Raw genomic sequence first — 103,324 nt, forward strand, 5'->3', positions numbered from 1 at the left:
TGGGAGACCCCGTCTCCCAATCCGCAACAGCTAAGTAGCTAACTCGGTGAGGATTACTCCTCTTCCGCAGCTGCTTCCTCGGCCTCAGCTTCGCCTTCAGCGGCTTCGCCCTCTTCGTCCTCGGCAACCTCCGGCTCTGGAACTTCCTCAGCAGCAACGATCGAAACCAGAACCTCTTCCGGATCCATCTCGTGCGTTACGCCCTCAGGCATTTCTAGCGCAGCAACCGTAAGGGTGTCGCCCTCGGTCATGCCCTCAATGGAAAGCTCGAAGCTCTGCGGAATGGCGATAACCGGAGCCTTGACCAGGATCTCGAAGTGCTCCTGGTTAGCGACCATGTTGTCCTTGACCTCACCGTGGACGATCAGCGGGACAGTAACCTCAACCGTCTCATCGCGGCGAACCGCAAACATGTCGACGTGCAGGATGTCACGACGAACCGGGTGACGCTGAATATCCTTAACGAGAGCAAGCTGCTCATTGCCGTCGAACACGAGGTTAACAAGAGCGTTCGCGCTGTCCTTAACTACAAGGAACGTCTCGTGGCCAGGCAGATCGAGGTGAATCGGATCAACAAAATCAGAGTAAACAACGGCCGGAACTAGGCCCTCGCGGCGTGCGCGACGAGAAGCGCCCTTACCGAACTCGGTGCGAACCTTCGCTTCCATACGCGTAATATCAGCAGGCATTTATCCTCCTAGGATCTCTCAAAATGAACGTGACCCCGGATGGTGGTGCGAAACAACGCGTTTCGAACGCCCTGTCGATAACGGCCAGCAACGCCAGCCCTCGCCGAGGCAACTTCAATAGTGTAGCGAAATTATGCGACCCCGTCGAATAGCGACGTCACCGAACCATCGTCAAATACCTCACGAATTGCGCGCGCAAGAAGCGGAGCGATGGAGAGGATGGTTAGTTTATCGAACCGCTTAGACGGGACAATCGGAAGAGTGTTGGTCACAACCACTTCCCTAGCGCCGCATTCGGAAAGACGCTGGGTTGCCGGATCAGAGAGAACGCCGTGCGTTGCCACTACGATCACGTCCTTGGCACCCGATGCAAGCAGAACCTTCACCGCCTCCGCAATCGTGCCACCCGTGTCAATAAGGTCATCCACCAAAACGCACTCGCGGCCCACCACGTCACCAACAACCCGGTTTGCAACTGCAACGTTTGGACGCGTGGTGTCGCGGGTCTTATGGATGAAAGCAAGGGGAGCTCCACCCAGCTTCTGCGACCATTTCTCCGCAACCCGAATACGGCCAGCATCAGGAGATACCACCGCAACGTTAGACAGATCCACGCGGGTACGAACATAGTCAACGAGGACTGGCATGGCCCACAGGTGATCGACCGGACCGTCAAAGAAACCTTGTGCCTGGGCCGCGTGCAAATCTACCGACATGAGGCGGTCAGCACCGGCGGCCTTGAAAAGATCAGACATGAGGCGGGCCGAAATGGGCTCGCGACCAAGGTGCTTCTTGTCTTGACGTCCATACGGGTAGAACGGCGCCACAACGGTGATGCGCTTCGCGCTTGCACGCTTGAGCGCGTCAATCATGATCAGCTGTTCCATAACCCACTTGTTGATGGGCTCGGTATGCGACTGGATAACAAACGCGTCACAGCCACGAACAGACTCGTTGAAGCGCACGTAAATCTCACCATTCGCAAAATCGTATGCCGTGGTGGGCAGAACACCCGTTTGAAGCTCCTCGCCAACAGCCGCCGCAAGCTCAGGGTAGGCTCGCCCTGACACCAGGATCAGGCGCTTTTCACCGGTGGTGATAATTCCAGTCACTTTAATTTCTCCTAAATGCGGTTTTGCAGCTGTTGGAAGGCGGGTAGAAGAGTGCCTGCTTCAACCTTCGTATCGAAGGCAAAGCAGTACGGCATGATGGAGCCCTCACCGACTTCTACATTTCGTAGCGTCGTATGAGGGCCAATTTCAGAATAAGAATCAATAAAAGTGTTGCCTTCGAGGATGCAGCCCGGCTCAATCGTCACATCCGGCGCGATTTCTACATCAACATCAATCCACGTTGAGGTTGGATCAACCACGGTTACGCCCCCGCGCATGTGTTCTTGGAGGATTCGCCGGTTCATTTCCGCACGAAGCTCGGATAGCTGGACGCGGTCATTACACCCCTGCGCCTGCCACACGTCCTCAAGAATGAAAGCTCCACACCTGCGGCCCCGCGCAATAGCCGCTGCAATGGTGTCGGTCAGATAAACCTCACCCTGGTCATTATCCGTCCCAAGCGTAGGTAGAACCTCGGCGAGGAAAGCCGCATCAAACGCGTAGATTCCCGCGTTAATTTCCCGCACAGCTAGTTCGTCTTCCGAGGCGTCGCGGTGCTCCACGATCTTCGTAACCGCACCCTCTTCACGAATAATCCGACCATAACCCGTGGGGTCTTCCACAACTGTTGTCACAACCGTAACCGCATTCTTCGCACTCTCGTGCGCCTCCCCCAGCTCGCGCAGCGTCTGCCCGGTAAGCAGGGGTACGTCAGCGGACGTAACGAAAACAGTTCCCGCGAGCTCATCCACGTGCTTCGCGAGTTCTTCCAATCCGCACTGAACGGCGCGACCCGTACCCGGAATCTCATCCTGATCTGCAATCACAGCATCCGGCGCGAAATCCTGCACCATCTGCGCCACGCGATCACGCTGGTGACGAATCACCACAACCTGTTTTGCTGCCCCGGATTCTTCTGCCGCAACAATTGCGTGTCCCAAAAGCGGGCGCCCACACATTGGATGAAGAACCTTTGGAGTATTGGACTTCATACGCGTGCCCTGACCTGCCGCCAGGACGATTACAGCCAACGGGTTACTCACATTCCCATCCTTTTGGTTTTGTAAAACCGCGAGAGTTACGTCAACACCTCCGATCTTAATAGGAACAGAGGCGCCGAGGCGAAAATTTAGGCAGACTCAATAAATTTTTGGGACGAAACGGGGGCAGACAAGAAAAACTCCCACGCGTTTGCGTGGGAGCAACCGTTCCGCCCCTAGGATTCGAACCCAGACCTCAAGGCACCAAAAGCCTGTGTGCTGCCGTTACACTAGGGCGGAAAGCCACAAGTCATTGTGCCATACTTTAAAGCTGAGCACCTAAACGAAACCGGTGCCAGTGATCGAAGTTAAAATGCCCGCGAGGGCGGAGGAAATAAAGTGGCTGCGAAAAGGACCAGGCTGAGCGCAATCGAACGCCGTGAACAACTCATCGCAACCGGACGTTCCGTTTTTGCCGCCCGCGGTTTTGACGCCACCACGGTAGAAGAAATCGCGAGTAAAGCGGGGGTAACAAAACCCGTTGTGTACGAACATTTTGGAGGCAAAGAGGGCCTCTACGCCGTGATCGTGGACCGGGAAGTACAGCTCCTTGTCACCACTATCACTAACTCGCTTAACTCGGCGGAGCACCCGCGTCGCATCGTTGAGAACACCGCTCTTGCCCTCCTGGACTACATTGACGAGCACACCGATGGCTTCCGCGTACTCGTTCGAGACGCTCCCCTAAACCGATCCGAAGGCTACTACTCCTCCGTCATCGGCGATGTAGCAAACAAGGTTGAGCATCTTGTTGCCGCCCGCTTCAAGGAAGCAAAACTAAATGCTAAAGCCGCCCCAATCTACGCGCAGATGCTGGTTGGACTAATCGCCCAAGTTGGTCAATGGTGGCTAGAAGAGCGCAGCCCCGATAAGAAGACCGTGGCCTCTCACATCGTTAACCTCACCTGGCTCGGACTACGAAATCTGCACCCCGATCCGCAGCTACTTAGCGACGCTGATTAAGGTGAACTTCAAAATCAACGAAGACAAGAGTCTTGATTTCAAGTATCTTTGAAGCGTGAGTGAAAACAAACGCATGCCCGTCCCAACTCCGGACGACGAGGTTGACCGCATCGTCAGCTCTTGGCAAAAAGAGAGGCCCGACCTCGACTCCACTCCCATGCTCGTTTTCTCGCGCATCACGCGACTGGCCCGCCACCTCGACCTCGCGCGGCGAAACGCGTTTCTTTCGCACGGCCTCGAGCCTTGGGAATTCGACGTTCTTTCGTCCCTACGCAGGTCCGGTAGCCCATATGCGCTCACCCCGGGCGTCCTCATGAACGAACTGCTCGTATCATCTGGAACCATGACCAACCGTATCGACAGGCTGGAAGCAAAAGGGCTTGTTGAACGATCCCCTTCCCCGTCGGACCGGCGCGCCGTCCTGGTGTCGCTAACCGTCGAGGGTCGCAAACGCGTGGACTCCGCGCTCAAATCACTACTTGACGACGAACGTAACCTGCTGGTTGGAATCAGCGAAGAAGATGAGCAGAGGCTTTCACTACTGTTGAAGCCGCTACTACTCGCATTCGACGCTTAACGCTAACGGTGCGCACCGCGTGCCTGCCAGCTTCATTACCTAACATTTTCGACCCGATTTGTACCCGATTAAGAGGAAATCGTGAGCAACGAAAACATGAACCCACAAGCTCCCACGAGCCCTAAGCAAAGCATTCATAGCACCCGCTTTGACGGACCGCCAATCGCGATAGATGCCCGCGGTCTAACAAAAGTTTTTGGGAACACCATTGCGGTTGGCAACCTAACGCTGGGAATCCCGCGCGGATCCTTCTTTGGCCTAGTTGGCCCCAATGGAGCAGGCAAAACCACTTTCCTTTCTATGGTTACTGGCATGCTCGTGCCAGACGCTGGAACCGCATACATTTCCGGGGTAGATATCTGGGACAAATCCGAAGAGGCCAAGGCCATGCTCGGAGTTCTGCCCGACGGATACCGACTGTTCGACCGCCTCTGTGGCGCTGCCCTGGTGGAATACATGGGAATGCTCCGCGGGCTCGATAAAGACACTGCCCGCACTCGGGCAAAAGAGCTACTCGAAGCGCTCGGCCTTGAAAACACCGGCAAGAAACTTGTAGCCGACTATTCGCAGGGCATGACGAAGAAAGTCGCACTGGCCTGCGCCCTCGTACACGGCCCGAAAATCGTTGTACTTGACGAGCCGTTTGAATCGGTAGACCCGATATCCGCGGCCGGTATTCGTAGCCTCCTAACCGAATTCGTAGAAGCTGGAGGCACCGTAGTGCTCTCCTCGCACGTTATGGACACGGTAGAAAAACTGTGCGACCACGTGGCGATCTTGAATCACGGTCAAGTGCTCGCGGCCGGCACCACTGAGCAAGTATCAGCCGGTAAGAGCCTGGACGAGCGCTTCCGCGAGCTCGTAGGTGGAGTGAAGGAAACAGGAGGTCTCGATTGGTTGCGTCAATAATTGGCCTTAAACTTCGCTCTTTGTGGAACAACCTAACCCAAAAATGGTGGAAGTTAGTTCTCGTTATCCTAGCCACGCTTTACTTTGGCGCATTCTTTGGCTTCATGCTCATCGCGCCGCTACTGATTCTTGACCCCAGCCTAATAACCCCGTTCACCAAAGTTGCCCTGCTGGTGGCCAGTGCTAGCACGCTAGCCTGGGCGGGCGCTCCCCTATTCGGTATGGGACTGGATGCCACAACCGCACCAAAGTCCTTCGCCCCTTATGTTGCGCCAACCAGATCTTTGTCTAGAGCGCTCCTTTACGCCTCGGTAGCAGGGCCGGCCGGCCTCATCACACTCCTCGTTTTCGTTGCCGGCACCGCGGGACTATTCAAGGTAAATGAGCCACTTTACGGCATTCTATCTATAGTGCTGATGCCGTTTGCTCTGGTCTCCCTTGCCCTCGTATCGCGGTTTATCAGCTTCTGGTTTGCTGCCCGCGTTGAGGCCTCTCAAGGTCGGCGCGACCTCATGCAAATGGTTGGCGTAGTCCTGTTTGTGGCTATCATGTGGGGTTTTTCCTACTTTATGTCGACCTTTGCAGAAGGCGGGATACACCTCGACGTTGGTGCTATGGCAAACATTGCGAAATGGACACCATTCGCTGGCATCGTTTCTATCCCCTACCTTCTTGCAGGCGGTGAGCTTATCCCCGCCCTCGTGCAAGTGGCTTACGGGGTAGCAATCTTTGCGGTACTTGGAGCCGGCTGGCACTCGCTAGTTCGCGGCGAAATGGTGGGGCGCAAACACGAACTCACCGGTGCGGCCAAGCAGGCCGTAGCCGCGGGACAAAGCGTTGTAGATCCAACTTTGGTAACCACTGAAATCAACACTGTTGCAGGTCTAGACCAACAGCTGAAGTCTCTAAACTTTTGGCTGAAACTGGGCCTCAACCCACCCACCGCTGCGCTGGCAGCCCGCAACCTTCACATGTGGGTGCGTGACGCGCGCCTAGCGCCCTCCCTCATCATCATGCTGATGATGCCGATTCTTGGTCTCGGCTTTTCGCTAAGCCCAACGGGTGCGTCCACGGGCTGGTTTCTATTCGTATTCACTCCCCTGATCTTCGGTCAGACTGCGGGTATGTTGCTCTCATACGACTCAACCGCCTACTGGATGCATGTCAGCGCGGGTGTAACCGGACGAGCCGACCGCTTCGGGCGCCTCTTCGCATCACTTCCCGCTCTAATCGTGGTTTCCATATTCAACGGCGTTCTGGCATCCATTGCACTACCAATCGGAATGTCCTGGCTAGCGCTGACCATCGCCTCGTTCTCACTGGGGCTGCTTACCGCAAGCCTGATGTCTGCCATAACTGGATACCGCGCATTTGGCGTGCAACCTCCGGGAACCTCCGCCATGTCTACCAAGGGTACGGCAAACCAAATGGCCACGTTTATTGGCGGCATGATCGTATTCATACTCGGTAGCTCGCTGATGGTCCCAGCAGTTCTTGCATACATCTACCTTGGCCCCATCATCACCGAGGCCGCGGTTTACCTCCTGGTATTGGTATGGACGCTGGCGATCAGCTACGTGGCCCTACGCATCGGAGCAGGCCTGCTCGAGCGCAACCAGGCCGCCATCTTGCAACAGATCAAGAGCTGGCCCGGCCATTAGACAGAGACTACTTGGCGCGTTCAGCGGCCTCTGCGGCCTCTAGCCACGCCATTTCTAGCTCATCATGCTCGCTTTGAGCATCTTGAAGTACGGCCGACACCCGGGCCATCTCGGCAATCTGATCCGCCGAGGGCTCCGGGTTTGCCGCGAGCTCTCCCAACTGGGCCTCGTATTTCTCTATCTGACTGGCCAGGCGATCCATCTGCCGCTCGATTCGGCGCGCTTCCTTCTGCGCTTCGCGGAACAGCTGCGCGTCGGAAGTTTTTGGCGCGGCCAAAGTTTTATGCGCGCCGTTTTTGCCCGGTTCTTCGCGGTTAGTATCTGACCACTGCGACGTCCCCCTACCGGCCACGCCACCCATGCCGGCCTCGCGCATCTGCAAATACTGCTCCACACCACCGGGAATGGCACGAAGCTTGCCGTCACCAAATAGAGCAAGTTGGTGAGTGGTAGTACGCTCCAGCAAATAACGATCGTGAGAAACCACTACCAGCGTGCCGGGGAAGGAATCCAGCAGATCTTCCATGGCCGCAAGCGTGTCAGTGTCGAGGTCGTTGGTAGGCTCATCCAGCAAAATCACGTTCGGCTCCGACATGAGCAGGCGGATGAGCTGCAACCTGCGCCTCTCCCCGCCCGAAATGTCAGCAACCGGGGTCCACGCCCTACTGCGCGTAAAACCGATTCGTTCAACCAGCTGGGAGGCAGACACCTCCCCATCGCCAATCATCACCGACTGCGCCACGTCAGCCACGGCCTCAACCACCCGCCTATGTGCGACTGCGTCTAGTTCATGCGTATCTTGCGAAAGCGTGCGCACCTTCACTGTTCTGCCGAGCTTTACCCGACCCGAATCGGGCTCCACCTCGCCACTAAGCAGGCGTAGCAGGGTGGTTTTACCCGCACCATTCACACCCACAATTCCCACGCGCTCAGCCGGAGCTAGACGGTAAGTCACGTCCTCAAAAATCGTGCGCTTCTCATCGCCCTCGCCAAAAGCTAAAGACACGCCTTCCAAGTCAATCACCTGTTTGCCCAGACGCGCGGTAGCCATGCGTACAAGTTCAACCTCATCGCGTGGAGGAGGCTCATTAACGATCAGTTCTTCCGCGGCCTCAATACGAAAACGAGGCTTCGAAGTGCGCGCGGGCGCGCCGCGGCGCAACCAGGCGAGCTCCTTGCGAAGCAGGTTTTGCCGTTTTTGTTCCGCTAGAGCGTTTTGGCGAGCCCTCTCCGCCCGGGCCAAAATGTAAGCCGCGTAGGAGCCCTCGTACATTTCGATTCGGCCCGGAACCTGCGGGCGAGAACCACCCGGATCAATACCTGGCACAACCTCCCACACGTGGGTGCACACCGCGTCCAAGAACCAGCGGTCGTGCGTCACCACGATCAGAGCACCACTATTACGGCCCGAACCATCGCGCGGCCCCATCCGCTGATTCAAATGTTTAGCCAGCCAAGATACGCCCTCAACATCCAAATGGTTCGTGGGCTCATCCAACACGAGGACGTCCGCCGGGTGCCCCTGCACGACACCCGCAGACAAAACTCGCGCCAAGTTCACGCGCCTGCGCTGACCTCCTGAAAGCTCACTCATTTTCGCTTCCAGATCAATATCAGCCAAAAGCCCCTCATGAACATCCCTAATCGCGGGCACAGACGCCCACTCGTGGGCTGCAAGTCCGGGATGAACCACGCTTTGAACCTTCTGATCGCTGATGACGTCGCGCTGAGACAAGTGCGCAAACGTGACACCATCGCGCACAATTATCTGGCCGCTATCTACCTCACGTTCGCCCGCGAGCATATCCAACAGCGTGGTTTTGCCCGCCCCGTTTGGGCCGAGCACACCAATGCGATCTCCGTCTGCCACCGAAACCGAAATGTCGGCCAAAATCTTGCGCGAACCACCTATCGCGCCAATGCTCTGCGTTCCAAAAAGATGTGCCACTACTCCACCTTTGCCGGCTGCGCGGGGCCAGACACCACCAGCGTGTTCTCCACCTCGGGCGCCTCTGCGAGGCGCTGCTCAATCTGGCGGGCATGCTCAAGGCTAGTTGCCAGCGCCGCTACCGTTGGGCCCGAACCGGACAGTAAAACTGCGAGCGGCCCGGCCTCTTCAATCACCTTCCACGCTTGCCCAAGCGTAGGGTGCATACTCAAAGCGGTTTCCTGCAGATCATTTTCTAATAGGCCCACCAGTTGCTCAGCACCTTCAAGCACACGCCAATCGCCCTCGCGCAAACTAGTAGGTAGCTTGCTCCGACCTCTGCCCGCCGCGTCAAACTCTTTGAACACGGCCGGCGTTGAAAGCCCCTGCCGCATCGTGCACATCACCCAGTAGTGCTCAGGCGTATCGGGCTGGTCCAGTCGCGTCATGTGGTCCCCATATCCCACGCCCAGGCTAATCCCACCTTCCAAACACGCCGGCACATCTGCGCCAAGCCCACGGGCAATCTCATGCATGCGCTCGCGATCGAGGTTTAACCCCAGGAGCCTATCAACCGCTACGAGGGTTGCGGCCGCGTCTGCGGAACCTCCGGCCATTCCGCCGGCTACCGGGATGCTCTTCTCAATCTCGATCTCGAGGACGTGGCCATCTGGAACCGCTGGAATAGCAAGCTTTGCGGCCTCCAAGATCAGTGCTCTTGCCGCTCGAAACGCCAGGTGTTTTGTAGGTTCCAAATCCGATAGGTCCGCGCCCAGCGTGTGCACTACGATCGGCATGCCGATTCGCGCAGATTCATCGCGTTGCGGGCGAAAACGAACGGTTGCTCGCTCCCTAATATTCAACGTTTCAAAAATCGAATAAAGCGGATGGTAGCCAAGTTGGTCGGGTTTACCTACCAAAAGGATAAGATTCAGCTTTCCCGGTGCACTCGCTGTGATCACTAGGCGCCCTGCTTCAACTCGTTGCGCGCCTTAGCTAAGGCCAAGAATTGGTCAATATCCAATACCTCACCTCGCGAAAGCGGGTCGATACCCGCGTTTTCTATCAATGCGTCCACGTCCACATCCGCCCACTTCTTCAAGGCAGCGCGAAGGGTTTTGCGACGCTGAGAGAACGCGGCATCCACAACCTCAAAAAGTTCTTGGCGAGTAACACCCGCCTGCTCGGCAGCCGGCAAAGCATCCGCCTCGTAACGCGAAATTCGCACCAGTGAAGAATCAACATTTGGGATGGGCCAAAAGACGCGCCGGGAAATGGTGCCAGCGAGCTCAGAATCGCCATACCAAGCGACCTTGACAGATGGCACGCCGTAGATTTTCGACCCCGGCGTAGCGCTCAAACGCTGCGCAACCTCCGTTTGCACCATCACCAAAAGCTCACGAATGGATGGGAAGTTATCCAATACACCTAGGATCAGCGGCACAGCCACGTTGTACGGAAGATTTGCCACGAGGCGGGTGGGAGCCTCCCAATCTTGCATCTCCCCCTCAACGGGCTTCGCCTCATTCAGACGGTCTAAAGTGGTGACCTTAAGAGCATCCGACTGCAGAACCCGAAGCGGCGCACCCGGCGCGTGTCCGGCTACGGTAGCCGGCAGGGCCGTTGCCAAAACCGGGTCAATCTCAATCGCTGTGACGCGCGCGCCGGCCTCCAACAAGCCTAGAGTCAAAGACCCAAGGCCCGGACCGATCTCTAACACGTGCTCACCGGCTACAACATTCGCAGCTTTCACGATCTTGCGAACTGTACCGGCATCGTGAACGAAGTTCTGACCCAGCATTTTTGTAGGTTGGATGTGAAGGGCGGCGCAGATCTCGCGCACATCCCTTAGCGTCAACAACTTAACTTCGCTCATACAACCATTCTACCGGGCAGACACAGACACAAATTACAAGGGGAAGTGGTAGCTGTGCCACCACTTCCCCTACTAGAGCTTTGGTTTATCGCAATCCAAGCATCGACGAGCACGCCGGCCACTGTCCCCAACCAGCGCGCTGCTGGAGGATCTGGGCGCGCATCGTCTGCTCTTCAGCCGAAGCATCCGACGGCAGGCCACTGCCACCTACCGCTCGCCATGTAGGTAGCGAGAACTGGTAGAGACCGTAGAAGCCATTACCGGTATTTGCGCCCGGATTGCCACCGGACTCACACTGAGCCAGCGCGGCCCAAACCCCGGCCGGTGCAGAACCCGTGCCTGAACCCTGCTGCGGAGCAGCCGCTGCGGCTCCGGCCGGGCGCTTCTTGGTGCCACGCTCAACGATCTTGTCGGTAGGCTCTTCGCGATCTTCAGAGACCTTGGTAGAGACAAGAGCTTCACTGCCGCGCTTCTGCTCGTACTTTACAGTGGTGATCTTGCCCTTCTGGCCCTCTTGCACCACGCGGGATTCACCCTCGTAAAGCTCGTCCGTGTCACGCTCAACCGTCTTGAAATCAAGCTCCTCGACGTCGGTGACGGTGCCGCGCGTTTGGCGCACAATGTTCACCTTCACATCGCCATCACCGGTTTCCAGGAAGACCTGATCAATGGGCGATGGAGTAATGTTCGCGGCTTCGAGGATCTCAGGGACCGTAGCATCCTCAGGAACCTCAACGGACTTGGCATTGCCATCAACCACAACGCTTACAGTGCCAGCCTCGTTAAGAACAGCCGGCAGGGCCTCGCGAACACTCGAACGATTCGCGGCGATGGCAACGTTGCGGCCCGAATCAGCAAACACGCTCATCACGCCCTCAAGCGAATCAGCGGTAGACCAAACCTCAGAGCGGCCCTTATCATCGTGAATCGTGTAAGGCTTCGCAGACGTGAACGTAATGGTCTGGCCCTTTTGGACCGGAGCGGAAACTGCAGGGGTTACGAGATCATGCTCGCCAACGTTTACACCAGCCGCCTCCAGCGCGCCGCCAACCGTGCCGCCCCAGACCGTTACAACCGAAGTTGCACCATCAGCGTTTACCAGGACGTCGGTACGCTCCGAAGCAATCGAAACACCAGCCGTCGCTACGAGGGCCAAAGCAGACGCAGCTGCAACGGATTTAATGGTCGTTTTCGATGCGTTCGTTGCCCAACGGGCTGACGCTACATTATTGAAAGCCAAACTTTTACCTCTTGAGTAGATAACTAACTACTCCCTACCGTAGCCAGATCGTTATAGAAATGGGAAGCTAATCCGCTGGCAAATTGTGCAAGCTCACACAAAGTTTGTGTCCTTACTTACAAAGCACTTCAAGCAAAAAAGACATTGCCGTATACTGCTTCACTATTTTCTTGTAGCTGCTGGAGGGTGTCCTCTTCACTACGTTCCCACATCTGCGCGATGAACCGAACCGTGTGCGCAATAACGTATGAGGCGTTCGGATGACCTCGATACGGCACGGGGGTGAGGTAGGGCGCGTCCGTTTCCACCAGAATGCGGTCTGGTGATAGCGATTTGAAGGCCTCGCGCAGATCATCGTTAGCAGCAAACGTTAGTGATCCGCCAAACGAGGCGTACCAGCCGTTCTTCTCTACGTGCCGAGCCAGGTGCGTTCCACCTGAAAAGCAGTGGAACACGATTGGCGTGTGCCCCTTATCTGCACCCGTGTCGTAGAGGACGTCCAAGCACTCCTGATGTGCATCTCGGTCATGGATCTGCACTGGTAAGGAACGCTCAAATCCCATGCACAAATGAGCAGCAAACGATTCCTTTGCAGCGGTAAGGCCTGCGTCGGCCGTGCGGAACAGGTCGATACCGGTTTCTCCCACAGCCACAATGGACGGATCATCCAGCCGGCTCTCCACCGCGGCAAGAGCCTCATCTAAAGGCACGTGATGATCCTTCAGCTCATGCTCCCAACCGTCGGCGGCCACGTCCAACACGCCCGCGTGTAGCGGCGCCTCATTGGGATGGAGCGCAATAGCTGCACGTACCCGCGGGAAGCCAGCCGAGTCACCAAACTTGTGGGCAAGCTCAATGGTGGGATCAAAATCTGTAATCTCACAGCCCACCGTAATGAGCCCGCGGACTCCCACCTGATACGCACGATGGAGCTGTTCCTCAAGGGGAAGCTTGACGCCGCCAGCTTTGGGGATTTCCCACTCCCCAATGGGCAGATGCGTGTGATTATCGAGCACAGGACCAGCTAGAGCCGCAGGGGGCTCGGGCCAGTTCCGAGGCTTTTTTCTACTCATCTTCTACTCCACCGTCATACATCTCATCTGCGTCCAGGGTTTCCTCGTTAAGCTCCCCCGCTTCGGCCAGGGCAGGTTCATCCTGGGGCAAGTCACTCTTGGCGATCTCACGCTCGTGCTTGCGCTTCAACTGGCGTTGCCTGGTTTTCCGCTCAAAAACAATCAAAGCTATCAGTAGCAATAACGCGAGGGCGCTGGTGAGTTGTCCCGCCCGCAATCCGATAGGCGTGAAACTCATGTGCACATGGTTATCACCCGCCTGCACCGGGATCAGCATCAGCGAATCATCGAAAGGCTCTATCTTTACATTCTGCCCGTTAACTGTAGCTTCCCAACCCGGATCGTAAATATTGCTTACCAGCAAGTAGCCTGCCTGGGGTGCGTTGATGCTCAAATCCATAGAACGCCCGCCCCGCTCAATCTTCACGGGGTTGGCTTTCGCCTTCGCAACGGCACTTTCATAAACCGAATCATTCATTACGCCGGCTTCGAAGCTGACCGTGCCGGACTTGTCTTTCTCGGTTTTGAACTCCACTTGACCGGTATCGCCCGCGTGTAAAACACCCAAATCAACCAGGCCATTCTTTTGGGTACTTACCTGGACCTTCTGGTCATTCCCGGTGTAAACCGAAACGTTTTGCACCTTCACCGTTCCAGACTTGTAGGCGAGGAAGTAGTGACCATCCTTTTGCGCTGTAACCCTCACGTTTGCAACGGCCTGTCCGGAAGAAGATTCAAACTTGACCTGCTGACCAAAAGGCTCGTTAGATTGCTCAGACACCGTGCCCGTGGTAGCTGAGAACTCTGCCTTCACCGTCTCATACAGGCCGGAGGTGCCAAACGCAGCCTCGTACATCCTCGCTTGATTGGTAAGGAATCCCTCGGCTCCGGTTTTGAAATCTCTGGCCGCGCTATCAACCAGGAACGCATTAGGCAGGGCGTCCGCGTTCTCGTAAACATTGATACTGGTCGATTCGAAGTAGGTCGAGTAGTCAATCAACTGCCCGCGCTCTTTGTCGCTGGTCATCACATATTTCACGCCCAGGAAGGTATCGAGCGGTTTAGTCGGATTGTAAGCGTAGGAGTTAATGCCGTTAGTGGATAGGCCAACGTCCTCCATGAGTTTCAACTGCGCCTGGCTGAATGAAGAACCAAACAGCGTGACACCGTCATAGCCGTAGAGGAATGCGTCGTTATAGGTCTTGCGATTAGCGAGCTCCGCCCGCGGATACCCGTCATTGTCGGTCTTGATCTTAGCGGCAACCTCGCGCACATCCCGGGGGAAGTCGCCCGCGGCATAGCCGTCGCGATTGCCAAATACCTGCCCGTCTCGCACATCTTTAATGCCCACAATCGAAGAAGCCAGTAGCTCCATTGAGACCAAGCCGATCATGGTTGCCACTGCAACGCTCCGCGCGGCAAACACTCGCGGCGACTTCCCCAGTTTCAAGGTGATTTCTTCTCGCCTAGATACAGCCGCAAGAACTGCAACATACAGCGCGCTAACCGCGATGGTCGCGACCATCGAACGCGCGGTCACAGCCTCTTTATCGATTCGATACATGACCAGGGCGAGCAGACCTATTCCGGATGCGATCTTCGCCAGTGGAAGCGGCTCGGTTTTGAGCGCACGGAAAGCGTCAGCAGCCATTACCACCAGGAGGAATACCGCGGTGAATGCAAACCGGTGGTTCAACTGGTTCGGGTAGTGCATTCCGTGCCAGAAGAAGTTCAACGAGTTGACCGACAAGCTGAGCGTCATGACGGTCAACAGAATTCCGTTAGCGATCTTCCCCCTCGTGGAAATGCTACGAGCCAGGAAATACGCCGGGATCAGCAACAAAACGAGGGTTCCTGCGTAAATGTTTGGAAGGCCCTCGCGCACAGCGGGTGCGGACAAGAACATTTGGCGCCCAAACAAATCAATGGGCGAATACATGAAGTCCATTTTATCCGGCCACGCATCGCCGTATGCCGACGTGTGTTGCAACTTCAAATAGACCGGGATTAACAGCGCGGAGGCCAGCGCAGCCCCGAACACGGACGCCCCACCAAACAAGATTGTTTTGGCCACCTGATCTCGCCAACGTTTGAACGGAACGTTCTCAACCAGAAGGACCAGGAAGTACAGGGCGACAAAAAGGACCGCGAAGAACGCCGCGTAATAATTTACGAAGAGGGTTATGGCCGTGAAAATCACGTAGGGAACAAGCCGCTCGTACTTGACGATCAACCACGCGCCGTAAGCGAGGAGGGGCAGCATAATCTGCACGTCCAGCCACATTATGTTCCAAAAGTACGCGAGCGTGAACGAGGAGAGCGCGTATCCAAAGGAGAACAAGACGGCAACCCACGGGGTGTGAGCGCGGCCTCGACGCAGGAAGAAATAGCTGGTGTAGCCCGCCAAGCCCGTTTTCAAAACGACGTCGAACAGCACAAAGTTAGACAGTTGCGAGGCGGGGAACAACAAAATGAGCAGGTTTATTGGACTTGCCAAGTAGTAGGCGAAGAGCGAAAGGAAGTCGGTACCCAAGCCGCCTCGCCACGAATACATAAGAGTCTCAAAGTTTGACAGCTTGCGCTGATATTCAGCGAGGAACGGCGCGTACTGATGGTACAGGTCGATAGTGAGGATGTGCCGGTTGCCGCTGGGCCACACCCCCGACACCTGAAACGCGATGAAAATGATCAGTGCCGGAATGATGAACGCGGCAATACCCGGACGATTCTTAGAAGCAAACCAGGCTTTCGGATTCAATAGCGCATCCCTAAACCTACGCACCCTGCTTGGCGCCGTAGCTTCGACTGTTGCCGATTGTTCAGACGCGTCTACGGGCTGGATACCCTGCTCACTCTGCTCCGAATGCGCTACCAGCACGCCCTCGGGCACCGCATCCTGGGGCGCTGCGTCGTCCGGCATAAAAATCTCCTCGCTCATCACTACACTGCGACAACAGTATTTTGGCAGACTTGCGCCCTATCAGCACCCACCTGCCTTAAGATCGGCCTCCATATAAGCGTTTGGGGAGGGCAGCGCCACGCACTGCCCTCCCCAACACATCACTCTAGGAGATTACTCCCATTCGATTGTTGCCGGCGGCTTCGACGTCACATCAAGCACAACACGGTTGATTTCAGGGACCTCGCTGGTGATTCGCATCGAAATGCGATCCAGTACATCGAACGGCACGCGTGCCCACTCGGCGCTCATGGCGTCCTCAGAAATGATCGGGCGCAGAACAACTGGGTGACCGTACGTGCGCTGATCGCCCGTGACACCCACGGATCTTACATCAGCAAGCAGAACAACCGGGCACTGCCATATAACTTCATCAAGGCCGGCATTCGTTAGCTCCTCGCGCACAATGTAGTCAGCTGCGCGCAGAACATCCAGACGCTCCCGAGTCAGCGCGCCAACCACGCGCACACCCAAGCCGGGGCCAGGGAACGGCTGGCGCTTCACCATAGAGGCCGGCACCCCAATCTCGAGGCCAAGCTCGCGAACCTCATCCTTAAAGAGGGCGCGCAACGGCTCAACCAGCTCAAAGTTCAAATCCTCAGGCAAGCCGCCCACGTTGTGGTGAGACTTGATGTTTGCCGACCCTTCGGCTCCGGACTCAACCACATCAGGGTAGATCGTGCCTTGGACGAGGAACTTAACTTCCTCCCCATCGCGATCAGCTTCAGCCACGAACTTCTTCTGCGCATCCTCGAACACGCGAATGAACTCGCGGCCAATGATCTTGCGCTTCTTCTCCGGTTCGGTGACATCCTTCAACGCGTTCAAGAAGCGTTCGGACTCATCAATCGTGACCACACGAATACCCATCGTAGCCGCGTAGTCGCGCTCAACCTGCTCGCGCTCTCCCAGACGCAACAGGCCATGATCCACGAAGAAACAGGTGAGCTGATCGCCAACAGCCTTGTGTACAAGCGCCGCTGCAACCGAAGAATCCACGCCGCCAGAAAGCGCGCAAATCACGCGCGCAGAACCAACCTGCTCGCGGATCTTCTGAATCTCACTATCAACGATCGAGGCCGCGGACCACTCGCCCTCAATACCGGCAATATCGCGCAAGAAACGCACAATCTGATCCTGACCGTGCTCGGTGCGACGGATCTCCGGGAGCCACTCCACGCCATACAGGCCGCGAGTTACATCCTCGGCTGCCGCAATCTTCGACTTCTCCGTGCTCGCGCTCACGCGGAACCCATCGGGGAGCTCCTCTACGCGGTCAGTGTGAGACATCCACACATCCTGGTCGCCATCAGCGCCAAGCAGTTTCGAATCCGAAACCGTCACAGTTGCGCGGGCACGACCATTTTCCGGAACATCTCCGGGGGTAACCACACCACCCAGGGCATCTACCATCACGTGGAAGCCCGACGAAATAGCAAGAACTGGAACCCCAGAATTAAGAATGTCCGCGTCAAACTTAACGTGCGCGGACGACGGACCACCAGAAAGAATAATCGCAGCAGGATTCTTTTCACGGATCTGCTGCGCACTATAAGTCTGGGGAACAATCTCGGAGTAAACATGGGCCTCACGGACCCGGCGGGCAATCAGCTGCACGTTTTGTGCACCTAAATCGACCACCAGAACCGGGCGATTCTTCATTTCATTTGCGTTAGTCACAGCTAAATTCTACCGCGCAAAATTTGCCTTCCGTCACCGCGTCCAAAAATTAGGGCAGAATATTAGGCATGGCACACAAGAAGTCGGCAACGTCGCTCTCAGAAGTCTTCATCCGTAAATGGGGCACGCGCAAGCTCAAACCCCTTACAAAAACCGAAAAACAAGCCATCGACGCCATCAATCACGACTTCCTCGAAGCCGCAAACGAAGCCGCCACTGCGGCTCACTGCCCCGACACAGCGTGGTTAATATCTCTTTGGACCAGCCCTCGCGACCTCGGAAAACGAAAAGGTCCAGACCTACCTGACCTTGACCTGGTACTCGCCGCTATCAACATCATTGAAAACGAGTACACCAACCGCACGCGCACACTACCGCGCCGCAAAATTCGCGAGCCCCTTGCCCGCATGTGGCAGACCCACGAGGCCCGAAAAAACAATCCAAACTGGGAAGAACTTACCGACAGCAAATCCCGCTGGTACACGACCGAAGACCTGCAACAGTGGTACAACAACGTAGAAGAGGGAGCCAAGAACCTTACCGTTTTACCCACCCGCACCTACCCGCATGCTTTTGTGCAAGCCGTGGCGTGGGTGGAAGCATGGGACGAGTTCCTTAAACTGCGCGGCCACATCGGTGAGCGCTTCTCACTCCGTGAAGAACTAACCCGACTGCACAACTGGCCCGGAGACCAGTGGAATACCGGCGATGACTACGAGTCCGCCCAAAACCGCTTCCATCGTCGGCTCGCCAAGGCTCGAAAGCGCGTTGCCGACCCGTTGCGGGACCAGGTGCTTCGCCGCGCCCTGTACCTGCGTGAAGGTCTGCTCACTGAACCCGTTGATCCTCTCGAATGGTTCCTAGCCTCCGCCTCATACACAGCCATCAACCCCGGCGTCATGATTCCGTGGACGCAAAAGGACTACAACGCCCTCGGCGATCTGGTTGATAGCTTCGAGAACATGCGTCTGCGCTCCAAACGCAAGTCGTTCGATGCCAAGAAGTCGGACCTCAAACTAAAACTCACATCTATCGATGAAAGCGAACTGGCGTGGGTTTCCGGGCCACAACAAATGATTGACCTGGATGAGGACGTCGTGGCTGCCCTCCCTCCCGGATGCGCAGTGAAGCGGCTTATCGTTTCACGCAAGCATCCAATCGGGCCGGACTGGATGGTGTACTGGGTTGAATCTGAAGATGGCGGCGCCAAACCTATCCTCAACCTCGTTGAAACCGCGAAGTTGCGCCCGCCAATCCTTTTCGTCTCCGATGGCACGCCCGCGAACCTCGCCTCGCTGGTATCTGAACACCTTGATAGCGCCTTCACCATCCCCACCCACCCGCTGAGCGTGTGGAACAAACCCGACCACCCATTCTGATTAACGTCTGTCGCGCGTTGACGTACAGTTTAGGTGCAGACCGTAAGTTTGAACTTCACACAATAAAGCCCCTGTGACTAAATAAGGAGTAGCACGTGAGCCTCACAATTGGAGTTGACGTAGGCGGCACGAAGATCGCCGCAGGCCTTGTTAATGAAGAAGGTGAAGTTCTGCGCACGGAAGTTATACAGACTCCTGCGCAAGAAGTTGACGCAACCGCGAGCGCAATCGCCACGCTGGTTGCAAAGCTGCGTGAGGGCGAGGAAGTGAGTGCCGTTGGTATTGGAGCCGCAGGTTTTTGCGACGCCGCGCGCACTTCGGTTGTGTACGCGCCAAACTTGGCGTGGCGCAACGAGCCGCTGGCTTCAAAGATCACGGAGGCAACAGAGCTTCCCACTGTGGTCGAAAACGACGCAAACGCGGCGGCATGGGGCGAGTTCCGTTTCGGAGCTGCCCGCGACGCGAAGAACGCGATTGTTATCACGCTAGGTACTGGCATTGGTGGCGGCATCATCGTTGATGACAGGCTGGTGCGCGGTTATCAAGGCTTTGCCGGCGAGGTTGGCCACATGCAGGTCAAGGCCGGAGGGCGCCGCTGTGGCTGCGGTAATCGAGGTTGTTGGGAACGCTACGGTTCGGGCACGGCTCTCGTACACGAAGCTCGCGAAATCGCCACTGTTGCACCCGCGTCTGCGTTGCGACTGCTGGAAATGGCTGACGGTAACCCGCAGCAGATCACCGGGCAGATGGTTACGGCCGCTGCGAAAGAAGGCGACCCGGTTGCGCTCGACGTGGTTGAAACCATTGCGGAGTGGGTGGGCCGCGGACTTGCTGACCTCTGTGCCATCCTCGATCCGGAAATGATCGTGCTAGCCGGCGGCGTCGCCTCTGCGGGAGAGTTGTTGCGTGCGCCCGTACAAAAGTCGTTCGAAAAGAACCTTACTGCCCGCCTGTACCGCCAGCCTGCCCAGATCACACTGGCTGAGCTTGGCGTTCCCGCTGGCCTAATCGGCGCCGCCGACCTGGCGCGCCAATCGGGTTAGCATCAAAGTCGCTCAAATCGAGGGGCGCGGTGAACTATCCTTACGGACTCGGTTCACCGCGCTCCCCTTTTACTATTCGTGTTGCCAGGCTCTCCACAAGGAAGCGTATTCGCCGCCACGAGCTACAAGTTGATCGTGTGTGCCAAGCTCGACTATGCGTCCGTCCACCATCACCGCTACCCGGTCCGCGTCGTGAGCCGTATACAGCCGGTGCGCGATCGCAACGACGCTTCGCCCCTCCAACGCCTTCCCAAGGGAACGCTCCAACTGCCTTGCCGCCGTTGGATCCATCAGCGAGGTAGCCTCGTCAAGAATCAAAGTGTGCGGATTCATGAGGACAATACGGGCAAGCGCTAACTGCTGGGCCTGCGCTGGGATGAGTGTCAGAGCGCCCGAGCCGACCTTGGTGTCCAACCCATCCGATAGTTCCTGTACCCAGCTGGCCGCCCCCATGCTTTTTAGAACATGCCACATCTGTTCAACCGTGGCGTCCGGTTTTGCGAGCCGGAGGTTGTCCGCGATCGTGCCGACAAACACGTGGTGCTCCTGCGTCACCAGGGCCACGTTCTGATGCAACTGGCTTTCCGTTAGTTCAACCAGAGGAACTCCTCCAACCGTTACCGACCCGGAGGTGGGCGGGTGAATACCTGCAATCATCCGGCCGAGTGTGGACTTGCCTGCGCCTGACGGCCCCACGATTGCGAGGGTCTCCCCCGGCCTCAGCTCTAAATCAACCCCGTGCAAAACGGGATGTTCCGGCCGGTACTCAAAGCTCACGTCTCGTACGCTTACAGCGTTCGAGGTAGGCTGCTTGCCCGACGCGATCCTGTCCGATTCCACCTCGTCCACGCCAAAAATACGGGCCAACGAGGTTGCCGCACTTTGAAGCACATCCACCCAGTAAGAGAGCTCGTCGAGCGGATAAGAAAGCTGAACTCCGTAGAGCGCGATCGTGGTCACCACGCCCAGCGTGGCGTAACCGTTTGGAATCGCCCATGCTCCGGCTAACGCCACCAACAGCGCCGGGGTTTGCAGGAAGAAAATCACTGCGTTTAACAAGAAAATGCGCAGGTAAGCGGTGTAGCGCTCCAGATTCCAAATTTGGGTGATAGCCACGTCGAGAATGTTGTTTCTAACCCGGCGCAGGTTAAGCGCATCAACCGTGGAATGCTGTTGAACCGTCTCCGTGGTGATGCCAGAAAGCGTTGCCCACTGTGCGGACTCCGCCTGGTAGCCCGGCACAGCGCGGCGCATGTACCAACGCAACACAAAAATGAGCGGAATCAGCGGAGCCAGAAGTAATAGCGCCAAAACGGGAGCAAGCGCAAATGCAGCAGCATAGGTAACTACCACAGTGAACACGATCATTATGATCCGGTAGATTCCACGCTGGACCAGAAACTGGATGCGGTCAATATCGTGGGTTGTACGCCCAATCAGGTCTCCCGTACCCGCCGCCTCTACAACAGACAGAGGCATATGGGTAACCGAATACACCAGATCCTCACGAAGCTGGGCAAAAACCGCCTGGCCAAATACGCGCGAGAAATACTCGCCCAAATAAGTCAGCAACAACTGTGCGGCCACCAACACCCCAATAATGATGAGGTAGCGTGTCACTTCCGCGCGAGTAGTCCCCGCCACGATCAGATCCAAAAGCCTACCGATGAGCCACGGGGTTGCCACTACGATTAGCGACGCCACAACTTGGAACACCAAAACCGTGGCAATTAGCCTGGGGAACCGGCGGATAACAGCCCAAAACCTCGAGATCACCTGCGGGCGAGCAGCGATGGGAAGCTTCATTATTCTCCTCCCTGAGCGCGCTGAACAACCTGTTGATACTTGAGGCCGCTCTCCTCGCGCCTTAGCGCGCGATCCAGCAGTTCATCGTGAGATCCGCGAGCCACTTCCTTGCCGTCCTCACCGATAAACACAACCTCGTCGCACTGTTCTAAAACCAATGGGGAGGAGGTTACTAGCACCGTGGTGAGCTGCTGGCGCCGCGAGCGCAACCGGCTGGCAATCCGCGCCCCTGTATGCGAATCCACCGCGGAGGTAGGCTCGATTGCGATTAGCACATCCGCGTTTGTTGCGAGGGCACGCGCAAGTGCAACGCGCTGGCGTTGCCCACCAGAGAGCGTGCGGCCCTTCTCTGCCACTGCTCCGTTCAACGCCCCAGGAATGGAATCCAGCACGTCTTGAGCGTCCGCAGTCCACATAGCGTCTAGCAGAGCCTCATCCATCGCATGCTCCCCCACCTCAACTTCGGGGCGCTCCTCGCGAATCCGGCTATCCAGATAGGTCTCAAAAATCGTGTTCTGCACCGTCAGCGGCTCGCGCATATCTGCCCGATCAGCCAGCAGATTATCTCGCAAGCTTCCCCTAAACAGGTGGTCGTGTGCCGACGCCAGAACAATGTGCTTGCGCACCTCATCTACCGGGCGATCACGCAAGTCATCCTCGCCAATAAATACCGGGTTCTCGTCGTCTACCCGACAAAGCCTTGTAGCCAGTTGCGCGGAAACATCCGGATCTGCAGCAACGAGTGCGGTAATAGCGCCGCCCTTCACCTCGACACCACTGATACCGTCGCGCAGAGGTTGCAGATACCGGCTGTCCGCTGAACAAGAACTCGCTTCGTTTTCCGAGTTGTTGTCCACGTTCTCGTTAGCGCCGGCCCGGTCACGCACGCTCGATTTCAGCTCCTGCACGCGAGCCACCTTGCGCAGTCCCACCCACGCGCGCGTGCCCACCTGCATCGCTCCTACGATTATGAACAGCGGGGTGGCCAAGTACCCGGCAAAACCGTAAAAAGCAATCATCTCTCCGGCAGATAACTGGCCTTCAAAAACCAAGAACGCTGCGATTGCCACTACCGCGAGAGCGAATGCGTGCGGGACTCCCTGCGATGCGGCGCTTAGCAAAGCCTGCGGGCGGGCAGCGTGAATCCCTCGACGACGAACCTCTTGCGACAACTCCCTGTAGCGCTCGTTGAATACGTCTTCCCCTCCAATTCCGCGCAAGACGCGCAGACCGGTCACAACATCCGTGCCGATATTAGTGAGGTCGCCTTGCGCATCACGCTGGGATTGCTGGCGCTGCTCGAGCGGTTTTATCAGCAAAGAAAGACCGCCAACAACCACCGGCATTCCTATCAGCACCACCAGCCCCAAGGGAACTGAGACAGAGAACATCAGGGCGGCAATCACGATTGTTGTAATCAGGGACGCTGCCAGATCTGAAATGTAAGCAAAAAGTGCGCCAATATGTGTGGAGTCGGTTGTTATCGTGGCAATAATGTCTCCGGTTGCCATGTCGGTTTTTGTATTCCCACGCCGGTTTGTCACGTGATACGAGGACATTCGCGCACTTCCAGCCTGGGCTTGAAACCAAGTTCCGATCTCGAATACTTGGTACAACCCCGCAAAGACCGTTGCGATTAGGATCAGCGAAAAGAAAATCACAACGGGGCGAACAAGGTGGCTACCCAATCCCATATCCAGGCCGGCATCCAAAAGGAGCCCCAGCGCCCAAGCCAACAGAGCTGAAGACACCTGCGACAGGGTTGCCACCAATGTGGCGCCAAGAAGCAACCATTTATTCTTACGTAAGAGTCCTAACAAAAACCGCCGAGGCGAGGCCTCCATATCTACAGGATCCCCCAAGGGAGGGCGCAAGAAAGACGGCCACCAGCCAGGCTCTTTTGCTACCGCAGGAAGCTCAATACCGTTCCTGCTGGCAAGACCCCGGCTTATGGCCTCGTGCCTTTCGTTAAAACTCATGTTGTGCACCCGCGTAACGTTACATCACGAATGCTATGTATTCACCACTCAAATGCGGTTTTTGGGGCCTTGAGACATTTTTGACTCTACTTTCATCGTCGATTTTAACTACCATTAGGAAGAGCCTTAAAAAAATAATTCCAAAGGAGATAGTTTTGGCACGCACACTTTTTGTTGCCTCGCCAGAGCCTCGCACCGGTAAACCAATGGTGACTATCGGGCTGGCTTCATTTTTTATTGAAAAAGGTATGAAGGTTGGCCTCTTGCGTCCCATTGTGCGAGACCGATCCACAGACGCGATGCTGAACATCTTCAACAACGGCACCGTTATTTCCGGACCTGCCGTTGGCGCCCTCACCTATGACGAGTACATCGCGGACCCTGATTCCGCTTTGGAAAGCATCGTGCGCACACACCGCAAGCTTTCTGAAAACGTTGATATTGTCATAGTTTCAGGTTCCGATTTTGAAGGCGTCGTTGGTTTCGACGAGTTTGAGTTCAACTGCCGAGTAAGCGCCAACATTGGAGCACACATGGCCGTTGTCCTGTCTGGTATTGACCGCACGCCAGAAGACGTGATGGATGCGGGACGCCTAGCCGTGACTACGGCTCGCCAGGAGTTCGCCCACGTGGCGGGTGTGGTTATCACGCGCGTTCCAGAGGAAAATGCGGATGACTACCGCCGCAAGGTGGAGAAGATCCCCACCTACGTGATCCCGGAAGACCCGTTGCTTACCGCCCCTCGAGTCATCGACATCATGAACTCCACCAACGCCACACTGGTAAATGGTGACCGCGCAAACCTGCTTCGCGAAGCCGAAAACGTCCTCATTTGCGGCATGAACTCCACGCACGTACTTGAGCGACTACAAGATGGTCAGATCATTATTGCGGCGGCGGATCGCCCTGAGCTTTTGATGACCGTTGCCGCAGCTCACGCGGTTGAGGGCAAGCCAAGCCTCGCCGGCCTCATCCTAAATGGCGGTTTTGAACTGTCTGAACAAGTGATGGACCTGGTTGGCAAACTCGTTCCCGACCTGCCGATTATGACGGTTTCTACCGGCACTTTTGAAACCGCGGACAGGGTTTCGCGCACCCGCGGCCCCGTGCATCTGCACACCCCACGCAAACTTGAGCGCGCTATCGAACTGGTTCGCAAATCGATCAATCCGGCCGCAATGGAAGCCATTTCTGAGGCGCCTGGCACCGCGCACGTCACGCCGCTCATGTTCCAGATTGACCTGCTTGAAAAGGCTGCGGCCAAGCGCATGCGCATCGTTTTGCCCGAGCCTGACGATGACCGTATTTTGCACGCTACCGACACGATTGTGCGTCGCGGCGTGGCCGACGTAATTCTGATTGGAGATGAGGAAGCGATCCGCACCCGTGCGGGCGAGCTGGGCGTCGAACTGGCAAACACACAGATTGTGTCCCCGCAAGATCCCGAGCTTTTAGAAAAGTATGCGGCCGAGTTTGCGCGCCTGCGCGCAAAGAAGGGCGTGACCTTGGAGCAGGCGCGCGAGAAAGTTCAAGACGTGTCCTACTTTGGCACCATGATGGTGCACATGGGGGATGCGGACGGCATGGTTTCAGGCGCTGCCCACACCACGGCTCACACCATCGTGCCGTCGTTCCAGATCATCAAGACCAAGCCCGGCACCTCGATCGTGTCTTCCACCTTCCTCATGCTGATGAAGGATCGCGTACACGTTTACGGCGACTGCGCCGTGAATCTGGACCCGTCGGCCGAACAACTTGCCGACATCGCGATCTCGTCCGCTGAAACAGCCGCCCAGTTTGGGGTGGAGCCTCGCGTTGCGATGATCTCCTACTCCACCGGTACCTCCGGCCACGGCCCGGACGTGGACAAGGTTCGTGAAGCCACCGAACTCGTACGTCAAAAAGCACCCGGCCTTGCCGTTGATGGCCCGCTCCAGTTTGACGCGTCCATCGATCCAGTAGTTGCCTCGCAGAAGATGCCAAACTCGGACGTAGCCGGCAAGGCCACCGTGTTTATCTTCCCCGACCTCAACACTGGTAACACCACGTATAAAGCCGTGCAGCGATCCTCCGGTGCTGTTGCCGTGGGCCCCATCTTGCAGGGCCTCAACAAGCCGGTTAACGACCTTTCGCGCGGCGCCCTCGTGGAAGATATCATCAACACGGTTGCAATCACCGCCGTGCAAGCCCAAAGCATCAACAACGAGCAGAACTAGACAGGAAGCAACCAATGAGTGAAACCCCTCCCCGGGTGCTTGTTATCAACTCCGGATCCTCATCGCTCAAATACCAGCTGGTAGAGCCCGAAGATGGCGTCTCCATCGCCTCGGGTATCGCTGAGAGAATCGGCGAACCCGTGTCTCACACCGAACACCGATTCGGAGACAAAGAGGTTGCGATAGACCAGCCGATCCTCGACCACACCGCAGCACTGCGCGAAGCTCTGCGCCTGTTCGACCAGGTTGGACCAAAGCTCGAGGAAGCCAATATCGTGGCAGTTGGACACCGCGTGGTCCAAGGTGGCAGGTACTTCTCTGGCCCCGCCCTCATAGACGACCAAACGCGTAACCTAATCGACCAGTTGTCCCCGCTAGCCCCGCTACACAACCCCGCCCACCTCAAGGGCATTGACGTAGCGCGCAAGATGCTTCCAGACGTTCCTCACGTGGCGGTTTTTGACACGGCGTTCTTCCAGTCTTTGCCTGACGAATCGGCAACCTACGCGTTGGACAAGGAAACCGCGGACAAGTACTCGATCCGCCGCTACGGCGCGCACGGGACCTCGCACCAGTACGTCTCTGGCCGGGTCCATGACCTGCTGGGCCGCAAACGTATCCGCCAAATCGTGCTCCACCTGGGCAACGGCGCGTCCGCATCCGCGGTTGTAAACGGCGAGGCCGTAGACACCTCGATGGGCCTAACCCCTCTCGAGGGCCTTGTGATGGGCACGCGAACCGGTGACATCGACCCGGCGGCTGTGTTCCACCTCATGCGCAATGGCGGCATGAAGATCGATGAGATCGACACGCTGTTTAACAAGCGCTCCGGTCTGAAAGGCCTTACCGGCGACAATGACATGCGTAGCGTTCGCGCCCGCGCAAACGCGGGAGACAAGGAAGCCCGTCTTGCCCTAGACGTCGTACTGCACCGCCTGGTCAAGTACGTTGGCGCCTACGCTGCCGAAATGGGCGGCCTGGACGTTCTCACGTTCACCGCAGGCATTGGCGAAAACGACTCGGCTCTCCGCCAAGAACTGTGCGACAAGCTGAAGATGTTCGGCATCACGCTGGATCCGGTTGCAAACGTTTTGCGCTCAAAGGATCCCCGTACAATCTCGGCCTCCGACTCGAAGGTGCGAGTAATGGTTGTGCCTACCAACGAGGAGCTAGCCATCGCCCAGCAGGCGATGTCGCTGCTTGACTAAAACACTGTGGCGCCCCGCTCCCGCGAGGAATCGACCGAGCTGTTCGGTTTTGTTCGCGGACCGGGGCGCCATTTCAATTTGGGCTCTAAAATCGTAATCAGGGATAACCAAGCCCTGCTTTACTGCCATTCGTGAAGGAAAAACATGTACGACTTTCACTCCCCCATCGCAAACGGGTTTGCCCGTGTAGCCGCAGCAAACATCCCCATCAAGGTTGGGGATCCCGCCGCGAACGCGATCAGCATCATTGAAGCCGCCAACCTGGCGAGCGAAGCCGGAGCAAACGTAGTCGTGTTTCAAGAGCTCACGCTGGTAGGAGTAACGGCAGACGATCTGCTGTTCCAAGACACCCTGCACGAGGAATGCGAAGCCGCGGTAGAGACCATTAAGCAGGCCTCCGTCGATTGGCCCCTAGTAGCTCTGTTTGGCACTCCTCTACGGGTAAGTGGCAAGACTCTGAACGCCGCAGTCGCTGTCACCCGCGGCCAAATAGCAGGAATCTGGTTTGATCCCGTTCAAAACGATCCGATGCGAAAGCGCTGGTTTAGTTCCCGCTCTGATGCCTCCGCCGCCTACTCGGTCATATTGGACCAGCCGCTATTCGTTGCGGGCGAGATACCTCTGACGGTCCAGGACGTGCCCGGCCTATCCATCAGCGTGCAACTGCAGGAACCGATCGACTACCAGATGCAGGCGAGGCATGGCGTTAGCCTAGTTGCGAACTTGGGCGGGGCACCCGCGTTTGCAGGAACTGCACGGCATCGTTTGGCCCGGGCACGTGAGGCATCGCGAACCACAAAACTCGCGGTTGTGTATGCGGGCGCAGGCGAGGGAGAGTCCACAACCGATTACGCGTGGGACGGGCAGGCTTTCATCGCGGAGGCTGGCGAAGTACTGGCACAAAACGACCGGTTCGGATCCGGTTTACGCCTTACTTATGCCGATATTGATCTGGCTCGACTGCAGGCAGAGCACAAGCTCTTAAGCCCGGCGCAAGAGGAAATGTTTGCCAGCCAACAGGTGCGCGTGCAACCGCGGGGCGACTGGACGCTAGAGCGCAGGCTCCCCCGCTTTCCGTATTTGGATACGGATCCGGGGCTTTGGGAGTCTGACCTCGAGGATATGTTTGACCTGCAGGTCCAGGCCTTGATGCGCAGACTTGAGGCCACCGGAAACCCGCACCCGGTTATCGGCATATCCGGGGGGCTGGATTCAACGCTTGCCCTCCTCGTGTGTGTTGAAGCTATGGAGCGCATGGGACGACCCCTCACCGATATTTTGACCTTCACCATGCCGGGCTTTGCCACCACCTCGCACACGAAGAACAATGCGACGAAGCTGTGCGAGGTTCTGGGCACAACGTTTGAGGTGATCGACATTCGCGATACCGCCCGCCAAATGCTTGCCGACATGGGGCATCCGTTTGGACGCGGCGAAGAAGTGTATGACGTGACGTTTGAGAACGTGCAGGCGGGCCTGCGCACCGATTTCTTGTTCCGCATTGCCAACGGCAGGCGCGGCCTGGTGATCGGTACGGGCGACTACTCGGAGCTCATGCTCGGGTGGTGCACGTTTGGCGTTGGTGACCACATGTCGCACTACAGCGTGAATCCGGGCGTTCCAAAAACGCTTATGCAGCATCTGATCCGTTGGATTATGGCCTCGAATCGTTTTGGCGAGGACGTTAATGACACGCTGGATTCGATTTTGAACACCGAAATCACACCGGAACTGATCCCCACGCGTGAAGGCGAAGAGGCCCAGTCTACGCAGGCAATGACCGGCCCTTACGCGTTGCAGGATTTCAACGCCTACTACCTGGTTTACCTGGGTTTGTCCCCAGAACTCACGGCTTTTCGCGCGTTGAATGCTTGGAGCAACGCAGACGAGGGTGTTTGGCCCGCCGGTTTAGAGGGAGTGGATCGCGCCGAGTTTGACCTTCAGCAGATCCTCACGTGGGAGCGCGTGTTCCTGCGCCGCTTCTTCACAAACCAGTTCAAGCGCTCCACTTTGGCAAACGGCCCGCGTGTACTAGAAGGCGCGAATCTGTCGCCCCGTGGTGGTCTGATGCTCGCATCTGATCTTTCGCCTGCGCCGTGGCTTGCGCGCATAGACAAGCTGGCTGATAGCCTCGGCATCGAATTAGAAAAGAGGTAGCCGTGACTGCACTACTGTTGGTTTTTGGGGCCCTATTCATAATGGCCGCTACCCTTGGCGTGGCTTTGATTGCGAGCATTGCGAAAGAGGATGCCTGGCAAGGTTCCGCCCTGCGTTTGCCCGTGCGGTCCGATGATACCGAGGTGGTTCGTCACGTGCACCGCGCATCTCTGCCGATTCTGGGTGCCCTCGTGTTTATTGCTCTGGCACACGGAGCTACCTTGCTGATCCTAGCTTTCTACCCTTCAGTGACCGTGGCAGTGAAGGTGGCAGTCATCGTCGCGGGTGTCGTAACCGTCGGAGGATTGGCGGCCACGATCATCTCTTACGCAAAACATCCGCACGTCAAGCGCTAAACCGCGTTTATAGTTTTGCCCCGAGGTCACTTGAATAGCCTCGGGGCAAAATCATTTTGGACTAGTCCTGCACAGGTTTACGCTCTTCCAACACAACTGTAGAAGCAATGACTAACGCGCCTCCGATCGGCAAGATCACAATGGGCGCCAACAGGGACGTTGCGACAATCGCCTGGCCGAGCAGCGGTGGCAAGAGCAGGAACGAAAGGCGCATGAGCCAAGAGACCACCATGAGGCCAACCCCCGGTTTCAATCCGGGCACGTCGTCTGCGGCGTTCATTGCCAACGGAACGGTGGTAGCCGCGCCAAAGCCCGCTGCGGCGAAGGCAATGACGGTGACAAAGATGTTTTGGAATAGGAGGGCCGCGCTCATACCAACAATGATGAGAGTGCCGCCCATCAAAATGGTGCGCTTCGCGCCAAGCTGATCAACAAACCTGTCCCCCGTAACGCGACCCAGGAAGTGGAAAGCGAGCATACACACGTATGCTGCGGGCGCGAGGGTCGCGCTGGCCCCCAGGTAGTCACGCATGTAAAGCGTGGACCAAGATTGCGCGATGTCTTCGACGAGCACACCGGAAATCGCCAGAAGTAGCAAAAGCGCAATAACGAGGGGAACAGGCCAGTTTTTTGCAGAGAGCCGGTGAATACTGGGTTCGTCTTGGTCTGCCCCGTCTCGGCCAGGGAGGGTGTATTTGCTGGCGATGAGGGCAACAAGACTGAAGAGGACTCCGGCAAATCCGATGTGGTAGCCGATTGGGACGGCGAGCGCGGTGGCTACCATGGCCATCAGCCCTCCGGTCATTGCACCCAAGGACCAGGAGGCGTGAAAACTATTAATAATGGAACGTCCGTAGCGTTTTTGTACGCGCAGGCCGTGCGCGTTTTCACCCACGTCAACGATTGCATCCGTTGCGCCGCCAAGTGCGAAAAGGATGGCGAATGGGACTGCGAGGATAGCTCCCCCACCCTGCGCGATAGCTACCAGGATCGCCGAGAGGGTCAGCGCGATTCCAATCAGGAACGTGCCGTAGGCCGCTACTTTAGCGGAGGTGAAGCGTTCCACGAACTTCGCGGCGAAGGGTCCGCCAATGATGGCGCCTAGCGGGAACGCCGCAATGATCAGGCCGTAGCCTCCCGCGGTTAGTTCGAATGCGTCTTTTAGTTCTGGGAACCTCGGCGCGAAGTTCGCAAACAGTGCGCCGTTGGTGAAGAACAGCGCGGTTACGCCGGCGCGCGCTCTAGCGACATCAGCAGAAACCAACTTGCCTTGACCTTTCAAAAGTGGATCTCGGTTGATTGTGTCAAAGTCAGCGCGCACTTTCCAACTACCGATTATGCGAGGAAACCGGGCCTTACGGATAGAAAAGGCTCGCGTCCAACCTTGCTGGACGCGAGCCTTTTTCAGCTTTGTTAGTTGGCCTTCGGGTGGGTCATGGACGCCACGTCGAGGGCTTCGTCAAGCTGTGCTTCGGTGATCTCGCCGCGCTCTACGAATCCGAGGTCAATCACGGCCTCGCGAACCGTGATGCCCTTAGCTACGGAGTGCTTGGCGATCTTCGCGGCGTTCTCGTAACCGATGATGCGGTTGAGCGGGGTAACGATGGACGGCGAGGACTCGGCAAGCTCCTTGCAACGCTCAACGTTTGCGATCAAGCCGTCAACCGTGCGCTTTGCGAGGACGGTGCAGACGTTGCCAACGATGTTGATCGACTCGAGGATGTTGCGAGCCATGACGGGCAACATCACCAGCAGGTCGAAGTTGCCCTGGGCGCCAGCAAACGCGATAGCCGCGTCGTTGCCGATAACCTGGGCTGCAACCATGACGGTGGCTTCAGGAACAACGGGGTTAACCTTGCCCGGCATGATCGAGGAGCCTGGCTGCAGGTCAGGTAGGTGAAGCTCGCCGATTCCGGTGCGCGGGCCGGAGCCCATCCAGCGCAGGTCGTTAGCGATCTTGGTTAGTGACACTGCGATGGTGCGCAGAGCGCCGGACAGTTCAACGAGGGAGTCCTGGGCTGCCTGAGCTTCGAAGTGGTTGCTGGCTTCCTTGAACGGAAGGCCCGTGTTCTCGGCGATGAGCTCGATGACGCGCTCGGAGAAGCCGGCCGGGGTGTTAATGCCGGTGCCCACAGCGGTGCCGCCAAGAGGAAGCTCGTGCAGGCGCGGCAGAGCAGCGTGCACGCGGTCGATGCCGTAGCGAATCTGGGTGGCGTAGCCGGAGAACTCCTGGCCAAGCATGATCGGGGTTGCGTCCATCAAGTGGGTGCGGCCAGACTTCACGACGTCCTTGTACTCTTCAGCCTTGGCTTCGAGCGACTTCGCGAGGGTTTCAAGCCCGGGCAAAAGAACCTCATCAACGGCCTGAGCGGCAGCGATGTGGATTGACGTGGGGAACACGTCGTTGGAAGACTGTGACGCATTAACGTGGTCGTTCGGGTGCACCTTGTCGCCCTTGATACGGGTGGCGAGGGTAGAGATGACCTCGTTGGTGTTCATATTCGAGGACGTGCCCGAACCGGTCTGGAAGACGTCGATGGGGAACTCACCGTCGTGCTTGCCGGCAATGACCTCTTCAGCGGCTTCGCGGATGGCGTCCGAGGTGGCCTGGTCGATGACGCCGAGCTCGAGGTTGGCTATAGCGGCAGCGCGCTTCACCTGGCCGAGTGCGGCGATGTGGTGATCGGAAAGTCCGCGCCCGGAGATCGGGAAGTTCTCAACTGCACGCTGTGTTTGTGCGGCGTAGAGAGCGTTCTTGGGAACGCGAACTTCACCCATCGTGTCGTGCTCAATGCGGTATTCGATTTCGGTCATTAGTTCTCCTTCATCGTTGATCGCGCGACGTGCGCGCACTTAGTTCTATTGTCTAACACGGGGGCCACGCTGGGGGCGGTTTGCACGCATGCCCAAGCAGGCTATGCCGTATCGAATATTGGTGAGGAACCTTTAGTGCGGTTCGTAGGGCGCCACCACCATGTCTACACGTTGGAGTTCCTTGACTTCCAGGTAGCCAGTGGTTGCCATGGTGCGGCGGAGCGAACCGATGTAGTTGACGGTGCCATCGGCGCGTGAGGATGGGCCGAAGAGGATTTCTTCCATGCTGCCAACCGTGCCCACGTGTACGCGGTGTCCGCGAGGAACTTCGGGGTGGTAGGCCTCCGATCCCCAGTGCCATCCGCTACCGGGGGCTTCTTTTGCGCGAGCGAGGGCTGCGCCGAGCATCACTGCATCCGCGCCGCAGGCGATTGCCTTCGGGAGGTCTCCGGAAAGCCCGATGCCTCCGTCGGCGATGATGTGCACGTACCTACCGCCAGATTCGTCGAGGTAGTCTCGCCTTGCCGCAGCGATGTCTGCGAGTGCGGTTGCCATGGGCGCGTGGATTCCGAGGAGTTGGCGGGTGGAGTGTGCGGCTCCCCCACCAAATCCTACGAGCACGCCGGCGGCGCCGGTTCGCATTAGGTGCAGGGCGGCGTTGTAGTTTGCTACGCCGCCCACGATGACGGGCACTTCGAGTTCATAGATGAAGCGCTTTAGGTTTAGTGGTTGTGCCCTGCTGGATACGTGTTCGGCGGATACCGTGGTGCCGCGAATGATGAACAGGTCTACCCCGGCGTCCACAACGTAGCGCCAGTACTTTTGGGTGCGTTGCGGGGAGAGCTTGCCGGCAACTACAACTCCGGCCTCACGAATCTGGCCCAGGCGCTGGCCAATGAGTTCAGGTTTTATGGGCTCGGCGTAGATTTCTTGAAGCCGGCGGTTTGAGGCGCGCGCGGGCAGTCCGCGGATTTCCTCGTAGACAGGTTCGGGGTCCTCATACCTGGTCCATAGGCCTTCGAGGTCGAGGACGCCGATGCCACCCAGCTTGCCTAGTGCGATCACGTTTTCGGGGCTCATGGCCGAGTCCATTGGCGCGCCCAGGACGGGAATGTCCACGTTGTACGCGTCGATTTGCCAGGACGTGTTTACGTCTTCGGGGTCGCGCGTGCGCCGGGAGGGGACGATTGCCACGTCGTCCAGCGAGTATGCGCGGCGGGCTTGTTTGCCGCGTCCAATGTTAATCGTCTCAGTCACACTTCCATGATACGAGCCTTACGTGATGCTTGTTGAAATAGTTGTCCGTATGGGCATATAAGCTCTACGTAGTGAAACGTTAAGGAGGATCCATGTCTTGGATTGCCGGCCCGTTCGTGGGTTTTGATACGGAGACTACGGGGGTTATTCCAGGTAGGAGCCGGCTCGTTACAGCCTCGATTATTTTTCGAGGTGAGGACGGCGATGAGGTTTCGAATTGGCTGACTGATCCGGGTGTTGAGATCCCCGAAGCTGCTCAGAAGGTGCATGGGATAAGCACCGCGTATGCGCGCGAGCATGGGCGTCCTTACCCTCAGGTGTTGGAGGAGGTCGCGCAAGTTCTGACCCGCGCGCTCGGCAACGGTATTCCCGTGGTGGCGTTTAACGCAGGGTTTGATCTGGGCCTGATGGAGGCCGAGCTTGCCCGCATGCAACTACCCACGCTAACGCAGCGTTTAGGTGAGATCCGCCCGGTCATTGACCCGCTGGTACTCGATCGCGCACTTGTTCCCAGGCGGCGCGGTAAGCGTACCCTGGCAGACCTGATGGAGGCCTACGGCGTTAGTGCCGATGAGTCTTTGCACGACGCGGAGGTGGACACGCGCGCAACTTTAGATCTGCTGGAGCAAATGATTCGCAAGCACCCTCGCCTGGCCATGTACAGCCTGGACAGTCTGCACGAGTACCAAAAGCAGGCGCACGCGGTTTGGGCCGCTGATTTTGAGGCTTTCTTGCATAGCAAAGGCCGGGAAGCCAATATCAACCGCACCTGGTTGATTTAGCTTCCCGGCCTGCTTCTACGCTAGTTCAGCTTAGCTGCCAAGCGATTCTTAGCCCGCTACCCCTCGTTGATGTGGTAGTTCGGGGCTTCTGACGTGATCTGAATGTCATGCGGATGCGACTCGCGCAGGCCCGCTGAGGTTACGCGAACAAACCTACCGTTCTCCTTCAACTTCGCAATCGTGGGCGCGCCGAGGTAGAACATCGACTGGTGTAGGCCACCAACCATCTGGTAGATCACTGCGGCTAGCGAACCCGAGTAGGGCACCTGGCCCTCAATACCTTCGGGAACGATCTTGTCATCCGAAGACACGTCCGCCTGGAAGTAGCGGTCCTTCGAGTAGGACTTGCGTCCGCGCGAGCTCATTGCACCAACGGAACCCATACCGCGGTAACGCTTGTACTGCTTACCGTTGGTGAATACGAGATCACCAGGAGATTCCTCGCAGCCGGCAAGCATGGAGCCAACCATCACGGTGTTAGCGCCCGCAACGAGGGCCTTCGCAATGTCACCGGAATACTGCATACCACCGTCAGCGATGAGCGGCACACCCGCCGGCTTGCAAGCTAGCGATGCCAAATAGATCGCTGTTACCTGGGGGACGCCAACGCCTGCTACCACGCGCGTGGTGCAAATAGAGCCGGGACCTACGCCCACCTTCACCGCGTCCACGCCCGCGTCGATCAGTGCCTGCGCGCCTTCGGTGGTGGCAACGTTTCCGCCAATAATGTCGATGCCAGCAAAACGCTCATCGGACTTGATCCGGCGAATCATGTCCAGCGCCAACTGTGCGCCGCCGTTTGCGGTATCAACAACGAGGACGTCTACGCCTGCTTCCGCGAGCGCCACTGCACGATCCCACGAGTCTCCCCAGTAGCCCACTGCTGCGCCAACTAGAAGGCGACCCTCCGCGTCTTTTGCCGCGTCCGGGTATTGCTCGGTTTTAACGAAGTCTTTAACGGTGATGAGGCCGGCTAGGCGCCCCTGGTCATCAACGATGGGGAGCTTCTCAATGCGATTCTTAGCGAGGAGTGCTTTCGCATCTTCGCGACCGATCCCAACGGGCGCGGTGATAAGCGGCGTGGGAGTCATGTGTTGTTCTACCGTTGCGGTTGCCCATTCGCTCGGAGGAATGAAACGCAAGTCACGGTTGGTGATGATGCCGTGAAGCTTGCCGTCCTCGTCCACAACGGGCAGGCCGGAAACTCGGTAGTGGCCGCACAGTTCGTCTAGCTCCTCGATGGTGGCTTCCTTGTGGATTGTCACTGGGTCGCTAACCATGCCGGATTCGGATCGCTTAACCTGGCGCACCTGCTGCGCCTGATCTTCGATCGACAGGTTTCTGTGCAAGATGCCAATGCCGCCCTGGCGAGCCATCGCAATAGCCATGCGCGCCTCGGTAACGGTGTCCATTGCCGCGGACAGCATCGGGATTTTAAGAGTGATGTTTTTTGTTAGCTGCGCAGTCGTATCAACCTCGGAGGGCACAACGTCTGTGATTTCAGGCAGTAACAAAACGTCGTCATACGTTAGGCCGGTAAGGGAAAAAGGATTATCAATCATTTCGCTCACGCGACCAGTCTAACGCAGGGCGCGCGATGGTCTCACCCGCGCCCGCATAGTGACAAAACTTCTTATCGCCCAAAATCCGGCCGGCGTAGAGCTTGCCCGCCGGACGCAGTTAACCTCCTCCGCCTCGAGGCGGGCCAGCCTCTTGCTGGACTCAGGCCTCAATTGGCGAGATTCACCCTGAGGGTTGCAATCTCAAACGGGTCCAGATTGAACTCGAACGCACCCGAAACTTCACGCACCTGCACACCCAGGTCCGAGTCTCGGTAGCGCAGATCTTGGCCGCGCACGCTCGCGGCTTCGGGCCAGACCAGGCGTGCAACGGCGCGGCCGCCACTCGCCTCGTATGCGCGGACAATCACGTCACCGGAGCCATCGTCTACCATGCGGACCGACTCCACTACGGCGCCATCGAGGGTGAACAGTGGGCTGATCTGGCCGGGCACCTCGCGCTGGCCAAGGTTCAGCATTTGAGCAAGCGCCACCGCCTGTTCAATGGATGCGGCGGGAACGAGCTGGAAGTTCCACTCGTGCATGCCTCGATCTTGATGCGGGTCGGGGAAGCGCGAAGCGCGGGCCAGCGATGCACTAACTTCGCTCCACGTCCCCCGCTTCCCACTGGAGTGGCGCGCAACGCTCCACCCGTACGTGGCGTCGTTGGTGATAGCCAGGCTGGCGTTCGTATCTGCCAGGCGCAGCCAGCGGTGTGCGCTGACCTCAAACTTGTAGGCCTCCCACGAGGTGTTCTCATGAGTTGGACGCGTAATGTAGCCCATTTGCGTCTCGTACTGCGCGTGATCGGTGTGGATGTCGACCGGCATGGCAAGCTTCAAAATCTTCTCACTCTCATGCCAATCCAGGCGTACGTGTACGTCCAGGGCGCGCGATCCGGGTCGCAAGCTCCAAGTAACCTCGGCCTTCGAGTTAGAGAACTCGGCTGTTGTACGCACTCTTGCGGCGCCGTCAGTGCTTTCAAAAACAGCGTTATTTGGCACAATCACCTGCTTGGATCCGCGATAAAACGGGTCCAGATCCCACGCGTCCCACTCATTGGGGAAGTCTTGGAATAGGTACAGTTCCCCGCCGCGTTGGCCGGCCGGCACATATTCGCGCCCCGTTTCTTTCTCTACCAGCGAGGTCAGCAGACCCTCCTCGTCAAACTGGGCCCGTAGATATTCATTTTCGAGCAGATGCCCTCGTACCTGTACCGGCGCCGCCTCAATTGGGGCGACAGCGGAAAGGGCAGGAATACCGTAGCCGGTAAAGCTAGAAGCATTAGTTAGTGCCGGGGTTTCGTCCTCGACAAGTGCCGCGAGCGAGCGGGCGATAATAGCTTCAAGGAGCTCTTGCACACGCTCATAGATGGCCGAAACTTCGCGGTAAACCCATGCAACGGAGGTGCCGGGCAGGATGTCGTGGAACTGGCACAGCAGCACGTCACGCCACACAGCTTGCAACTGTTTGTGGGGGTATTCCACACCTGCCCGCACGTTTGCCATCGTGGCCCACAGCTCGGCCTCGCGAAGTAGCGATTCGGCGCGGCGATTATTGCGCTTGGTTTCAATCTGAGAAGTGAATGTGCCGCGATGCAACTCAAGGTAGAGCTCGCCCACCCACACGGGCGGATTCTTGTACTCGGCCTGGGCGCGTTCAAAAAACTGCGCGGGTGACTCGATGACGGTACGGGCAGCGCCAGCCAAGTCAGCAAAGCGTTTGATTCGCTCCATCATTTCGCGAGTGGGGCCGCCTCCCCCATCGCCGTAGCCAAACAGTAGCGCCGAGCTGTTGGCGCGCCCCTTGTCCTTATAGTTCGAGGCGGCGTGGGCAAGGTTTTGCCCAGTAACCTCCGAACCGTAGGTGTCTGCGGGCGGGAAGTGCGTGAAAATGCGCGAACCGTCAATCCCCTCCCACATCAGAGTATGGTGCGGGAACGTATCAACTTGGTTCCACGAGATTTTTTGAGTGAGGAAACGGTCAATCCCAGCAAGCCGCGCAATTTGCGGAAGCGCGCCCGAGTAACCAAACGAGTCGGGCAACCAGATCTCTTCGCACGTGGCCCCCAGTTCAGATTCGAAAAAGTCCAGACCTTCGGTTAGCTGGCGGCACATTGCTTCACCGCCGGGCAAAACCGCGTCCGGCTCCACCCACATGCCACCAACCGGAACGATAGCTCCGGCCTCCACCTGCTTCCTCGCCCGCGCAAACAGCTCCGGGTCTTCTTCTTTCAGCCACGCCACGTGCTGCGCGGCAGGAAGGGCGAAAATCAGGCCCGTTCCGTCCTCGATAAGTCGCACCACGTTCGCGATAGTGCGTGTAACCTTGCGCCGCGTTTCACGGATGGGCCAAAGCCAAGCCGAGTCGATGTGCGCGTGGCCCATTGCTGACAGACGATGTGCATTCGCGTAGGCCGGCGTGGCCAGAATCGACTTCAAAACCTCAGATGCGGCGCTCGCCGTGCCCGCTACGTCATCAAGATTTATGAGGTCGAGGGCATCGCTCATCGCCAGCAAGATTTTCCAACCCCACGGGTCGTCTTCTGCAGTAGTTTCTGCCAGTTCCACAAGCACAGATAGGTCCATTGCGAGGCTGTAAACGTCTGCTCGCAGTATCGCGAGGTCTGCACGTGCCAGCCTGTACTGTGGCTCATTCCCACTGGTGAGCTTGTCGCCATCCTCGGTCACGGGGAACAGTGGGAGCGGGAGGATAAATGGGTTTGCGACAGCTTCCACATAGAACACGTGGGACCCCGCGCCGGGCACAGGAATCCAGTTATTGCGCGGGTTGAGGGCTTTTACAATCTGGCCGCTCTCGTTGCGCACAAGCGCCTCGCACTGAAAACCGGCAAACTTATCCAGCCAGCCGAGGTCAAACACAACCTCTAGGCGATCCTCGCCCTCTAACGTGAGGGGCGCAGCGTCAACCTCCAGGCGGAACCACACGGTCTCCCACGGCTTGCCCCACACTGCTCCAACCTCAATCGGTTTATACGAGGCCGCCTTCGCCTGCTCAAACGGGACGGGTTCGCCAACTGCGTCGCCGCAAGCCGGAACCACCCAGTGGCTAACTGACACGTCGGCTACCGCCTCGTACTGGGCGGGGATAATCCTTTCGCGCAGCGTACGGCGGGCGCGATTTAGCAGAATTTCGCGATTGTCGTGCATGGAACCTCCACAACTCGTCGTTGAGCGGCCTTCACCCTACCACTTATGCGCAGGGCTCCCCCTCTGATTCTTTCGCTCTTCTTGGCCAAGCGGCGGCCTTTTACGCGATCGCTTCCTTGATTGCGCGCGCAAACGTGGGCGCAAGCGGAAGCTCGGGTAACAGCAGCATTTGCGCCACGTGATAGGCGTCCGGTTTGCCCGGCCAGGTCACGGTGGATGGCTGATTGTTCTCATCTAGCTCATGCCACCAGCGGCCCGGCTGTTCAATCAGGTAGCGCTCGCAGTACTCCCACCAGGCCTCAGCGCGAGCTTTCAGATCTTCTGCCTTCTTAGCGTCGCCGGCCGCAAACCCTTCGTTTCCTTCAAGGGCGTGCGCCAGCGTCACGGCCGCCCCGATCGCTTCACATACCACCCAGTGCATGCGCTCGCGCGCCACGGGCGTGCCGTTTTGATCAATGGTGTACACGAATCCGGGGGCGCCGTCCGCGTTCCACCCGTCCGCTACTGCGCGGTCAAACAGTTCGAGGGCGCCCTCTAGCATCCAGTGCGGCACTTTTTCTGCGCTACGCGCCAGCTGCGCCCCAGCGTGTACGGCAAGGCGAGCCCACTCAAACCCGTGCCCCGGTGTGAAACCGAACGGACGGAACGGATCCTTGGGCCGATCCCGGTTGTAGTCCGGTAGCACCTTCCAGTTCTCATCGAAATGCTCGGGCACGCGCCATTTGTTCTTCGAGGCTTCCTCAATAACCCAGTTGAGTATGGCCACCGCACGGTTTAGCCACTGTCTCTCATCCGTCGCGTCATATGCGGCCAGGTAGGACTCAACGGTGTGCATGTTCGCGTTAACACCGCGATACTTCTCGCATTCCACGAACTCGCGGTCATAGCTTTCGCGTACCTTCGCCTGGTCGCCCTCCCACCAGAACTCGTCTTGCACCGAGAGCGCTAGATCGAGCAGGTCCGAGGCGCCCTCGATACCCGCAATTTTTGCCGATGAGGCCGCTAACACCACAAACGCGTGCGCGTACGCCATTTTGGTGTCATCAACAATCTGCACGTTGTCCGCGTCATGCCCGATGGCTGAGAACCAGCCTGAATACTGCTGGTCGTAGAAGTATGTGGCCAGTGCTTTCACGCCGTGGGTGGCCAGCACATTTGCTTCGAGGTCGCCCATCATTGATGCCAGTGAGAACACGTGCGTCATGCGGCAGGTGATCCAAAGTTCTACGGGGCGCGAGGAGTCAACGGTGCCGTTTGCATCCAGGTAGCCAAATCCGGTTGGCACCTGGGAGCCTTTTGCGAAATCTATTAGAGCATCAAACTGCGCGGCGCGCGTATCCGAATCGAAAGTCATCTGGCATTACTCCAATCAAAGCAGAGGAATAATATTAGTTAACCCCAACGCTTTCAGGGATGGAGCAGTTTCGAGCTGAATCCACGGCTTCCTCCACGCATGCGGTGAGTGTGCGCAGGCGCGTGGCACCCGGGGCGGAATCCAATGGGCAGTGCCGGCCAACCAGAATCAGGTTTGAGCACTCATCGTCCACGCCCTCGATAACTTTTTCATCGGATGAAAGCAGGCCGATGAGGATGAGGACGTGCGCGCCAAAACTGTCGCGGTATTCTTTGATCGCTTCACTAACGTCTTGGGGGCAGATGTCGGGGCCTTCCGCTGGCGCGGTGACGGGGACGATGCGGGCGGGCACTCCCTCCCATTCGAGGGCCACGCCCACAATATGGGCGCGCAGTTCATGTGCGGCATCGCAGACAATGAGTACGGGGCACGCGTCCGGGAATCCTGCGGAGTGTTCCGGCGCTTGCTTGGCTACCTGATACACGGCATACAGTGTTGCCTGCGTGATTAGCGACCGGGGGGCGATGCCGGGCTTGTCCCCTTTGGGCGGATAGTAGGTGCCTCGCATCGCGGGGCCAATGTACTCGTGCCAGGTATGGAGCAGGCCATCTCGGGAGATCAACACGTCAAGATTGCGCTGGAGGGAGTTGAAGTCGCCTCGGCGCGCGGTGTCAAGGATTGACTCAACCGTAATTGCAGCTTCACTATCGGTGAGTACTTCATCGGAAGATTTGATCGCTTGCGCGGCATCCGAGGGGAACACGCCGGAACGGACTAGGCGAACCATTTGTTCAAGCCGCTTGAGCTCAATCTCGTTATACCTTCTGCGTTTGCCCGGTTCGCGTTTTGGCCCTAGCCCGTAGCGGCGCTCCCACGTACGGATCGTAGACGCGGAAACTCCCAGGCGCTGCGCAACCGTTGCGATGGTTAGCGGCGCGGGATTCATGTGCGCGCTTAGATCAGGGCGGGGCATTGTTCATCTCCAGTTTGGACAATTTCCAGAAAAGTTTAAGGTACATCACCTATTAATATTGTTACGCCCGAAGAAGCGAAGCGCCACCGGAGCCTAACTTCTTAAAAGTTTCGAACAATATGCGGAAGGGGCTTGAACAACTTTTGCATAACTAATAATATAGGTTCTGGTCGCAGACAGAGGCGATATGAAAGGAAGCAGAAGGATGACAGATATCTCCAGGCTTCCCGGTCCCGTAGCGGATCGGTGGGATTGGCAATACCTCGGCGCGTGTCGCGACATGGACACAGAACTTTTCTTCCATCCGGAAGGTGAGCGCGGCTCAACTAGGCGTCGCCGTGCGGAAGCAGCCAAAGCAATTTGCGCCTCTTGTCCCGTACTTGAACAGTGCCGCGAGCACGCCCTGCGCGTACAGGAACCATACGGCGTATGGGGCGGCTTGACCGAAGAAGAACGGCGCGAAATTATTAACCGCAAGAAGCGCTTCCGCGTAGCATAAACGCAGGTAGCTTAAGCATCACAAAAAGCATCCCACGCCAATGGCGTGGGATGCTTTTTCAGAAGAGCTAGTTACTTCTCAACGATCGCGAGGACATCGCGAGCCGAGAGAATCAAGTACTCCTCACCGCGGTACTTAACCTCGGTGCCGCCGTACTTGGAGTAGATAACAACGTCACCTTCGGAAACATCCATCGGAACGCGGTTACCATTGTCATCGACACGGCCCGGACCAACTGCAACAACGGTGCCCTCTTGCGGCTTTTCCTTCGCAGTATCAGGAATAACAAGGCCTGAAGCCGTAGTCTGCTCGGCCTCAACCTGCTGGATCACAATACGATCCTCAAGTGGTTTAATGGAGATCGACATTGGCCAACTCCCTTTCACATTCGTAGTTGAACTGCACGCATTTGCTGCATCCGCCGTCGCGGGTGGTCGGATACGGTAAGCGTTACATATACAAGATTAGATCCTCGATTAGCACTCTTGCAAGCTGAGTGCCAAAAAACTGGATGAAGGAGCCTCGTGAGTGTTTCTCCCGTTGAACTGGTTCTAAGGCCACTCCCCTGGCAGGTTTTGAGTGACCTGCAAGAGATCCCCGAATCTGAGCGAGAAAGCGCCCTCGCAAATTTTGAGCTTGAAGCGGGAGAACGCGCGGCTGTGCTCACGCAGCTGACCTTGCGCAGGCAAGCCGAAGATAAGTTGGGCGAGTTTGCGCGCGCCATGATTTTCACGCGCGACGGCCTTGAACAGGCAACGAGGTTGCAGGTGGCTGCGATGCACGCCGCCCGGTTCAAGGACGCGGGAATCACCACGGTTGCGGACCTAGGGTGCGGTATTGGCGTTGATTCCCTGGCGATGGCCAGCCTGGGCTTGCGCGTGCATTCGTGGGATATTAACCCAGAGGCCGTCGCCTGCACCAAGGTTAATCTGCGCTTTATGCCCGATTGCGAGGCCAACCTGGGGGATGTAACCACCATCGATATTGAGCATTTGATCAGCGAGGGCGTGCAGGCAATCTTTGCTGATCCGGCCCGGCGCACGGGAGCTGCAGCTGGCGGGCGGCGCATCAGCTCCCCCGAGGAGTGGTCCCCCTCCCTCCCTACCGCGCTGTCTTGGCGCGAGCCGCTTCGTAAGGGCGGTTTTGATGCGCTCGGCCTCAAGGTTGCACCCGGTTTGGCATACGAGCACATCCCCTCTGATTTTGAGGCCAACTGGGTTTCCGTGGACGGGCAGCTACTGGAGGCGGGCCTGTGGAGCCCGGCGCTACAAAGCCACGGTCCGGGCCGCTCCGCCACAGTAGTTAGAGGTAGCGAAGCGTTTACTTTCAGGCAGGCTTGCGACCCCTCGGAGCCGGCCAAGCAGTTGGAAAGTGCGGGCCTGGGAAAGTATTTGTGGGAGCCTGACCCCGCGATAATTCGCGCCGGCCTCATCGCCCAATTTGTAGACAACACGGCGCTCGAAGGCCCGATTTCGCCTTCTATTGCCTACCTGACCTCAAACGAGATCGTTGCGGAGAAGGAAGCTAACGCGCTTAGTGGATTCGAAGTGCTGGACGTGACGCAGCTGCGACCGAAAGCCATCTCGAAGGCACTGCGCTCCCTCGAGCCAACCAGCGTGGAGGTCAAGAAGCGCGGTGCGGACATTAACCCCGCGGCCCTCCAAACGGCCTTGAAACGCATTTTGACACCCCGAACTGCGGATCACAACAACCCCATTACCGTTATTGCCACACGGGTTGACGGGCGTCACCAGGCAGTCACCGCGCGCCGCCTCAACCTTTAAACTAGGCTCGTAACAGAGAGCAAGCGACCAACATAGGATAACCATGCATTTCAACGAGTCCGAGCGCGGCCTGATTGGCGTGGAGTGGGAACTCCAAATGATCGATAAGGACACGGGCGACCTCAGACAAAGTGCCGATGCCGTCATGGACATCGTGGAGTCTTTGGGCGACGTGCCAAACATCCACCGCGAAATGCTCCTAAACACCATTGAGATCACGTCAAAACCGCGCCGCCACGCCTCCGAATGTTTGGACGACCTGCTTGAGAACATTGCGATCATCCAGCCGGTGACCACGCCGATGCGCATCGACCTGGCAACCGCGGGCACACACCCCTTTGCGACCCCCGCATACCAGCGCGTTACCGACACGGGCCGCTACAACGACCTCGTGGAAAGAACGCAGTACTGGGGCAGGCAAATGCAGCTGTACGGCGTGCACGTGCACATTGGCATTGAGGATGCCGCCAAGGTTCTGCCCATCCTGAATGCCCTGCTCACGCGGTTTGCGCACCTGCAGGCGCTGTCTTCTTCCTCGCCATACTGGGCGGGCGAAGACACCGGGTACGCGTCTAACCGCGCCATGTACTTCCAGCAGCTACCCACCGCAGGCATTCCGCGCCAGTTTGAGAAGTGGGATGACCTCGAGCGTTACGTTGAGGACGTGACGCGAACCGGCATTATCAGCGACTTCTCTGAAATTCGCTGGGATATTCGCCCCTCGCCAAAGCTGGGAACCATTGAGATTCGCGTTTTTGACGCAGCCACGAACATTCGCGAGGTGGGCGTGCTTGTTGCCCTCACGGCCACGCTGGTTGAGTACTATTCGCGCATGTACGACCGCGGGGAAGAACTGCCCCGTATTCCCGACTGGTATGTAGCGGAAAACAAGTGGAGGGCATCGCGCTACGGCATGGAAGCCAACCTGATCATTGACGAGGCCGGCAACCAGGAAGACGTGATAACCACGATCCGAAACATGCTTCCCGAGCTACTACCCATTGCCGAGGAGATCGGTTGCCGCGACGAGCTTGAGCATATTCACGAGATTATGCGCATAGGAGCGGCCTACCAGCGGCTCAGCATTGCGGCTGCGCGACACAAGGACGGCCCGCGAGCGATGGTTGAACTTATGCAGGCCGAGTTCAAGGCCGGCCACCCGATCGACCCGCTTACCTTCCTGGCCAGCAAACCCAACGAGCTCAAGAAAGAAGCGCGCAGGCAGTAGCGCGGACTCGGCGCTTTAAGCCGCGAACTAAAACTGCAGCTAGCTTACCGTTGTAACGGCGGGATTGACCGCCTCGACCCTAACCGGACCTCGGTTAGCTAACCGAGTTTTGGCGGGCTAACCGAACTTGAGGATGTCCCCGGCTGGCACTGGAGGACCTCGCAGATTGCGCTGAGCGTAGAGAACCGAATCGCGCGTGCCTTGCCCGTTTTTAGAATCGACAAGTTAGCCATCGTGATTCCCGTGGCCTCTGACAGCGCGGTGAGCGTCATCCCTCTTTGCGAAAGCACAGCATCTAACGTCACCTCAACGCGGTGCGGCAATGGTTTAGACGACATAGTCGAGCTCCTCCCGCATGCGCGCCCCCTGCCTAAACGCCGCCCACAGCGCCAGCGCCAACACTCCTGCAAAGAACAGCGCCATGGCAAGCAGCGGCTTCTCCCCCACGACGAGAGTGCCGGACCCAGGGTGCACGGCCTCTTGGAACGCAATCAGGTCCTGCTGCAGGGCAGACCTAGCCGCATCGGAGACAAAACCACAGATAATCCCACCTAGCGCGAGCACTATGCCGGTCACCCCCATAAGCCGCACGGTGCGCCTCTCAAAAGCGTGGCCCCTGCTGATTGCTCGGATAACCGCGGTACCAATAACGAGGCCGGCCGCAATCACTACGGCAACAAGCGCGGCCTCAGCAATAGCAAGCTGAATGCTAGTGGCAGAGACGTAGCTCAGCGGAACCTCCGATTCGCCCTGCAAACAGAAATTCGGCAAGTCGCAGGCGCTAATTGGAGCGCCTCCAAACAAGCGTTTCCCACTTGCCAGTTCAATAACCGTCACCGCCTGACCGGCAATCACCAGTAGCGACAGCACCCACACCAGTGCAACCGCGAACCAGAACGGCACTTTTTCAAGTCGAGACACCACAACCTCCTTATTGTTTATCGATATTATTGTTTAACGATAAATCCAGGTGGCATCAAAGTCAATAGCACCAAAAGAACAGTTACTCACACTAACTGGGCACTGTCGCTACTCAAGTTCATGGCACTACGTCATTAAAACCGCAGAATGTAGGCGTTTACTCGCGGTTCAAACTATCCTTTCTGTGGCTGACATAGACACAAAGGGGAAACATGACCGCCGCGCAAGAGCTCACGCCCACGGAACCGAAGAAGAAGAGCGGCCTGGCCGCCATCAACGAAGACGAGTTTGACGCCCTCACCGTCATTGGAGGCTGGCGCGTTATCGTTGAGGCCGTTACCCCCACGATCATTTTCCTTGTTGGGCTGAACCTCACCGGAGACTACTTGCTCCCCGCGGGCCTGGCTCTTGGTTTCACGTCGATCGCCGCGCTCATACGCCTGATTCAGCGACTCCCCGTGCGCCCTGCCCTCATCGGAGTGCTCAGCATGACCGCCTCGGTATTTGTGGCGTGGAAAACCGGACAAGCCGTCAACGTGTTTGCCATCTCCATCTTGAAGAACACGTTCTACGGCTCACTCCTGCTGATCTCCATCCTGGTGCGCTGGCCGCTACTCGGCGTCATGCTCGGAGCAGTGCGCGGAGAGAAAACCCGTTGGCGTAAAGGTGAAGAGTGGAAGCTCACCCGCCTGCGCTACTACCAGATCACGTGGATATGGTTCTTCGTGTTCGTTGCCCGCCTCAGCGTTCAAATCCCGCTCTACTTCACCGATAACGTGCAGTGGCTGGCACTCATGAAGCTGTCTTTGGGAATGCCCGCGGACGTCGTAGCCGCGTACTTTTCTTGGAGGCTTTTGCGTACGCTACGCCATCGCCATCTCGTCTAGCGACATCTGCGAATCCGGCGAGAACTGCAAGGTTGAGGGCTCCACGCCGTTTCGCACCAGCTGCGAACCCATTGCCGCGATCTGCGCCCCATTGTCCGTGCAGAAACGGATCGGCGGAATTCGAACCTCGACGCCAGCCGCATTTGCACGCTCAGTCAAAAGTTCACGCAAGCGCGAATTCGCGGAAAACCCGCCTCCAACCACAATCGTCTTCACATCGTGGTCAAGCGCTGCCTGAACAGCCTTAGCCGTCAGCGAATCATTCACGGCCTCACTAAAACCAGCGCAAATATCAGCCTTGCTGATCGACTCACCGCGAAGTTCCTTGGCCTTCACGTAGCGCGAAACCGCGGTCTTCAAACCCGAGAAAGAGAAGTCGTAGCGGTAGCGTTCCTTGTCGCGCCCACCCGAAAGGCCGCGCGGGAACTTAATCGCTTCCTTATCGCCCTGCTGGGCCAACCTATCCACGTGCGGGCCACCCGGATACGGCAGTCCCAGCAGGCGGCCAACCTTGTCGAATGCCTCGCCGGCCGCATCATCGAGCGTGCCGCCCAGCTCGCGCACATCGGTTGCAATGTTGTTTACGAGCAAGAGGTTAGAGTGCCCGCCCGACACAACCAGCCCAATGAACTTATCTGGAAGCGGCCCGTGCACCAGCTCATCAACAGCCAAATGCCCCAGCACGTGATTCACCCCGTACACTGGCACGCCCAAGGAGGTGGCCAGAGCCTTACCAGCGCAAATCCCAACCGTTAGAGACCCCACCAGCCCGGGCCCTGCCGCAACAGCCACAGCGTCCACGTCTGAAAGTTGAACTCCGGCCTCGTCTAATGCGGCTTCAAGAGTGGGTAAGAAAGACTCCAGGTGTGCGCGCGAGGCTATCTCGGGAATAATGCCGCCGTAACGTGCGTACTCGTCCATCGACGTGGCTGTACGATCAGCCAACAGCTGCCCGCCGCGAACCAGCGCCACGCCAGTTTCGTCACACGTCGACTCAATACCTAAGACCAAAGCATCTTTCATTTCCATCACCCCAAGCATTCTAAACCCTGAGCGGCACAATCCCACACCAAAGCCTATTGCCTGCCCGCTCCGTTAGTGTGAGACGATAAAAGTATGAAGAGATTAGTATTCCTCGACCTTGATGGAACCGTTGTTACCCAGCATCAAACCGTCCCCGATTCTGCGCGCGAAGCGCTTCAGAAGGTGCACGATAACGGGCACACCCTGTGGATTTGCACGGGCAGGTCAGCACCCGAGATCTATCCGTGGCTGTGGGATCTAGGCTTTCAAGGATTCATTGGCGCAAACGGCGCTCACGCCCGCTTGGACGGGAAAGACCTTTTCGATCACCGGCTTTCTAAAGAGTTCATAGAGGAGGCGGAAGCTTACTTCCGCGAACACGGCATCGTGAGCCTGTGGCAAACCCCGGATGGTCTCTACCCTGCTGAAGGGTTTATGGAAATGTTCTTCCAGGCCACTCCCGAAGCGGTTGAGCGGTGGGGCGCCTACATTGACCAGGTCACCCCGTACGTCCAGAAAGGACTTCCAGCGGGCTCATCTAAAGGGATGATTACCATTCCCTCAACCTCGAACCTAACGATCGAAGACGTTAACAAACACCTTGGCCCGCAGATCCTCATCATTCCCGCTTCGGTTGATACCGGCGTGGCAAATACGGGAGAGGTGATGCTATCTGCGTACAACAAGGGCACAGGACTTAAAGAGGTGGCCGAAGTGCTTGGCTTCCCCATTGAGCAAACCGTAGCTGTTGGAGATGAACTGAATGACCTGCAGATGGTTTCCACCGCCGGCATGGGCATCGCCATGGGCAACGCCGTTCCAGAAGTGAAAAAGGTAGCGGATTTTGTCTCTACCCACATCGAAGAGGATGGCCTCGCAAACGCCCTCAAACACGCAGGCCTGTACTAACCGCTGCACTACAGCAACAAAAAGGTGGCTTCGAGATAATTCTCGAAGCCACCTTTTACTTGGCCAATACGGCTTGGGTTACACGCCCTTCAGGACGGCCTTTCCAAGCTGGCGGTTCAGCGTAGAAATAACATCCAGCGGGATCTGCTTCGGGCAGACAGCCGCGCACTCACCAATGTTCGTGCACGTGCCAAAGCCTTCCGCATCATGCTGGTTCAGCATGTTCTTCACGCGCATAAGGTTCTCCGGCTGGCCCTGCGGAAGCAGGTTCAGGTGCGTGACCTTAGCCGAGGTGAACAGCATTGCCGAAGCGTTCGGGCAGGCAGCCACGCAAGCACCACAACCGATGCAAGCGGCGGCCTCGAACGCGCGGTCGGCGTTCTGCTTTGGAACCGGCGTAGCGTGAGCGTCCGGAGCCGCACCCGTGTTCACGGAAATGTAGCCACCGGCCTGAATAATGCGGTCCAGAGCCGAGCGGTCAACAACCAGGTCCTGAATAATCGGGAATGCGGTTGCTCGCCACGGCTCGATGGTGATCGTGTCACCATCGTTGAACGAACGCATGTGGAGCTGGCAGGTGGTGGTGACCTCCGGGCCGTGTGCAACGCCGTTGATTACAACGCCACACTGGCCACAGATGCCCTCACGGCAGTCCGAGTCGAATGCGATCGGCTCTTCGCCAGCCTCGAATAGTTCCTCGTTGAGGATGTCCAGCATTTCCAGGAACGACGAGTCTTCCGACACGTTGTGTACCTGGTATTCGTGCATCGCGCCAGCATCTTCGGGATTGGCCTGGCGCCAAATCTTAAGGGTGATGTTCACTTGTAACTCCGCTGCTTAAGCTCGATGTTGTTGTAAATCAGGTCTTCCTTGTGCAGGGTCGGAACGCCGTCGGCGCCAAACTCCCAGGCAGCCACGTAGGTGAACTTGTCGTCATGACGAAGTGCTTCACCTTCAGGCGTCTGGTGCTCTGCACGGAAGTGGCCACCACAGGACTCCTCGCGGTGCAATGCGTCAATACACATCAGTTCACCCAGCTCGAGGAAGTCGGCAACGCGGCCGGCCTTTTCCAAAGACTGGTTCATCTCGCCCTTGGTCTTACCCGGAATGCGCACGTTGTTGTAGAACTCTTCGCGAAGCTCGCGAATCATTCCAATAGCCTTCTTAAGGCCTTCCTCGTTACGCTCCATACCGCAGTACTCCCACATGATGTGGCCGAGTTCCTTGTGGAACGAGTCAACGGAACGGTTACCGTCGATCGACATGAGCTTGTCGATACGAGCCTGCGTGGAATCCAACGCCTCCTGAACGGCAGGCGAGTTCTCGTCAAGCTTGTCGAAGCCGAACGCACCAGCGAGGTAGTCGTTAATCGTGTTCGGAAGAACGAAGTAGCCATCGGACAGGCCCTGCATGAGCGCGGAAGCACCCAGGCGGTTAGCACCGTGATCCGAGAAGTTAGCCTCGCCAGCTACGAACAGGCCCGGCAGGTTGGACTGCAGGTCGTAGTCAACCCACAGGCCGCCCATCGTGTAGTGAACAGCCGGGTAGATACGCATTGGAACTTCGTACGGGTTGTCGCCAGTGATGCGCTCGTACATGTCGAACAGGTTGCCGTACTTAGCGGAAACCGCGTCCTTGCCCATGCGCTCAATAGCTTCTGCGAAGTCTAGGTAAACGCCGCGTGCAACGCCGTTGATCTCCGGGCCCACGCCGCGGCCATCGTCACACATGTTCTTCGCCTGACGCGAAGCAATATCACGCGGAACGAGGTTACCGAACGACGGGTAGATGCGCTCCAAGTAGTAGTCGCGATCCTCTTCCGGAATATCGCGCGGATCCTTCTTGCAGTCCTCAGCCTTCTTCGGAACCCAAATGCGACCGTCGTTACGCAGCGACTCTGACATTAGCGTCAGCTTTGACTGCTGGTCACCGTGCTGCGGGATGCAGGTTGGGTGAATCTGCGTGTAGCAGGGGTTACCAAAGTAGGCGCCCTTGCGGTGTGCACGCCAAACAGCCGTACCGTTACAGCCCATCGCGTTGGTGGACAGGAAGAATACGTTGCCGTAGCCGCCCGTTGCCAAAACAACAGCGTCCGCCGTGTAGGTCTCCAGCTCACCCGTTGCCATGTTGCGGGCAACGATACCGCGAGCGCGGCCGTCCGAAACAATGAGCTCAACCATCTCGTGGCGGCGGTGCTCCACCACCGTGCCCGCTTCAACCTGACGTTCAAGCGCCTGGTAGGCGCCAATCAAGAGCTGCTGGCCTGTCTGGCCACGAGCGTAGAAGGTACGCGATACCTGCACGCCACCGAACGAGCGGTTATCTAGCAGGCCGCCGTACTCACGAGCGAATGGAACGCCCTGGGCAACACACTGGTCGATGATGTTTGCCGAAACTTCAGCGAGACGGTAAACGTTGGTCTCGCGAGCACGGTAGTCGCCGCCCTTGACGGTGTCGTAGAACAGGCGGAATACCGAGTCGTTGTCGTTGCGGTAGTTCTTCGCAGCGTTGATACCACCCTGCGCAGCAATGGAGTGTGCACGGCGGGCGGAATCCTGGTAGAAGAATGCGTCAACGTGGTAGCCCATTTCGCCAAGCGAAGCAGCTGCAGCGCCACCTGCAAGACCGGTACCTACGATGATCACCTTGAGCTTGCGTCGGTTAGCCGGGTTCACGAGTTTTGCGTTGAACTTACGGGTTTCCCAACACTGCGCTAGGGGCACATCCAAGGGTGCCTTGGTGTCCGCGATTTTCTCGCCTTCGCGGTAGAGGCCGTGGATAAGCTGATCAGTCATTTCACGTTCCTCAAGAAATAAAGCCGAATGCGATAGCGACCGGCGGCAGCATGAACATCACGAACACGATTGCAGCAACAATGCCACCGATTACAACGGTGACGTGCTGAGTGTTACGACGGAGCCAGCCCATGGACTGTAGAGCCGACCAAATGCCGTGACCGATGTGCATTGCAAGGGTTCCAACAAAAACGGCGTACAGGACAACGAGGGCCGGGTTAGAGAAGGCTCCAACCATCCTCATGTACGGGGACATCTCGCTTGCTTCGAAGCCAGCGGGAATCGTTGCCGTGGTGAAGTGGAGAATATGGAACACAATCATGAACAGCAAGATCACTGCGGATACGCGCATGGTGCGCGCAGCGTAGGAGTCTGCAACGTTCTTCTTAACCGAGTAGCGGTCGGCGCGTGCCTTCTTGGAAACATACCAGGTGTGGAACGCGGCGAGGATGTGCACGAGTGCGAACAGAATCATCGCCGTGCGGAATATAACGATCAGTCCACCTTCAGGCAGTAGCGGATAGAAGGCGTCACCCTTCAACCAGTGAGCGTAGTGATCGTACGCCTCCTGGCCGAGGAACATCTTCAAGTTTCCGTACGCGTGGACGATAACGAACATGACGAAGAAGAGGCCGGAAATTGCCATTAGTTGCTTCACGAACACGTTCGTGTTCCAGGCGCGGCGCTTCCTCGTTTCGAGATTTTTATTGGCCATGTATTCAAGGGTACATACGTGAAACGCAGCTCATGTCGTATACGATCGTCACGCCGGTGCAGGACCCTCGCACATATTCCTACTTTTGGGCTATATGGCGCGAATTAGCGGGCTTTGTTCTGCCACCCCGACCGAGAGGTTTGAGGCCACTTTGCGCCTTGTTAACGTCATAAAAATATGTCTATTAGGCAACACTTGGGTTTCATAATGACCGATCGTCATCAAACCTGTCGCCACCAACTGGTTTTTACGCATTACGAGATTGCAATTGGGGCAGTGTTCACCTGCCCACCTATAGGCCCAGCTCCATCACGACGGCTTCTTCGCTGGGTGCGCGATAGTAGCGCGGAATCCTTGCGATCTGCTTGAAACCGCGCAATCCGTATAACCCGATCGCGCTGGCATTAGATGCGCGGACCTCCAGCATCACACCACTAACCCGGCGCTGTGAGCGCTCTATGCCCGCCACGGATTGGCTGACATCCTCGCTCGACGTATCGCTAGCACTGGCAGGATCTGCCATCGCGCGATCACCCTCCAAAGGCATCAGGTAGTGCACCTGGCTCGGCGTGAAAAACCGGGCGCTTCTAAGCACCTGCAACAGGTGATCGAGTAATGCGCCTGCTATCCCCCGGCCCCGGTATTCTGGTAGCACGCCTATGGTCAGCACATCGGCCACCTCGTTTATGGAAGCCCCCGCGGCGGCAATCAGCACGTCGCGGGCAAACATTCCAAAGTGGATGCGATTTGGGCTAGAGAGCTCCGCGATCCAGCTGGCGCGGCTCCACTGGTCGGCTTTTGGAAAAACCTGCTGTTCAAAGTGCAGCACCTGTTCTAAGTTCGCCGCGGTTAAAACCACCGGGGCGGGATCCAGGCTCACTTCTTTTCGCCGTGAATATCCGGGCGGCGCAGATACTGCGGATCTACCGGAAAGTCCTCCACCCCATTTTCAAGGCGAGCGCGCACAATCCGCGCAGCCACAGCCACGTCAAAACCTTGAGCGTCGCGAGTGCTCGGCAAAGCGTCGGAGTAAATCTGGCAGGCCGGGCCCGCGAACTCAACGCCGCTACCTTGGAACTTATTGGCCACAAAATCTGCGGTGTTTACGGCAGGGCCTTCAAGTATCTCAACGTCGTTTGGGCCAGCTGCGCGCACGTGCGCCCAATACACCTCGTGACGGCGAGCATCGGTCACCACCACAATCTCGGCGCCTGCGGGCATGTCATCTAGGTAAGAGCGAGCCAAAACCTCGAGCGAACCAATCCCGCGCACGGGGATCCCAGCCACGCGGCCAATTACTCGAGCGGTTACGAGGCCCGCGCGAAGCCCCGTGAATGGAGCCGGCCCGGTACCGACGATCACCTGATCCAGGTCCGACTCTTTTGCTGTCTTGCCAAGCCCCGCCTCACTGATCGAAAGCGAGATAAGTTCGGCAAGGCGCTCAGCGTGAGCGCGAGAGTTGGGCTCCGTACTTACCGTTGTCCCGGCCTCGGTTACAACCGCAACTACCGCGCCGCCGGAGGTATCAATGCACAGGTCTTTCATGCGTATGCTCCCTCAACTGCCTCGCGAAGCGTTTCTTCAAGCGCGTCCTCACCGGTCCAACGCGGACCAACCGGGTTGAAAGTGACCTCACGAATGTTGGAATCAGCGTGCTCCAAGTTTTCACTCAACTCGTCCACGGCGACCGGATTCTTAAAAGTCACTTCAAGGCGGTTCGGGGAAAGCGACTCGGTTTTACCTTCGCCCCACTCAACCACAAGAACGGACTCCTCCAGCGCGGTGTCCAGATCCAAAGTTTCTAGATCGTCAAGATCCTTAATGCGATACGCGTCCACGTGCACCAAATCCGGATCGCCCTTATGCACGCGCGCAATGATGAACGTGGGGGAAGCAACGCGGCCCTTCACGCCCATAGCGCGGCCAAGCCCCTGCGTGAACGTGGTCTTACCCGTCCCCAAATCGCCGGTGAGCATAATCATGTCGCCCCCGCACACAAACCGGGCAAGAGCGGCCCCCAAGCTACGCGTATCATCCGCGCTTCTTGCAGTAATCGTAAACATGGTCTTCCTTTACGTATCAGCGCCGCTCTAAGAGTACGCTCTTGGCACGCGCGCACCCAACCGAGTAATGATCTCGTAGTTGATAGTGCCGCACGCCTGCGCCCAATCATCCGCAAGCGGACACCCGGGCGTGGTTTTTGAGTTGGGATTGCCAAACAGCACCACGGTGTCGCCGGCCCGGGCGGGCGGCTCGTTTTCCTCCGCGGGCCCAAGGTCGATCACAAACTGGTCCATGCACACGCGCCCAACTACGTGCGTGTCGATCCTCCCCGCCTGCGTATAGACGCTGACCGGGCCTTTGCCCGCAGCATGGCGCGGGATACCGTCCCCATATCCAAGAGGAACCAGGCCGAGCCAGCGATCCGTGGGAGCAACCCACTGTCCTCCATATGACACGGTTTGACCCCGCGGGACGCGCTTGACCTGCACCAGGTCAGCCTTCAACGTCATCACCGGTTGCAACCCCAAGTCCAGCGAGGGCGTATTCTGCGGGTCTGGCGAAAGTCCGTACAACCCAATGCCGTCTCGCACCATGTCGAAATGAGCGTCCTCATGCCAGATCTGGCCCGACGTTGCCGCAAGGTGGCGCTCAAAACCGGCCAGGCCAGCCTCTAAAGCCGCCTGCACTGCCTCGTTAAAAATCTTGATTTGAAGGTCGGTGGCCCGCTTGCCTTCCGCACCGGCTTCGTCCGCGCGCGCCAAATGCGACCACACGCCCACGATCTTCGCGTGTTTTGCCCTGCTTGCCGCGAGCGCGAGGGTGGGGAACTCGGTTGGGACCGCTCCTCCGCGCCCCATCCCCGTGTCCACCTTCAGATGAATACGAGCTGGCAAACCTTGACTCTCTATCAGGTGAAGCTGGTCCAGGTTAGACACGGACAGTTCAATGCCAGCTTCAATCGCTTGGCGAATGGCAGCTTCGTCAGACACTGGCAGGATCCAACTGAAAATACTGACCCCATCAATGCCTTCTTGTTTGAGGAAACTACTGAGATCAAGAGCCTCGGCAAGCTGGGCGATACCCAAAATGTCGTAGCCTGCTCGGGCAAGCGCGCGGGAAACCTCGTGGCTACCGTGTCCGTAGGCGTCAGCTTTCACAATCCCCAGGTGGCGAGCCTTCGGAGCGAAACAGCGCATGCGCGCGGCATTTGCCACAAGCGCGGCAACATCGACCTCGACAACCGCCGGATAGTGCGCTAACTGTTCACTCACTGTCATTCTCCTCGAGACTATGACACCACTGGGACGCTACTTGCGGGCGGCATCCGTTTTGCTGGCGAACACCACAAAACGCTGCCCCGCATAGTTCAACGCCACAAACAAAATCATACCGAGACCCATGGACAAGTTATCCGCAACCTTCACCGAAAGCTCCGAAGTAAGCGCATAAACCAGGGGCTTAGCCAACCCGTAGGCAAGCAGGTAGCACGCCGCAATATTCACGATGAACAGCCACACTTGACGCAGCGAACGCTCCTTGTTTTGGAACGTGAAGTACTTATTCAGCACGAAGCTCACAATCGAACCAATAATGTAGTTCAACGCTGAGGACACCCAGTAGCCAAAACCCAGCCAGTTATACGCCAAGAACATGACGGTTGTGCCCACAATCGTGTTCACAATGCCCACCAAGATGAACTTCCACGTAGTTGCGTCAATCAACTTGCGGCGAGCTTGGCCCGGCGCAGAGGGCTTTGCAGGTGCCGCCGGGTGGGCCGAGGATCCGTCCGGCGTCGAGGGGCCCGGCGTGGGCGGCTCGATTGGGTTTGGGGTTCCTGGGTTTTCAGTCACATAGCCTCCCGGGCAGAATTCTTGTGCGAGCGCAGGGCCTGCTCAAAAGCGTCAGGCAGTTTGCGCGCAATATCAGAAGCCGCTATCGGGCGGCCACCTTCCAAACCATAACCCGGACGCAGAGCAACCCCGCTGGCCTGCCCATCCGCGTCCTCGAATCCAGCCGCACGCCGCGCCGCCACCCCGTGCAACCAAACAGCGGCCGCCACCGCGCGGGTTAGCCCTTCCCAATCGAGGCGGCCCGCTTCCTCCTCGACGCGCGCCTGCACGCCGGCAAGAACACCCGCAATCGCACCGGTGAGGGCGTCGCCTGAGCCGGCCGTGCCCGCCCATGCCGGAGCCTGCGCCTGCACAAACACGTGGCCGCGCGGGCTCACAATCAGCGTGGCAGCACCCTTCAACGCAATTACCGCGCCAGATAGCCCAGCCAGGCGCATAGCGGCCTTGATTGGGGCTTCCTCCACTCGTTCGCGCGTCCATTCAGATTCATCCAGGATTGACAGCGCCGCTGCGGCCTCCCCCGCGTGCGGTGTCCACACCATCTGTTGCGCTGCCGCGTGACCAGAGTGCACCAGCTGCGCTGCCACCGAAATCGCGCCCGCATCAACTACCAGGGGAACTTCCGCCTCAAGAATCTGTGTAGCGATCCGGCTGCGATCTTCCAAGTTCTGCGGGTCCATACCGCACCCAACTGCCACTGCTTGCGCGCGTCCACCCACTGTTACAACCTCGGGAGCGGCAGCCAGCACCAGAGTGCGCGTAGCTTCATCAGCGACGAGGCGGATCATGCCGGTACCAACTCCGCGTGCTCCCAAGGTAGCCAAGACCGCCGCGCCCGGATACTTCTGCGAGCCCACCACCAGGCGCACCACGCCGCGTGAATACTTGTGATCCGTAGCGGATGGGAGTGCAACAACCTCACGCACGTCAACGCCTTCAAGTACGCGGGCAAAATGAGGCCCCAAATCGAGCCCCAAATCCACTAGGCGAACCTCGCGCTGGTAGTAGCACGCGGGAGGGAACACCGCCGACGGCTTCAACGCTCCCATCGTCACCACGATGTCAGCACGCAGCGCATCTGCCGGAACCGTACCGTCCGGTGTTGCTAGTCCCGACGGCACGTCAACCGCCACCACCTTGCGGCCAGGCAACTGGCCCCGCACCTCTTCTAACGCGGCAACAATTGACGCCAGCGGTTCCTTCAGCGCGCCTTCGGTACCCGTGCCCACAAGGCCATCGATCCATACAGTTGCGGAGGCAAGCAACGGCAACACGTCAGCGCAGGTCTTAGCAGGCTGGCAGATTTCCACCCCAGCCGCGCGCGCGGCAGTCAAAGCACGCTCGTGTGGATGATCACTCAGCACGACGGCCTTAACGGGAACGCCCTCACCGCACAAGAATGCGGCCGCGTACAGCGCGTCTCCCCCATTGTCGCCGCCACCAACAAGCGCAGCTACCTCACCGGCCTGGTACACCTCTTGCACCGCGTCGGCAACGCCTCGCGCCGCTACCTTCATCAACTCATCTAGGCCCGCAGCCTTCACAGCTGCGGCCTCCCTGGCGCGGATCATTGACACGCTAAAAACTCGCTGCATTTGCCCTCCTCAACTACACAACTTTACGTCCTAAAACAGGGCGCCATCATCCGAGGCGAAAAAACGCGAAAAATCAGGCAAAATAGTTGCGTGCATTTCAACCCGCCTGCCCGGCTCTACGCAGAGCAATCACCCTTCCAACGTTTCACGCGCGAAGCCTGGAGCGACCTTGCAGATTCAACGCCACTACCTTTAACCGTGGAGGATGTTGAGCGGATCTCCAGCCTTGGCGACCCAATGGATCTTGCGGAAGTGGATGCCATTTACCGCCCTATTTCCGCGCTTTTGCAAATGTATGTGAACTCGGCGCGCAGGCTGTCACACGACCGACACTACTTTTTGCGCGAACCCCACCGCCCGCCGGTCCCGTTTATTATTGGCGTGGCCGGATCGGTAGCGGTTGGTAAGTCTTCAACCGCACGCCTGTTGCGGGAACTGTTGCGCCGGTGGCCAAACACTCCCCGCGTGCAACTGATTGCAACGGATGGATTTTTGCTGCCCAATGCCGTGTTGAAAGAGCGCGGCATAATGGCAAAGAAGGGCTTCCCAGAGTCCTACGACCGCGCGGCTCTGATGAAGTTCATGGCCGACGTGAAGTCTGGCCAGTCTGGCGTGACCGCCCCCGTTTACTCGCACCTCACTTACGATATTGTTCCCGGCGAGCGTGAAGTGGTGAACCAGCCGGACATCCTCATCGTTGAGGGCCTGAACGTTCTCCAGGCAGCAAGAACCGCAAAAGACCAGACGGGCGCTGTAGCGGTTTCGGACTACTTTGATTTTTCGATTTACGTGGACGCAGACCAAGACCACATTGAGTCTTGGTACATCAACCGTTTCTTGAAGCTACGTTCAACTGCGTTTAGTGACAAGAACTCGTATTTCCGCGCCTACGCGAATCTGACGGACGAGGAGGCCGTGGCGCGCGCCCACGAAATTTGGAACACCATTAACTTGCCTAACCTAACGGACAACATTCTGCCCACCCGCGAGCGCGCTACCCTCGTTATTCATAAGGGAGCAGACCACCGGGTTAGGGAACTGCGGTTACGCAAAATCTGAAACTAGGTTTAGAAGAAAACACCTATGGCACACCAGCACTCACATATTTCTCGCACTGCTGAAGCTTCAACAACTTCGCCAAAGGCGCGTTTGGTAATCATTGTTCTACTCGCATTCATTACGGCTCTGACCGCTGTTGGCGCGTACGTGCTACGGCCTGACTGGGAGGGACTTGATCATGTTCAGGCCCTCACGGGTTATCAAACCGCGCCCGGCGTTTCACGGGAGCAGGCCAAAATTCTTGAAGTGGAGCACCAGTGCGAGAGCGCTGCTCTGGCGGCGAGCGGAGCGCATTCTTGTGTGACGCTTACCGTCCGACTGACCACGGGTGAGGATGCGGGGAAAGAAGCCATGATGGAATCGCCCGGCCCTGCCGCCGCCTCGCACCTGTCTGTAGGAGACGTGATTCAGGTAATCAGTTCACCCGGCCCAAATGGCTCTGCGGTTTACAGTTTCACGGGGATTGAGCGCAATCTGCCCATCCTTCTTTTCGCGCTACTGTTCGTTTTTGTTGTGCTGGCCGTGGCGAGGGCGAAGGGAGCTATGGCGCTGGTAGGGCTTGCGTTTGCCGTGCTGGTGCTCGTTCGATTCATGTTGCCGTCGCTGGCGTCGGGAAGACCCGGGATTCTCGTGGGCGTGGTTGGTTCAACTGCGATCATGCTGGTTGTGATTCATGTTGCGCACGGTTTTTCGATGCGAACTGCCTCCGCAATGTTGGGCACCTTTGCGGGCCTGTTGTTGGCTGCTTTTCTTGGCACCGTTGCAACGAGGTTCGGGCACCTGTCCGGTTTTGTTGACGAGACTGCGTTTAACCTGTCCTCAAGCCTGCCGGGCCTGGATATGAGCCAGCTTTTGGTTGCGGCCATTATTTTGAGCGGACTGGGCGTGTTGAACGATGTGACGATCACGCAGTCTTCTGCAGTTTGGGAGCTTCGCATAGCCTCCCCCACTTACACGAAGCGCGAGATCTACTCGAGCGCTATGCGCATTGGGCGCGACCATATTGCCTCCACGATCTACACGATAGTGTTTGCCTACACTGGCGCCGCATTGTCTTCCGTCATGCTGATTGCACTGTTTTATGACCAGTCTTTATCGGACCTGTTCGCGGTAGAGAGCCTAGCGGCCGAGGCCCTGCAAATCTTCGCGTCCGGTAGCGCCCTCATTTTGAGCGTGCCCATCACAACCGCGATCGCAGTCGCAGCCGTACGCGGACCGCAAGTGCCCGCAGACACGCAAACGCCGGGAGCACAACAAGCGCTCCCGGCGTAAGGTAAACGTCAGTAGTTCTAGAGCGACAAGCGTTCCTTCACCACGTCGGCGATTAGGCCGGCCTCGTGATCAGCCTGCTCCTGGGTTGCTGCCTCAACCATGACGCGCACCAAAGGCTCCGTGCCCGACGGACGCAGCACCACACGACCGGTCTCGCCCAGTCGCTCCTCAGCCTCACGCACCGCAGCCACAACTGCCTCGTCATCCGTGCGCTTCTTATCCACGCCACCCACATTGATCAAAATCTGCGGCAAACGCTTCACAAAATCCGTAGCCTCCGCCAGCGAACGATCCGTCTCCTTCAACATGCGTGCGATCAACAACGACGTCAACACACCATCACCCGTGGTTGCATGGTGCGAGGCGATCACGTGGCCGGACTGCTCGCCACCAAGCGTGTACCCCTTCGCTCGCATCTCCTCCAACACGTAGCGGTCACCCACAGCCGTCTGAACCGTCTTAATGCCCTGCTCCTTCATCGCGAGCACCAGGCCCAGATTCGACATCACCGTGATCACCAGCGTGTCATCAAACAACTTTCCACGCCTACGCAGATCCAACGCCAACGCGCCCATGATCTTGTCACCATCAACCAGGTTGCCCTCAGCATCAACTGCCAAACAACGATCCGCGTCACCGTCATACGCCACACCAAAATCAGCCTTCGACGCCACGGTGAACGCCTGCAACTGCTCCGGATGAGTAGAACCGCAATCATGGTTGATATTCCTGCCATCAGGCGACGCGTTAATCACCACAACGTCAGCCCCGGCCTCGCGAAGCGCCTCCGGACCAAACCAAGATGCCGAACCGTTAGCCGCATCAACCGCGATGCGCATACCCCTGAGCGACGTACCAACCGCACCTACAAGATGCTCAATATACGAAGACGAGGCGCGCGAATCATCAAACTCGATCTCGCCAACCGCTTCGCCCACCGGGCGCTCCCACGGTTCGCCAATCAATCGCTCGATCGTGTCCTCAACGCGGTCCTCCAACTTAAAACCGCCGTGGGCAAAAAACTTAATACCATTATCCGGCATCGGATTATGCGACGCAGAAATCATCGCACCCAGCTCAACGTTCTCCGTAGCCGTCAAATGCGCCACCATCGGAGTAGTAGCCACGCCAATACGCGTCACATCCATACCAGCCGCCGCCAAACCAGCAGCCAGCGCATGATCCAAGAACTCGCCCGACAAGCGCGTGTCGCGGCCAATAATTGCGCGAGGACGCGACCCCGAACCATTAGAAGAACGCGCCACATACCTAGCGGCAGCCTCCCCCAGTTCCAACGCCAAATGCGTGGTTATATCCCGATTTGCAAGCCCACGCACACCATCAGTACCAAACATCCGAGGCATAACATTCCTCCAATCGCGGGCTACATGCGCCCTCTAACAAACAAGAAAAACGATACTCCTAAAAAACTTTTACCCCACAATCATATGAGCAAAACACAAAAAAGAGGCCCGCACCACGTGGTACGGGCCTCCAAAACGCAATCAGCCAAACATTAACGCTTGGAGTACTGCGGAGCCTTACGTGCCTTCTTAAGACCAGCCTTCTTGCGCTCCGTGACACGAGCGTCACGAGTCAAGAAACCAGCCTTCTTCAAAGCCGGGCGGTTAGCCTCACGGTCAATCTCGTTCAGCGCGCGGGCAATGCCAAGACGCAAAGCGCCAGCCTGGCCAGACGTACCGCCGCCATTAATGCGAGCAATCACGTCAAAACGACCCTCAAGGTCAAGAAGTACAAAAGGTGAGCGAACCAGCTGCTGATGCAACTTGTTCGGGAAGTAGTCGTCCAACGAACGACCATTGACCTTCCACTCGCCAGTGCCCGGAACTAGGCGCACACGCGCAACGGAGCGCTTGCGACGGCCCAGGCCAACACCCGGAGCGGTAATCGACTGGCCAGCGCCAGTCTTCTCGGTCTCAGTTTCAGTAGTGTACGAGCTGGGGGCGTTCTCCTCTTCCAGCACGTCGATATCGGTGGTCTCAGCCACAGTTCTCCTCAGTTTTACTTACTGGCGTCCACAGCGCTGGGCGCTTACTGGGCGACCTGGGTGATCTCGTAGGGAATCGGATTTTGAGCCGCATGAGGGTGCTCCGGACCTGCGTAGACACGGAGCTTCTTCATCTGAGCTCGACCGAGCTTGTTATGCGGGATCATACCGCGAATAGCCTTCTCAACAGCACGCTCAGGGTACTTAGCAAGAAGTTCACGGTAAGAAAACTTCTTCAAACCACCCGGGAAACCGGAGTGGCGGTAAGCGAACTTCTGATCCAGCTTGTTACCAGTAACGGCGATCTTGTCAGCGTTAATAATGATGACGAAATCACCCTGATCAAGGTTCGGCGTGAAAGTAGGCTTATGCTTCCCACGAAGTAGCCTGGCAGCCGCAGCTGCCACACGGCCGAGGACGAGGTCAGTGGCGTCGATAACGTACCACTTCTTGACGTCGTCTCCGGGCTTAGGAATATAGGTGCGCACGGGCGTGGCCTTCTTCTTCTAATTCGGGAGCGCCGCAATATTCAATGACGAATAATTGCAACCGCTCACATTCAGGTATTGCTCGCGTCATTGCGTCTGGGCGTTAGACCAGTGAGTGGGAAGTTCTGATCCGCGCACACTAGACGCACAACGTCTTACAGCTTAACGACCTTGCGGATCAGCGTCAAAGGAACAGCGCCCATTAGTGGCGTATTACTCATAAAACGCGCTGGCGTCGACCTATTAGCAGTCAAGCGACCTCAACCTGCGCGTTCGTTTCTGCTGGTCCGCCCATTCGTCCTTACCAGGATACTCCACCGCAACCAACGTCAGGCCATGCGCGGGCGCGATCGGCACCGAATGAGATCTGCTGGACTGTTCCACCAGCTGCCTAACCCACCCGCGCGGACGCCGCCCGCGTCCTACCTCTACAAGTGCTCCCACCACGGACCTCACCATAGAATGACAAAAAGCATCCGCCGACAAGCGCACTTCAATTCCCGTCGAGGAGCGCTCCACCCTCACCTCTTCCAAGGTGCGGATAGTGGTAGCCCCCTCCCGAGGCTTACAAAATGACAAGAAATCGTGCTCCCCTAGCAGGCAGGTTGCTTCCGCCTGCATGGCGCTCACGTCCAACTGCGAGCCAGTCCACCACATCGTGGCAGCGGTGAGAGGATCATTCGTCTCCACCCGATCTGAAATGCGATAGCAATAGTGGCGTTTAAGCGCACTAAACCGGGCGTCAAAATCAGCCGACACTACCTGGACAGATTTCACCACCACATCTGCGCCCGCAACCTCGCTGCCGCGAGACAGCAAACCATTCAAGCGTCCCTGGAGGGCCGCCATTCCGGCCTCAAAATCACCCTCACGGTTGAGCTTCGAGATACGGCTTTGCGACACATCAAAGTTCGCCACCTGAGCCGCCGCATGAACACCAGCATCAGTACGCCCCGCCACCGTTAGTGTCACCGGCGTGCGCAGAAGAGTTGCCAAGGCCTCCTCAACCTCGCCCTGCACCGTACGCAAACGCGGCTGACGCGCCCAACCGCGGAACGCCGTGCCCAAATACGCCAGATCTAAACGGACACGAACCACGGGCTCTACGACCTGCTCAGATGCGGACGGCTCACCTTGTTCTAAACGTTCCAAGCTCGCACCCCACCACGGATTCCCGCGTCATTAGGCACAATCACCACATCATCACCCAAATGCTCGCGATGAGAAGGCGTAATCCGCACCCCATTGCCTCCACCAATGTACAAGCGGTCCCACATGTACATTGGACGCAGCGCAGCTACCGTACGGCGAACGCGACGCGACCAGTGCGCATCACCAAGCCGCAACCGCTCATGCTCCCCCAGGTAATCGTCATAGGTCAAACCCCAGCGGATCGGCCCCTGCGAGATCTCCGTATGCGGCGCCAGCCTGCCCGCATCAAACACCGCGTTTCCCAAACCGGTGCCCAGCGTAATGATCATCTCTAGGCCCGTGCCCGCAATCGCCCCAGCACCCGCAACCTCCGCATCATTCAGCACGAGCATAGGAACCTGTAGGCGCTCCTCCAAACTCCTGCGCATGTCAAACCGCGACCACAGCTGCACCAACTCGGGCAAAACCTTAGACCGAGGCCCATCCTTCGTAATGTAGTGCGGCGTCGCAATCACCACACCATGGCGAATCATGCCGGGCATACCCACCGTCACGCGATCCGCATGCGGCAGATGCGCAGCTAAATCCACAATCGTGTCAACCAGTAGCGTTGGCGGCAAAGGATAGGGCGTGACCGTGCGCACAGCTGGGGCAATCATCGTGCCGTTCTCATCCAGCACCGACGCCTTAATTCCACCCCCACCGCAGTCAACAGCCAGGGTCAAAATCTCACTCATGCTCCCCATCCTAGCGGCCCGCAACCTGCGCAAAAACAAAAGGAGGGCGCGGACCAAACGATCCGCACCCTCCTTGAAGCAGTCAGACTTACTTCTCGGTTTCCTCAGCAGCCTCGGCCTCTTCAGCCTCAGCAACCTCTACAACCTCTTCAGCCTCTTCAGATTCAGGAGCCTGGGCGGCCTCCTGCTCCTTGACCTCGTCCTCAGCCGCCGCAGCCATAGCTACAGTCTTGTCGGCCTCCGCGATAACAGCCTTCTTCTCAACCTTCTCGGTCACGATAGAAATCTGAACCATCGGAGCGTTGTCGCCACGACGATTGCCGAGCTTCGTGATACGGGTGTAGCCACCCTGACGCTCCGGATCAATCGACGGTGCGATCTCGTCAAACAACGTGTACAAAACGTCCTTATCCGAGATCGTCTTAGCAACCGTGCGACGAGCGTGAATGTCACCGCGGCGAGCCTTGGTGATCATCTTCTCGGCAAGCGGCTGCAAGCGACGAGCCTTAGCGGCCGTCGTCGTGATCTGTCCGTGAATGAACAGTTCCCTGGCGAGGTTCGCCAGAATGATTTTTTCGTGCGCCGGGCTTCCACCCAGACGAGGGCCCTTCGTAGGCTTGGGCATGATTTCTCCTATAAAACTTCTGTGCGATGCTTACTCGTCGCTGAACTGGATAGAGCGAGGCTGATCAGTGGAACCACCGGGCATTACTGCGTCTTTAAGCGTCATGCCAAGACCAGCAAGCTTCTCCCTGATCTCCTCAATAGACTTCGTACCAAAGTTACGAATATCCAGAAGGTCAGCCTCCGAGTGAGCAACCAGCTCGCCAACGGTCAAAATACCGCGGCGACGCAAGGCGTTGTAAGAACGGGACTGCAGCCCAAGCTCTTCAATCGGAAGAGCCAGATCCTGCGCAAGCGTCTCATCCGTAGCGGACGGACCAATCTCAATGCCCTCAGCCTCAGTATTCAGCTCGCGAGCTAGACCAAACAGCTCAACAAGCGTCTTGCCAGCCGAAGCAAGAGCATCACGCGGCGAAATAGCCGCCTTAGTCTCGACATCAACGACGAGACGGTCAAAGTCCGTACGCTGCTCAACACGAGTAGCTTCAACCTTGTAGGTAACCCGCAAAACGGGACTGTAAATCGAATCAACCGGGATGCGAGAAATCTCTGCATCCGCGCTCTTATTCTGAGCGGCGGAAACGTAGCCACGGCCACGCTCCACGGTCAGCTCGATCTCCAGCTTGCCCTTCTCAGAAAGCGTGGCAATGTGAAGATCCGGGTTGTGAACCTCAACCCCGGCAGGAAGCGTAATATCTCCCGCCGTTACCTCACCGGCCTCATCCTTACGAAGGTACATGACAACAGGCTCATCATTCTCAGACGAGAGAACGATCTCCTTGATGTTCAGGATAATCTCGGCGACATCTTCCTTAACGCCCGGCACGGTCGAAAACTCGTGCTGAACGCCATCAATGCGGATAGACGTCACAGCCGCCCCCGGAATGGAGGACAGCAAGGTACGACGCAAGGAGTTACCCAGCGTGTATCCAAACCCCGGCTCTAGGGGCTCCAGTGTAAAACGCGAGCGGTAGTCGCTAACCTTCTCTTCTGTCAGAGTGGGTCGCTGTGCAATGAGCACGTCTGTGATCCTTTCTGCTCAACATCCGCCATATGACATTGAGCGGTGTTACCAGCACTTGCTGGAACAGGTTTGGCGTTGAATAACCGGGAGGCTAATCAACATCGACGTGGAGACTCAAAGGTCTCGATGAAACGCTCAGACGCGGCGACGCTTCGGTGGGCGTGCACCATTGTGCGGCTGCGGGGTGACATCCTGAATGGAGCCAACCTCAATACCCGTTGCCTGAAGCGAACGAATAGCAGTCTCACGGCCGGAACCCGGACCCTTAACGAAAACGTCAACCTTCTTCACACCGTGCTCCTGGGCGCGGCGAGCTGCGGACTCCGCAGCAAGCTGAGCAGCAAACGGGGTGGACTTACGCGAGCCCTTAAAACCGACCTGGCCGGAGGAAGCCCAAGAAAGGACAGCACCGGTTGGGTCTGTGATCGACACGATCGTGTTATTGAACGTCGACTTAATGTACGCGTGGCCGTGGGGCACATTCTGACGAGTCTTGCGCTTGCCCTTACGAGCCACCGATGAACGCTTAGTAGTAGCCATAACTTATTCTCCTGCGAGTAACAGCCAACCCAGCGGGTTAGGCCTTCTTCTTTCCGGCAACAGTGCGCTTCGGGCCCTTACGGGTACGAGCGTTCGTCTTGGTGCGCTGACCACGGACCGGCAAGCCACGACGGTGGCGCAGACCCTGGTAGGAACCAATCTCAATCTTGCGGCGGATATCAGCCTGAACCTCACGGCGCAGGTCACCTTCCACCTTGTAGTTGCCCTCGATGTACTCACGGAGCTTTACGAGATCCTCTTCAGTGGCGTCCTTTGTGCGCAGATCCGGTGAAACACCGGTCGCGGCCAAGGCTTCCTTAGCGCGCGTGCGGCCAACGCCGTAAATGTAAGTAAGCGCAACTTCCAACCGCTTCTCGCGGGGGAGGTCTACGCCGGCAATACGTGCCATGTTTTCACTCCAATGGTGAAGTAGGAGGTGGTCACTTCATCATCTAGGTTCTAATCCCCAGCCCCGGCCTCCTCAACCGAGGGTCTCGCACCCGGGAAAATACCCCGGAGCGGCCGATGAAATGCTTATTGATTTATAAAACAGCTTTGGGCTTAGCGGCCCTGGCGCTGCTTGTGTCGCGGATTGTCACAGATGACCATAACCTTGCCGTGGCGACGAATCACCTTGCAGTTGTCACAGATCTTCTTGACACTCGGCTGTACCTTCATGGTTCTACCTCCACCGAAAATCGGCTTAGTGTCGGTTTTACTTGTAGCGGTAAACGATGCGTCCGCGCGACAGGTCGTACGGGCTAAGCTCGACGACGACGCGGTCCTCCGGAAGAATACGAATGTAGTGTTGGCGCATCTTTCCGGAAATATGTGCCAGAACTAGATGCCCGTTACCAAGCTCAACTCGAAACATCGCGTTAGGCAGAGCCTCCACGACGGTTCCTTCCATCTCAATGACGCCGTCTTTTTTCGCCATATCCTCCGTCTATCCCCTACAGGTCGTTTGGAAACCCCCAAAAACTGAGGGCGAGCCTATGCACACCGAATTTCGGGTACAGATTATGGCCCAGCCATCGAGTTTATAGGATATTTGATGGCCTGAAAAGGCCCAGAGCTTGTTAAATTACTCACGCGCCGAGCGGCGTGGGTTTCACCCCGTACGGCGCCAAACCGGCTGCGCCGCCATCTGGAGAAGTTAGCACCCAAACGCCCTGGCTTGTACGCGCGATAGTGTGCTCCCAATGCGAGGCTAAGCTTCCATCCGAAGTCTTAACCGTCCAGTCATCCTCAAGCACGAACGTTTCGATACTTCCGTCGGTCAGCATTGGCTCTACCGCCAAAACCATGCCCGGCTTGATTCGTGGTGACAGGCCGCGTGGACGGTAATTCAATACCTCTGGCGCTTGATGCATTGCGGTGCCGATACCATGCCCCGTGTACTCCTCGATGATTCCGGCCTCCCAGTTGCCGTCGCGACGCTTCTCCACCACTTCTTCAACCGCGTCGCCAATATCGTAGATTCGCTTCCCCTTCGCAACCGCGGCAAGGGCTGCCCATATCGATTCTTCCGTCACCGAGTTCAACCGACGAGCCTCATCCGAACCGGCCTCATCGCCGCCCACAATCATCGTGAAAGCCGCGTCACCATGCCACTGCCTGCCTTCGCGCTCCACATAAGCCCCGCAGTCAAAAGAGACGAGGTCACCACGCTCCAGCCGCGTCATATCCGGGATGCCATGCACCACCGTGTCATTCACCGAAATGCAAACCGTTGCCGGGAAACCTCCGTAGCCAAGGAAGTTTGACTTCGCCCCGTTCTTTGCGATCACGCTTGCCGAAACTTCGTCCAGCTCTAGCAACGTCACGCCCGGCACGGCCGCCTCACGTAGCGCCTTGTGAATATCTGCTACAACCAGTCCGGCCTCACGCATCCACAAAATCTGCTTATCGGACTTCAGCTCAATTCGAGACATATAAACCTCAACACGTACAAAAGCGGTGAACCCGCTGAAATCTCAGCGGGTTCACCATCATCAAACTACTTTTCTAGCAAGCCGTGCTCGATGAGCACCTTGCGGATGCGTTCCCACACCTCATCAACCGTGCCAACACCATCCACTTGCACCAGTTTGTCCTGGTCCGCGTAGTAGGTAACCATCGGTTCCGTCTGATCCTTATACACCTCAAGGCGGCGACGGATAACCGGCTCAGTATCATCAGCGCGGCCCTCGATCTCGGCCCGCTTTAGCAAACGGTCAACGACCTCATCGAGTTCAACCGCGATTTCAAGAACCAGATCCCAATCGCGTCCCGTGGCGGCAAGCGCGTCACGCAGGTAAAAGGCCTGCTCAACCGTGCGGGGGTAACCATCAAGCAAGTACCCACCTGCAACGTCTGGCGCCGACAAGCGGGCCTCCACCATCGGGTTGGTAACCGAATCGGGAACAAACTCGCCCGCATCCATGTAAGACTGCGCTTTTTGACCAAGCTCAGTGCGGTCCTTCATGTTCTGGCGGAAAATCGCGCCGGTAGAAATTGCGGGGATCTGCAAAGCCTCGGCAATGCGCTTAGCCTGCGTGCCCTTCCCCGCACCCGGTGCACCAAGAATCAAAATCGCGGGGCCTGCATTTGCCCCATCTGGAGTTATCACTGGAGGAACCCTTCGTAGTGGTGCTTTTGCAGCTGCGAGTTAATTTCCTTAACCGTCTGCAAACCAACACCAACGACAATCAGAAGCGTTGTTCCGCCAAACGGTAGCTGGCCAGCCTCAAGCTTCAAAGGAATGATCGCAAGAGTTGGGAGCAACGCGATGATTGCGAGGTAGATAGCGCCCGCCGACGTAATACGGCTCATCACGTAACGCAGGTAATCAGCCGTTGGACGACCCGCGCGAATACCGGGGATAAAGCCGCCGTAGCGCTTCATGTTGTCCGCGGTCTCTTCCGGATTGAACGTGATTGACGTGTAGAAGAACGCGAAGAAAATAATCAAGATCGCGTTCACCAGCATGTACATGGCGCTAGTGGACAAGAAGTTACGCTGAATCCACAGGACCCAATCCGCAGTTGGCTCACCGAAGTTAGCAATCATCGGAGGCAGAGCAAGAATAGACGTGGAGAAGATGACGGGGATAACGCCCGACATATTGATCTTCAACGGAATGTAAGTGGCGGAACCACCCATCAAGCGGCGTCCAACCATGCGCTTCGCGTACTGAACTGGAATACGACGCTGCGCTTGCTCCACATAAACCACTGCCAGGGTGATCGCAAGAATGAGAGCCACGATCCAAAAGACCTTGCCCCATCCGCCACCACGACCGATAGACATGAGGCGAGCAGGCAGGGTTGCCGTGATCGACGTGAAAATAAGGAGCGACATGCCGTTACCAATACCGCGCTCCGTAATGAGCTCACCGAGCCACATGATGACGCCAGTTCCAGCGGTCATAACAATGACCATCAGAAGGAACGTGACCGGACCCTGATTTGGGATCAATGGCACGGAGCAGCCTGGGAACAGACGGCCCGACATCGCCAGCGAAATGATGGTCGAAGACTGGAGGACACCCAAGAAAATCGTCAGGTAACGCGTGTACTGCGTGAGCTTAGAACGCCCCTGCTGTCCTTCCTTATGAAGATCATCAAAACGAGGAATTACCACGCGAAGAAGCTGAACGATAATCGACGCCGTAATGTACGGCATGATGCCGAGCGCAAAAACCGACAGCTGTAGGAGCGCGCCACCGGAGAATAGGTTCACCAGATCAAGAAGCGAGGTTTGATCTTGCTGTGCCAAACAAACCTGAACATTCGGAGTTGAAACACCCGGTGTAGGAATGAATGAGCCCAGCCTGAACAATGCCATGACCATCAGCGTGAACAGCATTTTGTTCCGAAGATCAGGTGTTCGGAATGCCTGTGCAAATGCGGAGAGCAAGCGTCCTCCTGGGATAAACAAATCAATTCAAGCGTAATCGATCTTAGACTAGCGCATCATTATGCTAGGTCTGAAACCAGATTAAGCAAACGGTAAAAGTGCGGCCCGACCATACTGATCGGGCCGCACCTCATCTCAGACAGCTGACATTAGCGAGCGGAAATGGATCCGCCGGCAGCAGTGATCTTAGCTTCAGCAGATGCCGACCACTTATCAACCGTGATGTTGAACTTCTGGGTGAGCTCGCCCTGGCCCAGAACCTTCACTAGTTCGCCACCGCGAACAGCGCCCTTGGCTACAAGATCCTCAACGGTGACGTCGCCACCCTTGGGGAACAGGGCCTCAATCTTTTCCAGGTTAACAACCTGGTACTCGACGCGGAACGGGTTCTTGAAGCCACGTAGCTTCGGAAGGCGCATGTGCATAGGCATCTGGCCGCCTTCGAAACCAGCGGGAACCTGGTAACGAGCCTTCGTGCCCTTGGTACCACGACCAGCGGTCTTACCCTTCGAACCTTCACCGCGGCCAACGCGCATCTTGCGCTTGTTGGAACCGGGTGCCGGCTTAAGGTCGTGGAGGCGCGTGATCGAGTATTCTTCACTCATGGTCAGTCGACCTCCTCTACCTCGACCATGTGGCGGACGGCGCGAACCATACCGCGGTTGGACTTGTTGTCCGGCAGAACAACCGACTGGTTGATCTTACGCAGACCAAGAGCACGCATCGTGGCGCGCTGACGCTCGGGACGACCAACATCGCCGCGAACGCGAGTAATCTTCAGATTCTTAGCCACTAGTTGCTCACCCCTGCCGCAGCCTTATCGTTCTCGGCCTTCTCAGCAGCAGCGCGACGCTCAGCTTCACCCTCCGCGCGAGCGCGAAGCATGGAAGCTGGAACTACGCGCTCCAGCGGAAGTCCGCGACGCGCAGCAACAGCCTCGGGAACCTCAAGTTCCTTCAGCGCTGCAACCGTAGCGCGAACAATGTTGATTGCGTTCTGCGAGCCAAGCGACTTCGACAGAACGTCGTGGATACCCGCGCACTCAAGCACTGCACGAACCGGGCCACCGGCGATAACACCAGTACCGGGGTTTGCGGGACGTAGCATAACAACGCCCGCAGCGTCCTCGCCCTGCACCTTGTGCGTGATCGTGCGACGGATCATCGGAACGCGGAAGAAGTTCTTCTTAGCCTCTTCAACGCCCTTTGCAATAGCCTGAGGAACTTCCTTAGCCTTGCCGTAGCCAACGCCGACGGTGCCTTCGCCATCTCCAACGACTACAAGAGCCGTGAAGCTGAAACGACGACCACCCTTAACCACCTTAGAGACGCGGTTAATGGTAACTACACGCTCAATGTACTGGTTCTTGTCGTCACGCCGGTTGTTGTCACGGCGCTGATCGCGACCTGAGCGGCGCTCGCGACGCTGCTCGTCGCGTCCCTCAGAGTTTTCCTGATTTTTAGCCATCAGTGTGTTCTCTTCCTTTCGTCGCTTCTTACAGCGTCAGGCCGCCCTCGCGGGCACCCTCTGCTACAGCGGCGACACGGCCGTGGTACTTGTTGCCACCGCGGTCAAAAACCACAGCGGTGATACCGGCATCCTTAGCACGCTGAGCGATCAGTTCGCCAACACGGCGAGCCTTCTCAACCTTCGTGCCCTTGCCATCAAAATCCTTTTCCAAAGTGGAAGCGGATACGAGCGTGTGACCAACCTGGTCGTTCACAACCTGCGCAACCATGTGGCGGTTAGAGCGGGTCACTACCAGACGAGGACGCTCCGCAGTACCGTTAACGTTCTTACGAACACGCTGGTGACGACGCTTGCGGGCAATGAATTTGCCCTTGCCTTTAACCGTGTAAGCCATTACTTACCAGCCTTTCCAACCTTGCGACGTACCTGCTCGCCGGCGTAGCGAACGCCCTTGCCCTTGTAAGGCTCGGGAGCGCGAATCTTGCGGATCTTCGCAGCGGTTTCACCAACCAGCTGCTTGTCGATACCGGAAACAGAGAACTTGGTCTGGTTCTCAACCTTGAACTCGATCCCTTCCGGAGCCTCAACGACTACCGGGTGGGAGAAGCCAAGCTGGAACTCAAGGCCCTTGCCCTTCGCGGCAACACGGTAACCCGTGCCCACAATCTCAAGTTCCTTGGAGTAACCCTGGGTTACACCAACAACCATGTTCTCAATCAATGAACGCGTAAGACCGTGCATTGCACGAGCTTCACGATCGTCACTATCGCGAGAGACCTTAACCTCGTTATCTTCGATAACCGCGGCAACCGGGCCCTTCACGACGTAGCTAAGTTCGCCCTTCGGGCCCTTAACCTTAACTTCGCGATCCGAAATCGTAACGTCAACACCAGCGGGGATCGGGATCGGAGTCTTGCCAATACGTGACATGAATAGTTCTCCTTACCAGATGTAGGCGAGGACTTCCCCACCTACTCCCCTGTTGTATGCCTCGCGGTCAGTGAGCAGGCCGGACGAAGTCGAAAGAATCGCAACGCCAAGACCGCCACGAACACGCGGCAGGTTGGTGGACTTTGCATAAACGCGCAAACCAGGCTTAGAGACGCGCTTTACGCCAGTGATAGCGCGCTCGTGGTTAGCACCATACTTGAGGTCAAGCGTCAGAGTTTTACCAACGCGGGCGTCCTCTACCTTGCTAGCGGCAATGTAGCCTTCCCTAACAAGGATCTCAGCAATAGCTGCTTTGAGCTTAGAATGCGGCATCGACACCGACTCATGCTGTGCCGAGCTCGCATTACGCAGACGCGTGAGCATGTCTGCGATGGGATCAGTCATTGTCATCGGGGTTTCTCCCCTTCCTCAACGCGGTTTCCAAAACTGCTTATCAGGATTGGACCTGCGATGTAGTCGTTACCAGCTGCTCTTAGTCACACCCGGAAGCTCGCCGTTAAGAGCGAGTTCACGCAGGCAGACACGGCACAATCCGAACTTGCGGTACACCGAGTGCGGACGACCGCAACGGTTGCAACGCGTGTAAGCACGAACCGCAAACTTGGGCTTGCGGGCGGCCTTTACTTTCAAAGACGTCTTCGCCATTTGTCAGTTCTCCTTGAGCGGGAAGCCCAGGCCGCGCAGAAGCGCACGACCCTCATCGTCGGTTTTGGCTGACGTGACGATCGTGATGTCCATGCCACGAACGCGATCAATGTTGTCCACATCAATCTCGTGGAATACGGACTGTTCCGTCAGGCCGAACGTGTAGTTGCCGTTACCGTCGAACTGCTTCGGGCTTAGACCACGGAAGTCGCGAATACGCGGAAGCGCAAGAGAGATCAGGCGATCCATGAACTCCCACATGCGGTCACCACGCATCGTGACGTGCGTGCCAATAGGCTGACCCTCACGCAGCTTAAACTGCGCGATCGACTTACGAGCCTTGGTAACAGCCGGCTTCTGGCCGGTGATAACGGTCAAGTCGCGAATCGCACCCTCGATAGCCTTCGAGTCACGAGCCGCATCTCCAACACCCATGTTCACGACGACCTTAACCAGGCCACCTACCTCCATGGTGTTAGCGTGCGCGAAGTCCTTCTCCAACTTCGGGCGGACCTCATCAATGTACTTTTGCTTCAAGCGAGGGGTCATGCTCCGATTTCCTTTCCAGGTTCGAGGCCGCGCTTGGTACCACCACGAACCACGCGAATCGGGTTGCGGTTAATACGCTTGCCGTTCTCGTCGCGCTCAACGCGGAAGCCAACACGAACACGCTTCTTCGTATCCGGATCCACAAGAGCCACCTTGGAAATGTGGATCGGAGCCTCAATGTGCTCAATGCCGCCAGTGGTAGCGCCCTGGGCAGACATGCCCTGGCGCGTGTGGCGGGTCTTCACGTTGATGCCCTCAACGAGGACCTTCTGCTCGGCTGGGAACACCTTAATAACGCGTCCCTGCTTGCCCTTATCGCCAGGCGCTAGAGGAGCAAGCCCCTCGGCCTCGCGGCGCTTGTTGCGCTCATCAATCTTCTTCTGATCGCTCGAGCGACCAGAGATGACCTCTACCAGGTCACCCTTCTTAATTTTTGCTGCCATCAGAGCACCTCCGGTGCGAGTGACACGATCTTCATGAACTTCTTGTCACGAAGCTCACGGCCTACGGGGCCAAAGATACGGGTACCACGCGGTTCGCCATCACTCTTAAGGATGACAGCTGCGTTTTCATCGAAGCGGATGTAAGAACCGTCTGGGCGGCGGCGTTCCTTGCGGGTACGCACAACAACTGCCTTGACGATTTCACCCTTCTTCACGTTGCCGCCGGGGATAGCGTCTTTCACGGATGCGACGATGGTATCGCCAACACCCGCATAGCGCCGACCCGAGCCACCGAGGACACGGATGCACAGGATTTCCTTAGCTCCCGTGTTGTCGGCAACCTTTAGTCGCGACTCCTGCTGGATCATTCGTTGTACTCCTGTCGTCGAGCTGGTTCTCATACACGCACAAAAATGCGCTTGAGCCTGGCCGAACGTATACGGACTTGTGCGCGAAAACTCGCGCTATGTTACCTCTTCACTTCAGACTCGAGCACACCAGGAAACCTTCGGTGCTAGGTCTCTGAAACAAAGCAGGCTGGGTCTTACAACGTGGGCGTGGTGGGTTAAGCCACTCAGTGCTATACGCGCACGTTTGGAAAAATGCGCACACTGCCACTGCTGCAAAGACTGCAACCCCAACAGCTTACGCTACTTCCCCACTCAAACCAAAGAGAGGGCGGAAGAAAAACCCTGTGCCTTTGCTCACCCACATCATAAATAAAGAATGTAGCCACCCATTCGGATGGCTACATTCTGAAAGGTTGCAAGTAGAAGCTACTTGGCTCGCTCGATTACCTCGACTACGCGCCAGCGCTTCGTCTTGGAGAGCGGACGAGTCTCCATGATGCGAACCAAGTCGCCAACACGGACCTCATTGGTCTCGTCGTGCGCCTTAACCTTCTTGGTACGGGTAACAACCTTGCCGTACAGAGGGTGCTTGGTGCGATCCTCGAGCTCTACCACGACCGTCCTATCCATCTTGTCGGATACGACGTAACCGCGGCGAACCTTACGGTGGTTACGAACTACAGGCGTTTCGCTCACTTAACTCACTCCTCGCTATTCGGTGCGGTGCGAATACCGAGCTCACGCTCACGCGCCACAGTGTAAATACGGGCGATGTCACGGCGAACAGCCTTAAAGCGGCCGTGATCCTCAACCTGTCCGAGAGCCTTGGAGAAACGCAGGTTAAACAGCTCTGCCTTAGCCTTCTCAAGCTCGCTCGCAAGCTGGGCGTTATCCATCTCGTCGAGCTCAGCCGTCGTTAGACCCTTCTTGTCTGCCATTATGCGTCACCACCCTCACGGACCACGAACTTGGTCTTAATCGGGAGCTTGTGCTGCGCGCGACGCATAGCTTCACGAGCTACGTGCTCGTCAACACCAGCAAGCTCAAACATGACACGACCCGGCTTCACGTTAGCGATCCAGAACTCCGGAGCGCCCTTACCGGAACCCATACGGGTTTCAGCAGGCTTCTTCGTGAGCGCGTGGTCCGGGAAAATATTGATCCAGACCTTACCGCCACGCTTAATGTAACGGGTCATTGCAATACGAGCGGCCTCAATCTGACGGTTCGTGATGTAGGCGGGCTCAAGAGCCTGAATGCCGTAATCACCGAACGCAATCTCAGTGCCACCCTTCGCCATACCCTTACGGGTCGGGCGGTGCGGTTTGCGGTACTTAGTCCGCCTTGGGATAAGCACGACTAGGCCTCCGATCCAGATGTCTCAGCCTTCGGAGCAGCTTCCTCAGCTGCCTCCTGCGGCCTCTTATTCCTGGGCTGATCGCCACCACGACGCGCGCCACGACGGCCGCGGCCACCACGACGGGCGCCACCGCGGTTACCAGCCTCCATAAGCTGCTGCTGGTACTCGCGCTCGGTCACGTTGCCCTTGTAAATCCAAACCTTCACACCAATGCGGCCGAACGTCGTACGAGCCTCGTAGAAGCCGTAATCGATGTAGGCACGCAGGGTGTGCAGCGGCACACGACCTTCACGGTAGAACTCGGTACGAGACATTTCAGCGCCACCAAGGCGGCCCGACACCTGGACACGAATGCCCTCGGCGCCACCGCGCATAGCGGACTGAATGCCCTTGCGCATTGCGCGACGGAACGACACGCGAGCAGCAAGCTGCTCCGCGATGCCCTGCGCAACGAGCTTCGAATCAAGCTCAGGGTTCTTAACTTCAAGAATGTTCAGCTGAACCTGCTTGCCCGTCAGCTTCTCCAGCTGCTGGCGAAGACGGTCAGCCTCTGCACCGCGACGGCCAATAACAATGCCGGGGCGAGCAGTATGTAGGTCAACGCGAACGCGATCGGTAGTGCGCTCAATAACGACCTTCGACACGCCAGCGCGCTCCAAGTGCTCGTTCAGGAATTCGCGAATCTTCACGTCTTCAATCACGTAGTCGCTGTAACGCTGGCCTTCCGTGGTGGAGTCAGCGAACCAGCGGGAGCGGTGCTCGGTGGTAATACCAAGCCTAAATCCGGTGGGGTTAACCTTCTGACCCATTACCGGCCTTCCTTCCCTTTGTCGTCCTTCGTACCAACCACCAAGGTGATGTGGCTCGTGCGCTTCAAAATCTGAGCTGCACGACCCTGCGCACGCGGGCGGAAACGCTTCATGGTTGGACCCTCGTTTACGTAAGCCTCAACTACGTAAAGATCCTCTTCCTTGAAACGCTCACCAGCGTTTTCAGCCTTCACTTTCGCGTTGGCTATAGCACTCATCAGAATCTTGCGGATATCTTTTGCGACAGCCTGCGGAGCGAACCGCAGATTGTCCGCTGCCTCCAAGGCATTCTTGTTGCGGATTTCATTCACAACGCGACGTGCCTTGAGGGGCGTGACGCGTACGTAGCGCGCCTGCGCCTTGGCTTCCATTAAAACCTGCCTCACTTCTAGCTACAAGACCAGGCTTAGCGCCTGCGTGCCTTGCGATCGTCCTTGTCATGGCTACGGAAGGTGCGGGTCGGAGCAAATTCACCGAACTTGTGACCAACCATTGCTTCCGTAACGAAGACCGGCACGTGCTTACGGCCGTCATGCACTGCAACAGTGTGCCCCAGGAAATCCGGGGTAATGACGGACCTGCGAGACCAGGTCTTAATAACGTTCTTCGTACCCTTATCGTTCTGCTCATCAACCTTCTTCAGGAGATGCTCGTCAACGAAGGGTCCCTTCTTTAGACTGCGCGGCATAATCCAGCTCCTCTATCAGCGCTTCTTACCGGTCCGGCGACGGCGCACAATGAGCTTGTCGCTGGGCTTATTCGGACGACGGGTACGGACTTCGGGCTTACCCCACGGGCTAACCGGGTGACGGCCACCAGACGTGCGACCCTCACCACCACCATGCGGGTGATCGACCGGGTTCATAGCAACACCACGAACGTGCGGACGGCGTCCCTTCCAACGCATACGTCCAGCCTTGCCCCAGTTGATGTTGGACTGCTCGGCGTTGCCAACAGAACCAACCGTTGCGCGGGCCATGACCTCAACGTTGCGGATTTCGCCAGAAGGCATACGCAGCTGAGCGAAGCGGCCTTCCTTTGCAACCAGCTGAACAGAGGTGCCAGCAGAACGTGCGATCTTAGCGCCACCGCCAGGGTAAAGCTCAACAGCGTGAACCACGGTACCAACCGGGATATTACGCAGCGGCAAGTTGTTGCCCGGCTTAATATCTGCGCTTGGACCAGATTCGACGATGTCGCCCTGATTCAGATTTGCAGGAGCTAGAATGTAACGCTTTGCACCATCGGCGTAGTGCAGCAGAGCGATACGAGCAGTACGGTTCGGATCGTACTCAATGTGAGCGACCTTAGCCGGAATGCCATCTTTATCGTTGCGGCGGAAATCAATCAGACGGTAGGCGCGCTTGTGGCCGCCACCGCGGTGACGAGCCGTCACGCGACCCTGATTGTTACGACCGCCGGTCTTGGTCAGCGGGCGAACCAGAGACTTCTCCGGAGTGCTCCGGGTAATCTCCACGAAGTCCGCCACGCTCGAGCCACGACGACCAGGAGTCGTGGGCTTGTACTTACGGATTGCCATTATTTGTAACCTTCTTCTTCGATGACTCAGGCGAGATCGCCGAAGATGTCAATGGTGCCTTCGCTTACAGTAACGATGGCTCGCTTCGTGTTGTTTCGACGGCCAATGCCATCGCGAGTGCGGTAGCGCTTGCCCTGTCGGTTCTGCGTAGCAACGTGGCTTACCTTCACATCGAAGATCGCCTCGATTGCCTGGCGGATTTCAGTCTTGTTCGCGCGCGGATCTACAAGGAACGTGTACTTTCCAAGATCCATCAGACCGGAAGACTTCTCGGTGATAACCGGCGCGAAAATAATGTCGCGGGGGTTCTTCGACTTTTCGAGACTCACTTGTTGTCCTCCCTCGCTGCAATGAAGCTTTCAAGAGCGTCCTTGGTGAACACAACATCTTCCGCGTTGATCACGTCGTACGTGTTGAGCTGATCCGCCCAAAGAACGTGAACGCTAGGAAGGTTACGAACCGAAAGACGGTTCAGGTCGTCCTCACGCGTTACAACTACGAGAGCCTTGCGACCGTCAACGATCTTGTCAAGAGCTACTCGAGCGGTCTTGGTGGACGGGGCATCGCCCTCAAGGAGGCCGAGAATCACGTGCATACGGCCACCGCGGAAGCGGTCCGAAAGCGCGCTGTAAAGAGCTGCAGCCTTCATCTTCTTGGGGGTACGCTCAGCGTACGAGCGCGGCTGCGGGCCGTGCACAACGCCGCCGCCTACCCACTGCGGAGCGCGGATCGAACCCTGGCGAGCCCGACCGGTGCCCTTCTGACGCCAAGGCTTCTTACCACCGCCGCGGACCTCGCCGCGGGTCTTGACCTTGTGGGTTCCAGCGCGAGCCGCACCCAGCTGAGCCTTAACAACCTGGTGGATTAGCGGAATATTAAGATCTACGTCAAAGTACTTTGCGGGAAGCTCGATCGTGTCGACCTTCTTACCCTCAAAGCCCAAAACGTCAATAGTCAACTTAGCCATTTATAGTTCACGCACCCTTCACAGAGGAGCGAACCAGAACAACCGCGTTCTTCGGGCCAGGAATGGCGCCGCGAATGAGCAGCAGACCCTTTTCAGCATCAACTGCAAAAACGGTCTGGTTCTGGATGGTACGACGGACATTGCCCATGCGGCCGGCCATACGGGTGCCCTTAAATACGCGACCAGGGGTCGAAGCACCACCGATAGAGCCCGGCTTACGGTGAATCTTGTGTGCACCGTGGCCGCCGGGACCGCCAGCGAAGCCGTGACGCTTCATCGTGCCAGCAAAGCCCTTGCCCTTCGTGTTACCGGAAACATCAACCTTGTCTCCAGCAGCGAAAACGTCCGCAGTGAGCTCCTGGCCGACCTCAAACGAATCAGCTTCAGAAGTGCGGACCTCAACGAGGTGACGGACAGGCTTAACGCCAGCCTTTTCAAAGTGACCAGCCAAAGGCTTGGTGATACGGCGAGAATCGATCTCGCCAAATCCGATCTGTGCGGCAGAGTAGCCGTCAGTCTCTTCAGTGCGCACCTGCGTAACGACGTTGGTGCCCACCTGCACGACCGTCAAGGGAACGACCTTACCGTCGTTATCCCATGCCTGGGTCATGCCGAGCTTGCGGCCAAGTAGCGCCTTTACGGGCGCAACCGCCTGCTTGGTGTTTTTAGTCATGTCTGCAGGTTTCCTCAGAGTTTAATATCGATTTTTACGTCGGCCGGAAGGTCGAGTCGCATAAGCGAGTCAACTGCCTTCGGCGTCGGGTCGATGATGTCAATCAAGCGCTTATGAGTGCGCATTTCAAAGTGCTCGCGGCTGTCCTTGTACTTGTGGGGCGACCGAATAACCGTAAAAACGTTACGCTCGGTCGGCAGCGGCACCGGGCCCACTACCGTCGCACCTGCGCGCTGCACAGTGTCGACGATCTTGCGCGCGGAGCTGTCAATGACCTCGTGGTCATAGGACTTGAGCCGGATGCGGATCTTTTGTCCCGCCATGCCGTCTTACCTCTCTTAAACAGCTTCTCACCGGTCCCCGCGCTCGGGCGTGTCGCTTTTTCAAACAGCTTCGCGCGGTGGCTCCCCATTGGAGGAACTGGACCGTTTTCTTGTGATCAAGAACATGGAGCATAAAGCCCCTCAGCAGATTGCACATTCATGCTCTCCACTGTTCGCCCTCCCGAGATAACACTCCCGTTCGGACACAACCACACCAGTTTGACAGATTTAAGCACTGATTCCAAATGATTTGGAATTTAGTGGTGTGATTCTCAAAAGCATCGCTTGCGGCCGGGCCGCAACTCCCGCATCAAGCAGCAACCGCGACGTCCAGCCACGCCATCTTAAACGTGCACGAGGTTGTAACACGGTGCCAGGCAAAAGTGATGGGGAGCAAATAAGTTGTGGCCCAAAGCGTTTGCTTTGGGCCACAACTAAAAGTCAGTCAGACTTAGGAAAGAACCTCAGTCACACGACCGGAGCCAACGGTGCGGCCACCCTCACGGATAGCGAAGCCGAGGCCCGCCTCCATTGCGATCGGCTGAATAAGCTCAACCGTGATCTCGGTGGTGTCACCAGGCATAACCATGTCGGTGCCCTCAGGCAGCTCGATGATGCCGGTAACGTCCGTGGTACGGAAGTAGAACTGCGGGCGGTAGTTGGTGAAGAACGGCTTGTGACGGCCACCCTCCTCCTTCTTCAGGATGTAAACCTGGCCCTTGAACTTGGTGTGCGGGGTGATCGAACCCGGAATGGCTACGACCTGGCCACGCTCAACATCCTCACGCTTGGTACCGCGAAGAAGCAGACCACAGTTCTCGCCTGCCCAAGCTTCGTCCATCTGCTTGTGGAACATCTCGATACCGGTAACGGTGGTCTTCTGCGGCTCGCGAATACCGAGGATCTCAACCTCAGCGTTCAGCGGAAGCTTGCCGCGCTCAACACGACCGGTAACAACGGTGCCACGACCGGTAATGGTGAAGACGTCCTCAATCGGCATGAGGAACGGCTTGTCCATGTCGCGCTCCGGGGTCGGGATGTACTCGTCGACGGTCTCCATGAGATCCTCAACCGACTTTACCCAAACCGGGTCGCCCTCAAGAGCCTTAAGAGCGGAAACGCGGTGAATCGGGGTGTTGTCGCCGTCGAAGTCCTGCGAGGAGAGCAGCTCGCGGATTTCTTCCTCAACGAGCTCAAGCATCTCTTCATCATCAACCATGTCGGACTTGTTCAGTGCAACAACCAGGGTCGGCACGCCAACCTGGCGAGCAAGCAGAACGTGCTCGCGGGTCTGAGCCATCGGGCCGTCCGTTGCAGCAACAACGAGGATAGCGCCGTCCATCTGGGCAGCACCAGTAATCATGTTCTTCACGTAGTCAGCGTGACCCGGGGCGTCAACGTGTGCGTAGTGACGCTTGTCGGTCTGGTACTCAACGTGAGAAACGTTAATGGTAATACCACGGTCGCGCTCTTCCGGAGCGTTATCAACCTGGTCGAACGGGGTGAACTCGTTCAGTTCTGGGTACTTGTCAGCCAGTACCTTGGTGATTGCCGCGGTCAGGGTCGTCTTACCGTGGTCAACGTGACCGATGGTACCGATGTTTACGTGCGGTTTGGTACGCTCGAACTTGGCCTTCGCCACTTGTGTCCTCCTGGACTCGGGTAGATAAGTTCTTGTCAGCTTAGTGCTACGAAGTAGCCTAACACTTGACTTCGAATACTTCCTACAGGGTTTTCATTAGTGTGGTCTTTATAACGCCACTTTTTGGCTAGATCAGGCTCTTACTGGCCCGAAGCGTTGCCAATGATTTCCTCGGCTACTGCACGAGGAACCTCATCATAGCTATCGAACTGCATCGAGTAGACTGCGCGGCCCTGCGTCTTCGAACGCAAGTCACCCACATACCCGAACATTTCCGACAGCGGAACGAGTGCTCGCACAACCTTCACACCGGAAGCATCATCCATCGACTGGATGGTGCCACGACGGGAGTTCAGGTCGCCGATAACGTCGCCCATGTACTCCTCAGGAGTGCGAACCTCAACAGACATGATCGGCTCAAGAAGCACCGGAGATGCCTTGCGGACACCCTCGCGGTACACCATTGCGCCAGCGATCTTAAACGCCATTTCAGACGAGTCAACATCGTGGTACTGGCCGTCAAGCAGCGTAGCCTTCAAGCCAACCATCGGGTAACCAGCCAGGACACCAGTCTGCATGGCCTCCTGAATACCGGCGTCAACCGACGGAATGTACTCACGCGGAACGCGGCCACCAGTGACCTCGTTGCCGAACTCGTACGTCTTCTCGCCATCCAGCGGGAGCGGCTCGAAGCGAACGATCACCTTTGCGAACTGGCCAGAGCCACCAGTTTGCTTCTTGTGCGTGTACTCAACCTTCTCAACGGTCTTGCGGATGGTCTCGCGGTAAGCAACCATCGGCGCACCAACGTTAGCCTCAACCTTGAACTCGCGACGCATACGGTCAACAAGAACATCAAGGTGAAGCTCGCCCATACCGCCAATAACCGTCTGGCCGGTCTCCTCATCGAGGCGAACCGTGAAGGTCGGGTCTTCTTCGGCCAGCTTCTGAATAGCCGTACCGAGCTTCTCCTGATCCGCCTTCGACTTCGGCTCAATAGCCACGTGGATAACCGGATCCGGGAAGGTCATCGACTCAAGAACAACCGGAGCGTCCTGCGCACAAAGCGTGTCGCCCGTGGTGGTGTCCTTCAAACCGATGAAAGCGTAAATGTGACCAGCGTGTGCAACATCCACAGGGTTTTCCTTGTTGGAGTGCATCTGGAACATCTTGCCGATGCGCTCGCGCTTACCCTTGGTCGAGTTCATCACGGTCTCGCCGGATGCAACCTTGCCCGAGTAAACACGAATGTAGGTCAGCTTGCCGTAGAACGGGTGAACAGCAACCTTGAACGCCAGAGCAGAGAACGGCTCGTTCTCATCCGCGTGACGCTCAATAACGGTCTCTTCATCTCCGACCTTCGTGCCCTTAACGGAAGGCACATCCAGCGGCGAAGGCAGGTACGAAACCACGCCGTCAAGCATGACCTGCACACCCTTATTCTTGAAAGCAGAGCCACAGAATACCGGGTAAGCCTGCGAAGAAATGGTGAGTTCACGAACGCCAGCACGAATCTGATCGTTGGTCAGTTCACCCTCTTCAAGGTAGATGTCCATGAGCTCTTCGTTAGCCTCAGCAGCGGCCTCAATAAGAGCCTCGCGGTACTCCTCAGCCTCAGCCTGAAGCTCCGCCGGAATCTCTTCTTCAACCACGCGCGCACCGAAGAGATCGTTGCCATCCTCATCCTTCTCCGGGAAGTAGACGGCCTTCATCTTCATGATGTCAACAACGCCCTGGAAGTCGGCCTCCGCGCCAATCGGGAAAGCCATGACGATCGGGGTTGCACCCAAACGGTCCCTAATGGTCTGAACCGAGTACTTGAAGTTCGCGCCCAGCTTATCCATCTTGTTGATGAAGCAAATACGCGGAACGTCGTACTTGTCAGCCTGACGCCACACGGTCTCAGACTGCGGCTCAACGCCTTCCTTACCATCGAACACCGCTACCGCGCCGTCAAGCACGCGCAGCGAACGCTCCACCTCAACGGTGAAGTCAACGTGTCCGGGGGTATCAATAATGTTGATCTGGTTGTCATTCCAGAAACAGGTGGTAGCAGCGGACGTAATGGTAATGCCGCGCTCCTTCTCCTGCTCCATCCAGTCCATCGTGCCAGCACCGTCGTGGGTCTCACCCAGCTTGTAGTTGATGCCGGTGTAGAAAAGGATGCGTTCTGTAACTGTGGTCTTGCCAGCATCGATGTGAGCCATGATGCCGATATTGCGGACCTTCGTGAGGTCGGTGAACACCTCTTGTGCCACGTGTGTTTCCTTCGCTTGTTAGATCTACGAGCAGAGCTGGAATTACCAGCGGTAGTGAGCGAAAGCCTTGTTGGACTCCGCCATCTTGTGCATGTCTTCACGACGCTTCACAGCGCCGCCAAGGCCGTTGGATGCATCGAGAATCTCGTTCATGAGGCGCTCGGTCATGGTCTTCTCACGACGCTGACGGGAGAAATCAACCAGCCAACGAAGAGCAAGAGTGGTACCACGCGAAGAGCGAACCTCAACCGGAACCTGGTAGGTTGCGCCACCAACACGGCGGGAGCGAACCTCAAGAGCCGGACGAATGTTCTCAAGCGCGCGCTTCAAAACTGCAACCGGATCCTGCTCAGTCTTCTGCGCAACGCCCTCAAGAGCACCGTAAACAATCTTCTGGGCAACGGAACGCTTACCGTCAAGCAGAACGCGGTTAACCAGCTGGCTAACAACCTTAGAACCGTAAATCGGATCCTCAACTAGAGGGCGCTTGGGAGCTGGACCTTTACGAGGCATTACTTCTTCTCCTTCTTCGCACCGTAGTGGGAACGAGCCTGCTGACGACCGCGAACACCCTGCGTATCGAGAGCGCCACGAACGATGTGGTAACGAACACCCGGGAGGTCCTTCACACGACCACCGCGAACGAGCACGATCGAGTGCTCCTGCAGGTTGTGACCCTCACCGGGGATGTAAGCCGTGACCTCGATACCCGAGGAAAGGCGAACACGAGCCACCTTACGAAGAGCCGAGTTCGGCTTCTTAGGCGTGGTGGTAAATACGCGAGTGCAGACACCGCGGCGCTGAGGGCTTCCCTTCAGTGCGGGCGTTGCTGCCTTCGCCGGCTTGGTGCTGCGTCCCTTGCGCACCAGTTGCTGGATGGTAGGCACTACTTCTCCGTCTTCCTTAAACAACAAACTTTTAGTATCGCGACGCCGAAACGCTTACGCGCTACCCCGCGTGGACACACTGGTGTCCGCCGGGGCCGGCCCGCCAACAGCCTCACAGTCGCATATCGTGAGGGTTAAGGATGACGTCCGGAGCTCAGACGAACAGTCAAAGAGCCCACTTGTCAGAAAAATCTGAACGGTGGATACCCGGCGACGCGGGCACCGTCGTCAAATATAAGGCTTTTCGCCTGCAATGGTCAATACCAAGGCCTTTTACCCGCGCCTATTGTGCCTGATTTAACACCGTTCCAAGCCGGGTGATAACGTTTAGGCACTGTCTATAGTTTGAACCGCCCGTCCGGCAACACAACCAACTAAAAAGGCAACCCGTTTAACCACTACAAGGTCTAACTCTGCAACGAGGGCGAGCGTGAATCGAGTGCACCCACAGGTCACGAAAATGGATGATAATACGTCTAACGCGCTGAACTGAACAGTACGGAACGCGAATGTGTCCATTGAGCGACAACCTTCTTTTCGGGCCAACAATGCAGTTGCCCATTGCCGCAACGAAACAGAAATAAACTCTTAGTATGCCTGCTAACATCGCGAGATAGACCAAACAAGCAGCGCTGATGATACATTAGTATCAAGCGTCTAGCAAAAAGCTTCGGATCGCTTCAGTCCACAAAAACGGCAAAGCAGAGCGGAACTATCAGAGATGTCAATAGATGCATTTTCAACGATAGAGTTCAAAGAGATCTCCTGCAGAAGAGGACGCCAGACCCTGGTTTCTGATGTCAGCCTCTTGATGGATGGCGGAACCGTGACAGGGTTGATCGGACCGAATGGAGCCGGGAAATCAACCTTCATTGCCACCATGCTTGGAGATATTAAACCAGGACATGGCGTAGTTGAATTTGATGGTCTGCCCGTTCAAAAGCTCCCTCAACGGTCTGATGTGTTTGGGGTGGTGACGGAAGCACATGGTCTTCCGCCCCGCATGACCACCAAGAACGTAGTCAAATACTGGGCTAATGTTCATGGAATATCACGCAACCATAGGGATAGCCTCTGCGAGGCACTCGGTGTAGATAAATTTTACTCAAAGCCGGTAAAGAAGCTGTCAACCGGAATGCGCCGACGCATGGAAATCGTTTTGGCTCTTCTTCCGGATCCCAAAGTACTGGTACTGGATGAGCCGTTTAACGGCTTGGACGTAGACGGTGTTGAATCTGTCAGGACACTTGTGCGGGATCAACGAGCCGCCGGCAAGATCATTCTGCTTACAACACACACACTCACCGAGATTGATCAACTTGCCGACACTCTATATGCAATCCATGCGCGCAAACTTGTGGAGCTTGACTTTAATCAGGGTGTTTCCGGAGCGAGTGAAGCCGCATATAACCAACTCAGAAGCGAGGTGCGAGCATGACCCACTCATTGGAGCTACACAAGTGGTTTTTGGTAGAACTGCGCAGATGGTTCTTCTCTGCGACGCTATGGGTAATCACTCTGATCGCAGCTGCGATGACGCTACTTTCAACGTTTGGCGTTATTGAGACAGGTGTGCAGCAGATAGCCGACGGAATCACAGATGCGGAATCCTTAACAGAGCTGGCACTAACTATGCCGTTCGGCGGGGTATTGTTCACGACCTTCCTTGCAATCATCATCGTCGGAAGCGACTTCGACAATAAGTTTTCCAACCGTCTGCTCACACTGAATCAGACCCCCGTACCGCTTATTGGCGTAAAAGCGCTCGTAACAGCTGTTCTCAGCACAATTGTTGGCGCAGTGACTCTCCTGGTCGGCCGTATCTCAACGCATGCGATTCTTGAAGCCAAAGATATCGCTTTCCTGCCCCAGATGGACACCGTAGAGTGGGCGCGAGGATACATGCTCCTGTACATGAGTGGCGCCCTATGGGGCGTAGCTCTTGGGCTCCTTTTTAAGAACACCATTGTCGCCATGGGCATCCACTTCATCTATCAAACTGTTGCTGAATCAGCCATCATCGGGGCGTTCCCTCACGTTGGAAAGTGGCTTCCAGGAGGAGCCCAAGCAGCTATGGTGCAAGATCCTTCGCTACCGGAGAGATTAGACATTCTACCTGGAATCGGGATATTCACACTATGGCTAGCTGGGCTACTAATCGTAAGCGTCCTGCTACTTCAACGATCTGCACAGCCACCTGCAGGGCTACTCGAAAAAAACCGGCACAAACCCGAGGCGTCCCCCGTTCTCGCTCAATGAGCCCCCTCAGCCGTTAGAACTAACACCCCAAGGAGGTGTCATGACTGCCCTTTCTGTACCCAAAAATCTTGAACTAACAGAACCGAGCAGTCCTGACATGCCCTGGGTTGCCTCCGTCGGGAACTCTACTCCGTTACGAATAACCCCCGACTTGGTGAAAGTACTGAGATGGCATCAGGACGGCAAAGTAGCTCCCCTGGTCGAATACCTAGGATTCGAACCGAAAGAAGAGCAACTGAATGAAGCAATTGCATTATTAAAGAAGTACAGCTTACTGACCGAGACCGGGACCGTAGCCGAAGAACAGGCTCGAAACTCGCGTCTTCGGATAAATTCCCTGTTCTCGATTCAGTTCGCACTGCTCAATCGGCCGGCTCAATTCGCGTGGTTAGAGAAGGTTGCCAACAAAACATTTTTAGTCGTGATCGCGATTCTAAACATCGCACTAGCCATAGTTGGAATCCTTGCAATCGTTTTACAGTGGGATGTTTTTCAAGATGCTTTAACCTCTCCACAGCCGCCGGTTGCAATCCTCTTATTCTTCGTCTTCCTGATTGCGAGTGTTTCCATACACGAGTTTGCACATGGAGCAGTGCTGACATATTTCGGGGGCCAAGTTAGGCGCATGGGGGTAATGCTCTTTTACCTCTCCCCCGCCTTCTTCTGCGATGTAACTGATGCTTGGAAACTGCAGAAAAAACACCAACGTACCCTCGTTGCGTTGGCCGGAGTTAACGCCACTTTCGGCATTGCCGGGCTTGCAACCACAGTTTTCACCGCGGCCGGGCAAAGCCAGCAATGGCTCGCTCTAGCCTCGTTGGCTCTGTACGTAGGATCTGTGCTGAACCTGGTTCCGTTCATCAAACTCGATGGTTACATTGCGTTAATGACGCACCTTGATATTCCAAACATGCGCGCGAAATCGATGGAAGAATGGAAAAAAGCAGTCGTTATCTTGCTAACTGGAAAATGGAAGACGTTGCCCCAGTTTTCTCTAACATTCGCCCTATTTGGTATAGCCGCTTCTGCCACACCGATCCTGATCTTACTGGCGCTCGCTAGATCCGTGGCAGCCACGCGAGCTGGAATACTGAGCGCGTTGCTCGGAGCTACGATCCTTATTGTTGTCATGGTTTTAGTGGTACGTGGCATCTACCGAGTATCCAAGACGCAAGTGCCGAATAGCGAAGTGAGTACTAGCGCTCGCATTTGGATTGCCTCGGTTAGCGTCGCAGCCACTGTAGCAGCAACCTCCGTGCCTGTCCCCCTAAGCTCAGTGGGCGCCTACTGGGAGTCGAATGGCGAGCTTGTAACCAGTCTCGAACCCCCCTCAACGCATGAGACGCTTGTGACCCTCCGCCGCGACGGACTTTTCGCTAGTAAGACTCTTGGTACCGCCGTCATCACCAACGAAACAGTCGTGAGTGATATGCCGGTTCAGGCGTTGTCACCAAACATCAAGGTCGAAGGTTTTCCTACCAAGCAACCTGCACGCCGCTTGCGCTCATATGAGGGACTTGAGCTAAATGAGCCAGGCTCGGCACTGTTCCAAGCCGGGTTTTCACCACTTGGATGCGTGGTAATAGACACGATCACGTTAGGTCTTGTTACAGGTTTCTTAAGTTGCCCAATGCAGTCAAGTAATTGAAAGGAGGTGCGTGTGAGATGTCGCAGAAACTAGATTTTGCCATTGAGGAGCTCGAAGATCTCGAGACCCCATGGGATTGGGGCCACTTCTTCGCTGGTGTTGGTACCGGTGTAGCCCTGGTAGGCATCGGCGCCGGCGTTGCCGTTACGTGATAGATCCACGGTCGACTTTGCACTAAGGCAAGATACAGAGGAGGTGACAATATGAAGAATCTAGATCTGGCCGTAGTCGAGCTCGAAGACCTTGAAGCCCCAGGCTTTGGCGAATGGGCCGCAGGGGTAGGCGTTGGAATCGGCCTTGGCCTAGCTGCAGTAGGCGTGGGTGCAGCCATCACCTAGAAAAGCCCATCAGCTGTTTGCTGTTTCAAATAGTTGATATAAACGGGCGGCCGGTAGCGCGAACAAACCGTGTTACCGGCTGCCCTTCCCAACAAAACTGGGGCATTCCAGGAACATTAATTTAGCAGAAAGGCACCCAAATGATTAATGAATCAAACAGCCAAAAGCAACTACAATTAGCGACCGTCATGACGGGCGTATTAGTACCTATCATTATGGCACTTGCTATCTTGGAGTCCTACTACGTACTCGGTATAGCTATTGTGATTGAACTAGCTTTGATTGTCTGGACAGTCATGCTAGTGAAGTCGACAAAACAGAACAACCCGCCAACTGACCAGCGAGGCTAACGGGATGGAAAGCACCGTACAAACGCGAGTCTTACAGCTTTTAAGTGGAGTAGACACAACCTTCTCTGAACAACGTCCGAAGCTGGCATGGATGCGTTCTGATGTGCCAGCCGACGATTTGCAAAAATACACGGTTCTGTTTAGCGGAACTCCATTGCAGCAACCTTATATTCAGTTGCTTGGCGATCTGGGAACTGAAGGGGACGAAGCTGTTTTCGCAGACGGACTAATAGTCGAGACTTGCTCTATTTCTGGATTACCGTACATAGATATTCTCGGACCCACCTACGTTAGTTTTGAAACCGGCATAGACGAAGAAATCTTACGAGACATCCTTTGCGAGTTTGGCAGGCACGGACGTTTGCCCGCCTCTCTTCATGACAAAGCCCTGGTATTTGAACTTGCCGGGTTCGCGCCGGACGCCTATGACGTTGAACGAAGTATCGTCACCGAACTCGGCGAGGAACCGTGGCCTATCCCTGACGCGATCGTGAAGATACGCGAAGAGTTCCCGAAGCTCTCAAGCCAATTTGCTTCTGCTATGATCATGATCCGACGAATGAAGGATACGGGATCAGAGTTCGTGTTCGATCTTCCACGACATACAGGGAAGGAGTTAGACAATTTACTCCTGGCAAGAGATGTCTCTAACTACCGTTGCATGAACGTACACACAGGTCAGATTTTTTCGCTTGGTTATGACATGTACCGCGCGGTGCTCTCGCGTATAGATCCTCATCGGCTTGCAGAACTTCCAGGTGCGGAACTAGATGATGAGGTTTGCGAAGAAGCTTTTGCTGACCTGCGGGAAATCGTTCAGATATGACCATTGCAAATATCTCCGAACTCTTTGCACGGACGCTGTCTGCACGATCTCGCAGGGATCTTTACACCTCCGAAGGAGCGCAGCTCTACCGAAATTTTGTGTATAGCGATGAGGCCGAGATTCCCGAAGTGAAGCAAGCAGCCACTCATCTGAGGTCAGATGCGGTAGTAGGTGAACTCGCTTCGGGAGAAGGCCGCCTCTTGTTTAGTTTGGAACAAAGCCAGGTCAAAACCTATGTGGCTGTTGACTCCTCACCAGTCTTGCTCAGCGCGTTAGTTGAACGAGCGAGCAAACTAGATCTGGAAGCTGAACGGCTATGCGTGATTCAAAAAGATCTCTTGAAATGGACTCCCGCGCCAGAAACCTTTGATCTTCTGATATTCGGCGCGGGCACAGCTCGTCTTTTCGACAAAACCCAGCGAAATACAATCTTTACTTCCGTGCGGACAGCCCTGAGAAAAAACGGCGTGTTTTACGTTTCTACCTCCGAGTCCCTTGCGAGTGCAGATCGGCTCATCACGCTTGGACAAATGACTTTGCGCGGAGGCGAGAATGTAGTCCACTTCTACGACACTGCACTTGCAGACAAATCTGCGCGCGAAATTGGTTTTATCGTTTTTCCGGTTGGAAAACCGAATGCAATGGCCCGGATCTTCAGCTCAACCGTCCTGAACCTTCCAGCTGATGAGCTTGCAAGCGAACTGGAATTCGTAGGTTTTTCACCGATTGAACGCATAGAACGAGAATACAAGAGCGCCTCGGGGATAGATGAAAAGACCACATCATTCATCGTAAGCGTTGAGGAGTAGTATGCTTTGGGAAGCTCTTCTGCCGCCCTCTCAAATGGGAAATCCTGCACGGATGATTACCGGCGCGAACGGATATGAGCTGACTTTTGGTGACGGTAATAAAGCCATCTGTTTAACCAGTGGTTTATGGAACGTCAACTTCGGATACGGCAACGAGGTTGTTGCTGATCGAATTGAACGCGCGTACCGAAAACTTCACTACGCAACGTTGTTTCGCCATTCTCACCCGGACGCGCACGAAGCGGCACAAAGAATACTTCGAAAAATGGGCTGGAACGATGGGGCAGTAGTTTTTTCAACCAGTGGTTCCGCACTAAATGACACAATCGTAAAACTCGCGCTACATCGAGCTGCACTCGTGGGTAATAATCACGCTAAGACGGTGGTTAGCACCACGGGCAGCTACCACGGCATGACAATTGCTTCGATGCAACTGTCAGGCGATAATCTAAACCAGGCGCTATACGGGGCTAGATCCCCACGCTATGTGCACCTGCCGGCCGACGACCCTGATCCTTGGAGAGCGTTTTTTGAAGCGCGCGGTTCTTCTGTTGCACTTATCATACTTGAACCCCTGCTTGGAACAGGAGCTTTCCCCCTCTCCCCCGCCGTTTTAGACGTCATATTCCAGGCAAGAAAGCGGCACGGTTTTTTACTTTCAGCCGATGAGGTTGCCGTTGGTTTTTACCGGCTTGGTTCCCTAGCGGCGTCAATGAATTGGCCTGAGCCTCCGGATTTAATTGGTTTTTCAAAGGGGCTTACCAATGGTACTGAAGCAAGTGCCCTCATGGTGATATCGTCCCAGATCAAAGAAGAGTTTGTGCAGGCAGATTCTATGTTTGTTCACGGAGAGACACAGGCGGGATCACCCATGGCTACCGCGGCGATTCTTGGTGTTTTAGACTTCCTTGACTCGGTTGATATTAAAGCAATCTACGATCGGCTTTATGTAGCTGTCGATTCTGATTTGCAAAGGCTGGCTGACCTATACGGATGCAAGCGAAGAGGCCAGGGACTGTTCCAATTCCTCGCGGTTCCGAACGAACTGTCACAAGACCAAAGAGAAGAATTTTCTGCGTTGAAGCTGCACGATCATTTCCTCAGTCACGGTGTTTCTATACAACCGTCAGAGGGAGGAATACAAATTATCCCCTCTATAACTATGCCCGTGGACACGTGGAAAGAAGCAGCCCATCGCCTCGAAAATGGGCTACAGGCTCTAAACCATTTGGACGCGCAATGACGCTATTCATCTACGACGAGATTTGGGAAGAGCTTACTGTCCCCACGCCCGTTCGACAGCTCCTAAGCTCTGCTGACGTTAAGCTTCCAGTCACTCCCTCCTGCACGCTGGATGAGGTCGAAGAATTGTCAAGAATCACTGGACAACACGAACGCGTGTACGGCTTTGGGGGTGGTAGTGTTCTAGACAAAGTTAAGCTGGCGCTTTGGAACGAAGCAGAACCTATTCGTCCTTACGTCTCACGAGGCCGTGCTGGCGTCACAACGATTCCTCCTAGACAACCAGGTAACGCCATTCTAATCCCTACCACGCTGGGCACAGGCTCGGAGGCCAACACAAAAGCAATCCTGCAGATAAATCCGCATCGCCGTAAATTAGTCATGTGCAGACACGGCGAGGCCTTCGAATACCAACACGTTCCAGGTGTGTATGCCAACCTCACCAAGCAGCAGATTGCACATGGAGTTCTAGAAATAGTATTACGCACTGCCGGAATCGCCTCGATATCAACGGGAGTAGTTTCCACATTATTCACAGATATGTTCCACGAAGCTACTGAGTGTGCTCTCCGAGTGCATAAAGAGGAGCAAGCTGGGGAGCATTACCGGCTAATGGCAGATGTTGCCGAACTGTCCGCTAGAACTCACAGAACGGATTTTCCAAAACAGCAAAGAGTTTGGGTTTGGCCGCTTTGGTACCTTGCAAATGAGCTCTCGTCTATTGCTGCAGTAACAAAACTTGAGGCCTGCATCCCCCTCATGAATCCAGTCATGTCTCGAATCGGAAGTTTTGGATACGGATCAAAAGATGCCTTAGTTTCTCTCGAAAAAGAGATAAGTGAATCCTTAACTGACTTCGTCACTAGGATTGGCGAGCCGCTAGATACAAGGGTTGCTAAACGCATTACCAATGTCGATATGGACCTGCTCGTAGCTCAGACTCTTAGCCAGTGGGGAGGGGGCGCACTACCGCTCGGAAACGTAAGTAGAGCAGTGATACAAGAAATCTTTGCAGAGGCGGCGTCTCAATATGCATGACTCGAAGTTTTTTTCAAGTCTCTTAGCACCCGAAGTGGGTTTGGTTTCCAGTTATGACCTAGTTGCTATTAACACAGCTCCAACCATCTATAACCTGATCATTGACGTCGGGCAAAGACTCGGATCGGAGCATTTTGGTATCGACGATCGGGTTGGCGCTTGGGATGTCACCATGACAGGCGTATTAAGCAGAGGAATTGGCGAAGCTGTCGAACGCTTCGCTCTACGCCCCCGTTTGGAAGCAGATCCAATCCTGGGCAAGACGTTCTCTGATACGGCTAGTGAACTACCCCGGATAACTAAGGCACTGCGACTTCCTTCACCCATGCCAGATACGAGGTATCTGCAAGCATACCGCGTGAGGAGGCAAGACGGTCAACCGTTCGCAGACCGCGTTCTGATAGATGCCGATTGGGTGAACTTACCAACGTCCCGCCGGGCGCAACAAAAACGTTGGTTTGGAACGCCTTCGGGAACCGCAGCGCATATCGGACTTGCTTCAGCGATCGACTCTAGCTTGCGTGAACTGATCGAACGAGACGCCGTAACGCGCGCGTGGAACGGTTTGAGCCAAATAGAACACGTTGAGGCCGTCGACGTTCACTGCAAATCAGCACGGAAACTCAGACAGTTACAACGAAACCATCCGCTCCAAATATACCGCGTTAAATCCAGTATCGGTTCAGCATGGACATTCGTTGCCTGGGCAGTTAAAGAAACCCAGGCAACCGCAGGGAGTTCCCTAAAGGCCTGCCCAGCTTGCGCCGGGTTACATGCCTCTATTGAAGCACTGCAGGTTGGGGCACTGTTGCGTGAGATGAGAGACAACGCAACAAAAGCGGATGTCGTAACGACTAACTTTAAGGACACAAATTGTGCAGAGGTAAGTACTTTTGCTGACCTAAGTACAAGGCGCATGACCTTTTGGGCAAGTGCGGAAGGCGTATCCGCCTGGAAAGACTGGCACGCATCGTCAAGATCTAGGAGCATACAGTCAACCCATAACAAAACAATTTTAACTAGCGAGGACATCGCCGCTGTAGGTGCGACCCACGTATGGGTAGACCTTTCACCAAGGCTTCCAAAGCCTGTGATTGACAAAGGTTTCCGAGTGGTAAAGAGCTTTATCCCCGAACTATTCTCTCTTCCGATGAGCGAAGGCGAGCCCTGGAACTGCGTCCCAGATGGAAATCCGTTTGCACAATGGGAGCCCTTGCTCTAAAAGCTACAGAGTACTACCCCGGTACCATGTAGTGATGTGGCCCAGAGTCCCGACTAGGGGTGCTGGGCCACATCACTACATGTAGGTAGCAGCCTACTTTAACGGAACTCGCTATCCGAGAAGGGGGCGCCGAAGTCGATCGAGTCCAGCGAAGCGAGGAACGCCTCATCGACCTCACCAACCTGGAAATCAGCCTCAACGTAATCCGCGTTAGCCATCGCCTCTGGCGTGGGCTCCACGTGAATCTTGTTGTAGCGTGCAAGCCCCGTACCGGCCGGGATGAGCTTACCGAGAATCACGTTCTCCTTCAGACCAATCAACGGATCCGACTTCGCGCTGATAGCAGCCTCGGTCAAGATCTTCGTGGTCTCCTGGAACGAAGCCGCAGCAAGCCACGAATCCGTAGCCAGCGAAGCCTTCGTGATACCCATCAGCTCCGGACGACCTGCAGCCGGGCGACCGCCCTGAGCCACAGTTGCACGGTTGATGCGCTTGAAATCGACCTCGTCAACGAGCTGACCGGGCAGAAGCTCGGTGTCGCCCGGATCATCCAGAACCGTGACGCGACGCAGCATCTGGCGAACAATCACCTCAATGTGCTTGGAGTGAATGTCTACGCCCTGCGAGCGGTACACTTCCTGTACCTCATCAACCAGCTGACGCTGCGTCTCCGACTTGTTGCGGATGCGAAGCATCTTCTTCGGGTCAAGACGACCCGTGGTGAGCTTCGTGCCAACCGCGATATGCTCGCCCTCCTCCACAAGGAGCTCTTGGCGACGCGAAACCTCAACCACAAGGTCGGCCTCGCCATCATCACGAGTGATCACAATCTTGCGGTTGGTGGGATCAGTATCATCGATGTGGACCTTGCCCGCTGCCTCTGCCATCGTTGCCTCACCCTTCGGGGTGCGAGCCTCGAAGAGTTCCTGCACACGCGGCAGACCCTGCGTAATATCTGCAGCCGATGCAACACCACCGGTGTGGAAGGTACGCATCGTCAGCTGGGTACCCGGCTCACCAATCGACTGCGCCGCGATAATGCCCACGGCCTCGCCGATGTCTACGCGCTTGCCCGACGCGAGCGAACGGCCATAGCAAGCCGCACACGTACCCGTAGCGGACTCACAGTAAAGCACCGAACGCACCTTAATGGTGGTGATGCCCGCATCCACGAGCTTGTCGATCAAGACGTCGCCCACATCCGAACCTGCCTGCGCAACCACGTTGCCCTCCGCGTCCTTCGCGTCAGCCGCGAGCGTACGCGCGTAAGCAGTGGTCTCAACAGTGTCGAGGCGGTGCGCCTTGCCCTCTTCGTCCAGCTCCGCAATATCCATGTTGATACCACGACGAGTGCCACAGTCTTCCTCGTGCACTACGACATCCTGCGACACGTCAACAAGACGACGCGTCAAGTAACCGGAGTCAGCGGTACGAAGAGCCGTATCAGCAAGACCCTTACGAGCACCGTGGGTTGCAATAAAGTACTCCAGAACCGTGAGGCCCTCGCGGTAGTTAGCCTTAATCGGACGCTCAATAAGCTTTTGCTTCGGGTCCGACACGAGGCCACGCATACCGGCCAGCTGGCGCACCTGATCCCAGTTACCACGAGCACCCGAATCAACCATCTGGAACAGGTTGTTGCGCTCAGGGAACGCTTCTTCCATCGCATCTGCAACCTCACGAGTTGCAGTGGTCCAGATTTCAACCAGCGCGTTGTAACGCTCGTCTTCCGTGATCTTACCGATCTCGTAGTCGCGCTGAATCCGTGCTGCTGCTGCCTCGTGCTGGGCAAGAATCTCACCCTTATTTGGCGGCGTCATGATGTCATCAAACGCAATGGTGAGGCCAGACCAGGTAGACCAGTAGAAGCCCGCAGCCTTCAGCGCGTCAAGCGACTCGGCAACCAGAACCTTGGGGTAAAGCTCCGCAAGGTCGTTGACAACCCTGCCGAGAACCTTCTTGTTCACAACGGCCTCAACGTAGGGGTACTCCACTGGGAGAAGATCGTTGAACAGGGCACGACCAAGCGAGGTTTCCAGCTCGATCGGATCACCCTCGCTCCAACCTTCCGGAGCAACCCAGTTCTTCGGCGGCACAATATCCGTGAAACGAATAATCGCACGCGCGTTCAGATGCAGATCACCGCGGTCAAACGCCATGATTGCCTCAGCAACAGAGCTGAAGCGAGGCAGGATCGGCTCGCCCGTCTCCTCATTACGCGGAACCGGGATCGACGAATCCGGGTTCAGCGTGAGGTGGTACAAACCAATGATCATGTCGTGCGACGGCATGGTCACCGGGCGACCATCAGACGGCTTCAAAATGTTGTTCGAAGACAGCATGAGGACGCGCGCCTCAGCCTGCGCCTCCGCACCAAGCGGAAGGTGCACAGCCATTTGATCACCATCGAAGTCAGCGTTGAACGCGCCACAAACCAGCGGGTGCAGCTGAATAGCCTTACCCTCAATAAGCTGCGGCTCAAACGCCTGAATACCAAGGCGGTGAAGCGTAGGTGCACGGTTCAGCAGCACTGGGTGCTCGCGAATAACCTCATCGAGAACGTCCCACACCTCGGGGCGCGAACGATCAACCTTACGCTGCGCGGCCTTGATGTTCTGGGCATACTTCTTTTCAATCAGACGCTTCATAACGAACGGCTTGAACAGCTCCAACGCCATCTGCTTCGGCAGACCACACTGGTGAAGCTTCAACTGCGGACCAACCACAATAACCGAACGGCCCGAGTAGTCCACGCGCTTACCAAGAAGGTTCTGACGGAAACGACCCTGCTTACCCTTAAGCATGTCGGACAGCGACTTCAGCGGACGGTTACCCGGACCGGAGACCGGGCGGCCGCGGCGGCCATTGTCAAACAGGGCATCCACAGACTCTTGTAGCATGCGCTTTTCGTTATTCACGATGATTTCCGGAGCGTTCAGCTCAAGAAGACGCTTCAAACGGTTGTTGCGGTTAATCACGCGGCGGTACAGATCATTGAGGTCCGAGGTCGCGAAGCGGCCACCATCAAGCTGCACCATCGGACGCAAGTCCGGCGGAATCACCGGGATAGCGTCCAGAACCATTGCCTCTGGAACGTTATCCGTAGTGAGGAACGCGTTCACAACCTTCAAACGCTTAAGCGCACGCGTCTTACGCTGACCAGTACCGGTAGCAATAATCTCGCGCAGAGCCTCAGCTTCAGCCTCAAGATCGAAAGACTGCAGACGCTTCTGAATAGCAGCCGCACCCATCGCGCCCTTGAAGTAAATGCCGTAGCGGGCCTGCATGTCGCGGTAAATGAGCTCGTCACCCTCCAGGTCACCGACCTGCAGGGTCATGAACTTATCCCACACCTCTTCAAGGCGGGCAAGCCTCTGCTCGTAGCCACGACGGATCGCGTTCATGTCACGCTCACCAGCACGGCGCTCGCGGTCGCGAGTCTCCTGCTTATTGCCCTTCTCTTCCATCTCGGCAAGACGTGCCTCAAGAGCCTCCGCGCGGGCATTAATGTCGGCCTCGCGGCGAGCCTCAATGTTCTTGCGCTCAACCTCAAGCTCGTTACGCAGGGTCGGAAGATCCTCGCGGCGAGCCTCCTCATCAACCTCAGTGATCATGTAGGCCGCAAAATAAATGACCTTCTCAAGATCCTTCGGCGCAAGATCAAGCAGGTATCCAAGGCGCGACGGAACGCCCTTGAAGTACCAAATGTGCGTCACCGGAGCGGCAAGCTCAATGTGGCCCATGCGCTCACGACGCACGTCCGCACGCGCTACCTCAACTCCGCATCGCTCACACACGATGCCCTTGTAACGCACGCGCTTGTACTTACCGCATGCACACTCCCAGTCCCGCGTAGGACCGAAAATACGCTCACAGAACAAACCGTCCTTTTCCGGCTTGAGCGTACGGTAGTTGATCGTTTCTGGTTTCTTTACTTCGCCGTGGCTCCACTCGTGGATGTCGTCAAGAGTCGCCAGTCCAATGTGAAGCTTGTCGAAAGCATTGGCGTCGATCAAAGTGTTTCCTTCTGTAGTACACCGGGTCCAGCGTTGGATGGTCCGGCTCCCCTGCCGCCCGCTGGAGCGGCAAAGGCGCCTTCCCGCCACCACCTAAAACCGAGGTGGCGGGTAGGCGGACTAAATGTCGTCAAGCAGTGCGCCCGCATTCGGACGAGTGTCGAGCGTAATGCCGAGCTCCTCCGAAGCCGAACGCGCCGAATCGCTTTGCGTAGCAAGATCAATCGCGTTGCCGAAAGCGTCAAGAGCCTCAACGTTCAAGCACAGCGAACGCATCTCATACATGAGGACGCGGAAAGACTCAGGAATACCCGGCTCCGGGATGTCCTCGCCCTTCACGATCGAGTTAACAACCGAAACACGACCCTGCATGTCATCCGATTTGATGGTGAGCAGCTCCTGCAGAGCGTAGGCGGCGCCGTAAGCTTCAAGCGCCCACACCTCCATCTCACCGAAGCGCTGGCCACCGAACTGTGCCTTACCACCAAGCGGCTGCTGCGTGATCATCGAGTACGGGCCCGTTGAACGAGCGTGAATCTTGTCATCCACCAGGTGGTGCAGCTTCAGCATGTACGTGTAGCCAACCGCAATGCGGCCCGGGAACGGCTCACCGGAACGGCCATCGAACAACTGCGCCTTACCGCTTTCGTCAATCAGACGATCACCATCACGGTTAGGCAGAGTGTGCGAAAGCAGGCCCTTTAATGCCTCCGGCTCCAAACCGTCGAACACCGGCGTAGCAACATTCGTACGAGCCGGGGCCTTAATCCCCTCTTCTGGAATGTACTTCGCCCAGTTCTCGCCGTTCTTCACTGCCTCGGAAATGTCCCAACCCATCGCGGCAATCCAGCCGAGGTGGTACTCCAAGACCTGACCCAGGTTCATTCGCGGCGGAACACCCAGCGGGTTCAAAATAATGTCAACCGGCGTGCCATCCTCAAGGAACGGCATGTCTTCAACCGGGAGAACCTTCGACACAACGCCCTTGTTACCGTGACGACCAGCCAGCTTATCGCCGATCGTGATCTTGCGGCGCTGAGCCACGTAGACGCGCACCTTCTGCTGCACGCCCGGTTGCAGGTCATCCTCATCCGCGTTCTGCTCGCGAACACCAATTACGATGCCCGACTCGCCGTGCGGCACGCGCATCGACGTGTCGCGAACCTCGCGCGCCTTCTCACCGAAGATTGCGCGAAGCAAGCGCTCTTCCGACGTCAGCTCGGTCTCACCCTTCGGGGTGACCTTACCAACCAGGATGTCGCCAGCCTCAACCTCGGCGCCAATACGCACGATGCCACGCTCGTCAAGATCCGCGAGCGCATCCTCAGAAACGTTCGGGAGGTCGCGGGTAATCTCTTCGTAACCCAGCTTCGTTTCGCGGGCTGCGATCTCGTATTCCTCAATGTGAATCGACGTGAGGAGGTCATCTTGCACAACGCGACGCGACAAAATGATCGCATCCTCGTAGTTGAGGCCTTCCCAGGACATGTACGCAACCAGCAGGTTCTTACCCAGTGCCAGCTCGCCGCCCTGCGTTGCCGGGCCATCTGCAATCAGATCGCCAACCTCAACGCGGTCACCCTCGTTAACTGCCACAATCTGGTTGGTGCAGTTACCCGGGTTTGAACGGCCAAACTTCTCCAAGCGGTAGGAATCCGAGCCGCCCTCATCCGTCATAACGACAACGAGATCAGCGGAAACCTCGGTTACAACACCCGCACGCTTAGCGGTCACCATCTCGCCGGAGTCCATAGCGGCGCGACGCTCAATACCAGTACCCACCAGCGGAGCTTCCGTGGTAAGTAGCGGCACGGCCTGGCGCTGCATGTTTGCACCCATGAGAGCACGGTTAGCGTCATCGTGCTCCAGGAACGGGATAGCCGCGGTAGCAACCGACACCATCTGGCGTGCCGACACGTCCATAAGGTCGATCTCTTCAACCGGAACCAGTGCCGGGTCCTCGCCCGCAATACGGCAGACCACGGAATCGTCAACGAAACGGTTGTTCTCATCGAGCGCCGCCGAAGCCTGTGCGATCGGATGCGCGTTCTCTTCATCAGCCGTCAGGTAGTGGATCTCGTCCGTCACCTGGCCATCACGCACAACGCGGAACGGGGTCTCGATGAAACCAAACGGGTTGATACGCGCGTAGGTTGCAAGCGAACCGATAAGACCAATGTTTGGACCTTCAGGCGTCTCAATCGGACACATACGGCCGTAGTGAGACGGGTGAACGTCACGAACCTCCATGCCGGCACGATCACGCGACAAACCACCCGGACCAAGAGCCGAGAGGCGACGCTTGTGCGTTAGGCCAGCAAGCGGGTTGTTCTGATCCATGAACTGCGACAGCTGCGAAGTTCCGAAGAACTCCTTAATAGCAGCCGTAACCGGGCGGATATTAATCAGCGAGGTCGGGGTGATCGCCTCAATATCCTGCGTGGTCATGCGTTCGCGAATGGTGCGCTCCATGCGCGCCATACCGGTGCGAACCTGCGCCTGAATGAGCTCACCCACAGCGCGGATACGACGGTTACCGAAGTGGTCGATGTCGTCAACCTCAAGCGGGAGCAGAACCGGCTCGCCGCCACGCATGCCCGGGAACTGGATCTGATCGCGCTCACGGCCGCTGGCATTACCGCGCTTATGTAGCGCAAGCAGGTACTTGACCGTAGCAACGATGTCTTCAAGACGAAGCGTGGACTCGTCAAGATCAGCCTCAAGACCCAGCTTCTTATTGATCTTGTAGCGGCCAACCTTAGCCAGATCGTAACGCTTCGGCGTGAAGTAGAAGTTATTCAGCAGATTCTGTGCGGCCTCAGCCGAAACCTGCTCACCCGGACGGATCTTACGGTAAATATCCGTAAGTGCCTCTTCCTGAGTGGTGACCGTGTCCTTCTCAAGGGTCTCCAGCAGAACCGGGTAGTCCTCGAACTCAACGCGAAGTTCCGACTCGGTCATACCCAGCGCCTTCAAGAAGTGCGTCACCGGCTGCTTACGCTTGCGGTCAATACGCACGCCAACGGCGTCACGCTTATCAATCTCAAACTCCAGCCACGCGCCGCGCGAAGGAATAATCTTCGACGAGTAGATGGTGCGGTCCGAAGTCTTATCGGCAGCGGCCTCAAAGTAGACGCCCGGAGAACGGACGAGCTGGGACACAACCACACGCTCGGTACCGTTAATAATGAAGGTGCCACGCTCCGTCATGAGCGGGAAGTCGCCAAGGAACACCGTCTGCGACTTGATCTCACCCGTAGTCTGATTCATGAAGTCCGCTTGAACATACAGCGAAGCCTCATACGTCTTGTCTTTTTCGCGGCACTCCTCAACGGTGTACTTCGGCGGTTCAAAATGGAACTCACGGAAGTCCAGTGCCATCGTGTTGCCGACATCTTCAATCGGAGAAATCTCCGCGAAGATATCCTCCAACCCCGAGGTTGTAGGTAGCTTCTGAGCGCCAGAAGCATTTGCCTTCTCAACCCGCTCACGCCACTCGTCAGTTCCAAGAAGCCACTCGAAGCTCTCCACTTGAAGGCTAAGGAGGTTTGGCGCTTGCATCGGCTCGCGCAACTGCGCGAAAGAAATTCGTTTATTCGTGTGCTTTGCGGCAGATTCGCTCTGTGCAGCCAAAGGGGATCCTTCCCTGCTTTACTAATAATCAGCGCGCACGCCTCGAACCCCTCGTGTGATCTATACCCAACCCACGCTCAGCGCATTCATTAATTGCGTGCAGGCATAGTACACCTCGGATACAGGCGTAATGATCAGAATATCTAAGAGGGGGTACGAAACTCTACCCTTCGGCGCGTGCAGTTCATCACTTTCACCAAAGCGTGTAGCATGCCGTCCGCCACCAGAGCAGTTGAAAACGACATCGCGAATCAGACCCACGAATGCGTAGTTGCCAAAATAAAAGGAGCGCGCGGGAAAACC

General features: G+C 56.8%; 103 protein-coding genes and 1 tRNA gene. 29 read left to right on the forward strand and 75 right to left on the reverse strand.

The genetic code is table 11. From position 1 onward, the window contains the following. Positions 1–53: 53 nt before the first annotated feature. From HMPREF1628_RS01005 to HMPREF1628_RS01020, 4 genes are all read right to left on the reverse strand, one after another. Positions 54–689, reverse strand: coding sequence for a 50S ribosomal protein L25/general stress protein Ctc (locus HMPREF1628_RS01005; RefSeq protein ID WP_034506784.1), 636 nt, complete (start codon positions 687–689; stop codon positions 54–56). Positions 690–820: 131 nt separating this feature from the next. After that, positions 821–1,801, reverse strand: a complete 981-nt coding sequence (locus HMPREF1628_RS01010; RefSeq protein WP_034506786.1) for a ribose-phosphate diphosphokinase — start codon at positions 1,799–1,801, stop codon at positions 821–823. A gap of 11 nt (positions 1,802–1,812) precedes the next feature. Beyond that, positions 1,813–2,844, reverse strand: coding sequence for a bifunctional UDP-N-acetylglucosamine diphosphorylase/glucosamine-1-phosphate N-acetyltransferase GlmU (locus HMPREF1628_RS01015; protein WP_034506789.1), 1,032 nt, complete (start codon positions 2,842–2,844; stop codon positions 1,813–1,815). Between the two features lie 165 nt (positions 2,845–3,009). After that, a tRNA-Gln gene (locus HMPREF1628_RS01020) sits at positions 3,010–3,081 on the reverse strand. 99 nt (positions 3,082–3,180) lie between these two features. On the opposite strand from HMPREF1628_RS01020, the gene HMPREF1628_RS01025 reads away from it, so the two are divergent. The 4 genes from HMPREF1628_RS01025 (at position 3,181) to HMPREF1628_RS01040 (ending at position 6,951) form a co-directional block, all read left to right on the forward strand. Next, positions 3,181–3,804 (forward strand): TetR/AcrR family transcriptional regulator, encoded by a 624-nt coding sequence (locus tag HMPREF1628_RS01025; protein WP_034506792.1) that lies wholly within the window; start codon positions 3,181–3,183, stop codon positions 3,802–3,804. Between the two features lie 55 nt (positions 3,805–3,859). Continuing rightward, on the forward strand, positions 3,860–4,381 hold the full coding sequence (locus HMPREF1628_RS01030; RefSeq protein WP_370870620.1) for a MarR family winged helix-turn-helix transcriptional regulator: 522 nt from the start codon (positions 3,860–3,862) through the stop codon (positions 4,379–4,381). Positions 4,382–4,462: 81 nt separating this feature from the next. Next, the gene (locus tag HMPREF1628_RS01035; RefSeq protein WP_084703138.1) at positions 4,463–5,290 is read left to right on the forward strand and encodes an ABC transporter ATP-binding protein; all 828 of its coding nucleotides are present in this window, start codon (positions 4,463–4,465) and stop codon (positions 5,288–5,290) included. Then, complete coding sequence (locus HMPREF1628_RS01040) at positions 5,275–6,951, forward strand: hypothetical protein (protein WP_034506796.1); 1,677 nt, start codon at positions 5,275–5,277, stop codon at positions 6,949–6,951. Before HMPREF1628_RS01035 ends, HMPREF1628_RS01040 begins: the two co-directional genes overlap by 16 nt. 7 nt (positions 6,952–6,958) lie before the next feature. Here HMPREF1628_RS01040 and HMPREF1628_RS01045 read toward each other — a convergent pair whose 3' ends face one another. The 7 genes from HMPREF1628_RS01045 to guaA form a co-directional block, all read right to left on the reverse strand. Further along, the gene (locus HMPREF1628_RS01045) at positions 6,959–8,899 is read right to left on the reverse strand and encodes an ABC-F family ATP-binding cassette domain-containing protein (protein ID WP_034506799.1); all 1,941 of its coding nucleotides are present in this window, start codon (positions 8,897–8,899) and stop codon (positions 6,959–6,961) included. After that, the gene (gene ispE / locus HMPREF1628_RS01050) at positions 8,899–9,840 is read right to left on the reverse strand and encodes a 4-(cytidine 5'-diphospho)-2-C-methyl-D-erythritol kinase (protein ID WP_034506801.1); all 942 of its coding nucleotides are present in this window, start codon (positions 9,838–9,840) and stop codon (positions 8,899–8,901) included. Before ispE ends, HMPREF1628_RS01045 begins: the two co-directional genes overlap by 1 nt. Beyond that, positions 9,840–10,754, reverse strand: a complete 915-nt coding sequence (gene rsmA / locus HMPREF1628_RS01055) for a 16S rRNA (adenine(1518)-N(6)/adenine(1519)-N(6))-dimethyltransferase RsmA (RefSeq protein WP_034506804.1) — start codon at positions 10,752–10,754, stop codon at positions 9,840–9,842. The genes ispE and rsmA overlap by 1 nt, the downstream gene beginning before the upstream one ends. An 85-nt stretch (positions 10,755–10,839) precedes the next feature. After that, positions 10,840–11,994: a resuscitation-promoting factor gene (locus HMPREF1628_RS09225; protein ID WP_052038740.1), complete on the reverse strand. Its 1,155-nt coding sequence runs from the start codon at positions 11,992–11,994 to the stop codon at positions 10,840–10,842. Positions 11,995–12,122: 128 nt separating this feature from the next. Beyond that, positions 12,123–13,067 carry a TatD family hydrolase gene (locus HMPREF1628_RS01065; protein ID WP_034506806.1) on the reverse strand — a complete coding sequence of 315 codons (945 nt, stop codon included), beginning with the start codon at positions 13,065–13,067 and terminating at the stop codon, positions 12,123–12,125. Then, positions 13,060–16,005 carry a YfhO family protein gene (locus HMPREF1628_RS01070; RefSeq protein WP_084703139.1) on the reverse strand — a complete coding sequence of 982 codons (2,946 nt, stop codon included), beginning with the start codon at positions 16,003–16,005 and terminating at the stop codon, positions 13,060–13,062. Before HMPREF1628_RS01070 ends, HMPREF1628_RS01065 begins: the two co-directional genes overlap by 8 nt. 135 nt (positions 16,006–16,140) lie before the next feature. Beyond that, complete coding sequence (guaA, locus tag HMPREF1628_RS01075) at positions 16,141–17,688, reverse strand: glutamine-hydrolyzing GMP synthase (protein WP_198030375.1); 1,548 nt, start codon at positions 17,686–17,688, stop codon at positions 16,141–16,143. 86 nt (positions 17,689–17,774) lie between these two features. Here guaA and HMPREF1628_RS01080 point away from each other — a divergent pair, with 86 nt between their 5' ends. Beyond that, positions 17,775–19,085, forward strand: a complete 1,311-nt coding sequence (locus HMPREF1628_RS01080) for a hypothetical protein (RefSeq protein WP_052038741.1) — start codon at positions 17,775–17,777, stop codon at positions 19,083–19,085. 95 nt (positions 19,086–19,180) lie between these two features. Then, positions 19,181–20,128 carry an ROK family glucokinase gene (locus HMPREF1628_RS01085; RefSeq protein WP_034506815.1) on the forward strand — a complete coding sequence of 316 codons (948 nt, stop codon included), beginning with the start codon at positions 19,181–19,183 and terminating at the stop codon, positions 20,126–20,128. Between the two features lie 72 nt (positions 20,129–20,200). Here the strand turns inward: HMPREF1628_RS01085 and HMPREF1628_RS01090 are convergent, their stop codons facing one another. Together HMPREF1628_RS01090 and HMPREF1628_RS01095 are read right to left on the reverse strand one after the other, a co-directional pair. Beyond that, positions 20,201–21,934, reverse strand: coding sequence for an ABC transporter ATP-binding protein (locus tag HMPREF1628_RS01090; protein WP_034506819.1), 1,734 nt, complete (start codon positions 21,932–21,934; stop codon positions 20,201–20,203). Continuing rightward, positions 21,934–23,913 (reverse strand): ABC transporter transmembrane domain-containing protein, encoded by a 1,980-nt coding sequence (locus tag HMPREF1628_RS01095; RefSeq protein WP_084703140.1) that lies wholly within the window; start codon positions 23,911–23,913, stop codon positions 21,934–21,936. Before HMPREF1628_RS01095 ends, HMPREF1628_RS01090 begins: the two co-directional genes overlap by 1 nt. 155 nt (positions 23,914–24,068) lie before the next feature. Here HMPREF1628_RS01095 and pta point away from each other — a divergent pair, with 155 nt between their 5' ends. The 4 genes from pta (at position 24,069) to HMPREF1628_RS01115 (ending at position 29,850) form a co-directional block, all read left to right on the forward strand. After that, positions 24,069–26,129: a phosphate acetyltransferase gene (gene pta / locus HMPREF1628_RS01100; protein ID WP_034506821.1), complete on the forward strand. Its 2,061-nt coding sequence runs from the start codon at positions 24,069–24,071 to the stop codon at positions 26,127–26,129. A gap of 14 nt (positions 26,130–26,143) precedes the next feature. Continuing rightward, complete coding sequence (locus tag HMPREF1628_RS01105; RefSeq protein ID WP_034506824.1) at positions 26,144–27,337, forward strand: acetate/propionate family kinase; 1,194 nt, start codon at positions 26,144–26,146, stop codon at positions 27,335–27,337. Between the two features lie 144 nt (positions 27,338–27,481). Further along, a complete protein-coding gene (locus tag HMPREF1628_RS01110) occupies positions 27,482–29,494 on the forward strand; it encodes an NAD(+) synthase (RefSeq protein ID WP_034506827.1) in 2,013 nt (670 codons plus the stop codon). 2 nt (positions 29,495–29,496) lie between these two features. Next, positions 29,497–29,850 carry a hypothetical protein gene (locus HMPREF1628_RS01115; protein WP_034506829.1) on the forward strand — a complete coding sequence of 118 codons (354 nt, stop codon included), beginning with the start codon at positions 29,497–29,499 and terminating at the stop codon, positions 29,848–29,850. 61 nt (positions 29,851–29,911) lie between these two features. Here the strand turns inward: HMPREF1628_RS01115 and HMPREF1628_RS01120 are convergent, their stop codons facing one another. From HMPREF1628_RS01120 to HMPREF1628_RS01130, 3 genes are all read right to left on the reverse strand, one after another. After that, positions 29,912–31,171, reverse strand: a complete 1,260-nt coding sequence (locus tag HMPREF1628_RS01120) for an MFS transporter (RefSeq protein WP_052038743.1) — start codon at positions 31,169–31,171, stop codon at positions 29,912–29,914. 92 nt (positions 31,172–31,263) lie between these two features. Beyond that, complete coding sequence (locus HMPREF1628_RS01125; RefSeq protein WP_034506831.1) at positions 31,264–32,664, reverse strand: class II fumarate hydratase; 1,401 nt, start codon at positions 32,662–32,664, stop codon at positions 31,264–31,266. 132 nt (positions 32,665–32,796) lie between these two features. Next, a complete protein-coding gene (locus HMPREF1628_RS01130; protein ID WP_034506833.1) occupies positions 32,797–33,921 on the reverse strand; it encodes a GuaB3 family IMP dehydrogenase-related protein in 1,125 nt (374 codons plus the stop codon). 92 nt (positions 33,922–34,013) lie between these two features. Here HMPREF1628_RS01130 and HMPREF1628_RS01135 point away from each other — a divergent pair, with 92 nt between their 5' ends. Further along, the gene (locus tag HMPREF1628_RS01135; protein WP_034506836.1) at positions 34,014–34,703 is read left to right on the forward strand and encodes an exonuclease domain-containing protein; all 690 of its coding nucleotides are present in this window, start codon (positions 34,014–34,016) and stop codon (positions 34,701–34,703) included. A 56-nt stretch (positions 34,704–34,759) separates the two neighbouring features. Here the strand turns inward: HMPREF1628_RS01135 and guaB are convergent, their stop codons facing one another. The 4 genes from guaB to HMPREF1628_RS08560 form a co-directional block, all read right to left on the reverse strand. Further along, positions 34,760–36,265: an IMP dehydrogenase gene (gene guaB / locus HMPREF1628_RS01140; protein ID WP_156956809.1), complete on the reverse strand. Its 1,506-nt coding sequence runs from the start codon at positions 36,263–36,265 to the stop codon at positions 34,760–34,762. Positions 36,266–36,432: 167 nt separating this feature from the next. Beyond that, positions 36,433–39,432 (reverse strand): alpha-mannosidase, encoded by a 3,000-nt coding sequence (locus HMPREF1628_RS01145; protein ID WP_034506841.1) that lies wholly within the window; start codon positions 39,430–39,432, stop codon positions 36,433–36,435. 100 nt (positions 39,433–39,532) lie between these two features. Next, entirely contained in the window at positions 39,533–40,786 is a 1,254-nt protein-coding gene (locus HMPREF1628_RS01150; protein WP_034506844.1) for an AGE family epimerase/isomerase, read from the reverse strand. Positions 40,787–40,820: 34 nt separating this feature from the next. Further along, positions 40,821–41,759 (reverse strand): MerR family transcriptional regulator, encoded by a 939-nt coding sequence (locus tag HMPREF1628_RS08560; RefSeq protein WP_052038744.1) that lies wholly within the window; start codon positions 41,757–41,759, stop codon positions 40,821–40,823. Positions 41,760–41,964: 205 nt separating this feature from the next. Between HMPREF1628_RS08560 and HMPREF1628_RS01160 the strand changes: the two genes are divergently transcribed. After that, positions 41,965–42,258 (forward strand): WhiB family transcriptional regulator, encoded by a 294-nt coding sequence (locus tag HMPREF1628_RS01160; protein ID WP_034506846.1) that lies wholly within the window; start codon positions 41,965–41,967, stop codon positions 42,256–42,258. 71 nt (positions 42,259–42,329) lie between these two features. On the opposite strand, the gene groES is transcribed toward HMPREF1628_RS01160, so the two are convergent. Continuing rightward, entirely contained in the window at positions 42,330–42,626 is a 297-nt protein-coding gene (groES, locus tag HMPREF1628_RS01165; protein WP_016444087.1) for a co-chaperone GroES, read from the reverse strand. 156 nt (positions 42,627–42,782) lie between these two features. On the opposite strand from groES, the gene HMPREF1628_RS01170 reads away from it, so the two are divergent. Both HMPREF1628_RS01170 and HMPREF1628_RS01175 read left to right on the forward strand, forming a co-directional pair. Further along, entirely contained in the window at positions 42,783–44,042 is a 1,260-nt protein-coding gene (locus tag HMPREF1628_RS01170) for a class I SAM-dependent methyltransferase (RefSeq protein WP_034506849.1), read from the forward strand. Positions 44,043–44,085: 43 nt separating this feature from the next. Continuing rightward, positions 44,086–45,270: a glutamate--cysteine ligase gene (locus HMPREF1628_RS01175; RefSeq protein WP_052038745.1), complete on the forward strand. Its 1,185-nt coding sequence runs from the start codon at positions 44,086–44,088 to the stop codon at positions 45,268–45,270. A gap of 98 nt (positions 45,271–45,368) precedes the next feature. Here the strand turns inward: HMPREF1628_RS01175 and HMPREF1628_RS01180 are convergent, their stop codons facing one another. Both HMPREF1628_RS01180 and HMPREF1628_RS01185 read right to left on the reverse strand, forming a co-directional pair. Then, entirely contained in the window at positions 45,369–45,608 is a 240-nt protein-coding gene (locus HMPREF1628_RS01180) for a helix-turn-helix domain-containing protein (protein ID WP_034506852.1), read from the reverse strand. After that, on the reverse strand, positions 45,598–46,191 hold the full coding sequence (locus tag HMPREF1628_RS01185; RefSeq protein WP_034506855.1) for a DUF2975 domain-containing protein: 594 nt from the start codon (positions 46,189–46,191) through the stop codon (positions 45,598–45,600). The genes HMPREF1628_RS01180 and HMPREF1628_RS01185 overlap by 11 nt, the downstream gene beginning before the upstream one ends. A 212-nt stretch (positions 46,192–46,403) precedes the next feature. Between HMPREF1628_RS01185 and HMPREF1628_RS01190 the strand changes: the two genes are divergently transcribed. Continuing rightward, a complete protein-coding gene (locus HMPREF1628_RS01190; RefSeq protein WP_034506859.1) occupies positions 46,404–47,078 on the forward strand; it encodes a DUF3159 domain-containing protein in 675 nt (224 codons plus the stop codon). On the opposite strand, the gene tsaD is transcribed toward HMPREF1628_RS01190, so the two are convergent. After that, positions 47,055–48,101 (reverse strand): tRNA (adenosine(37)-N6)-threonylcarbamoyltransferase complex transferase subunit TsaD, encoded by a 1,047-nt coding sequence (gene tsaD / locus HMPREF1628_RS01195; protein ID WP_102217999.1) that lies wholly within the window; start codon positions 48,099–48,101, stop codon positions 47,055–47,057. The two genes, HMPREF1628_RS01190 and tsaD, sit on opposite strands and share 24 nt — an antisense overlap. 93 nt (positions 48,102–48,194) lie before the next feature. Here tsaD and HMPREF1628_RS01200 point away from each other — a divergent pair, with 93 nt between their 5' ends. Continuing rightward, the gene (locus HMPREF1628_RS01200) at positions 48,195–49,010 is read left to right on the forward strand and encodes a Cof-type HAD-IIB family hydrolase (RefSeq protein ID WP_034506862.1); all 816 of its coding nucleotides are present in this window, start codon (positions 48,195–48,197) and stop codon (positions 49,008–49,010) included. A 78-nt stretch (positions 49,011–49,088) separates the two neighbouring features. Here HMPREF1628_RS01200 and HMPREF1628_RS01205 read toward each other — a convergent pair whose 3' ends face one another. The 9 genes from HMPREF1628_RS01205 to HMPREF1628_RS01245 form a co-directional block, all read right to left on the reverse strand. Next, complete coding sequence (locus tag HMPREF1628_RS01205; protein WP_034506864.1) at positions 49,089–49,832, reverse strand: succinate dehydrogenase/fumarate reductase iron-sulfur subunit; 744 nt, start codon at positions 49,830–49,832, stop codon at positions 49,089–49,091. Further along, entirely contained in the window at positions 49,829–51,805 is a 1,977-nt protein-coding gene (locus tag HMPREF1628_RS01210; RefSeq protein WP_034506866.1) for a fumarate reductase/succinate dehydrogenase flavoprotein subunit, read from the reverse strand. Before HMPREF1628_RS01210 ends, HMPREF1628_RS01205 begins: the two co-directional genes overlap by 4 nt. 10 nt (positions 51,806–51,815) lie before the next feature. Beyond that, on the reverse strand, positions 51,816–52,520 hold the full coding sequence (locus HMPREF1628_RS01215; protein ID WP_034506869.1) for a succinate dehydrogenase cytochrome b subunit: 705 nt from the start codon (positions 52,518–52,520) through the stop codon (positions 51,816–51,818). Positions 52,521–52,812: 292 nt separating this feature from the next. Then, positions 52,813–53,400: a GNAT family N-acetyltransferase gene (locus HMPREF1628_RS01220; RefSeq protein WP_034506871.1), complete on the reverse strand. Its 588-nt coding sequence runs from the start codon at positions 53,398–53,400 to the stop codon at positions 52,813–52,815. Beyond that, entirely contained in the window at positions 53,397–54,065 is a 669-nt protein-coding gene (gene tsaB, locus HMPREF1628_RS01225) for a tRNA (adenosine(37)-N6)-threonylcarbamoyltransferase complex dimerization subunit type 1 TsaB (protein ID WP_034506873.1), read from the reverse strand. Before tsaB ends, HMPREF1628_RS01220 begins: the two co-directional genes overlap by 4 nt. Next, positions 54,062–54,583, reverse strand: a complete 522-nt coding sequence (tsaE, locus tag HMPREF1628_RS01230) for a tRNA (adenosine(37)-N6)-threonylcarbamoyltransferase complex ATPase subunit type 1 TsaE (protein ID WP_034506876.1) — start codon at positions 54,581–54,583, stop codon at positions 54,062–54,064. The genes tsaB and tsaE overlap by 4 nt, the downstream gene beginning before the upstream one ends. Before the next feature lie 27 nt (positions 54,584–54,610). Further along, positions 54,611–55,801: an alanine racemase gene (alr, locus tag HMPREF1628_RS01235; protein WP_034506878.1), complete on the reverse strand. Its 1,191-nt coding sequence runs from the start codon at positions 55,799–55,801 to the stop codon at positions 54,611–54,613. Between the two features lie 30 nt (positions 55,802–55,831). Then, positions 55,832–56,374, reverse strand: a complete 543-nt coding sequence (locus HMPREF1628_RS01240; protein ID WP_084703143.1) for a GtrA family protein — start codon at positions 56,372–56,374, stop codon at positions 55,832–55,834. Further along, on the reverse strand, positions 56,371–57,969 hold the full coding sequence (locus HMPREF1628_RS01245; RefSeq protein ID WP_052038746.1) for an NAD(P)H-hydrate epimerase: 1,599 nt from the start codon (positions 57,967–57,969) through the stop codon (positions 56,371–56,373). Before HMPREF1628_RS01245 ends, HMPREF1628_RS01240 begins: the two co-directional genes overlap by 4 nt. A 90-nt stretch (positions 57,970–58,059) precedes the next feature. Here HMPREF1628_RS01245 and coaA point away from each other — a divergent pair, with 90 nt between their 5' ends. After that, the gene (coaA, locus tag HMPREF1628_RS01250) at positions 58,060–59,028 is read left to right on the forward strand and encodes a type I pantothenate kinase (RefSeq protein ID WP_034506880.1); all 969 of its coding nucleotides are present in this window, start codon (positions 58,060–58,062) and stop codon (positions 59,026–59,028) included. Between the two features lie 24 nt (positions 59,029–59,052). Next, positions 59,053–60,300, forward strand: coding sequence for a YibE/F family protein (locus HMPREF1628_RS01255; protein WP_034506882.1), 1,248 nt, complete (start codon positions 59,053–59,055; stop codon positions 60,298–60,300). A 17-nt stretch (positions 60,301–60,317) separates the two neighbouring features. Here HMPREF1628_RS01255 and glmM read toward each other — a convergent pair whose 3' ends face one another. The 39 genes from glmM to rpsL all read right to left on the reverse strand — a co-directional run bounded on the left by glmM (position 60,318) and on the right by rpsL (position 85,640). Continuing rightward, the gene (gene glmM / locus HMPREF1628_RS01260) at positions 60,318–61,664 is read right to left on the reverse strand and encodes a phosphoglucosamine mutase (protein ID WP_034506886.1); all 1,347 of its coding nucleotides are present in this window, start codon (positions 61,662–61,664) and stop codon (positions 60,318–60,320) included. Positions 61,665–61,816: 152 nt separating this feature from the next. Beyond that, positions 61,817–62,308: a 30S ribosomal protein S9 gene (gene rpsI, locus HMPREF1628_RS01265; RefSeq protein ID WP_016444107.1), complete on the reverse strand. Its 492-nt coding sequence runs from the start codon at positions 62,306–62,308 to the stop codon at positions 61,817–61,819. A 44-nt stretch (positions 62,309–62,352) separates the two neighbouring features. After that, a complete protein-coding gene (gene rplM, locus HMPREF1628_RS01270; protein ID WP_034506889.1) occupies positions 62,353–62,796 on the reverse strand; it encodes a 50S ribosomal protein L13 in 444 nt (147 codons plus the stop codon). 243 nt (positions 62,797–63,039) lie between these two features. Further along, the gene (gene truA, locus HMPREF1628_RS01275) at positions 63,040–63,948 is read right to left on the reverse strand and encodes a tRNA pseudouridine(38-40) synthase TruA (RefSeq protein WP_084703144.1); all 909 of its coding nucleotides are present in this window, start codon (positions 63,946–63,948) and stop codon (positions 63,040–63,042) included. Then, the gene (locus tag HMPREF1628_RS01280) at positions 63,936–64,685 is read right to left on the reverse strand and encodes an ROK family protein (protein WP_034506891.1); all 750 of its coding nucleotides are present in this window, start codon (positions 64,683–64,685) and stop codon (positions 63,936–63,938) included. The genes truA and HMPREF1628_RS01280 overlap by 13 nt, the downstream gene beginning before the upstream one ends. Positions 64,686–64,773: 88 nt before the next feature. After that, complete coding sequence (gene rplQ, locus HMPREF1628_RS01285) at positions 64,774–65,310, reverse strand: 50S ribosomal protein L17 (RefSeq protein ID WP_034506894.1); 537 nt, start codon at positions 65,308–65,310, stop codon at positions 64,774–64,776. A gap of 30 nt (positions 65,311–65,340) precedes the next feature. Continuing rightward, complete coding sequence (locus tag HMPREF1628_RS01290) at positions 65,341–66,330, reverse strand: DNA-directed RNA polymerase subunit alpha (RefSeq protein ID WP_034506897.1); 990 nt, start codon at positions 66,328–66,330, stop codon at positions 65,341–65,343. A gap of 138 nt (positions 66,331–66,468) precedes the next feature. After that, a complete protein-coding gene (gene rpsK / locus HMPREF1628_RS01295) occupies positions 66,469–66,873 on the reverse strand; it encodes a 30S ribosomal protein S11 (protein ID WP_034506900.1) in 405 nt (134 codons plus the stop codon). Positions 66,874–66,910: 37 nt separating this feature from the next. Continuing rightward, a complete protein-coding gene (gene rpsM, locus HMPREF1628_RS01300; protein WP_016444114.1) occupies positions 66,911–67,282 on the reverse strand; it encodes a 30S ribosomal protein S13 in 372 nt (123 codons plus the stop codon). A gap of 152 nt (positions 67,283–67,434) precedes the next feature. After that, a complete protein-coding gene (gene rpmJ / locus HMPREF1628_RS01305) occupies positions 67,435–67,551 on the reverse strand; it encodes a 50S ribosomal protein L36 (protein WP_016444115.1) in 117 nt (38 codons plus the stop codon). Positions 67,552–67,588: 37 nt separating this feature from the next. Continuing rightward, positions 67,589–67,810 carry a translation initiation factor IF-1 gene (infA, locus tag HMPREF1628_RS01310; RefSeq protein WP_016444116.1) on the reverse strand — a complete coding sequence of 74 codons (222 nt, stop codon included), beginning with the start codon at positions 67,808–67,810 and terminating at the stop codon, positions 67,589–67,591. A 151-nt stretch (positions 67,811–67,961) separates the two neighbouring features. Continuing rightward, the gene (gene map / locus HMPREF1628_RS01315; protein ID WP_034506903.1) at positions 67,962–68,807 is read right to left on the reverse strand and encodes a type I methionyl aminopeptidase; all 846 of its coding nucleotides are present in this window, start codon (positions 68,805–68,807) and stop codon (positions 67,962–67,964) included. Between the two features lie 65 nt (positions 68,808–68,872). Beyond that, entirely contained in the window at positions 68,873–69,484 is a 612-nt protein-coding gene (locus HMPREF1628_RS01320) for an adenylate kinase (protein WP_052038747.1), read from the reverse strand. After that, on the reverse strand, positions 69,481–70,773 hold the full coding sequence (gene secY, locus HMPREF1628_RS01325) for a preprotein translocase subunit SecY (protein ID WP_034506906.1): 1,293 nt from the start codon (positions 70,771–70,773) through the stop codon (positions 69,481–69,483). Before secY ends, HMPREF1628_RS01320 begins: the two co-directional genes overlap by 4 nt. 149 nt (positions 70,774–70,922) lie before the next feature. Then, entirely contained in the window at positions 70,923–71,378 is a 456-nt protein-coding gene (gene rplO, locus HMPREF1628_RS01330) for a 50S ribosomal protein L15 (RefSeq protein WP_034506908.1), read from the reverse strand. 2 nt (positions 71,379–71,380) lie between these two features. Beyond that, positions 71,381–71,566: a 50S ribosomal protein L30 gene (rpmD, locus tag HMPREF1628_RS01335; protein WP_016444121.1), complete on the reverse strand. Its 186-nt coding sequence runs from the start codon at positions 71,564–71,566 to the stop codon at positions 71,381–71,383. Further along, positions 71,566–72,240, reverse strand: a complete 675-nt coding sequence (gene rpsE / locus HMPREF1628_RS01340; RefSeq protein ID WP_034506910.1) for a 30S ribosomal protein S5 — start codon at positions 72,238–72,240, stop codon at positions 71,566–71,568. The genes rpmD and rpsE overlap by 1 nt, the downstream gene beginning before the upstream one ends. Positions 72,241–72,268: 28 nt before the next feature. Continuing rightward, complete coding sequence (rplR, locus tag HMPREF1628_RS01345; protein ID WP_034506912.1) at positions 72,269–72,637, reverse strand: 50S ribosomal protein L18; 369 nt, start codon at positions 72,635–72,637, stop codon at positions 72,269–72,271. Then, entirely contained in the window at positions 72,637–73,173 is a 537-nt protein-coding gene (rplF, locus tag HMPREF1628_RS01350; protein WP_034506914.1) for a 50S ribosomal protein L6, read from the reverse strand. The genes rplR and rplF overlap by 1 nt, the downstream gene beginning before the upstream one ends. Positions 73,174–73,185: 12 nt before the next feature. Further along, positions 73,186–73,584 carry a 30S ribosomal protein S8 gene (gene rpsH / locus HMPREF1628_RS01355; RefSeq protein ID WP_034506916.1) on the reverse strand — a complete coding sequence of 133 codons (399 nt, stop codon included), beginning with the start codon at positions 73,582–73,584 and terminating at the stop codon, positions 73,186–73,188. Positions 73,585–73,653: 69 nt separating this feature from the next. After that, positions 73,654–73,839 (reverse strand): type Z 30S ribosomal protein S14, encoded by a 186-nt coding sequence (locus HMPREF1628_RS01360; protein WP_016444126.1) that lies wholly within the window; start codon positions 73,837–73,839, stop codon positions 73,654–73,656. 3 nt (positions 73,840–73,842) lie between these two features. Further along, entirely contained in the window at positions 73,843–74,388 is a 546-nt protein-coding gene (rplE, locus tag HMPREF1628_RS01365; protein WP_034506919.1) for a 50S ribosomal protein L5, read from the reverse strand. Next, on the reverse strand, positions 74,385–74,831 hold the full coding sequence (gene rplX, locus HMPREF1628_RS01370; RefSeq protein ID WP_034500237.1) for a 50S ribosomal protein L24: 447 nt from the start codon (positions 74,829–74,831) through the stop codon (positions 74,385–74,387). The genes rplE and rplX overlap by 4 nt, the downstream gene beginning before the upstream one ends. Beyond that, on the reverse strand, positions 74,831–75,199 hold the full coding sequence (gene rplN, locus HMPREF1628_RS01375; RefSeq protein ID WP_016444129.1) for a 50S ribosomal protein L14: 369 nt from the start codon (positions 75,197–75,199) through the stop codon (positions 74,831–74,833). Before rplN ends, rplX begins: the two co-directional genes overlap by 1 nt. Before the next feature lie 408 nt (positions 75,200–75,607). Next, on the reverse strand, positions 75,608–75,877 hold the full coding sequence (gene rpsQ / locus HMPREF1628_RS01380) for a 30S ribosomal protein S17 (RefSeq protein ID WP_034506923.1): 270 nt from the start codon (positions 75,875–75,877) through the stop codon (positions 75,608–75,610). A 5-nt stretch (positions 75,878–75,882) separates the two neighbouring features. Then, the gene (rpmC, locus tag HMPREF1628_RS01385) at positions 75,883–76,119 is read right to left on the reverse strand and encodes a 50S ribosomal protein L29 (protein WP_016444131.1); all 237 of its coding nucleotides are present in this window, start codon (positions 76,117–76,119) and stop codon (positions 75,883–75,885) included. Beyond that, positions 76,119–76,538, reverse strand: a complete 420-nt coding sequence (rplP, locus tag HMPREF1628_RS01390; RefSeq protein WP_034506926.1) for a 50S ribosomal protein L16 — start codon at positions 76,536–76,538, stop codon at positions 76,119–76,121. The genes rpmC and rplP overlap by 1 nt, the downstream gene beginning before the upstream one ends. 2 nt (positions 76,539–76,540) lie before the next feature. After that, the gene (gene rpsC, locus HMPREF1628_RS01395; protein ID WP_034506929.1) at positions 76,541–77,350 is read right to left on the reverse strand and encodes a 30S ribosomal protein S3; all 810 of its coding nucleotides are present in this window, start codon (positions 77,348–77,350) and stop codon (positions 76,541–76,543) included. Then, the gene (gene rplV / locus HMPREF1628_RS01400; RefSeq protein ID WP_034506932.1) at positions 77,350–77,721 is read right to left on the reverse strand and encodes a 50S ribosomal protein L22; all 372 of its coding nucleotides are present in this window, start codon (positions 77,719–77,721) and stop codon (positions 77,350–77,352) included. The genes rpsC and rplV overlap by 1 nt, the downstream gene beginning before the upstream one ends. Positions 77,722–77,756: 35 nt before the next feature. After that, positions 77,757–78,038: a 30S ribosomal protein S19 gene (rpsS, locus tag HMPREF1628_RS01405; protein WP_034506934.1), complete on the reverse strand. Its 282-nt coding sequence runs from the start codon at positions 78,036–78,038 to the stop codon at positions 77,757–77,759. 15 nt (positions 78,039–78,053) lie between these two features. Further along, positions 78,054–78,890: a 50S ribosomal protein L2 gene (rplB, locus tag HMPREF1628_RS01410; RefSeq protein WP_034506936.1), complete on the reverse strand. Its 837-nt coding sequence runs from the start codon at positions 78,888–78,890 to the stop codon at positions 78,054–78,056. A gap of 26 nt (positions 78,891–78,916) precedes the next feature. After that, on the reverse strand, positions 78,917–79,219 hold the full coding sequence (rplW, locus tag HMPREF1628_RS01415; protein WP_016444137.1) for a 50S ribosomal protein L23: 303 nt from the start codon (positions 79,217–79,219) through the stop codon (positions 78,917–78,919). Further along, positions 79,216–79,857: a 50S ribosomal protein L4 gene (gene rplD, locus HMPREF1628_RS01420; protein WP_034506939.1), complete on the reverse strand. Its 642-nt coding sequence runs from the start codon at positions 79,855–79,857 to the stop codon at positions 79,216–79,218. Before rplD ends, rplW begins: the two co-directional genes overlap by 4 nt. 7 nt (positions 79,858–79,864) lie before the next feature. Then, complete coding sequence (gene rplC / locus HMPREF1628_RS01425; RefSeq protein ID WP_034506943.1) at positions 79,865–80,530, reverse strand: 50S ribosomal protein L3; 666 nt, start codon at positions 80,528–80,530, stop codon at positions 79,865–79,867. Between the two features lie 14 nt (positions 80,531–80,544). Next, on the reverse strand, positions 80,545–80,853 hold the full coding sequence (rpsJ, locus tag HMPREF1628_RS01430; RefSeq protein WP_016444140.1) for a 30S ribosomal protein S10: 309 nt from the start codon (positions 80,851–80,853) through the stop codon (positions 80,545–80,547). 451 nt (positions 80,854–81,304) lie between these two features. Next, complete coding sequence (gene tuf / locus HMPREF1628_RS01435) at positions 81,305–82,495, reverse strand: elongation factor Tu (RefSeq protein WP_034506946.1); 1,191 nt, start codon at positions 82,493–82,495, stop codon at positions 81,305–81,307. Positions 82,496–82,635: 140 nt separating this feature from the next. Continuing rightward, positions 82,636–84,753, reverse strand: a complete 2,118-nt coding sequence (gene fusA / locus HMPREF1628_RS01440; protein WP_034506950.1) for an elongation factor G — start codon at positions 84,751–84,753, stop codon at positions 82,636–82,638. A 42-nt stretch (positions 84,754–84,795) separates the two neighbouring features. After that, positions 84,796–85,266: a 30S ribosomal protein S7 gene (gene rpsG, locus HMPREF1628_RS01445; protein WP_034506953.1), complete on the reverse strand. Its 471-nt coding sequence runs from the start codon at positions 85,264–85,266 to the stop codon at positions 84,796–84,798. Next, positions 85,266–85,640: a 30S ribosomal protein S12 gene (rpsL, locus tag HMPREF1628_RS01450; protein ID WP_016444144.1), complete on the reverse strand. Its 375-nt coding sequence runs from the start codon at positions 85,638–85,640 to the stop codon at positions 85,266–85,268. Before rpsL ends, rpsG begins: the two co-directional genes overlap by 1 nt. A gap of 721 nt (positions 85,641–86,361) precedes the next feature. On the opposite strand from rpsL, the gene HMPREF1628_RS01455 reads away from it, so the two are divergent. From HMPREF1628_RS01455 to HMPREF1628_RS01500, 11 genes are all read left to right on the forward strand, one after another. After that, positions 86,362–87,078 carry an ABC transporter ATP-binding protein gene (locus HMPREF1628_RS01455; protein WP_156956805.1) on the forward strand — a complete coding sequence of 239 codons (717 nt, stop codon included), beginning with the start codon at positions 86,362–86,364 and terminating at the stop codon, positions 87,076–87,078. Beyond that, a complete protein-coding gene (locus HMPREF1628_RS01460; protein WP_034506955.1) occupies positions 87,075–87,899 on the forward strand; it encodes an ABC transporter permease in 825 nt (274 codons plus the stop codon). Before HMPREF1628_RS01455 ends, HMPREF1628_RS01460 begins: the two co-directional genes overlap by 4 nt. 40 nt (positions 87,900–87,939) lie before the next feature. Then, a complete protein-coding gene (locus tag HMPREF1628_RS01465; protein ID WP_052038748.1) occupies positions 87,940–89,547 on the forward strand; it encodes a hypothetical protein in 1,608 nt (535 codons plus the stop codon). Positions 89,548–89,564: 17 nt separating this feature from the next. Further along, the gene (locus HMPREF1628_RS09230) at positions 89,565–89,699 is read left to right on the forward strand and encodes a daptide-type RiPP (protein WP_267958464.1); all 135 of its coding nucleotides are present in this window, start codon (positions 89,565–89,567) and stop codon (positions 89,697–89,699) included. Between the two features lie 51 nt (positions 89,700–89,750). Continuing rightward, the gene (locus tag HMPREF1628_RS09235) at positions 89,751–89,885 is read left to right on the forward strand and encodes a daptide-type RiPP (RefSeq protein ID WP_269493540.1); all 135 of its coding nucleotides are present in this window, start codon (positions 89,751–89,753) and stop codon (positions 89,883–89,885) included. A gap of 215 nt (positions 89,886–90,100) precedes the next feature. Further along, positions 90,101–90,235 (forward strand): hypothetical protein, encoded by a 135-nt coding sequence (locus tag HMPREF1628_RS09240; RefSeq protein WP_269493541.1) that lies wholly within the window; start codon positions 90,101–90,103, stop codon positions 90,233–90,235. 4 nt (positions 90,236–90,239) lie between these two features. Next, a complete protein-coding gene (locus HMPREF1628_RS01475) occupies positions 90,240–91,061 on the forward strand; it encodes a hypothetical protein (RefSeq protein ID WP_156956807.1) in 822 nt (273 codons plus the stop codon). 128 nt (positions 91,062–91,189) lie between these two features. Then, on the forward strand, positions 91,190–91,870 hold the full coding sequence (locus tag HMPREF1628_RS01480) for a class I SAM-dependent methyltransferase (protein WP_232219345.1): 681 nt from the start codon (positions 91,190–91,192) through the stop codon (positions 91,868–91,870). 1 nt (position 91,871) lies between these two features. Then, the gene (locus HMPREF1628_RS01485) at positions 91,872–93,113 is read left to right on the forward strand and encodes an aminotransferase class III-fold pyridoxal phosphate-dependent enzyme (RefSeq protein WP_052038750.1); all 1,242 of its coding nucleotides are present in this window, start codon (positions 91,872–91,874) and stop codon (positions 93,111–93,113) included. Next, positions 93,110–94,150: an iron-containing alcohol dehydrogenase gene (locus tag HMPREF1628_RS01490; RefSeq protein WP_034506962.1), complete on the forward strand. Its 1,041-nt coding sequence runs from the start codon at positions 93,110–93,112 to the stop codon at positions 94,148–94,150. Before HMPREF1628_RS01485 ends, HMPREF1628_RS01490 begins: the two co-directional genes overlap by 4 nt. A gap of 34 nt (positions 94,151–94,184) precedes the next feature. After that, positions 94,185–95,372: a YcaO-like family protein gene (locus tag HMPREF1628_RS01500; RefSeq protein WP_232219346.1), complete on the forward strand. Its 1,188-nt coding sequence runs from the start codon at positions 94,185–94,187 to the stop codon at positions 95,370–95,372. Between the two features lie 98 nt (positions 95,373–95,470). On the opposite strand, the gene HMPREF1628_RS01505 is transcribed toward HMPREF1628_RS01500, so the two are convergent. The 3 genes from HMPREF1628_RS01505 to HMPREF1628_RS09155 form a co-directional block, all read right to left on the reverse strand. After that, a complete protein-coding gene (locus HMPREF1628_RS01505) occupies positions 95,471–99,388 on the reverse strand; it encodes a DNA-directed RNA polymerase subunit beta' (RefSeq protein WP_034506970.1) in 3,918 nt (1,305 codons plus the stop codon). A 120-nt stretch (positions 99,389–99,508) separates the two neighbouring features. Beyond that, the gene (gene rpoB, locus HMPREF1628_RS01510) at positions 99,509–102,949 is read right to left on the reverse strand and encodes a DNA-directed RNA polymerase subunit beta (protein WP_370870626.1); all 3,441 of its coding nucleotides are present in this window, start codon (positions 102,947–102,949) and stop codon (positions 99,509–99,511) included. 132 nt (positions 102,950–103,081) lie between these two features. Continuing rightward, on the reverse strand, positions 103,082–103,324 hold a 243-nt coding region (locus tag HMPREF1628_RS09155), incomplete at its 5' end, for a hypothetical protein (protein ID WP_232219347.1).

The sequence above is a fragment of the Actinomyces sp. S4-C9 genome (assembly GCF_000758775.1).
In the GTDB taxonomy this organism is placed as follows: domain Bacteria; phylum Actinomycetota; class Actinomycetes; order Actinomycetales; family Actinomycetaceae; genus Gleimia; species Gleimia europaea.

Coding starts and splice junctions, on each gene's coding strand:
- HMPREF1628_RS01005 (WP_034506784.1), bottom strand. CDS start 689: ATGCCTGCTGATATTACGCGTATGGAAGCGAAGGTTCGCACCGAGTTC.
- rsmA (WP_034506804.1), bottom strand. CDS start 10,754: ATGAGCGAAGTTAAGTTGTTGACGCTAAGGGATGTGCGCGAGATCTGC.
- HMPREF1628_RS01065 (WP_034506806.1), bottom strand. CDS start 13,067: ATGAGTAGAAAAAAGCCTCGGAACTGGCCCGAGCCCCCTGCGGCTCTA.
- HMPREF1628_RS01070 (WP_084703139.1), bottom strand. CDS start 16,005: ATGAGCGAGGAGATTTTTATGCCGGACGACGCAGCGCCCCAGGATGCG.
- guaA (WP_198030375.1), bottom strand. CDS start 17,688: ATGAAGAATCGCCCGGTTCTGGTGGTCGATTTAGGTGCACAAAACGTG.
- HMPREF1628_RS01080 (WP_052038741.1), top strand. CDS start 17,775: ATGGCACACAAGAAGTCGGCAACGTCGCTCTCAGAAGTCTTCATCCGT.
- HMPREF1628_RS01090 (WP_034506819.1), bottom strand. CDS start 21,934: ATGAAGCTTCCCATCGCTGCTCGCCCGCAGGTGATCTCGAGGTTTTGG.
- HMPREF1628_RS01095 (WP_084703140.1), bottom strand. CDS start 23,913: ATGAGTTTTAACGAAAGGCACGAGGCCATAAGCCGGGGTCTTGCCAGC.
- HMPREF1628_RS01105 (WP_034506824.1), top strand. CDS start 26,144: ATGAGTGAAACCCCTCCCCGGGTGCTTGTTATCAACTCCGGATCCTCA.
- HMPREF1628_RS01110 (WP_034506827.1), top strand. CDS start 27,482: ATGTACGACTTTCACTCCCCCATCGCAAACGGGTTTGCCCGTGTAGCC.
- HMPREF1628_RS01125 (WP_034506831.1), bottom strand. CDS start 32,664: ATGACCGAAATCGAATACCGCATTGAGCACGACACGATGGGTGAAGTT.
- HMPREF1628_RS01135 (WP_034506836.1), top strand. CDS start 34,014: ATGTCTTGGATTGCCGGCCCGTTCGTGGGTTTTGATACGGAGACTACG.
- guaB (WP_156956809.1), bottom strand. CDS start 36,265: ATGATTGATAATCCTTTTTCCCTTACCGGCCTAACGTATGACGACGTT.
- HMPREF1628_RS01145 (WP_034506841.1), bottom strand. CDS start 39,432: ATGCACGACAATCGCGAAATTCTGCTAAATCGCGCCCGCCGTACGCTG.
- HMPREF1628_RS01150 (WP_034506844.1), bottom strand. CDS start 40,786: ATGACTTTCGATTCGGATACGCGCGCCGCGCAGTTTGATGCTCTAATA.
- HMPREF1628_RS08560 (WP_052038744.1), bottom strand. CDS start 41,759: ATGCCCCGCCCTGATCTAAGCGCGCACATGAATCCCGCGCCGCTAACC.
- HMPREF1628_RS01160 (WP_034506846.1), top strand. CDS start 41,965: ATGACAGATATCTCCAGGCTTCCCGGTCCCGTAGCGGATCGGTGGGAT.
- groES (WP_016444087.1), bottom strand. CDS start 42,626: ATGTCGATCTCCATTAAACCACTTGAGGATCGTATTGTGATCCAGCAG.
- HMPREF1628_RS01175 (WP_052038745.1), top strand. CDS start 44,086: ATGCATTTCAACGAGTCCGAGCGCGGCCTGATTGGCGTGGAGTGGGAA.
- HMPREF1628_RS01180 (WP_034506852.1), bottom strand. CDS start 45,608: ATGTCGTCTAAACCATTGCCGCACCGCGTTGAGGTGACGTTAGATGCT.
- HMPREF1628_RS01190 (WP_034506859.1), top strand. CDS start 46,404: ATGACCGCCGCGCAAGAGCTCACGCCCACGGAACCGAAGAAGAAGAGC.
- tsaD (WP_102217999.1), bottom strand. CDS start 48,101: ATGAAAGATGCTTTGGTCTTAGGTATTGAGTCGACGTGTGACGAAACT.
- HMPREF1628_RS01200 (WP_034506862.1), top strand. CDS start 48,195: ATGAAGAGATTAGTATTCCTCGACCTTGATGGAACCGTTGTTACCCAG.
- HMPREF1628_RS01210 (WP_034506866.1), bottom strand. CDS start 51,805: ATGACTGATCAGCTTATCCACGGCCTCTACCGCGAAGGCGAGAAAATC.
- HMPREF1628_RS01215 (WP_034506869.1), bottom strand. CDS start 52,520: ATGGCCAATAAAAATCTCGAAACGAGGAAGCGCCGCGCCTGGAACACG.
- tsaB (WP_034506873.1), bottom strand. CDS start 54,065: ATGAAAGACCTGTGCATTGATACCTCCGGCGGCGCGGTAGTTGCGGTT.
- tsaE (WP_034506876.1), bottom strand. CDS start 54,583: ATGTTTACGATTACTGCAAGAAGCGCGGATGATACGCGTAGCTTGGGG.
- alr (WP_034506878.1), bottom strand. CDS start 55,801: ATGACAGTGAGTGAACAGTTAGCGCACTATCCGGCGGTTGTCGAGGTC.
- HMPREF1628_RS01245 (WP_052038746.1), bottom strand. CDS start 57,969: ATGCAGCGAGTTTTTAGCGTGTCAATGATCCGCGCCAGGGAGGCCGCA.
- HMPREF1628_RS01255 (WP_034506882.1), top strand. CDS start 59,053: ATGGCACACCAGCACTCACATATTTCTCGCACTGCTGAAGCTTCAACA.
- glmM (WP_034506886.1), bottom strand. CDS start 61,664: ATGCCTCGGATGTTTGGTACTGATGGTGTGCGTGGGCTTGCAAATCGG.
- HMPREF1628_RS01280 (WP_034506891.1), bottom strand. CDS start 64,685: ATGAGTGAGATTTTGACCCTGGCTGTTGACTGCGGTGGGGGTGGAATT.
- rplQ (WP_034506894.1), bottom strand. CDS start 65,310: ATGCCCAAGCCTACGAAGGGCCCTCGTCTGGGTGGAAGCCCGGCGCAC.
- rpsK (WP_034506900.1), bottom strand. CDS start 66,873: ATGGCTACTACTAAGCGTTCATCGGTGGCTCGTAAGGGCAAGCGCAAG.
- rpsM (WP_016444114.1), bottom strand. CDS start 67,282: ATGGCACGTATTGCCGGCGTAGACCTCCCCCGCGAGAAGCGGTTGGAA.
- rpmJ (WP_016444115.1), bottom strand. CDS start 67,551: ATGAAGGTACAGCCGAGTGTCAAGAAGATCTGTGACAACTGCAAGGTG.
- infA (WP_016444116.1), bottom strand. CDS start 67,810: ATGGCGAAAAAAGACGGCGTCATTGAGATGGAAGGAACCGTCGTGGAG.
- map (WP_034506903.1), bottom strand. CDS start 68,807: ATGTCTCGAATTGAGCTGAAGTCCGATAAGCAGATTTTGTGGATGCGT.
- rplO (WP_034506908.1), bottom strand. CDS start 71,378: ATGAGTGAAGAATACTCGATCACGCGCCTCCACGACCTTAAGCCGGCA.
- rpsE (WP_034506910.1), bottom strand. CDS start 72,240: ATGGCTAAAAATCAGGAAAACTCTGAGGGACGCGACGAGCAGCGTCGC.
- rplR (WP_034506912.1), bottom strand. CDS start 72,637: ATGGCTTACACGGTTAAAGGCAAGGGCAAATTCATTGCCCGCAAGCGT.
- rplF (WP_034506914.1), bottom strand. CDS start 73,173: ATGTCACGTATTGGCAAGACTCCGATCCCGATCCCCGCTGGTGTTGAC.
- rpsH (WP_034506916.1), bottom strand. CDS start 73,584: ATGACAATGACTGATCCCATCGCAGACATGCTCACGCGTCTGCGTAAT.
- HMPREF1628_RS01360 (WP_016444126.1), bottom strand. CDS start 73,839: ATGGCGAAGACGTCTTTGAAAGTAAAGGCCGCCCGCAAGCCCAAGTTT.
- rplE (WP_034506919.1), bottom strand. CDS start 74,388: ATGACCCCTCGCTTGAAGCAAAAGTACATTGATGAGGTCCGCCCGAAG.
- rplX (WP_034500237.1), bottom strand. CDS start 74,831: ATGGCAGCAAAAATTAAGAAGGGTGACCTGGTAGAGGTCATCTCTGGT.
- rplN (WP_016444129.1), bottom strand. CDS start 75,199: ATGATCCAGCAGGAGTCGCGACTAAAGGTTGCCGACAACACGGGAGCT.
- rpmC (WP_016444131.1), bottom strand. CDS start 76,119: ATGGCAGACAAGAAGGGTCTAACGACGGCTGAGCTCGACGAGATGGAT.
- rpsC (WP_034506929.1), bottom strand. CDS start 77,350: ATGGGTCAGAAGGTTAACCCCACCGGATTTAGGCTTGGTATTACCACC.
- rplV (WP_034506932.1), bottom strand. CDS start 77,721: ATGGAAGCCAAGGCGCAGGCGCGCTACGTACGCGTCACGCCCCTCAAG.
- rpsS (WP_034506934.1), bottom strand. CDS start 78,038: ATGCCGCGCAGTCTAAAGAAGGGACCCTTCGTTGACGAGCATCTCCTG.
- rplB (WP_034506936.1), bottom strand. CDS start 78,890: ATGGCAATCCGTAAGTACAAGCCCACGACTCCTGGTCGTCGTGGCTCG.
- rplD (WP_034506939.1), bottom strand. CDS start 79,857: ATGGCTAAGTTGACTATTGACGTTTTGGGCTTTGAGGGTAAGAAGGTC.
- rplC (WP_034506943.1), bottom strand. CDS start 80,530: ATGACTAAAAACACCAAGCAGGCGGTTGCGCCCGTAAAGGCGCTACTT.
- rpsJ (WP_016444140.1), bottom strand. CDS start 80,853: ATGGCGGGACAAAAGATCCGCATCCGGCTCAAGTCCTATGACCACGAG.
- rpsG (WP_034506953.1), bottom strand. CDS start 85,266: ATGCCTCGTAAAGGTCCAGCTCCCAAGCGCCCTCTAGTTGAGGATCCG.
- HMPREF1628_RS01455 (WP_156956805.1), top strand. CDS start 86,362: ATGTCAATAGATGCATTTTCAACGATAGAGTTCAAAGAGATCTCCTGC.
- HMPREF1628_RS01460 (WP_034506955.1), top strand. CDS start 87,075: ATGACCCACTCATTGGAGCTACACAAGTGGTTTTTGGTAGAACTGCGC.
- HMPREF1628_RS01465 (WP_052038748.1), top strand. CDS start 87,940: ATGACTGCCCTTTCTGTACCCAAAAATCTTGAACTAACAGAACCGAGC.
- HMPREF1628_RS09230 (WP_267958464.1), top strand. CDS start 89,565: ATGTCGCAGAAACTAGATTTTGCCATTGAGGAGCTCGAAGATCTCGAG.
- HMPREF1628_RS09235 (WP_269493540.1), top strand. CDS start 89,751: ATGAAGAATCTAGATCTGGCCGTAGTCGAGCTCGAAGACCTTGAAGCC.
- HMPREF1628_RS09240 (WP_269493541.1), top strand. CDS start 90,101: ATGGCACTTGCTATCTTGGAGTCCTACTACGTACTCGGTATAGCTATT.
- HMPREF1628_RS01475 (WP_156956807.1), top strand. CDS start 90,240: ATGGAAAGCACCGTACAAACGCGAGTCTTACAGCTTTTAAGTGGAGTA.
- HMPREF1628_RS01485 (WP_052038750.1), top strand. CDS start 91,872: ATGCTTTGGGAAGCTCTTCTGCCGCCCTCTCAAATGGGAAATCCTGCA.
- HMPREF1628_RS01490 (WP_034506962.1), top strand. CDS start 93,110: ATGACGCTATTCATCTACGACGAGATTTGGGAAGAGCTTACTGTCCCC.
- rpoB (WP_370870626.1), bottom strand. CDS start 102,949: ATGCAAGCGCCAAACCTCCTTAGCCTTCAAGTGGAGAGCTTCGAGTGG.